The sequence below is a fragment of the Blautia sp. KLE_1732_HM_1032 genome (assembly GCF_025147905.1).
In the GTDB taxonomy this organism is placed as follows: Bacteria; Bacillota; Clostridia; order Lachnospirales; family Lachnospiraceae; genus Blautia_A; species Blautia_A fusiformis.
In genome coordinates this window covers 2,346,625-2,461,967 of the sequence record NZ_CP102266.1, presented here as the reverse complement: position 1 = coordinate 2,461,967, position 115,343 = coordinate 2,346,625, and the positions used below count along the sequence as shown (strand labels likewise).

The window sequence follows — 115,343 nt, the reverse complement described above, 5'->3', positions numbered from 1 at the left end:
TCAGACAATTGAACTGACACAGTATTTTCTGACGCATTATATTATTAATCCATCGAAAGTATATATTAATGGTTATTCCGGAGGAGGAGAAACCCTGTCACTGGTATTGGCAAAGCAGCCGGAATTATATACAGCGGCACTTATGTGCAGCTCTCAGTGGGATGGTGCATATGAGCCGGTTGTGGAGATGAAAACGCCGGTATATTTTGTGATTGGCGAAAGCGACGAATACTATGGATCAGAACCTTTTAAAGAGGCATACCAGCAGATACATGAGCTTTACAAAGAACAGGGATTACCGGAATCAGAGATTGATAAACTGGTGGTACTGGATGTAAAAGATAAAGATTACTTTGAAGGAACACCGGTCACTTATCAGCATGGCGGTGGCTATCTGTTTTGTCGTGACAAAGAAATTATGGGATGGCTGTTCAATCAGTAAGAACCAGAATAAACCGAAAGGTTAAGACTGAAAAACTTATCGAAACTTCTCAAAGGAATCTATCAGTATTAGAGTATGAATGTAAGATGAATGAAAGAAAACAAGGAGGATACGACAATGGAATATATTTCATTAAATAATGGTGTAAAAATGCCAATACTGGGATATGGCGTATATCAAGTAACAAAAGAGGAATGTGAAAGATGTGTGCTTGATGCTTTAAAAGTTGGATACCGGGCGATTGATACAGCACAGAGTTATTTTAATGAGGAAGAGGTTGGGAATGCAATCCAAAAGTCAGGCATTCCAAGAGAAGAAATCTTCCTTACAACAAAGGTGTGGGTCGAACATTATGGATATGAAGAAGCAAAGAAATCAGTTCTTGAATCCATGAAAAAGTTAAAGACAGATTATCTGGATCTGGTATTGCTTCACCAGCCATTTTCAGATGCTTACGGTGCTTACCATGCATTGGAAGATCTGTACGATGAGGGAAAAATCAGAGCAATCGGAATTTCCAACTTTTATGTAGACAGAATGGTTGATTTTGCATCCTTCAACCGTATTAAACCTATGGTAAATCAGGTGGAAACCCACATCTTCAATCAGCAGAAAGAGATGAAGGAATGGGCAGACAAATATGATATCCGGTTAGAAGCATGGGCACCATTCGGTGAGGGCAGAGGAGGCACCTTTGAGAATCCTGTCATCGCAGAGATTGCAGAAAAATATCAGAAGACTCCGGCACAGGTTATGCTTCGCTGGCATATTCAGAGAGGGGTAGTGGTTATTCCGAAATCAACACACATTGAGAGAATGGAAGAAAACTTTAATGTTTTTGATTTTACACTTTCTGATGAAGATATGAAGACTATTGCAGAACTGGACAAGAAGACAAGCTCCTTCTTCTCGCATCAGGATCCGAATATGGTGGAATGGTTCGTGAAGATGGTTGAGGAAAGAAAAAAGAATAATGACAGTTCAAAAGAAAAAAAGAACTGGTAAGCATAAGAGGAAAAATCAATGAAAGTATTACTTGTCAATGGCAGTCCACACAAAAATGGCTGTACTTATACAGCTCTTTGTGAAGTATCCAGTGCATTAAACGAAAATGGCATAAGTACAGATATTTTTTGGATTGGAAACAAGCCGATTTCAGGGTGTATTGCCTGCAGAAAATGTCAGGAAAAAAATAAATGCATCCTGGATGATATCGTGAATGAATTTCTGGAAATAGCAGGGGATTATGACGGATTCGTATTTGGAACTCCGGTACACTGGGGTGGTGCAGGCGGTGCAATCACATCCTTTATGGACAGAGTCTTTTATGCCGATTTAAACGGTGGCGGCGACAGATTCCGCCTGAAACCTGCCGCTGTGGTAATTTCAGCAAGAAGGGCCGGAACAACGGCCACATGGGACCAGGTAAATAAATATTTTGGTCTGATGCAGATGCCGATCATTACATCGAGATATTGGAATATGGTACATGGGACGAATCCGGATGAAGTAAAACAGGATCTCGAAGGAATGCAGGTTATGCAGATCCTTGGAAACAATATGGCATATTTCATTAACTGTAAAAATGTTGCGACAAAAATGGGAATTGAAATGCCAAAGGCACCGGATTTTGTATTTACCAATTTCATCCGATAGAAATTAGCGTGACAAACATTTTATACGACAGGAGGTGACCTTAGAATGAAAACAAAGAAAATAGCAGCAGTACTCTTAACATGCATCGTGGCAATCGGTTTGATGGCAGGATGTGGAGCAAGCAATACAAACCAGTCTGCTTCTAATAATGACAGCCAGTCTATAAGTACAAACCAGTCTGGAAATGAAGAAGCGGATACAAATTCCGAAAACACTACAGATACAACAGAAAATACATCAACAGGAAATGGAAAAATATTGGTTGTATATTATTCAGCTTCAGGAAATACAAAAGATGTTGCTGAAAAGATAGCAAAAATTACAGAGGCAGATCTGTTTGAAATAGAGCCTGTGGAGCCATATACAGATGATGACCTTGACTGGACAGATGATGACAGCCGGGTGTCAAGAGAACATGATGATGAGAGCTTAAGAGATGTGGAACTGGTGTCTACAACAGTTGATAACTGGGATTCATATGATACGGTATACATTGGCTATCCTATCTGGTGGGGAATTGCAGCATGGTCAGTAGATAACTTTGTAAAAGAGAATGACTTTACAGGAAAAACAGTCATCCCATTCTGTACAGCAGCGACCTCGGGAATCGGTGACAGCGGTAATCTTCTGGAAGAGATGACAGGAACAGGTGACTGGAAAGAAGGGGAACGATTCCATGGTGGAGCGTCTGAATCAGATATCAGTTCATGGATAGACAGTCTTGGATTATAAAAGAATAAAAAAATATTTGGAGGAATCGTAATAAGTAAGACATAACCTTTAGGTTTAAACTGCCTAACAAAGAGAGACTTCTGTCCGGAGTCTCTTTTTCTTATACTTACAGTAAAGTTTGAAATATAGAAAAGGAAGATAAAGATGGAGATAAGAATTTTAGGAAGAGACTTAGAAGTATCAGAAATCGGATTTGGATGTATGGGAATGAGTCATGCATATGGAACTGTTTCAACACAGAAAGAAGCAGAAGAATTGATTGAAAAAGCGATCGATGAAGGCTGCACATTTTTTGATACGGCAGAGATATACGGAACAACAGAAGACCCTCATCACAATGAAAAACTGCTTGGGAAAGTGTTAAGGCCATATAGAAACAAAATTGTCCTTGCATCAAAGTGTGGGATACGTTTTGATGAAACTGCAACAACTGTAAATAAACCTTTGATTCCTGATGGACGACCGGAGACGATTAAAGCATCGATTGAGGGATCTTTAATGAGACTTAACACAGACCATCTTGATTTATATTATATTCATCGTATTGACATGACTGTACCGATTGAAGAGACGGCAGGAGCTATGAAGGAGTTAATGGAGCAGGGAAAAATCACACACTGGGGGTTATCAGAAGCCAGTGAAGAGATTATTCGACGTGCACATAAAGTATGCCCGGTTACAGCGATTCAGAACAGATATTCCATGATGTACAGGGATTATGAGAAATTATTCCCGGTGCTTGAAGAATTGAAAATAGGATTTGTTGCATTTTCGCCGCTTGCAAATGGATTACTGACAGCAGCATATCATTCCCATGGGGAATTTGAAAAGCCGGGAGATTATCGAAGCGCAATGCCACAGTTTACAGAAGAAGGATTAAAGGAAAATAATGAATTTATGTCCTGGATGAAAGTGATTGCAGAAGAAAAAAATGTCACGCCTGCACAGATTTCTCTTGCCTGGATGCTTGCAAAGAAACCATATATCGTACCAATTCCGGGAACAAGAAAAGTAAATAGACTGGAAGAAAATATGGAATCAGCAGATATAAAGCTGACTCAGGATGAAGTAAAATCTATTGATGAGATGCTTGCCCATATGCCGATGTCGCAGGTGTTTGGAGGTTCAAAAATACAGAAGAAATAAAAGAGGTGAGCAATGAAAACAAGGAAAAAGATAACCATCGGGGTAATAGTGGCTTTCTTAGCGGTAGTCATGGTGGGTTATATCTATCTGTTTACAGGGGCTAAAATAAGTAAAGGAGAATAGAGATAATGAAGAAAATGTTAGTTGTATATTATTCCTGGTCAAATGGAAACACGAAAAGAATTGCAGAGCAGCTGACTAATGGGACAGGTGCAGATATTGCGAGAATCGAAACAACAGAGCCATACAGCGGCAGTCATGAAGATGTGGTTGAACAGGGAAAAAGAGAGGTAGAGGCAGGCTTTATGCCTCAGATCAATCCGATATCTGTAAATCTTGCTGATTATGATGTGATTGCTATCGGAACTCCAACGTGGTGGTATACGATGGCACCTGCAGTGCTTACATTTTTGACAACAAATGATTTTACAGGAAAGACAGTGATTCCATTTATGACAAATGGTGGATGGCCGGGGCATGTTATAAAAGATATGGAGGAAAATTGCAAAGGAGCTGCCTTTGCACATGAAATGCAGATTCAGTTTGATTCCAAAGGAAAAGATCATCTGGAAACTTCAGAAGAGGTGATTACAGAATGGATTGGGCAGATAAATACTGATATAAACAAATAACCATAAGGAGAGATAAAACAATGAGAAAAAATTTTGGAGCAAAGCCATTTTTATATCCACAGCCGGTTATGATTCTGGGAACCTATGATGAAAATGGAAAGGCAAATGCAATGAACGCTGCATGGGGCGGAATTGTAGGTGCAAATGAGATTATTGTAGATTTGTCTGCCCATAAGACAACAGACAATATTATAAAAAATAAGGCTTTTACAGTAGGGGTGGCAGATCTTGAACATCTGGTTGCCTGCGATTATGTGGGAATTGTTTCTGCAAATAAAGAAGCAGATAAGATGAAAAAAGCAGGCTTTACTACAACGAAAGGTGAATTTGTAAATGCACCAATCATCAATGAACTTCCATTGACTCTTGAGTGTGAACTTGTAAAAGTCATTGATGGCAGCAAGTATCTTGCGGAAATTAAAAATGTAAGTGCAGATGAGAAATATCTCGGTGATGACGGAGAAATTGATCTTAGTAAGTTTACACCAATTACATATGATCCGGTACATCACGGATATTACAGACTTGGAGAACGTGTGGGAAATGCTTTTAAGGATGGAGCAAAGTTAAAATAAGGACAGGTGATTAAAGTGAAAAAAATTGTACAGACAGCAGGAAGAAACGCACTGAATGAATTTGCACCACAGTTTGCACATTTTAATGATGATGTTTTGTTTGGAGAAAACTGGAATAATCAGGATATTGATGTAAAGACAAGATGTATTATAACAGTCACAGCACTTATCGCTTCAGGAATGATTAATACATCTTTAGTACATCATTTTGAAAATGCAAAAGCTCATGGAGTGACTCAGAAAGAAATTGCAGCCGTGATTACCCATATAGCATTTTATGCAGGGTGGCCAAAAGGATGGGCGGCATTCAATCTTGCAAAAGATGTCTGGAGTATAGACGAAGGTGATCTTTCATATGAAGATGAAGCAATGAGAGCTCATGCTAAAAAAATGATATTCCCGATTGGAGAGCCAAATGATAAATTTGCACAATATTTTACAGGGAAAAGTTTTTTGGCTCCTGTGTCTACGTCACAGGTTGGAATTTTCAATGTGACTTTTGAACCTGGTTGCAGTAAACTGGATTATGTAGCATAAGAGTGTATAGCGTGTCTGTAGTCTGATTTTTGCCATAAATAAGTACAGGATACACAGAGAATAGAAAAGAATGTGTATTCAGTTAAATAAGAAATAGATAGCTGGTATGAGAGAACAAGGAGTCTTTCATACCAGTTTTTTTGTGGGAAAAGGGATAGGTTGCACAGAATCTGCCAGGAGATTTCAGTAGGTTTGGTGAATAGCTTTCTCCCAGAAGTGTGGTATAGTCTTGTGCTTGGAACAGGAAAACTACACAGAAGGGAGACACCGATATGACAACACAGCCAGATATCATCTGGAATGAGCAATGCTTGGGGATACGGATAGGAGAACAGGTTTGCACCTATCTGAAAAAGCATGATGCGGAATACCAGAGACTGCAAAATAAAATACTGGAACTTACAGAGAGGTATCCAGTAATAGAAACATTTATGGAGTCGAATCAGGCAATCAGTCTAACGACAGAAGAGCATAAGGCAGTGCATCAATATTTCCGACTGGAAAGCGAAAAGGAAATGATAGAAGAACAGTACCATTTTTATATGGGACAGGCTCAAATGATCTCCTATGGAGCAATGCTTGGAAAAATTAAAAAAGCAATATTGGGAAATGATGACGGTGACACAAAGAAACTGCTGGAGTTGCTGCTGGATACCTGGATTGATGAGGTTGAAGATCAGCTGAAAGAAAATACAGTGTACCAGGGAATGCTTGAAAAAATATCGAAATATGAAGAACAGGTTCAGACAATGGGATTATCAAAAGAAAAGCGAAAAACAATAGACAAATACGTTACTGAAGTTAGTGAGAGATGGATATTATATGCGGAATCTTTATATCAGGCTGGCATGCAGAAAATTCTGGAACTATTAAATTTGTAAAAAAGGGACGGATAAAATGGGGAAGCACGAAAGGAACTTCCCCATTTGTCACTTCTATTCATCTTTGCCATCAATGAGAAATATGTATGAAACCTGAAAGATTTCAGCAATGGCTTTTAATTCAAGATCAGTGACATAACGCTTGTTTGTTTCGATTCTGGTGATTACATTTTTATCCATATCGTAACCAGCTAACTGGAGTTTATAGGCAAGATCACGCTGAGACATATTGTGGGTCTTGCGAAGTTCAATCAATCGCTGGCTAATCAGATTCTTCTCACCAGACTGTGTCCTTGGCTTTGGCATCTTAAATCTCTTCCTCTCTGGTAAAAGGATGGCTTGTCTCACTTTTTGCACCATCTGTATTGATTTTAACGATTGGACAAGGTAGAATCGGTTGTAAAAGTGAGACAAGGACAGAAGAGAAGGGAGAAATATATGGAGCAGGCAAAAATAGAGCAGCTTGCATTTTTATATCTATGCAGCGAGCATGATAAAAGGTTATTGCTGAAAAAAGAAAAAATGCCGTTAGCTGATTTTGACAGGTTGACCTACTTGATTTACCATTTAGGTTTTAAGGAATATCATATAAAAGTATGGATGGAATTTGCTGGGGACTTCCAAAAGGAATGGGATTGCCTGGAAGCACTTCAGGAAACAGGTGGGTGTGTTGGAAACATAGATAGTACAGAATCAGAAGTTAAACTCCATGAGATGTGGATTCAGGATTTTTGCAAAAGCACACCAAAAGAGATCGGAGAGTGGATACAAGACCTAGATTATAAATAAAAAATATGATATCATTAGTGGTAGAAATCGAATTTTGTTAGGAAATGATACGATAATGAGTAGTGATAAAGAAATTGCTCATAGCATTGCGATATATAAAGCTATAGGGGGATGTTATGACAGAACAGCAGTATAAGGATTTATTGATAGCAACAGCAAAGATGAGTGATTATGAGCATAAAGATGAGGTGGTGGAGGCGCTTAAAGTTGCTTCTGTTTCATTTCAAAAGGAATGGGCTTTTACATATCATTTGCCAGATCATCGTCAAGAGTATATTATTATTAGCGTTGTTCCAGATAAATTAATTGTCTTGAAAGAACATGAAGATTTTGTTGATGATTTGTGCAAACAGGTTTATGAACCAAACGATTATAATGAGTATAGCGGATTGGTATTAAAACCCGGAATACTTAATATTGCACCAGAAGAAGTAAGCCAAGAGATACTTTTTGATGATATACAAAATCGGATAATTGATGAAATTCGAGAAGCAAAGTTCTCAATTTGGATAGCAATGGCATGGTTCACCAATAAAAAAATATTTGATGAATTATTGAAAAAAAGAAATGAAGGGTTAGATGTAAAAATTATTATTGATAATAATCGTGTTAATAAGGAGAAACCTTCGTTCACTTTGGAAGATCACTTTGAGGTTTATCGGGTGGATGTGATGTCAGAGCGGTACAAAAATATAATGCATAGGAAGTTTTGTGTGATCGATTTAGAAGTTGCAATGCACGGTACTTTCAATTGGACAAACGCTGCAAACTATAATAAGGAACATTGGGATGTAGATCATAATAGAGAAACAGCAAAAACATTTGCAGAAGAATTTGTGAAAATGAGAAGAGATGCTGAATTGTCGATGTTGTGGCTTGATTTTTGAATGGAGTATGTTCATGGATTTAAAAGAATTTTATTTTCAAAATATAAAGGAATCCGAATACCATTATCGTTTTCTGGAATCTGTTAAAAAGGTAAATTATACATATAATATTTTTTGTGGTGAAGAGGAAACTCAGAATTATCAATTTGAGATTTATGATGTTGAAGAAGCAATAACTAAATTTAAAGAACTGTGTCAGCCAGATGTTGATTTTTCAGGTGAAAATAAATGTTGGTTTTATCTAATAACATATTATCTACATATGCTCGGTTATGAGATAAAAGAGTTTCCTAGAATACTAGCAAGGCCCCCTGTTGATCCAACAGACTTTACATATAGAGATATTAGAAATCGAATTATTGCTCTAGGTGGAGATGATAATGGAACTGTTCGTTATGCGACTAGAAGAACCTTTGTAGCAGATCTGACATTTGAGCAAAAGTCTTGTAATATTGAGGTGAACGATTCTATAAATCAGAAATTTATTGAAATTTCTACTAGACAGGCATCTTTCAATAGTATGCATATAGATGAAAAAATTGCTGAGATTGCAAACCTTATTGAAAACCTGTTGAAACAAGATGGAAAATTTATCACACCAGAATATGAAGATGTATGTTGTGGCTTCATTGACGATACGATAGTAAAGAATTATAGAAAGAAAATGCAGTGCTTTAGACATTGCACAGATGAAGCAATAGAGGAAAGAAAGACATACTCCGAAGAACAAAAAAATTTCCTTGTTGATTATGGACTTACAATGGTAAAAGCTATTCATGAATTGGTGAAATAAAGAATAGTAACATAGGCAGCTAGTAGGAACATTTTAAAGCAGTATTTATGTGCTACAAGAACAGAAATAGAGAATCCAAGTTATAAATTAATTAAAAGTGATAGCATACAGTTATGCATATTTGTTTGTAAATATACATAACTGTATTTTTTATTACGGGCAGGGCTCTTCGGGGTTCTGCCCTTTTTCTCTTTTTCCAGACCAAAAGACCACCTGCTGGAAAAGAACAAGAAAAACCAGAAAGGATGTGGTGACTTATCATTATAGGAATTGACCATGGATATTATGCCATAAAAACTCCCCATGTATGTTTCCCGACCGGACTGACCGGATACGATTACGAGCCGTATACCATGCAGAATGTCCTGCAGTACAATGGGAAATTTTATGTGTGTGGAACCGGGCGGCAGACGCTGGTGAGAAGTAAGACTTCCAATGACAATTATTATCTTTTGACAATGGCAGCCATTGCCCAGGAAATCCGCTATCGCCGGGGAGAGCGGAAAACAGATGTAGTTCTGGCAGCCGGTCTTCCACTGGCAAGTTTTGGCAGGGAGAAAAAAGGCTTCCGGGAATATCTGTTTCGGAAAGAGCAGCCTCTGCGTTTCCGGTACGAGGATGAGAGCTATGAGATCCGGATTCAGGATGTAAAACTGTTCCCACAGGGATACTCAGCCCTGGCTCTCCACCCGGAATGTGTTCGGGACGAGCCTTCTGTTCTTCTCGCAGATATCGGTGGCTGGACCGTAGACCTGATGCGGCTGGACAACAGTGTTCCAAATGCCGCTACCTGCCGCAGCCTGGAACTTGGTGTGATCCGGTGTGTGGATGAGATCACCGAGCAGGTACGCAGAAATACCGGACTGTCTGTAACGGATATTCAGATCGAACGTGTTCTGAACGGCCAGAGCTGCAGCATGGACCCGGCCGCAAAAGAAATCATTATCCGGCAGGGAAGGCTCTACACGGAGAAAATACTGTCTGCAATTATGGAAGCTGGGTTCGATCTGAAGGCAATTCCGTCCGTGATCATGGGCGGCGGAGCCAGCATTCTGAAACGGCACGTGACACCGCAGGACGGGCTGTGTCGGCAGATTTACCTGACAGACGTACACGCCAATGCTTCCGGCTATGAGCGGATTGTGGGGCAGATGTGCGCGAAGTAAAGAGACCTGTTTTCTCGTTCCGCCTGAACCTTGATAACCCAGATCACAAAAAGGCATGGGAGATCCTGCAAAGTGTTCCAGATGGACAGAAGAGCAGCTATCTGGTTCAGGTGATTTTAAAAGATCAGGAAAACAACCAGCTGGAGAAAAGCATCCGGCAGGCAATCCGGGAAGAACTGGCAGGTGTTTCCATTTCTGGCTCCGGGGAGAGTGTTTCAAAAAAGGAAGAAATCCCGTCCCAGATGCTGGATTTTCTCTCCGGGCTTGAGGATGCATTCTGAAAAAGTCAAGTCTTTCCTGGTGATAAAATAGCCAAATTTCAAGCAGTCAAATTAGTATAAATCACGGATTTTTGAAAGGGGTGATGCCTATTGAATGTTATTGGATCTGCATCCTTTGGGAGCTTTTGAGAGCCTCATATTCGTTGGGTATTGTGAATAGCTTTCTGTCACGTTTTAGGGTATGTTGTATGTAGAAAAAAGAAAGGAGAACGAACACAATGGAGATGAAAAACATATGCGGAAAAATCCCGGTAGAGCTGCATGAAAAGCTAAAACTGGAAGTCGAAGAGTTAGGAATCAGCATACCAAAATACCTTGAAATGGTAATCGAAGAACACATGACAAGAAAAGGAGAAAAGACGAACATGGCAGATTTAAGAACAGTAGCAGTACAGGTAACCGAGGATTTATTTTCCAGACTGAAAGCAGTCCTCGCCAGGAATGGCATGAAACAGAAAGACTTCTTAATCGGGCTTATCGAAGATGCAATCGAAAAAGAAGAAGCCAAATGGAAAGCAGAGTCAGAGGAAGCCGAAGAAACAGAAATGGAAGATCCTGAGACTGCGAAATCAGAACCGGATGAAGAGTCAGTAGAACCTGAAGCAGAAGAGCCTGAGACAGAAGCACTGGAAGCTGAAACAGACGGAGAAATGACAGAACCGGACGAAGCTGAAGCAGATGAAGAGCCGACAGAGCCAGAAAACGAAGAGCCAGCGGAAGCAGAGCCAACAGAACTGGAAACCGAAGAAGCAGAAGAATCTGAGCCAGAGGAAGCGGAATCAGAAGAATAGACATCACAAAACAGAAACCAAGAGACGGAAACGGTGCAGAGAAATCTGCACTGTTTTTTTCGCAGCGAAGGGAGGCTGATAGCCGGAACAATTCGATTTTTTGACCTGTTCAGTGGAATCGGAGGATTCCGAGAAGGGCTGCACAGGGCAGGGGGCTTCACCTGTGTCGGACACTGTGAAGCAGATGCATATGCAGACCACAACTACCGGGTGCTGTTTGATACGGAAGGAGAGTGGTTCTGCAATGACGCAAGAAATATTGAAACAGAACGAATGCCGGACTTTGATCTTTTATGTGCGGGATTTCCTTGCCAGGCATTCTCAATCGCTGGACGAAGGGAAGGATTTGCCGATGCAAGAGGAACCCTTTTCTTTGAAGTTGCCAGACTGGTTGCAGACAAACGACCTGCGTATTTTCTCCTTGAAAACGTACCCGGTCTGCTTTCGCATGACAAAGGGCGGACGTTTCACACCATCCTCAGTACGCTATCTGAACTGGGGTATCATGTCGAATGGAAAGTGCTTAACAGCAAGGATTTCGGAGTCCCCCAGTCAAGGAAGCGGGTGTATATTGTCGGATATCTTGATGGAAGATGTGCCGGAAAAATATTACCTTTCCCAAAAGCAAATGGAACAGCTCTTATACAAGTCCATGCTGGCAAACAGGGAGAAAGAGTCTACGCAGAAGAAGGACTGAGCTGCACGCTGACCAGCGGGGCTGGTGGTATGGGCGGCAAGACCGGATTATACGAAGTCGGTATCCCAATCAAGGAAAACACCCGAAAAGGATACAAGATGGCCTACGAGGGGGACAGCATCGATCTCGGATATCCGGGAATCAACAGTCGCAGGGGGAGAGTCGGGCATGAGATCGCCCATACCCTGACGACCGGAAACCAGCAGGGAACACTGCATTTTGTAGATATCTCCCCTCCGCCGCTGGTGACAGACGTTGCAAGATGTCTGAATACCAGACAGGATTCCAGCATCCATAACCACAGAGGCGAAAGTTCCGGGGTGCTGGTGGAAGAACCGCCAAGGGCAGTGCTGACACCGGCCAAGGAAAAAGTCCGCCAGAATGGAAGAAGGATGAAAGAACCGGAAGAGCCAATGTTCACCATTACGGCAACTGACCGTCATGGAGTGATTTACCACGGCAGAATCCGCAGGCTGACGCCAAGGGAGTGTCTGCGGCTGCAGGGATATCGGGATGGTCAGATTTCCAAGATGGAAAAAGAAACATCGGATAACCAGCTTTACAAGCAGGCCGGTAATGGTGTCACTGTCAATGTCATTGAAGCAATAGGCAGAAATTTGAAAGCAGTAGATGAAGAGATCCAAAGCGGCTCACCTGTTCCAGAAGCGAAGGGTGGGTGAAGCAGATCGACCTAAAAGACCAGTATTTTGGTACAGAGATTGAGATGACAGGTATCAGCCGCTATGATGCGGCTGTTGCGATTGGAAGAATGTTCGGAACAGAGCCATATCATATCCGTTCTTACGATTCCTGGTGTGTAAAAGATTCAGATGGAAAAACGTGGAAATTTTCAAGAGACAGCAGTATCGACTGTGAAAGGCTGGCAAATGGTACTGTAATAGATGCCGATGGAGATTATTCGACAGAAATGGTATCCCCGAAATTGGAATATTCGGAAATGGGGAAACTCCAGGAAGTGGTGCGGTGTGTCAAAAACGCAGGTGCTTTTGTCAATTCATCCTGTGGCATGCATGTCCATGTGGACGCATCCAATCATACACCAAGGAGTCTGAAAAATGCACTGACGATCATGTACTGCAAAGAGGATATTCTGTTCAAAGCCTTAAATGTACAGACGAGAAGGGAAGATGAGTATTGTCAGAAAGTCCGTCCTATGGTATTGGAGAAGATCCGCCGGATGCCAAACAGCACCATCACGATGGAAAAATTCAAAAGGGCATGGTATGAGGGAAATGACGGAAGCTCCGAGCATTACAACTGGACAAGGTATTATGCCTTAAACCTACATGCTGTTTTTTCCAAGGGAACACTGGAATGGCGTTGTTTTGAAAGCACCCTCCATGCAGGAAAAGTCCGGTCAAACATTACGCTGGCACTGGCCATATCCGCACAGGCGATCAACCAATCCTGTACCCATGCCAAAAAGACGGAGATTGGGGATAACCCGGCATTTACATTCCGTACCTTTCTACTTCGTCTCGGATTGATCGGGGACGAGTATAAAAATGTGCGGAAGCATCTGCTTGTCAATCTGGACGGGGATAAGGCATGGCGGTATGACAAAAGCACCTATGCCTGTCTGCAGAATCCAAGACGGACAGAAGATGCAAGATAACAGAATAACGAGAACAGACCGGCCGGGTGGAAACATCCGGCTGTTCTTATGCAAAATGAAGAAAAAGAAGAAAGAGGTAGAAAACATGAAGAGTAAATATCGATTCAGGCGAATCCTTTCAGGGGTGATGGCGGCAGTCACCATCTTATCCACGGTCATTTCACCGCTGACGGTGTATGCTTCGGAAGAGCCGAAAGCGGCGGAACCGCCAGCGTATGAATCCGTAAAGGATCAGCTGGATGAAAATGAAGTGGTAAAAGCCACCGATCTGGAGCTGGAAGTCGGACAGGACTTTGATGTTTCCACGGATTTTACAAATTTGGAAATCAAGGACGAAAGCAAAGTCAAAGTGACATTCCAGAAAGCAGAGAATGACGCCGGGGAGAACTTCAGCACCAGCCATGCAGACACTTACCATGCCGTTTATTATGTGGAGCCAGTCAACCAGAACCATCCGGTTTATCAGATTGGGAGAAACCTGATCGTAAAAGAGCCTGTGGCAGCGTCTCAGAGTGAACCACAGACAGAACAGGCAGTTACAGAAGAGGATACAGGTTCTGATGATGAGGAAGCTGCCTCGCAGGAAGAAACTGAGACAGAGCCTGTAGAGACAGAAATTGTTGAGCCGGAGACAGCTGAATTTGAAACAGAGGAAGCGGAGACAGAAGAACCGGAAGAAACAGAACCCGAATTTCAGGACGGACTTTCCGAATCCGAGTTTGATGCTGCATTAGAGGAATCCGAAACAGAAAATACAGCCGATGAAGAATCCGGGCTGACACTCAGCGATGTCCTGGAGCAGGCAGGGGAACAGGATATTGACCTGATGGCAATGGAAGATGGGGAAACCGTTTCATTCACCGCAGTCAATACCAGTACAAGGGCAACACAGGACGTAAATGTGACAAGAGGGACTGCATACTATTATGCAGACTACGGTCTGGGTTCCTACGTAACTTATAAATATACTGTAAAATTTGGAAACGTGTCTGCAACTGCCTACTGTGTGCAGCCGTCCAAGGCAGGACCAGGGGATGGTGTCTATAAGATTACCAAACTGGGTGACAGCAAAGCACTGGCAAAAGTATGCTACTACGGCACAAAAGCATCCGGCGAAAATGGATTTTTCTCAGAGAAACATCCTGATTTTTCCGCTGGAAAACAATTTATCATTGTCCATCTGGCAGCGTCTTATGCCAATAACAGCGGTGACGCTTTTTCCGGTACGAATGCAACCGGACAGGCTCTTGCAAAAGAACTATATGATTACTGTATGAGCCAGCCGGAGATCCCGGAAGTGGACATGAGTTTCTCCAATGCAGATGTTACCGCATATATCAGCGGCAACAGCCAGAGAACCGAAGAGATCACCTTTAAGGCATCTGAACTGCAGACCATCACCATGAAACTGCCGTCCGGTGTCAAACTGCATAACGTGACAACGGGAAAAACAAGCAGTGCAGGTGCATCCGTGGAGATCTGCGGCGGTACCAAATTCTATTTATCGGCACCGCTGACACAGGCTGTGGATGTCAAAGGGGAATGGTCTGTTACCATGAAGGGAAGCATCATCAAAGACTATTCCGCTTACAAGATCACAACCGGAAGCGAGACACAGGACCTTGCCCTGGTATTTGGCGAGGGCGTGACCGATGAGAAGTATGTAGATTTTAAAGTGTCATGGGTAAAACAGGCAACTCTGGAGATCGTAAAGAAGGACCGCAAGAGCAACAAAGCCATCGCAGGTGCAGTTTATGGCGTTTACAGTGACAAGGATGGAAAGAACTTGATCACAAAGATGCCGGCCACAGATGCCAACGGAGCTTCCAGCGTTACGATCACCAAAACACAGGATACCGTATACCTGAAAGAGATCTCCGTACCAAACGGATATCTGCTGGATATCAAAGCCTACGATGTGAAACTGGTCATCGGGGATACTGTAAAACAAACCGTTACCGATGCAGAGCAGATGGCAAGCCTGACTGTTTATAAATTAGGAGAAGTCCTGACCGGAGCAAAGGTAACTGATGATGATGTTTCCTTTGTTTATACAGAGCAGAGACAGAAAGGTGCGGTTTATAACGTTTATGCCGCAGCGGACATTGTATCCGCAGATGGAACTGTCATTTATAAAAAAGACGCACTGGTCAAAGCCGGACTTACTACTGGGGATGACGGAAGTGCCACACTGGATAATCTATATCTGGGAAAATATGTGGTAAAAGAAATGCAGGCACCACAAAATCTGGTATGCACAGGAGAAAGCCAGGAGATCACACTTTCCTATGCCGGAAGCAATGTAGAGAAAGTCATGGGAAGCGTAACATTCAAAAATGCCCGCCAGAAAGCAAGCGTGAGTGTATATAAACAGGATAAAGAAACTAAGAAATATCTTCCGGGAGGTACCTATGGTCTGTATGCCGGAAATGACATCAAAGCAGCGGACGGAACCGTTGTGGTCAAGAAAGATACCCTCATTGAGAAGACAGTGACCGGAACAGACGGAAAAGCCGTATATCAGGCAGACCTGCCGATCGCCAACAGCTACTACATGAAAGAGGTGGCTGCACCGGCCGGATATACCAGAAACAGTGAGGATGTGTACTCTTTTACGTTCCAGTACACCACAGACAAAGAGGCAACCGTTTCTTTCAGCCACACGTTCCAGAACGAGCGTGTCAATGCGAAGATCAAACTGGTAAAAGAGGATTCCGAAACCGGAAAGACTGCACAGGGAGATGCAACCCTTGAGGGTGCGGTTTACGGACTGTATGCCCGTGAGGATATCGTTCATCCGGATGGACAGACAGGTGTCCTTTACCCGGCAGGAACGCAGATTGCAACCCTGACTACGGATGCAGATGGAAATGCAGAAGTCGCAGACCTCTATCTCGGAAAGTATTACGTGAAAGAATTGACGCCGCCTGTTGGATATCTGGCAGACCCGGAAGAACATGATCTGGAGTGTAATGACGAGGGAGATCTGGTTCAGACGGTAGAACGTACCGCAACTTCTCTGGAAGATGTGATCAAACAGCCGTTCCAGGTCATTAAAGCAGCCAACAATGGTAAGACCGATGCCGATCTGTTAAAAGGTGTGGGATTCAGTGCATATCTGGAGAGCAGCCTGAAGAAAAATAAGGACGGTTCCTATGACTTTGCATCTGCAACTCCGGTTGTACTGACCGCAGACGGACAGACAGAAATGTTCACGGATGAGCGTGGATATGCATGCTCCATTCCGCTTGCATACGGAACCTACATTGTAAGGGAGACCACCACACCGCACAACTTCACGCCAGTCGATGATTTTAAGGTTGTGATCTCAGAGAACTATCCGGATCAGCCGCAGGTATGGCGTGTGCTTCTGGATAAAGAGTTTGAAGCAAAATTAAAGATCATCAAAAAAGACGATGAGACAAAGAAATCTGTCCTGGTTCCGAATACCGAGTTCAAGGTATACGATTTGGACAACAAAAAGTATGTGGAACAGGTAACCACTTACCCATCCACTACGGTACATAAATCTTATTTTACCGATGAAAATGGATACCTGATCCTGCCGCAGAATCTTGCTTGTGGAAATTACCGCATCGAAGAAGTGACTGCACCAGATGGATATACCCACAGCACCAATACCGTGGAAATCAAGGTAGACAGTGATACCGCATACCAGGAAGATCCGGTCAGCGGTGACCTGATCATCGAGGTGGATTTTGAGAACCACCCAGCTAAGGGCAGACTGACCATCCGCAAAGAAGGCGAAGTAGTCAAAGGTTTTGATAAAGATTTTACTTATGAGGAAGCCAGCCTTGCAGGAGCCGTGTTTGAAGTTTACGCCTCCGAGGATATCTATACCGCAGACCATCAGACAGATGAGAACGGCAACCGTTATCTGGAATATGCCAAGGACACACTGGTGGCAACGGTAACGACCGATGAAACCGGAAGTGCCGTAATCGAGAATCTTCCGCTCGGAAAATACCGTGTAGAAGAGAAAAAAGCACCGGAAGGATACACCTGGAATGCCAAAGGAGAAGAGGTAACCTTTACCTATGCCGGACAGGATACCCCGGTTGTAGACGAAGAAGTGACATTTACCAATGAACGCCAGAAGGTAAGCATCACCGTGGAAAAACAGGATGCAGAAACCGGAAGCGTGGTAGCTGGAGCCGTCTTTGGTCTTTATAATAAGAATGAGATCAAATCCGGTGACAATGTAATCGTGAAAGCGGACACCTTATTACAGGAGATTACAAGCGATGAAAAGGGACAGGCACACTTCACCCTGGACCTGCCGCTTGGAACTTATTATGTAAAAGAAATTTCTGCACCGGACGGTTTTGTATCCTCTGATGAGGTACTGGAATTTGATGCCACCTATCAGGGACAAGACATCCAGACCATTAAACTGAAATCGATTAAGAAGAACCAGCCGACGACCATCGAGGTGACAAAATCCGATCTGACCACAGGCGTGGAGTTGAACGGAGCATCCCTTTCTGTTCTGGATGAGGATGGAAACGTGATCGACAGCTGGACTTCCGTAAAGGATGAGCCTCATGTGATCAAATATCTGACTGTTGGAAAAACCTATATCCTCCGTGAATCCCTTGCACCGCATGGTTATTTAAAGACTACGGATGTGAAATTCACCATCGAGGATACCGCAGAAATACAGAAAGTGGAAATGCAGGACCATGTACCGAAAGCACTGCTGATCGTAAACAAGAAGGGCGAATTCCTCGATAAGATCACCCTGCTGGATAACGTCAAAGGTGTTGTGGAACATTTCTTTGAGTACATTACAGGAAGCCTGACAGACGTTACCTTCGAAATCCGTGCTGCCGAAGATATCAAAGCAGCTGATGGCGTAAGCCCGGACTATTATTCCAAGGACGAACTGGTAGCAACTGTAACTACCGATGCAAACGGTGTTGCAGAAGTATCTGACCTTCCGGTTGGAAAATATTATGTCAAAGAGGTAGGCACAGCATATGGTTATATCCTGGATGAAGAACCACGATATGTAGATCTTTCCTACCGCGATCAGGATACCCCGGTTGTCGTATACGATGAGGACTGGCAGAACAACCGCCAGAAGGTGAAAGTGAACGTCCTGAAGAAAGAAAAGGATACCGACCGTGTATTAAAAGGCGGCATCTTTGGATTGTACACTAGGAACGACATCCTGTCCGCATCTGGAAAGGTGCTGATGGAAGCAGATACCCTGATCGAGTTAAAAACAACAGATGTAGATGGAAAGATTTCCTTTATTGCAGACCTGCCGATTGACGGAACCTATTATGTGAAGGAGCTGTATGCACCGGATGGATTTGTCACCACCGGAGAAGAACAGGAATTTGTTTTTGAGTACCAGGGAGACAAAGAAGCAGAAGTGTCCTATGAGTTCGTATTTGAAGATGAGCCGACAACCGTGGAACTTTCCAAAACCGATCTGACCACAGGCGAGGAACTGCCGGGAGCCAGATTACAGCTGACGGATGAAAACGGGGCTGTTGTTGAGGAATGGACATCCACCAAGGAGCCGCACATCATCAAAGAACTGGTTGTAGGAAAATCGTACACCCTGACAGAAACCAAGCCGGCCGATGGATATGCCACTGCGGAAAGCATCACATTCACCGTGGAGAATACTGTAGAGATCCAGAAACAGGTAATGGAAGATGATGTGACCAAAGTGGAGATCAGCAAAACGGATATTACCGGAGATAATGAGATCGAAGGAGCCAAACTGACCATCACAGATGAAAATGGCAACATCGTAGAAACCTGGACTTCCGGTAAAGAGCCGCATTATATCGAAAAACTTCCGATTGGTAAATACACCCTGAAAGAAGAGCAGGCTCCAAACGGTTATGTCGTTGCAGAGGAGATCACCTTCGAGGTGGCAGATACCGCAGAGATCCAGAAGGTAGCCATGAAAGATGACACCGCAAAGGGACGCCTGATCATTGAGAAAACAGATAAGGATACCGGAGCAGCACTGAAAGATGCAGAATTTGAACTGAGGGATGCGGATGGCAAAGTGGTAGAAACCCTGACCACTGATGAAAACGGCCATGCAACCAGCGGACTGCTTGCAATCGGAACTTATAAGGACGGCAAATTTGATAAGGCAGCCACCTATTATCTGGTTGAGACCAAAGCACCGGAGGGCTATCAGCTGGATGAGACCAAACATGAGGTGACATTTACCTATGTAGATGACAAAACTCCAGTGATCGAAGTCATCCAGAAAGTGACGAACGAGAAGCTGCCGGAGGATACCCCGTTTGTAAGCAACCCGAAAACAGGCGATGACACCAACCTCTGGATTCCGGCCCTGTGCCTGATTCTTTCCGCAGGCGGTCTGATCGGCATGGGTGTGGCATCCAGAAGAAAGAAGAAAAAAGGGGGCAGATAGGCTGAAACAATTATATTTTGCGTATGGAAGCAACATGGATCTGGACCAGATGGCATATCGGTGCCCAAAGGCGGAGGTGGTAGAAATCGTCCGCCTGGAGGGGTATCGGCTGACCTTTGCAGCCGCAGGAAGCGGCCTTGCCACCATCTTCCCGGAAGAGGGAAGCCATGTGGACGGCGTCCTCTGGTCACTGACCGGGGACTGTGAAAAGAGCCTGGATCTTTATGAAGGCTATCCTGATTTTTACGACAAGCAGGAGATCACTGTCAAGAACAAAGATGGAAGAGAGATCAAAGCCATTGTCTATATCATGACAAAAGATTACATGCAGAACTTTAATCCGCCCGGACGGTCGTACCTGACTGGGATCTTAAAGGGCTGCAGACAGAACCAAATCCCGACAGAGCCGATCCTGAAAGCAGCAAGGAAACCGCCTGTGCCGGGAAAGACGCAGAAGAGTCAGCCAAAGAAGCAGAGAAAAGCCGGACAGGAACGATGAAGAAAAAACCAAAGACAGGAATCTTACAGAGGTTTTTCAAGATCATCTGCCTTGCAGTGACGCTGACAAGTGCCGGGTTTCTGATTTACCACATGGTATATCTTCCAATGGAGAACAAAAAGCTGGTGGCAGAGCTGAAAGGGAATTTCCCGGAGCCGGAAGCTCCGGGAGCCTCAGGCTCTGAAAAGAAAGACCAACCAGCTGGAAGAAAATGCCCGGTGGCTGCGGTAGACCTTGTTTCTCTTCGGGAACAATACCCGGATGTGCAGGGATGGCTGACAATACCGGATACCGGGATTGATTACCCGGTGCTTCAGTCCGAACAGGAGAATGGGGAGTTTTACCTGAAACGGAATTACAAAAAGGAATATGACATCAACGGAAGCCTGTTTTTACAGGCAGACTGTAAAGTGTCTGAAAGTCGGAACCTTATCATTTACGGTCACAACATGAACAGTGGGGCAATGTTCGGAAATCTGGACTTATATGCAGATGAAACGTACTATCAGGAGCATCCCTTTGCTTATCTTCAGACAGAGGATAGCATTCAGGAATACCGAATTGTCACGGTGCTGAAAGCAGACAGGAATTTGTTCCCATTCCAGCAGAAACTCGCAGATGCGGAGGCAGTGCAGGAATATTTAAAAGCAGCTAAGCAGAGGGAAGTGTTCGAAACCGGGGATGATTACCTGAAGTGTATATACGATAAGGTTTTGACGCTCGTCACGTGTTCATATGAATGGAGCGGTGCCAGGAACATCGTCCTGGCGGTGCCGGTTTCCGGGGCAGTGTGGAGTCAGAAGTGTTCGTAAGTACCAGAAAAGTGCAGAAAATGAGACAAATAATGACCGCACGGGCAGGGATGTGTTCAAAACAGGGGGATTATGTAAGGGTGTGCATTGGTAGTATTTAGGTTGAAAAAAGTGTCTGAAAGTACCAGAAAAGTGCAGAATGTGAGACAACTTATAACCCAGATCCGGCAGAAAGTGTTCCAGAAAGGAGCGTTTCCTGCCGTTATTATTTACTTGGAAAGGATGGTAACGATTATGAAACGATTTTATACAGCAGAATCCGTAACAGAAGGACATCCGGATAAGCTCTGCGACCTGATCGCAGACAGCATTCTGGACGCGTGTCTGAAAGAGGACGAAAATTCCAGAGTGGCCTGCGAGGTGCTGGCGACCAAAAGGAACATCATTGTGGCAGGAGAGATCACCAGCCGATTTGAGCCACAGGTGTTTGAAATCATCAAAAAGGTGCTGGAGAGTGCAGGCTATGAAGCAGAGGAAATCCACATGGATGCCCTCATCCACAAACAGAGTCCGGATATCGCCGAGGCAGTGGAGAGATCCAGAGAACGAAGGGCAGGGACTGTTTCTGTTCAGAGCGGACTTGCCAGCGGTGCCGGGGATCAGGGCATCATGATTGGTTACGCCTGCGATGAGACACCGCAGCTTATGCCGATGCCAGTGGTTCTGGCGAACCGCATTGTAAGGGAACTGTCTGCAAGCCGTAGAAGCGGATATATCACGGGAATCTTGCCAGATGGAAAGGCGCAGGTGACCGTGGAGTATGAAGATGACAGACCTGCCCGGCTGGATACCGTCATTGTGTCCTGCCAGCATGAAAAGGAAAAATCCCTTCGGAAGCTGGAGCATGAGATCCGGGAGAAAGTGTTACGCCCGGCACTCCGTATGCTGCCACCGGATGAGGATACCAAGATCCTGATTAACCCATCGGGCAGATTTGTGTGCGGAGGTCTGGATGCAGACACCGGACTGACCGGAAGGAAACTAATGGTGGATACCTACGGCAGCCTGGTACCGCATGGCGGCGGTGCATTCTCCGGGAAGGATTGTTCCAAAGTTGACCGTTCCGGGGCATACATGGCCCGTTACATCGCCAAAAACATGGTAGCTGCCGGACTTGCCAGCCGATGCCAGGTGTCCCTTGCCTATGCCATTGGGGTTGCCCAGCCAGTCATGGTGCAGGTGGATACCTTTGGAACGGGAAAGATCTGTGCGGATGACTGCCTCGCCGCAGCGATCCCTCTGGTGTTCGGGCTTACCCCAAGCCAGATCTGTGACACCCTGCACCTGAAGCGGCCAATCTACCGACAGAGTGCGGTGTTCGGGCATTTTGGAAGAAAGGAATTCCCGTGGGAGAAAACGGATAAGGCAGAGCAGCTCCGGGATACCGTGATGTAATGCCGTGGATTCCGGAAGAAGAAATCAAACGTGCAAGGGAGATCACCGCCATTGAATACCTGAAGAAATATCAGCCAAACCGTCTGAAAAAATCTTCAGCCAGAAATGAATGGGAGCTGACAGACCACGACAGCTTTAAGATTAACGAGCAGACCAGCCAGTGGCACTGGAAATCCAGAGATATCGGGGGCACCAGTGCTTTAAATTTCCTGATTCATGTAGACGGGTGTTCTTTTCTGGAGGCAGTGCAAATGCTGAAAGATGAGTATCCCACCTATATCCCTCCTCCAGTGGAAGCAAAGCCAAAGAAGCCATTTGTCCTGCCTACGGCCAGCCCAGACTGCCGCAGGGTGTTCCGCTATCTGAAAGAGCGGGGCATCAGTGGCGAGGTCTTACAGCGGTGTGTTCATTTGGGAATCTTATATGAGAGTCTGCCCTACCACAATGCCGTGTTCATAGGACGGGATGAAAACCAGGTGGCAAGATATGCTTTCCTGCGTGGGATTTACGATGCCAGCGGAAAGTCTTTTAAGATGGAACAGGCCGGAAGTGAAAAGGCATACGCTTTTTGTGTTCCGGCGAAATCGGGATGCAGACGGGTTGCTGTTTATGAAGCCTGTGTGGATGTGCTTGCCCACATGACATTGGAACAGAGACAGGGAAGCCGGGATAAGTACCGTCTGGAGCTTGGCGGGATCAGCGCACCAAAAGAAGGGCAGAGCCAGCGGAGCATGAAAAAGCCGCAGGCATTGGAACATTTTCTGTCCCAGCACCCGGAGATCACCGAGATCGAAGTGTGTACCGACAATGACTTTGCCGGACGGTGGGCGTGTGAACATATCCGAAAAGCCTACGAGGGAAGCTATCGGATCATCGAGAACCTGCCGGAAATCGAAGGGGCAGACTGGGCAGACATGGCAAAAATGGCTGCCCGTACACCGGAGAAACGGCAGAATAGGGAAGCGAGGTGATGCTTTGAAAGATAAAATAGAAGTGGAAATGCTGTCACCTCTGATGGCAGAGTTTATTCCGGACTATTCAGATATTGTGAATCTGGATGATGCGGAGCCATTGGGAGGACCTGACCTGGTGCAGTATCAGACATCCATCGCAGAAAAGGTTGACGAAATCAATCGGCTCGGTATGCCTGACAACCAGCCATGCAACCTGATCGATTATTTTGACCAAAACAAGGACATTAAGGAAAAAGTGGAACGCATTACAATGGCGGTAAAGGAACAGGAGGGCGTTTTATATGGCTGTGCAAACCTGACACTCCGGGAGAATCTGACACCAGAGGAATACCGTGTGGTGGGGCAGTATCTGAGAGGGCAGTACAGCGATGGCTGGGGAGAAAGTCTGGAACAGCGGGAGATCAAGGTAGACGGTGGTGAATTATACTTACATTTCTATGTTGGTGCCGGCTCGGATTTCCAGATACAGGTGAAAGCACCGGAAAACGGTGTGCAGGAAAAGCAGCCGGAACAAAAGCCGTCCCGTCTAGAACTTAAGCTCTTAGGGCATGACGGAAATATTTTCTCAATCCTTGGGGATGCCGCAAGACTGCTTAGACGTGCCGGGATGTCCGAACAGGCCAACGAAATGGCGGATCGTGTCCACAAGAGCAGCAATTACTATGAAGCGCTGGGAATCATCAGCGAATACGTGGAAACCGAGCTGTCGGACCACCGTGAACAGCCCAGAACGCCAAGAAAAGAAACATTGAAAAAAGAGGATACCTGCCGATGAGCAGTTCCACAAAGAAAAGCACTTCCAGAGAAATCTGGAAAATAAGCGACCGAAAGGATGATGCCTATGGGAAATACCCTGAAACTTGAAGATCTTTTAAAACCGGACTGTGTGCCGGATGAGTCTGCCGGAGGGGAGAACTGGCGTATCCTGCATGGAGATACCTTAAAACTGGTCAAAGGATTCCAGCCGGGGATCTTTGATGCAGTTATAACCGATCCGCCCTATGCGTCCGGGGGAACCAAGCAGAACGAACGCAACCGAACTACCAACCAGAAGTACAGCAGCATGAAAGCAGAAAATGCCCTGCCGGATTTTGATGGGGATAATAAAGACCAGCGTTCCTGGACCCACTGGATGGCAGAATGGCTGTACGATGTGCGGAAAGCCTGCAAGAGAGGGGCTCCGATCTGCCTCTTTATTGACTGGAGACAGTACCCGTCCATCACCGATGCCCTCCAGTGGGCAGGGTGGATCTGGAGAGGGACTGCCGTCTGGGACAAGGGGAACTCCCGTCCGCAGAAAGGCAGATTCCGCCAGCAGGCAGAATATATTGTATGGGGAAGCAACGGACCGATGCCGATCAACCGCCCGGTGTCCTGCCTTCCGGGTGTGTTCCGTTATGGGAATCCCCAGAACCGCATCCATGTGACAGAAAAGCCGCTCCAGCTGATGAAGGATGTCATCCAGATCTGTGAGCCGGGCGGCCTGATCTTAGACCCGTTTGCCGGAGCTGGTACTACCATCCTTGCGGCGACAGAGTCGGGGTTTCAGGCAGTCGGCATTGAAGTGACCGATGCGTATTATAAGCTGGGAAGCGACCGTGTCCGCATTGCACTGGAAGCTGGGGAAGAAGCGGAAAACAAAGAACCACAGTAGCCGGATGTCTGGCAGACATCTGAAAAAGAGAAGAAAAGAATCCAGATGTCCACAAGACATCCACAGAGCGGAATGTTTTGTGGGTGTTTCTTTTTGGAAAAACGCCGGGCAGAGGAAACCTGTCCGGCCAGGAAAGGAGATGGTCGTATTGGAACAGGCACTTGCTTATGTCTGCTGTTCTGCAGAAGAAGGAAAGACCAAAGTACAGCGGTACTGCCGGAAGATCTACGAACTGGGATATGTGCCGATCTGCCCGCAGTACAGCTTTTCCCCATTCCTTGATGACGGGGATGCAGAGGATATGCAGGCCATGCGGAGAATGTCCCACCAGATATTAAGGCGGTGCAGGATGGTGGTTGTCTGCGGAAAAGAGACCACCGGGACGATGAACACGGAGATCAGCATGGCTGACAGACTCCATATCATCTGTACCACACTGGATGGGTTGAGCAAAATCAAGGAAAATGAATGATTCAGAAAAACGACTGGTTCAGAGGGGACGAAACCGGATGCGACTGGTTTTGCAAGCATAGCGTTTGGATATCCAAACGCACTTTGGGGAGAACCCCAATCCCCCATACCGAGCCGTAAACAGACGAAAGGAGAACGAAAAAATGTTGGGATTTATACTTGGCACAATGACCGGAGGAGTAATGGGCGTTTTTGCAATGTGTCTTTTCATAGCTGGAAAACGTGAGGATGAGGCATTGGAGCGGTGCCGGATGAAACCAAAGGAGATCATTGACCACGGCGTGTGCATCTGTTTTGTAAACAGCCAGGGAGAGGAACTGTTCCGTCTGGCAGACGGGGAAAGCCTTGTGCAGAATGCCCCAAATGGAGAGCGGAACGTATCCACCTGCCACTATCTGGATGCCGATTCTGCTATGATTGATGGGAAAAAATGGAACCTCCTGGAATTCGCAAAAGAGATGGAAAAGAGAGGGATCATGTTCGCCCCGATGGAGCTGTGCCAGGTATCGGAAAGGGGGTGAGGTCCATATGAAGAAAAAGATCATTGCTGCAGCGGTAGCCATCGGCGTCCTGGCAGGTTTCCTGATCTGGAAAAATCGTGAAATGTAATGACGCAACCAATAACCCGTTGGAAAGCAGGTGAAGAGATGAGAAAAAGGAACCATGTGATACCAGTCCGCCTCAATGCAAAAGAGCTGCGTTTTCTGGAAGAGCAGGTAGAAAAAAGCGGCCTGTCCCGTGAGGAATACATCCGTTCCATTGTCATGGGTGGCGAAGTCCGGGCAAGACCCTGTGAGCATCATACGGAGCTTTTGCGGAAAATATCCGGTCTGTGCAACAACGCCAATCAGCTTGCCCATGTAGCCAATGGCTGTGGGATGGCCGGGGAAGAGAGTATCCGGGAAATGCTCCGCATGACGAAAGAGACATGGAGGCTGGTCAAAGAGGAATGGTAGCCGATGGCATACACCAGTATCATCCCGGTCAGCCGTCTGGACAATTCCATCACGTACATCCGAAACAAGGATAAGACCACCAAGAAAGGGCAGAGTGCCGGCTCTCTGGAAGAAGCCATCGATTACGCCATGAATCGGGACAAGACGGAGCGTTCCGTTTTTGAGGATGCCATCGGCTGCGTCTGTGAGACTGCCTATCAAGATATGGTAGCTACGAAGAAACGATACCACAAGATGGACGGAGTACAGGGGTACCATCTGGTGCAGAGCTTTGTCAAAGGGGAAGTCACCCCGGAGCTTGCTCACCAGATCGGCATGGAAATGGCAGAAAGGCTCCTTCAGGGAAAATACGAAGCAGTCATCACCACCCATCTGAATACGGAGCATTACCACAACCACATCGTGTTTAATTCCGTGAGCATGGAAGATGGGAAAAAGTACCACAGCAACAGCAGGAGTTACTATGAGGATGTGCGGAAAGCTTCGGATGCCTTATGCCTGAAATACGGCTTATCTGTCATCGAACCGAAAAACGGCAAAGGGAAATCCTATGCACAGTGGATGGCAGAACAGGACGGAAAGCCGACCTGGAGAACCTCGATCCGTCTGGACATCCGGGATGCTGTGGCAGAGAGCTTCACATGGAAACAGTTTCTGGAACAGATGAAGCAGAGGGGATACCAGTGGAAGCTGAACCGGAAGTACATTGCATTAAAAGCACCGGGGATGGAACGGTATATCCGTCTGCGGAGCCTTGGGAAGCATTACTCGGAAGAGAGCATCCGGCAGTGGATCTTGCAGCCCAAGAGCAGGATACCTGCTGGAAAAGAAGGAGATTCCAGATTCCCTAAAAAGAAGTTAAAAGGGATACAGGCCCTGTACTATTCCTATCTGTACCAGATGGGTGCCCTAAAGCAGAAGCCGAAAAGGATCTCCCCGGTGCTCCGGGCAGACATCCGAAAACTGGATGCCAGGATCGAGCAGATGGAATTTCTACAGAAGCATCAGATTACTACCCGTGAAGAGCTACTCGCCTACCGCACATCGTTGGAAGAGAGGGTACAGGCACTCACGAAAGAGCGGAAGCGGCTCTACCGGAGCGAACCGGACAGTGTCAGGATCGGTCAGATCACCGAAGAACTGAAGCCGCTTCGAAAGGATATCCGCATTTGTATCCGGATCGAACAGCAGTCCCAGGAGATGGAAGAAAAGATGCGTCTGGCAGAGCAGATCCAGAGACAGGAAGAAGAACAGACGGAGAAAAACAGAAAACCGAGAACAGAAAGCAGGTGAACAACATGAATTATGGAGGCGATGCGGCGGACCAGATCGTCCGGTATTCCCTGGACGGCGTGGACCACGGGCTCAGGCTTTCGGGTACGCTGGCAAAGCATCTGGCGGTATTTGTTGCCGCCGTATTAAAAGACCAGAAGAAAACGAGGGGCAAGACCAGAATGGTGCGGATGTTAAAGGAGAACAAGCCATTGAAGTTCTTCACTGTGCCATCTGACCGCCTGCGTGAATTCTGCAGTGAGGGCAGGAAACGAGGACTGCTCTATGTGATCATCCGGGATAAAAAGAACCCGGAGATGAGCGAGGTCATGGTCTTTGCCGATGATGCAGCCAAAGTCAACCGTGTCATGGATAAGATGAACCTTGATTTTGTAAGGAGCGAAGTCGGGGAAGCTGTCCATGAGGTAACCGCCGGAATGGAAGCACCGGAAACCGAAGCAGTACAGGAAACTGTGCAGATGCCGGAGGGCGAGGTGCAGTTTGAAATCAGCGATCTGGACGAAGCATTCCAGGTCGGTGACATGGACTTTTCTGAAGAGGAAAAGAACCAGAATCATCCCGAAAAGGAGTTTTCCGAACCGGAAAATTTTATCCCGGTGCAGGAAGAGGGGGAAGAGAATCTGTCCGGCTCTTCCTTGCACAGCAGAAATATTTCTACCGGGCAGGAAAAAGGGACTGATGCAGGGCAGAGGGAACAGAAGCGTCCCAGTGTCCGCCGGGAGCTGGAGAACATCAAACGGGAGAAAGCAGAGGAATCCCAGAAGCGGAGCCGGGAAAAGAACCGTGGACCAAGGAAAACGCAGAAGAAAGCAAGAAAGAAACGAAAGGTGAAAGCGAGGTAGGAGATGGACCTGACAAAATTTTTAGGGCAGGACTCGCAGGAGCAGTCCGCCCAGCGGTTATCGAAAGAAGAATATGCCGCACAGAAAAAGCAGGAGAGGGAAGAAATCTGGGGTATGATCGATGGAAAGGCACAGGAGGTCTTCCAGAATGGGGACTCCTTAAAAGGATTCCTTGATTTTATGGGACAGTGCAAGCCGCAGAGGACAGACAACCTGTTCCTGCTTTATGCACAGAATCCGGAGATCCGGCAGGTCAAGACCTTTGAAAAATGGAAGGAAGAAGGCAAGGTAGTCAAGACCGGAAGCAAGGGATACAACTTCATTGTCGGACAGGAATATGAAAAGGACGGTGTCATCCAGCAGGGGTACTCCATCCAGAAAGCCTATGACATCAGCCAGATCCGTACCAAGCAGCCAGAAGAGGCAGAGCCAAAGCCGATGGACCAGCTGATGGAAGCACTGCTGACCGACAGCGAGGTACGGATTCAGATCGCAGACAATCTGCCGGATAAGGTACAGGCACAGTACATCCCGAACAAGCGGACGATCTATGTCCGAAATGGCATGAGCGAAAATGCAACGTTCCATTCCATCAGCCGGGAGCTGGCCTGTGCATCCCTTGACCATCACGATGGAAGCTACAGCCGGGCAGGGGTATCGGCACAGGCCTATTGTGCGGCGTATGTGACAGCACAGAAATACGGCGTGGATGTCTCCGGTTTTTCCTTTGACAAGGTATGCCAGATGCAGGCATTCGGACAGAAAGATCCGAAAGAACTCCGCTCCTTTATCCAGGATGTAAAGAGTGCAGCCTATTCCATTGGCAAGCAGGTAGACCGCAACCTTGGCAAAAGCGAGCAGGAATTTATGACCGATGAATTTGCCATCCCGGAGGAAAAAACGGAGAAACCTGCCAAGAGTAAAAAGTCCCCGGAACGCTGATAAAAAGGGGCTTTTCCGGCTCTTTTGCAGTAGCTTTCCGGGAGGAAGTGTGGTATGTTGTGGTTGAGAAAAAAGAGGAAAAAAGGAGGCTCGCCTATGACAAGAATGCGATATGTAAAGATGGACCGGATCATGAACCACATGCTGATCCATGCACTCCGGGAAGTGTTCCGGCAGGAAAAAGAACAGGGGCTTCCGGTGGATACCACACGGGATCTGGTTCTGAAGCTGGCAGAGCAGGAAGAGGGAAAGCTCTACCTGACAGAAGCCGAACACAGCAAATCCGTGGAAGCCTTAAACCAGCTCCGGGACACATACCTGAAAAACGGACGCTATTCCGATGGGATCGACAGCGTCCTGTTAAAGATCATGAAATCCAGATACCGCCCATACCGTGGAAGGGGAAGATGAAGAAAGGATGTGGTACAAATATACAGAAATATGACACAAGAAAGAATAGAAGCCATGCGGAGAAGATATCCGCCGGGAACCGAGGTCACGCTTAACAGCATGGAGGGGGAGAGCCACATGCCACCCGGCTTAAAAGGTAAGGTGGATATGGTAGACGATGCAGGGCAGATCCACGTAAACTGGGAGAATGGAAGCAGCCTTGCCCTCGTTCCGGGAGTGGACAGCTTCCACATTACGGACCTGCCAAGAGCAGAGAGGCCCAAACAGCAACCATCCCGGTAACAAACAGCCGGAAGTCAGACTGGGTGATTTGGCTTGCCGGACTGCCTGTCATCTGGTGGGTAGCAATCCTGCTTGCGGATGCCATCCAGCCGGGCAGGAATCTTTTCGAGCTGATGGAGGTTCTCACAGAAAAGCTGAACCATCCCTTCCAGTTTCATTATACGGAATACACCATCAAGTCGATGCTGGTCTGCACGTTACTTTACGCAGCCGGGATCGGCATTTTTTATTCCAGTCAGAAGAACTACCGCAGAGGGGAAGAACATGGCTCTGCCAGATGGGGCGATGCCCGGCAGATCTGTAAGAAATATAGCAAGAAGCCGTACTCCCAGAACATCCTGCTGACACAGAACTTCCGCATTAGCCTTGACACCCACAAGCACCGCAGATGTCTCAACATTCTCGTAGTGGGAGGCTCCGGTGCAGGAAAATCCAGAGGCTTTGCCCTGCCAAACATCATGCAGTGCTGCTGTTCGATGGTCATCACCGATCCGAAAGCCGAACTGCTCCGAAAGACAGGCGGTCTGCTGGAAAAGAAAGGATATGAGGTGCGTGTTTTTGACCTCATCAATCCCGACACATCTTTTTGCTACAATCCATTCGAGTATGTCCACGATGACAAAGACGTGCTCCGTCTTATTTCCAATCTGATACAAAACACCACACCCAAAGGTTCCCAGTCCTCCGATCCGTTCTGGGAGAAGAGCGAGACCGCACTGCTTCAGGCACTGATGCTGTATCTGCTCCACGAAGCTCCGCCGGAAGAACAGAACTTCGCCATGATCATGGAGATGTTAGGTTCTGCCCAGGTAAAAGAAGAGGACGAGGACTACGAATCCCCTCTGGACATTTTGTTTGATCGTCTGGAGATGCGGGACCCGGACAGCATTGCCGTGAAGCAGTACCACATCTACAAGCAGGCGGCAGGTAAGACAGCAAAATCTATTCTAATCAGTTGTGGTGCAAGACTCGCACCCTTTGATATTGCGGAACTGCGGGAGCTTATGAGTTATGACGAGCTGGAATTGGATCTGGTTGGTGACAGGAAAACTGCATTGTTTGTTATTATTTCAGATACCGATGATACCTTTAATTTTATTGTTTCTATTATGTACACACAGCTTTTTAATCTGCTCTGTGACAGAGCTGATGATGTATATGGAGGCAGACTTCCAATTCATGTGAGGTGTCTCCTGGACGAGTTTGCGAACATCGGACAAATTCCTAAATTTGAAAAATTGATTGCTACGATTAGAAGCCGGGAAATCTCAGCTTCTATTATTTTGCAGTCAAAGTCTCAGCTTAAGGCAATTTATAAGGATAATGCCGATACCATCGAAGGGAACTGTGATACGACCTTATTCCTGGGGGGAAAGGAAAAAACGACATTAAAGGAAATAGCGGAGATTTTGGGAAAAGAAACCATAGATCTGTATAACACATCGGATACGAGAGGCAGTCAGCGGTCTTATGGAATGAACTACCAGAAAACAGGAAAGGAGTTGATGAGCCAGGATGAAATAGCAGTTATGGACGGAGGAAAATGTATTCTGCAGGTGAGAGGTGTCAGACCATTTTTCTCAAATAAATACGATATTTGCAAACATAAAAACTACAAATATCTGTCCGATTATGACAAAAAGAATACCTTTGATATTGAAAAATATCTGAATACTAATCTGATACTGAAACCAGAGGATGAAGTGGAACTGTATCAGATGTAACTTCTCGACAAATTGTCGGGAAGTGGATCATGGGAGGAAATCATGAATAATTTGGAAAAAAGGAACAGTCGGTATCCATCGACGAAAATGAATATACCGACTGTACGTGTGAGGAATTTTCCAAGTAGAAAATCCTATGCTTAGTGTAGCACAAAAGGCAGGGTTTATATAGTGTTTTCTTCCCTTTCTGGAAAAAATCTAAGAAAGGACTGGAAAATGTAAGTTTTCCAAAGGTACACTTATGGCATTTTTTACAACGGCAATTACGACCTTAAAAACATTGGTTTGTGCGATCGGAGCCGGACTTGCAGCCTGGGGAGTGATCAATCTGCTGGAAGGATATGGAACGGACAATCCGGGTGCAAAGTCACAAGGAATAAAACAGTTCATGGCTAATTAAAGGGAACAAAAAGAAAGGGAATGCACAATCCAGACGGTATCAGCGGCAGGCTACAAGAATAAATTGTGATTTCACAAGATTGGTGTTATAATAAGAGAAAAGTTCCTGCCGGGGCAACCGCCCCGGTGGTATGGATAGAAAGGCAGGAAAACAATATGCACATCAGCTATAAACCACTCTGGCACACACTGTTAGAGCGTGATATGAGAAAAGAGGATTTAAGGCTTGCTGCTGGTATGACAACAAATATGATTGCCAACATGAGCAAAGAGGGAAAGCACATCAGCATGGATACATTAGCCCGTATCTGTGAAACTCTGAATTGTGAGATTACTGATGTGATTGAGTTAGTACCAGACGAGCCTGCTTCCACAGGAGGTAAGGAACATGAGCGAATTGAAACCAAGAATAACGGAAAACGGAATTGATTATATCCTTGTCGGAGATTACTACATTCCAGGCTTGAAACTGCCGGAGGAACACCGCCCTATCGGAAAGTACGGACGAATGCACCGGGAATATTTAAGAGAAGTCCACCCAGCCAGATTGAATACATTGATACTGACCGGAGAATTGTTGACATATCTTGCAGACCTGAATGAACAGGCACAAAAACGGTTAGACACTATCATGGAGCAGATGAAAGCTACCGAGGGCGTGACAGAGGAATTGAAGTGTACCCGACAAATGGAATGGGTGCAGCGTTGCAATAACATTCACAACAGGGCAGAAGAAATTGTTTTGTATGAGATGATTTATTCATAACGGGAGCAATTAAATCGGAGGTATATAAGATGATTGAAATTGTATTTGGTGAAAGTGCCTGTGGAAGTTTGAAAATTGCCCAAACTTACGGCAAGGGAAAGTATAGAGGAAGTGCTGTTTCAATATTTATGAGGCACGAAGACGGGAGTGTTCCATCTTCAGATGAAATGAAAAAGGCACAGCTTCAAGCACAGGAACAAGAACGCATTGCTTGGGAGAATGCTATTCCATTGGGAGGCAAGAGCAGTGATGTTTATTGTTTTGATATGGCTCTTAGTGTGGGAGATATTTCTGATAATGGAATTGGCGAACAGCGGAAAAATATTTTCAAGAAAATGCTGTCTGTCTGCTTTGTAGAGGATTTAGATTATCAGGTTGAAGAAAAAATACAGAAAATTAAAACTACATTGACCTCAGTGATTGAACGATATGTAGCTGGGGAAGAAATTCGCATTTGGTATAGCTATAATCCAGATGAGCTTTGTGGTATGTATTGGCTTATGAAACAACTTCAACCATTAAACTGCCAGACAACAATTTATTTGGTTAAGTTACCTACATGGGAATATGGAAAAGAAAATACTATGACATCCAAAATAGCATGGGGCGAGGTCTCTCCTGGCGAATGGGGAAACTATATAACTCTACAAGAGAAAGCTAATCCTGTATTTCTTTCAGCTTGTACTATGAAATGGAATCAACTTCAAAATGAAAATGCACCTTTGCGTGCAATGTTAAATGGTAAATTGCAAAGCGTTTCAGAAGATATATATGATAGTTTCATTCTTCGTGAAATTGCGGAACAGCCAGAGCAATTCAAAATGGCTATTGTCATAGGTAATGTTTTAGGAAAATATCAACTTGGAATTAGTGATGTATGGATTTCCAATCGCATTGATAAAATGCTTGAAGATGGTGTGTTGGAAATTATACAGGACGCACCAAAGGGAGAAACAAATTATCGCCGAATATTAAGAAAACGAATGAAATAATAACCACAGCACAAACCGCTGCTACATGGAATCCAACAAACCATGCAACAGCGGTTTTCCTTTACCGTTTTTTCCTCTGGCTGATAGGCGTTCCCATTTTCTTTGATTTTTTGAGAATACGAATGAACCAGCGAAATTCTTCTTCTGACAGGTTTTTATAGTTGATACCAAGCTGCTTGCAGTAAAGGATAACCAGTTTTTCATCTCGACTGCCCTTGAAATTTTCGACCGCTTCCAGATTTTCTTTCAGTTCATCGGCAACGGTAGTTTGGGGCGCACTCTCGCTGTCCTTTTTGTGGAATTCCCGAATATCCCGGATAATCAGGTTGAGGTCATCCAGAACCATGTGACTGAAATACTCATCATCACTGATATGTGCGGCTTGCAGCACCTTCAAATGCGGGTCATCTTCGCCGGGGCGATACCGTTCAATAATTTCATGCCGGACGGTATCAACAAGGGAGTTGAGATTTTGGATTTGCATGGTGGCAATCCCGTCCACATAAATCTCAATGTCCGCAAGAAACTTGATAAAGTCCTTATGGGTGGCAAGTTCGCAGAGCAGACGGTTGTTAATCCGACCGCTTTTCAGCAGTGCCACCATCTCATCGTTCAAATGCAGCTCCGTCAGTGGCGTGTTGATCTGCTCCCTGTTCTCTGTCCGGCACAGCAGATAATCGACGGAAACCCCATAGAAGTCTGCCAGCGTGATAAGGTTGCCATGATTGATTTCCTTATAATCCTCTTTTTCATAACTGCCAAGGGCTGATTTAGAAATGCCCGTCAGCTTTGATAGTTCTTCCAGATTTAAGCCTTTGTCTTTGCGGAGTTCCCAAAGGCGTTCCTGTATGCTTGTTGCAACTTTCATGGGCGCACGCTCCTTTCCGGTGGTTTTATTTCTGCCGTTTAACTGGATTATATCACACTTTCCGCAATCGTGGAAATTTCTGATTTTCCCCCTGATTCCTACTTTGTGGATATACGGCACAGGGCACAAAAATGTTCTATGATACAGGTAGTTCATCGATGGATTATTCCAATCGAATGACCAGCCTGTGTGGGATATGCTTCCCCGGCGATGTAGCGCCATGACTTTTGGCAGGGATATGGAGGAACCCTGACCGAAACGAGCGTACCAAAGGGAGCGATACGCCGCTGTGAGATTCAGGGGAGGAACGACACCGGGGAGAACTGGCGAACTGACACCGAAATGATACCGAAACACGACAATTTGATAGGGAGATAGTCTACCCTATCGCTGAGACTTCGGGAGATTTTAAGCGGCTCTATGGCTGTAATTTTGCCGAAAATCGCCCCGAAACCATACACGAAAACGGGAGGAAACGTAACATGCCGAGAATGAGCAAAAAGCGGAAGCATGAGCTTTCCTTTTACCTCAATGACCGGGGGCGTGTCACTTACAACGAATTATGCCGGAAATGCCAGCATGGGTGCAAGCAGAGCTTCCGGGCGGTTGTGATTGACTGCCCCCGTTATTTATCCAAACGAGCAAAGAAAAAGGAGGAACACACCGAATGAATTTTGAATTTATGACGATAGACACACCATTGCCGCCCTGTATGCCATTTCCCAGAGCGTTGACAGGATTTCCAGTCAGCAGCACCGCAAAGGTCATGTACTGCCGGATGTTGGACGCTATGCTTTTCAGAGGGCAGGCGGACGAGAACGGGATTCTTTTTGTCTGCTTCCCTATCACAGCCATTGCCGCAGTCCTGTCCCGCAGCCTCATGACGGTCAAGCGTTCTTTGAATGAACTGGAAACCGCCGGACTTATCATGCGGGTGCGTCAGGGCGTGGGAGAACCGAACAGGATTTATGTGCTGATACCGGGAAAGGAGGGCGCTACCCTTGCCTGATACCTCAAAGCTGGGAAAGCTCAACCGGGAGTTGGAGAAAAGCGAAAAGAAACTGCGGAAAGCCATCAATGATGAAAAGGCATTGCAGCACCAGTTGAAGCAGCTTACCCGAAAGGAACGGACGCACCGGCTCTGTACTCGTGGCGGTATGCTGGAAAGTTTTCTGCAAGAGCCGGAACGCCTGACGGACGATGATGTCATGCTGTTGCTGAAACTCATTTTTCACAGGCAGGACACGCAAGATATATTGAAAAAACTGCTGGAACGGGAGAAGCCGGAAACCCCTTAGTTTACTAAGGGCGCAATTATACACCACTCGGAGGATGGTGCATTGCGTTCTCCGAAGGCTCCTCGCCGGAGGGCTGTGATTTTCCGCAGTCATGGTCTGCTCCAAATCAAACAGGGGACGCTACACTTCCCCTGCGCTGGCTGCCGCCAGCTACCCTTTTGTGGACTTGCCATCTGGGAACACCTTGCCTTGCAAGCTGTTCCCAGCCGACAAGTTTAAACAATCTTAATAACATCACGCTATATTTCGATACGGTGTTGATGTATAATGAGATTATAAAACATTTATGATTTAGAAAAGAGGGCTAAGTATGCACAGAATATATAGTGCACTTATTGACATCGTAGCGGCTGCTATCTTTATTGTTCCACTACTGGCTTTATATGGGAAAATTTCTCTTCGCAGCTTGAAGCAAACGCTTATATATATTGTGTTTGCGTTTTATCTTGTGGCAGTTTTATCTCTTGTTGGTTTTCCAAGTGTGTTATCTTTGAATTTAGATTTTACAATCAATATCATTCCGTTAGTCGATATGATTTCTGATTTTGTAAATGCTTGTTTAAATGTTCTTTTGTTTGTGCCATTAGGCTTTTTATTGCCTATGTTATGGAAAAAATACAAGGCAATAAAAAACACAATGTTATTTGCAATGTGCATGACTATTGCAATAGAGATTTCACAAATCTTTACTTTTAGGACAACCGACATTAACGATATAATTACAAATATGGTAGGTACATTAGGTGGTTATTTCATTGCTAAGCGGATTACAAAAAATTTTACACAGTATCCAGAATTAAATGCAGAAAATAAAGACTTGTATATTATCTGCGGAACAGTAATGTTAATAATGTTTTTACTACAGCCATTCACTGCATCCTTACTATGGGAGCTGATTTTGTGATTTACAAGTTCGAAATGCTCCCTAAATTTCTTAATAACTAAATACCAGCCGCCCCCAGCGGCACACCAGGCAGGAAATCTGAAAAAGGTCTCCTGCTTTTTTTCTGCCCAAAATCGGAAAGGAGGAACACAAAATGCCCTGTCCACACAATCAAATCTCTATTGTACAGCGCAGCAATCGCCAGTCTGCTGTTGCCGCCGCTGCCTACCAAAGCGGCGAAAAGCTGTTCTGCGAATACGACCAAGAAATAAAGCACTACCCGGAAAAGCGTGGTATCGTCCACAACGAAATCATGCTTCCGGCAAACGCCCCGCAGGAGTACGCAGACCGCAACACTCTCTGGAACGCCGCCGAAGCGGTGGAAAAACAATGGAACTCCCAGCTTGCAAGGCGGTGGGTGCTTACCATCCCAAGAGAGATACCGCCTGACCAGTACGCTGTCCTTGTCCGGGAGTTTTGTCAGCAGCAGTTTGTTTCCAAAGGCATGATCGTTGACTTTGCCATCCATGACCCCTATCCTCCGGGACATAATCCACACGCCCATGTCTTGCTCACTATGAGGGCAATGGACGAACATGGGAAATGGCTTCCCAAGAGCCGCAAGGTTTATGACCTTGATGAAAACGGGGAACGGATTAAGCTGCCATCCGGCAGGTGGAAAAGCCACAAGGAGGATACGGTTGACTGGAACGACCAGAAGTATTGTGAAATCTGGCGGCATGAATGGGAAGTCATCCAGAACCGCTATCTGGAAGCCAATGACCGCCCGGAGCGTGTGGACTTGCGTTCCTATGCCAGACAGGGGCTTGATATTGTCCCTACTGTCCATGAGGGGGCTGCTGTCCGGCAGATGGAAAAGCGTGGTATCCAGACGAATATCGGCAACCTGAACCGGGAAATCAGAGCCGCCAACCGCCTGATGAAGTCCATCCGGCAGCTTATCCAAAACCTCAAAGGCTGGATTACCGAGCTGGGAGAAAAACGGAAAGAGCTGCTTGCACAAAAGGCAGCGGAGGAAGCGACACTTCTTCCCAATCTGCTGATGAAGTATATGGAGATACGAAAGGAAGAAAGGAAGGACTGGACAAGGGCTGGACAGAACCGTGGGACTTCACAGGACTTAAAGGCAGTCAGCGAAGCCCTGTCCTATCTCCGGCAAAAGGGGCTTTCCACTGTGGAGGATTTAGAAGCATTTCTGGAAGCGTCCGGGAAATCAGCCGCCGATTACCGCAATCAGATGAAGCCCAAGGAAGCCCGCAGCAAAGTGATTGACGGGATTCTTGCCAGCCGGACAGACTGCAAGGAATGTGAGCCTGTCTATGAGAAGTACCGGAAGATATTTTTTAAGAAAACAAAGGAGAAATTCAAACAGGAACACCCGGAGGTTGCCCGGTATGAGAAAGCCGCCGCCTACCTTGCCAAGCACCCGGACGATAAGGACAGCACCCAAAAGGAGCTGCAAGAGGAACAGGAAAAACTTGTTGGCGAAATCGCAGGGCTGAAAGAACCTTTAACCGAGGTACAGGAGGATTTGAAGAAGTTGCGGGACATCCGCTACTGGGTACGGAAAGCCACCCCCGGCACAGAGGAAAGCAAAGAGCCGCCCAAGAAGCAGCCTATCAAAGAAGTCTTGCAGGATAAGGCAGACGAGAAAAAGGCTCAAAGAACTGCCCCGGCACAGGCGAAACACAGACAACAGGATATGGAACTTTAACAGGCACTTGCCATTTTCAATCAGAGAATGTCAGGTGCTTTTCTTATTTTCAAGGAGGGATAGATTTGAATGTATTTGAAGCTGTGAAGCAGTCCGTCACAACAAGGCAGGCTGCGGAGCATTATGGAATCCATATAGGTCGGAACGGGATGGCTTGCTGCCCGTTCCATCACGATAAAACCCCAAGCATGAAGCTGGATAGGCGTTACCACTGCTTCGGCTGCGGTGCGGATGGGGATGTGATTGATTTTGCCGCCGCCCTGTATGGGCTGGGAAAGAAAGAAGCCGCCGTACAACTGGCACAGGACTTCGGGCTTTCCTATGAGGACTGGAAACCGCCGGGAAAGGCAAAAAAGCCCAAGCCCCGGCAGAAATCCCCGGAGGAACAGTTTCAGGAAGCAAAGAGCCGCTGCTTCCGTACCCTTGCCGATTATCTTCACTTGCTGATGGCATGGAGAATGGACTACGCCCCGCACTCCCCGGAGGAAGCCTTTCATCCCCGGTTTGTGGAAGCCTTACAGAAGCAAGCCCATGTGGAATATCTGCTGGATGTGCTGCTGTTTGGGGAGACGGAGGAAAAAGCGGCTTTGATTACGGACTACGGAAAGGATGTGATACAGCTTGAACAGCGAATGGCAGAGCTTGCAGCCGCAGACGCAGCAAGAACTAAAAAACACCATGAACGCCATGCAGCCGCCCCAGAGCATTGAGGAAATCAAGGCGGGGCTGGAAACTACCGAGAAAGGCGGTGTCCGTCAGAGCATACGGAACTGCCTGACCGTATTTCAGCGTGACCCTCTGCTTTCCGGGGCTATCGCATACAACATCCTGACCGACCGCAAGGACATCATAAAGCCCATCGGCTTCCACAGAGAAAGCACCGCCTTAAACGATACGGACATGAAGTATCTGCTTCTCTATCTGGAAGAAACCTACGGGCTTACCAATGAGAAAAAGATTGATAACGCCATCGGAATTGTGGCGAATGAAAACAAGTATCATCCCATCCGGGATTATTTAAGTTCCCTTGTGTGGGACGGAAAGGAACGAATCCGCTTCTGCCTGCGGCACTTTCTGGGGGCTGACGCAGATGATTACACCTATGAAGCGTTGAAGCTGTTCCTGCTGGGTGCAATCTCACGAGCCTTTCAGCCGGGGTGTAAGTTTGAAATCATGCTCTGTCTGGTAGGCGGTCAGGGGGCTGGCAAGTCCACCTTCTTCCGTCTGCTGGCAGTCCGGGACGAGTGGTTCTCCGATGATTTGCGGAAGCTGGACGATGACAATGTGTACCGCAAGCTGCAAGGTCACTGGATTATCGAAATGTCGGAAATGATGGCAACCGCCAACGCCAAGAGCATTGAGGAAATCAAGTCATTTTTAAGCCGGCAGAAAGAGGTTTACAAGATACCCTATGAAACCCACCCGGCAGACCGCCCCCGTCAGTGCGTGTTTGGCGGCACTTCCAATGCCCTTGACTTCCTGCCCCTTGACCGTTCCGGCAACCGCCGCTTTATCCCCGTCATGGTGTACCCGGAGCAAGCCGAGGTTCACATTTTGGAGGACGAAGCTGCTTCCAGAGCCTATATCGGGCAGATGTGGGCGGAAGCGATGGAGATTTATAAAAGCGGCAGGTTCAAGCTGGCTTTCAGCCCCGCCATGCAGCGCTATCTCAAAGAACACCAGCGGGATTTTATGCCGGAGGACACCAAAGCCGGGATGATACAGGCATACCTTGACAAGTACACCGGGAGCATGGTCTGCTCCAAGCAGCTTTACAAGGAAGCCTTAAACCATGCCTTTGACGAGCCGAAGCAATGGGAAATCCGGGAAATCAACGAGATTATGAACCAGTGCATTTCCGGCTGGCGGTACTTCCCAAACCCAAGAATGTTTTCCGAATATGGCAGACAAAAGGGCTGGGAGCGTGAAAACCCGGCAACGGACTCCGGCAACCCGTCTGAAAAAACGATGGACGGTTTTGTGGAGGTCACAGAACAGATGGAGCTTCCATTCTGAAAATGACAGCCCGTTGCACCCCCTGTTGCTATCCCGTTGCCGAGCCGGTTGCCGGGAAAAACCCCTTATTTCCGGGCTTTTCTCCCTTATAACAACCAAAACAACAGAAAAATAAAAGAAAAGTATAAATAGTAACCATCGCCAGATTGAGATTGTTTGCAAGGTCTTTTGAAGTCCGTTGCCGGACTTCGTTGCCGACACCCTCTGTCTGGCTATTTTCATGTATGGAGGATAACTGCCTATGGCAAAAAACAAAACAGAGATTCATGTGACCACTGTATTTGACGGGGAGCTTGACGCAACCGATGTGTTCGTCAGCCTGATTTCCCAGAAATATGGAAAGACAAATTCAAAAGAATATCTTGCTAAAAAGAAAGATTTGAAGTATAATGAAGATGAGGTTCAAAAGAGCCAGATACCGTCTGGATTGTGTGGGTAAATGGCTATGATGAACGAAATGGAATACAGAACAATCGGTTCGGCACTTGCCGGGGGCTATCGTGCAGCGGTCTATTGCAGACTGTCAAAGGACGATGACCTGCAAGGCGAAAGTGCCAGTATCGCAAACCAGCGTGATATGCTGGAAAAATACTGCGAAAAGCAGGGATGGGAGGTTGTGGCAGTCTATCAGGACGATGGCTTCACAGGTCTTAATATGGAGCGTCCTGATTTACAGAGAATGTTGAGAGCCATTGAGCGCAGGCAGGTCAACCTTGTCATCACGAAAGACCTCAGCCGACTGGGGCGGAACTATCTGCAAACCGGGCATTTGATTGAGGACTTTTTCCCAAGAAACGGTGTCCGCTATATCGCCATGAATGACGGTATCGACACCCTGCGGGATAACAACGATATTGCCCCGTTCAAGAATATCCTGAACGAGATGTACAGCAAGGATATTTCCAAGAAAGTCCATTCCTCTTATCTTCTGAAAGCGCAGAAAGGACAGTTTACCGGGTGTCTTGCCCCGTTTGGGTATCGGAAAGACCCGGAGGACAAAAACCATCTGCTCATTGACGAGGAAACCGCCCCGATTGTGCGGCTGATTTTCGGATATGCCCTGAACGGTCATGGTCCGAACTATATCCGCAGACGGCTGGAGGAAGAAAAAATCCCCTGCCCCACATGGTGGAACCGGGAACGGGGGCTTCGCAATACCCGCACCAAATGGGAAAAGAAAGACCCGGAAAACGGGCGGTATATGTGGGACTTCTCCGTTATCAAAGACCTTTTGATGAATCCCGTCTACACCGGGGCGATTGCTTCCCAGAAAAAGGACTACCGTTTCAAAATCGGCACGATTGGGGAAAAGAAGCCGGAGGACTGGATTGTGGTGGAGGGACAGCATGAACCGCTGATTGACCGCATGAGCTTTGACATTGTGCAGAACAAGCTGAAATCCCGCCAGCGTCCGGGGCAGACCAATGAAATCAGCCTGTTTGCCGGACTGATAAAATGCGGCGAGTGTGGGAAGTCGCTGACGATACGCTACACAAACGAAAAACATCCCCAGCAGATTTATTCCTGCAAGACCTACAATGCCTTTGGAAAGAACCACTGCACCCAGCACCGGATTGACTATGACACCCTTTACAGCCATGTGCTGCGGAAAATCCGGGAATGTGCCAGAGCTGCCCTGATGGACGGGGAAGCGGTTGCCGACCGCCTGACCAATACCTGTGAAGCCGAGCAGCGGGAACAGCGGGAAGCAATGGAACGCTCCCTTACAAGGGATGAGGAACGGATTGAGGTTCTGGACAAAATGGTAATGCGGCTTTATGAGGATATGATTGCAGGGCGTATCAGTGAGCAGAACTTCAACACCATGCTGGAAAAGACACAGACCGAGCAGACGGAGCTTAAAGCAAAAGTGTCCGAGGGCAGAAAGCGGCTGTCCGATGAAGTCCAGCTTGCCAATGACGCAAAACAATGGGTGGAAGCCATTCAGGAATACGCCAACATCACAGAGCTGGACGTAGCCACCCTCAACCGCTTAATCAAAGAAATCGTCGTGCATGAGCGCATTGACGAGGATAAAACAAGACACATTTCTATCGAAATTCATTTTAATCTCAAACCCATCCCGGAGGTGGAACAGGTCACTGCCTGACCTGTCCCGCCGGGACGGTTCTCTTAAAAACACCATATAGATTTTTTGTACGCCGCCGCCCGCCATCGAGCAGAGTTTTACACCTAATTGGGGATAAAACAGTTGATGGCGGGCGGTGGCATCGTACTGATTGGAATAAACCTGATTCCACAGCTTGCAACTTTGTTTGGATAAATAAATGGGTGGAATAACCGAAAAAATAACAGAGTTCATAAAGGATCTGCTAACAGGCTGGATCACATCAAACCTGGATACCATGTTCACCGATGTAAATACCAAAGTAGAAACGATTGCTACAGAGGTTGGGAAAACACCCCAAAATTGGAACAGTGGCATTTTTTCCATGATAAAAAATCTGTCGGATAATGTCATTGTCCCCATTGCGGGGATGATTATTACATTTGTACTGTGTTATGAGCTGATTTCCATGATTATGGAAAAAAACAATATGCACGATACGGATACGTTTATGTTTTTCAAATACATTTTTAAGATGTGGGTAGCGGTATATCTGGTTACTCATACTTTTGATATTGCGATGGCAATTTTTGATGTAGCGAATCATGTGGTATCCAATGCTGGCGGTATGATAACCGGTTCCGCATCTATTGATGTTACAGAAGCATTGAAAACGCTTCTTGAAACGCAGATTGAAGATATGGGAATCGGAGAATTACTGGGGCTTGGTCTTGAAACGATGCTGGTCAGTTTATGTCTAAAAATCATATCAGTCCTGATTACCGTCATTTTATATGGACGAATGATAGAAATATATCTTTATGTCTCTGTGGCACCTATTCCGTTTTCAACATTTACGAACAGGGAATGGGGAAGTATTGGAAATAATTACGTGAAGGCATTATTAGCGTTGGGATTCCAGGGATTTTTTATGATGGTATGTGTTGCGATTTATGCAGTTCTGGTAAATGCTATTACAGTTGCGGATAATCTTCATACAGCTATCTGGTCAGTTGCAGCATATACAGTTATTTTATGTTTCAGCCTGTTTAAGACCAGTTCCCTGGCAAAATCAATCTTCAATGCACATTAGGAGGAAACAAGAATATGGCATATGTTCCAGTGCCGAAAGATTTTTCAAAAATAAAGACAAAATTAGCACTGAATTTAACTAAAAGACAAATTATATGTTTTTTTCTGGCAGGAATTTGTGGTGTTCCGGTCTATTTGCTGACAAAAGCAGGACTGGGAACAGATGTGGCAGCAACGCTTATGATCATAGTGATGCTGCCATTTTTCTTTTTTGCAATGTATGAAAAGGATGGATTTCCAGCAGAGAAAATATTGCTTCACATTATCCGGCAGAAATTTTTAAGACCTGGAATCAGGGTCTATCGTTCCCAAAACTTATATGACCGGATTATAGAGTACGATAAATTAGAGAAAGAGGGTGCATGGCTTGAGAAAAAGGCAAAAGAAGCCAGGGAAGCGAGAAATCCGTTCCATTTCCTTAAAAAAGCAGACCGAAAAAAATAAGAAACAGAAAACCGGACTTACGAAAGAAGAAAAAAAGCGTCTGAAAGAACTTCGGATGATAAAAGCGGAGAATCAGAAGAAGAGGAAGCCTTTTACAGCGCAGGATACGATTCCATATAAGGAAATATATAAGGATGGTATCGGCAGGACGGATGATAACTATTATTCAAAAATGGTGCAGTTTTACGATATAAATTACCAGTTAGCGCAGAATGATGATAAAGCGGCTATTTTTGAGAACTATTGTGAGTTCCTGAATTCATTTGACAGCTCTGTTGAGGTACAAATTACATTTCTTAATCAACAGGTGAATTTTGATGAGTATGCAAAAAATATTGATATTCCAGAGCAGGATGACTGTTTCAATGATATTCGGAAAGAATATTCGGATATGTTGAAAATGCAGCTTTCCAAAGGAAATAATGGGCTTGTAAAAACAAAATATATTACATTTTCCATTAAGGCGGATAATCTGCGAAATGCAAAATCCAGGCTGGAGAGAATTGAAGCCAGTGTATTGAATAATTTTAAGGTGATGGGAGCCATGGCAGAGCCTTTAAATGGGGTAGAACGTCTGAAAATTCTGCATGAGGTGATGAATATGGACACAAAAGAATCTTTCCATTTCCATTATGGGATGGTTGCAAAAACAGGTCTGCAGACAAAAGACTTTATTGCACCTACCGGATTTGATTTTCGCAATGACAGCTATTTTCGGATGGGACAGACTTTTGGATGCGTGTCATATTTACAGATTACATCACCAGAACTTACGGATAAACTGCTGGCAGATCTGCTGGATCTGGAAGAGAATCTTATCATCAATATGCACCTGCGTCCAATTGATCCCAAGGCAGCTATTAAAAGCCTGAAAAGTACGCTGTCAAATATTCAGAAAATGAAAATTGAAGAACAGAAGAAAGCGGTCAGAAGCGGATATGATATGGATATTATTCCAACGGACATTTCTACATACGGAGAGGATGTGGAGGGATTGCTCAATGAAATCCAGTCCAGGAATGAGAAACTTTTTGAACTTACTTTTTTGCTGATGAATACAGCGGACAATAAGAGAAAACTGGACAATATTGTGTATCAGACTGCAGGAATCGCCCAGAAATATAATTGCAATATACGGAGACTTCAATATCAGCAGGAACAGGGACTTGTGGCATCACTACCACTGGGAATGAACCAGACTGGAATACAGAGAATTATGACTACGACTTCTACAGCAATCTTTGTTCCGTTTACCACACAGGAACTTTTCCAAGGCGGTGAAGCTCTTTACTATGGCTTAAATGCACTGTCAAACAATCTCATTATGGTGGATCGGAAACGATTGAAAACACCTAACGGCCTGATTTTGGGTACTCCTGGTTCCGGTAAGAGTTTTGCAACGAAAAGAGAAATTCTCAATGTTTTCCTGATTACAGACGATGACATTATTATCTGTGACCCGGAGGGAGAATATTTTCCGCTGGTAAATGCCTTAAATGGTGAAGTTATTAAAATCAGTGCAAAAAGTAATGATTACATCAATCCTATGGAAGTGAACCTGGATGTTATTTATCATCCGGAGAAATACAGGATTAATGGCGATGTGGAGGATATTGATACCATTATTGCTGATAAAGCAGAGTTTATCACATCTTTCTGCGAGGTCATTATGAAGAAACCTCAAAATGCAGAATTAAATGGTGATGAGGTTTCCATGATTGACCTGTGTGTAAAAGACATTTATAAAAAATATCTTTACAATAATCCAAAACCGGAAAATATGCCGACTCTGCAGGATTTCTATGAACGTCTGAACTTTTATGCACCAGATAAACCAGCAGCACAGAACATTGCCAACAGTCTGCAGTTGTATGTAACAGGATCGCAGAATGTATTTAACCATCGAAGTAATGTCGATACGCAGAACAGAGTGGTATGCTTTGATATCCGGGAACTTGGAACCACACTACGAAAAGCAGGGATGTTGATTGTCCAGCATATGGTTTGGACAAGAGTATCACAGAACCGCAGTCGCAGGAAATCAACCCGTTATTATGTGGATGAATTTCACCTTTTGCTGAACCAGCCACAAACTGCTAATTATTCTATTGAAATGTGGAAGAGATTTCGTAAGTGGGGTGGAATCATTACAGGAATCAGTCAGAATGTAACAGATTTTCTTGGCTCTCTGGCAGTAGAAAGTATTGTGGGAAACAGTGATTTTATCCTGATGTTAAATCAGCACAGCGGGGATCAGAAGATCCTTGCGGAGAAATTGAATATTTCCAAGCATCAGATTTCTTTTGTAAATAACAGTAATGCAGGAGAAGGGCTGCTTTTTTACGGAAATGTAATCATACCTTTTGCAGACAGATATCCGCAGGATACCAGAACCTATGCTTTGATGAGTACTAAACCGGATGAGATTCAGACTTAACGGACAAAAAAGCAGAGGTGAGGTACATTGGGAAAACAAAAATATACGGCGAAAGAGAAGAAAGTCAGCCGTATGACCAGAAATGGTCTGGTTGAGGAAAATCTTGCAACAAAGGAGACCAGAAAAGTTACAAACAGCGATCAGGAGTTGCCTTATAAACAGAAGGATGTAGAACAGGCATTTATTACTTCTGAAAAGAAGAAAAACTCTCATAAAAAAGCTGAAAAGAAACAATTTTCCGAAAAAGTTCAGGAGGGAAATCCTGCCAAAAAAGAAGAGGCTGCAAACAGTCCTCCGGGAAAACGAAAAACACAGGGACGGTACAGATATCGGGACAAGCCTGCAGGTGTATCTGTGGATTCAGCGGTAGAAATACGTGAGCGCAAAGAAAAACACAGGAGCCAGTATCAGCGACAGAAAAAGAAACAGCAGAGACTGCAGTTTGGAAAACTGGAGACAGATGGAAGTCTGAAGAAAGAAAAGAAAACTTCGGCTGAAACAGATGGAGGACATTTTCAGGCAGAGAAGAATGATGTTTCTACAAACCGAAAAAAAGGAAAGCAGAAATATAGCCGAAAAACAATAAAAACTTATCAGGAAGTGGATAAGGCTGCAAGAAAACAGGAAGCTGAGAGGCAGAACAAAATTCCGAAAGATTCTGTTTATACCAAGAAAACAAATGAGGAACAGAAAGCAAAGGTAAAGTACCATTTATATTTCGACAAAAAAACAGGGAAAACGGATGGTAAAAAGAAAACCTTGTCTTCTGTTCCAAAGAAAGCATTAAAAAATGCAGTATATCAGAAAGCAGGCGAAGACGAAGAGGAAAACAGTGCTGTAGATGCAGCACATAAGCTGGTGCGTTCAGGTGAGTGGATATTACAGGAACATAGCAGTAGAAATATCCGGAAGAACCGCAGTCAGATACATAAAGAAAACCGTTTAGAGCAAAGAGCCTGGAAGAGTGCATCCAGGTATCAATATCAGAAATATCTGGAAGAACATCCAGAGATGCAGAAAAAGCTGATCAGAAAATTAATACAGAAGCAGAGGATTAAGCGAGAGTATCAGATGGCATACCGGGCTGGGAAGATTGCAAAAGAAACAAAAGACACCTCAATCCGGTCAGTAAATCTTGCTACTAAAATTGCAAGAAAGGCACAGGAAGTATTTGTAAGAAATGTAACTACTCTGATCTCAATGGGGTTGTTATTGATTTTGCTTCTTTCCGTAATGACAGGATTTGCTTCCTGTTCGGCTATGTTTTCTAATGGAATTTCTACGGTAATCGCTTCCAGTTACATTGCGGATCCGGACGAAATTGAAAAAGCAGAGTTGTATTATACGCAGTTGGAAGCCAGTCTTCAACAGAAAATAAACCAGATGGAAGCCTGGTATCCAGGAAAAGATGAATACAGATATAACATTGGTGAAATCGGCCATGATCCCCATACATTGATCAGTTATCTGACTGCCAGGTATGGGGATTTTAAGTTTGATGAGATAAAAGGAGAACTGGAAACAATTTTTTCTTTACAGTACGGAATCACCGTAGAGGAAAAAAGTGAAACCCGGCAGGAAACATCTACAATACAGGTAGGGCAGTCATTGGGAAATGTTGTGACCAGTGGATACTGTAACTGTCCTATCTGCTGTGGCGTGTGGAGTGGAGGACCAACTGCTTCAGGGGCAATGCCACAGGCTAATCATACGCTTGCGGTTGATGCTGCAAACCCATTTCTTCCAATGGGGACGAAAGTAGTGATGAATGGGATTGAGTACACCGTAGAAGATACTGGAAACTTTGCCCAGTATGGTGTCCAGTTTGATGTTTATTATGATAATCACGCAGTAGCTGAGGCACATGGTCATCAGACCTGGGAATGTTTTCTGGCAGAGGGCAATCAGAACTCTGTGGAAGTTACCCGTACAGTAACTGCAGATGTACTGAATGTTTCTGTTCAGGCAAAACCGCTTAGAAGTGTTATTCTGTCCAGAATGGAAGAGGATGAGCAGGAAATTTATGAAGAGGTCTATTCCAACAGAGGAAATTTACAGACATATAAAACTCCGGTTGAGTTAAACTGGTATGCCTATATCAGTACCTATTATGGGTATTCTGTAAACAATGGAACCGGGCAGACACAACTTCACAGAGGTGTGACGGTTAATGTACGACAGGGAACAGAAGTGAAGTCAGCGATGAATGGTTTTGTTGTAGATGTAGGATATAGCGGAACTTTTGGAAATTATGTAGTTACGCAGGATAAAAAAGGTGTGCAGATTAAATACGCTTATCTGCAGAGCATTTCGGTAGCAAATGGTCAGGAAGTAACAACAGATACTGTAATTGGTACAACGGGAAGTACAGGAAGTGCAACCGGAAGCCAGTTATATTTGGAACTGGTCAAAGATGGGGAATATTATAATCCTGTTTTTTATATCAGTACCGGAGATAGCGGGCTGTATGGTGGAGGCGGCAGTTATGATGATGAGACTGTGCGGAGATTATTTGCGGAAGCAGACAAATATCTTGGTATGCCGTATGTATGGGGCGGTTCCAGCCCGGAGACTTCTTTTGACTGTTCTGGTTTTGTAAGCTATGTGTTTACCAATTCGGGTGTCTGCAATATGGGAAGACTTACTGCACAGGGAATTTATGACATTTGTATGCCTGTATCACCAGAAGAAGCAAGGCCAGGAGATATTATCTTTTTCACTGGGACGTATGATGCGGGAGAGCCGGTTACCCACGTAGGAATTTATGCCGGAGATGGACAGATGATCCATTGTGGAAATCCAATTCAGTATACGTCCATTAATTCTGCATACTGGCAGTCTCATTTTTATGCTTTTGGCAGGCCATAAGGAGGGGCGTATTTGAACATTGAACGAATAAAAGAAGAACTTGCAAGAACCTACGTTAAGATTGAAAAGCTACAGAAAAAAGCAAGGGATCTGGAAGAACAGAAGAAACAGGCAGAGGATATGGAGTATCTAAAAATTATCCGAAGCAATGGAGTTTCCGCAGAGGAACTTCAGTTGATGATTGATATCAGCAAGGAGGAACAAAAAAAGATATTGGAAACCAGAGAAAAGGAGCAGACAGAAAATGAAGAAATTTCATAAAAGAGCAGCTGTATTTTTAACCGCAGCTACGTTAGCAGGACTTCCGGCAGGAGCTTTCTTTTATAGTTCGCCCGGAAGTCTGACTGTATGGGCAGATAATGTAGAAGTGGAATCATCAGAAGAAAGCAGCCCGGAAGATGTTGATTTTTCAGATGGATCAGAAGTTGAAATTCATGCAGATCCAGTGGAACAGGCACAGGAAGATGCAGGAAATGATGTGACGGAAACACCAGAAGTAGGGATTACCTTTACAGAACCCGAAGGCTGGCAGACAGATACGGCAACCGTAAAAATTCAAGTGGAAGATACAAAGAATACAGGTGCTTTTTCTATTGCAAAAGTAGAAGCAAGACTTTCAGAAAATGGAGGATGGTCAGACATAACCGGAAATATGGAAGTATCCATCTCTTCTAATTGTAGTATTTATGTGAGAGTTACCGATCAGAATGGAAATACTTATGAGCAGAATCGTTACATAGAGTGTTTTGATAAAACCAAACCAACTATTATTGCGGCTGCGAAGAATGGGATACTGATCGTGCAGGGAGTTGATGCGGAATCGGGAATTGCTGCTTTGTATGTCAATGGAAATGAATTCACAGAACTGACGAATAATACGTTAAATGTCCGTTTGCAAAAAGCGGATACTTCCTATGAATACTTTACCCTGCAGGCAAAAGACAAAGCAGGAAATATGTCAGAGATCTATAAAGTAGGAAACCCTTATTATGAAAATCCAGATGCAGTAAAAGAGAATACAGAGGTTTCCGGAACGGAGCAGAATGCAGCTTCTTTGCCAGCCGATGGAACTGCAAGTAAGCCCACCAGTGCTACGGCAACCGTAACGGAACATCAGACAACGAACGAGACTGCTACTGCACCAACAGAACCAGAAAACACAGGAAATGAAACGGATACAGAAGCAGATACCGGACGGGTGCAGGGAGAAAGTTCTGCTTCCGGCATGACAACAGGAACAGTTCAGGACAAAGGGGGAAAGGAATTTTATACGATCAAGACAAAAAGTGATAAGGTTTTTTATCTGATTGTAGATAAGGATAAAACGGATGAAAATGTTTATCTTCTTACAGAGGTAGGCGAAAATGATCTTTTGAACTTTACGGATACCAACATGGTCACACTTCCACAGAACCAGGCTATTGCAGAATCCGCACTGCCACTTGAAACAGAGAAGATCACAGAGACACCGGAACCAGAAGTTACGATCATACCGGAAGAAAAGGAAGAACCTGAGAAGAAAAGCAATAATTCCGGCACGATTTTATTAATGCTGCTGGTTCTGGCAGGAGTTTGTGGTGCTTACTATTATTGGAAATTTATGAAAGGAAGAAATACTTCTTTTGATTATGAAGAGGACGAGGACGACGATAAGGAGGAAGAAGATACAATTCGTGAGGATGATGAAGAATTAGAAGAATATGAAATGGAAGGTGAAGTAGAAGACGAAGAATCAGAGGAATAACTTTGTTTCACTTAATTACAGCGACAGGTGCAGAAAGGAGATAGAAAATTGCAGCTTGTAATTGCGGAAAAACCCAGCGTAGCCAGAAACATTGCGAAGGTGCTTCATGCCACAAACGTAAAAGATGGCTATCTGGAAGGAAAAGAGTATCTGGTTTCCTGGTGTATTGGGCATTTGGTTGAACTGGCCAGTGCAGATCAGTACCGGTATGACTGGAAAGCATGGAAATATGAAACACTTCCCATGATCCCGGAGAATTGGAAATATCAGATTAAAGAAAGTATCAAAGGGCAGTTTCGGGTTTTAAAGGAACTGCTTCACAGAGCAGATGTCACAGAAATTATATGTGCAACAGATGCAGGAAGAGAAGGGGAGTTGATTTTCCGTCTGGTATATAACCAGGCAGAATGTAAACTTCCCTTTAAAAGACTGTGGATTTCTTCCATGGAGGAAAAAGCAATTCTGGAAGGATTTCAGCAGATGAAAGATGGACATGAATATGATAATCTTTATTATTCTGCGGTGGCGAGAAGTGAAGCAGACTGGCTGGTGGGAATTAATGCCACCAGACTGTTTACGGTGCTGTATCACCATCGGTTGATTGTAGGTCGGGTGCAGACACCTACACTTGCAATGCTGGTGGAACGGGAAAAGAGCATCGAGAACTTCCAGAAAGAGAAGTATTATCTGGTTCATCTTCTGATGGATGGATTGGATGCTGTAAGCAACCGGATAAAAGAGAAAAGTGCTGCCGTTCAGATGATGGAGGATATGAAGGATGAAACTGCACAGATTCTTTCAGTAAAGAAAGAGAAGAAAAAGGTACAGCCGCCGAAATTATATGATCTGACCACATTACAGAGGGAAGCAAATCGTCTTCTTGGATTTACGGCACAGCAAACCTTGGACTATACCCAAAGCCTTTATGAGAAGAAACTGGTGACGTATCCAAGGACGGATAGCCAATATCTTACAGATGATATGGAAGAAAATGCGTTTTTGGTTATTGATGCGGTAAATAGAGTATTTCCAGAAATATCAATGAAGGGTTCGGAACCAGAGATAAAAAGACTTTTAAACAGCAAAAAGGTATCAGATCATCATGCAATTATACCAACGGTAGAAATTGCAAACACGGATTTAAAAGCACTTCCAGAGACAAATTGTCAAGGACTTTTTAATCAAATTCACAAAAAAGGTGCCAGAAGCACCGTATGGCTCCTGACACCTCGTTTAACAGCTTACATTTTTCCGTCCAGCAGGTCTTTGCAGAGATACGCATAGTCTGGCAGCTGGTTGATATATGGCTCCCAGCGCCGCTTGATTTCGGCCAATTCCAGCGGATCGGCTTCCTCCAGTGCATGATCGTTGCCCGTCATATACAAAACATCCATAGCAACATCATCCAAACACTTGCAGCAGAGATCAGCGGCAGATTCTATCCTGATACCGGTATCCACATAGACAGGATTTACGCCAATCGTCAGCCAGACATAGCCCACCTTGTCCGACCAGAGCAGTTCAAAATCAGGGCTTTGCCGCAGATGTTCCGCAAAGACTTCCTTTACTCGCTCAATTTCATGTTTCTCTTTTTCTGTGTAAAGCATTTTCGTGTCCTCCTTGACAAAAATTTTGGTGCGTACCATCATCAGTTTAGCACAAGGCGGCTTCGTTTATCAGTCTGTCACATCTGCTGAATTTCATTTTTGAGCATACGCTTGATTTTATCGCTCATGGTTTCTGTGCTGGTATTGCTGAAATGGACATGAACCTTGTAGGTCGTCTTGCCGATTTTCTTTACCATCGCCGGCGTGTTTTCCGGCGCTCTGGACGCAGTAGCGGCGTCTGCCACCTGCATAGTACGGGGTTCTTTGTTCATGGCGCTCCTTTCTCCGGGCGGGTCTGTGCCGCCCAGTAAAAAATCAGTCTTGCTTACTGTTTACAATGTCTTTTGCTGCCTGTCGGGTAGCACCGGCATTTTCTTCCCTGAAATTCTTCCCGTCAAAAAGAATCGGCGCACACCGTTCCAGAATACGGTCATAGATACGGGCGTGGGCCAGATCAGGCGGGTTTTTCAGCTCGGACAGTTTCAAGTTTGTTGTGATAATCATGGGCCTGCGGCTGCGGTAGCGGCTGTCGATGACGAAAAACATCTGCTCCATCGCATACTCGGTACTGCGCTCCACACCCAAATCGTCAATGATAAGCAGGTCGTACTCGTCAAAGCTGGCGATAAAGTCGGCCCTGTCCTCGGAAAACATTCCCGTCAGACGGTTCAGGATGGTGGGAAAGTTCGTCATCAGCACCGGCACATCACGGTCAAGCAGGGCATTGGCGATACAACCGGCGAAAAAGGACTTGCCAGTTCCCACATCCCCAAACAGAAGCAGGCCGGTGTTGTTCCTGTATGCCTCCTTCCAGTTCTCCACGTAGGCGCGGGCCTTGTCCATCAGAGGATTTTGGCCGTTGTCGTTGGCAAAGGTGTAGTCGTACAGATAGCGGTCTTGCAGGCCCTGGGCCTTCCGGCGCTTGATGCGCTCCATGCGGCGCTGCCGTTCCTCGGCGGCCTTGCGCTGTTCCTCGGCCTCCCGCTGACACTGGCAGATACAGCGGGGCATGAAGTAGCCGGGTTTCCCAAAGCATGGCACAACGGTCTGCCTCTGGCCGCCGCACTTTTTACAGTGAATGAGGCCGTCTGCCGGGTCTATGTACTCGTCCCCGGCCAGTTCCATACCGGCGGCTGCCTTGTCGATCAGCGCCCGGATTTCTGCGGTAATCTCCATCATACGGTTTCATCCTCCTTTACGCTGTAATCACGGTTGCGGGTGGGCGGGGCCGCCTTTTTCGCGTCCTCACCGGCCCAGCGCCGGATGGTGGCGGCATGGCTCTGATACCGCTTACCGGTAGAGGCCATGTATTCGGACAGCTTTTCGATGTACTGGCCCCATACAGTGGGAAAACTGGCCTGCAAGTCTGCCAGTTCCTCGTCCGTCAGGAAAACATTCTGGTAACGGCCATAGGCGCGGGCGGAGCGTCCCTTCTCTATCTCTCTCTTTATCTCTATCTCTTTCTCTAACTCTATCTCTATCTCTGGTGGACGAATGTCGGACAAATGTCCGCCGTTTGTCCGGGGCGCGGAAAGAGCCTTGTTTTGGAGCCTCGCCGCACGCTTTCGCTCGGCCTCGGTAGAGGACTGGCCGATTAAAAGTTCGATGTTGCTCATGTAGAATGTGCCGCTGTCCAGCACCTCCACAAGACCCAGCTTCAAAAAGATCTGCAAGGCTCTCTCCACAGTGCCGATCTGCTGGCGGGTAATGGTGGCGATAATCTGCGCCGTGTAAGGAATGTCCTCGTCAAGTTGAAGCCGTCCGCCATGTTTCAGCGATTTCAGATACAGCTTGAGCAGAATGTTGGAATACAGCACACCATCCTGCATACTTTCCAGCAGCACGATGGAATCATCGTCAAAATAGTTTTCTTTGAGTTTCAGGTAATAATATTTTCGGTTGTCTGACATAGGGTTCCTCCTTGGGGTTTCTCTTGGGATTCTGCACGCATTTTAAGGCCGTTTTATGGGTCAGAGGATAAATCTATCAGCCTGCCTTTGACACCCTCGAAAAAAGCCTTGATTTACAAAGGTTTTTCAGCCCCTAAAGCGTGACATTTCTCCCGTTGTTTCCGCTTGCGCTTTGCGGCATTGATCCGCTTCATGCGTGCGGCACATTCCGGGCAGTATTTGGCTCGGTTGGAACCGGGGGTAAACAGCGCCCCACATACGGAGCATTTCTTAGCATTCAGCCGGTGGAACAGCGCCGTTTCCAGTTCCTTATCCTGCGGCAATACCGCCGCCCGAAACCACCTGCACAACAGGGAATAGGAAATGGACTGGACACAGACACATTTCTCCCCATCGTCCAGGGCGATACAGTTTCCGTCGATGTAGTTACAGCACTCATGCACCAGCCTCCGCACTCTGCGGTACTGGCGGTAATCCATGACTGGGATAGGTTCAGACTTATTGTTCTTCATAAATGATTTCTTTCATAAAGCCGGTAACCTCCTTGAATGAATTTATTGTTAAATATTCGTGCAAAGTATTGTTTTCTTCGTGCAAATGGCATATACTATAATTGCCAGCAGAAAGGGGTTGATCGTATGGCTGGAAATACCACAAACATCAGTATCCGCATGGACGCAGATTTGAAAGCGCAGGCGGACGCACTGTTTACTGAGCTTGGCATGAACCTGACTACGGCGTTTAACATCTTTGTGCGCCAGTCGCTTCGTGAAGGCGGCATTCCCTTTGAAGTAAGGCTGGAACAGCCGAACAAGGAAACGATTGCTGCCATGCTGGAAGCGGAAAGGATTGCAAAAGACCCGTCTGTAAAGGGATGCAATGACCTTGACGAGTTGTTTGCCGACCTGAAAAAATGAGGAAAACAAAGTACACCGTCAAGTACACGACCGCTTTCAAAAAGGACTACAAGCGGGCAATCAAGCGCGGCCTGAAAATCGAATTGCTGGAACAGGTCGTGGCGCTGCTGTCGATGGGCGAACCGCTGCCGGATAAAAACCGCGATCACGATTTGTCCGGCGATTGGGCAGGCCATCGAGAATGTCATATTCTCCCGGACTGGCTGCTTGTCTACCGCATAGAAGATGATGTTCTGGTGCTGACGCTGGCCCGCACCGGCACACACAGCGACTTGTTCGGCAAATAAACAGTCTGCCGCCGTATGGGGAAACCTGTACGGCGGTTTTTCTGTGTGCAAAAGTATGTCGTGAAACGCGGTAGCCCTTACCGCTCCGGCTCCCGGTCGTGAGACTTGTCCCGTTCCTGTCTGGACAGCTGCTCGGCGGTTTTGCGGAGCCGTTCCACTGCTTTCAAATCCTCCCGCATGGATTTCATGGCAAGCGTGTCCGTCTGCTTTCCAGCGGCCAGCTGGTCAATTTCCAGCTGCCATGTCTTCGGGGTGATTGCCTCGCCGTTGTCTTTCAAGTCTTTCAGATACCGGGTCGCTGCGTCATACAGAATCAGTTCCCGGCTGTGGCGCTGCTCAAACTGTTCCCGCTTTTCCGGCTTTACTTTGGCAAGCTGCTTGTGGATGGACTTGTACTGGTTGTACTGTTCCCACATCTCCCTGCGCTCGGTAAGGGTAGTGATCCGGCGCTCGGCCTTGACGATCTTTCCGCGCAGGTCATAGTAACGGCTGTTCATATCAGTGATTTTTTCATGAAGCTGCTGCATAGACTGGATGCCGTTTGCCTGCAAAAAGCTGAATAGTGCAGCGCTTTCTTGCAAAGCCCGGATTTTGCCGGTGCGGGTGCGGGGAGCGTCCAACTGCTGCTGGGCCTCCCACAAGGCGGTCAAGCTGCTTTGCTGTGTTTGTGGTTTTTCCGTTTCGGCTTTCGACCAGCGATAAAGACGGGTAATGCGGGCTTTGATTTCTTTCAGCAGCTTGTTGTCGGCGGCGATCTGCCGGTTTACTTCTCCCTTGTCGGTGCGGATGCCGCGCTTTTCCATTTGGCTGGCAGCTGGCCCCAGATGGACAGAGGGGATTTTATCAATGCCCTGCCTCCTGTAGCTGCGATGGTCAATGCGCTCCGGTCTGCCGGCAGATTCCAACGCCCGGTTGGTGCAGGCCGCCCATGCCGCCCGCCAAATCTCCACATTCCCTTTGTCGTTCCAGTCGGTGGTGTCCTCCCGGTGGTTCTTCCAGCCGCCTTTCCCGTCCGGGATACGCTGGCCGTTTTCGTCCAGGTCGTATGCCTTGCGGCACTTTGCGCCCCATGCGCCATTTTCTTTCAGGGGCCGGACGGTCAGCATGATATGAACATGGGGGTTGCCGGTTCCCTTATCATGGATAGCAAAGTCGGCACACATTCCTTTGTCTACAAAGTTGTCCTTCACATAGGCACGCACAAGGGCGAGCTGTTGTTCGCCGGACAGTTCACGGGGCAGGGCTGCTTCAATCTCGCGGGCAAGCTGGCTGTCCCTTGCTTTCTCGATTTGCTCCACGCTGTTCCAGAGGATAGATCGGTCTGCAAATTCCGGCGGGGCGTGGGCAGGCAGTATGATCTCCGCATGGACAATGCCGCCTTTCCGGGTGTAGTCGTGGGTCATTCCATCCCATTCATTTGTCAGCTTGGTTCCGCTGCGGTAAGCAGCTGCGGCAACAGCAGAACGGCCTGCGCTGCGCTTGATGATACTGACGGGGATATGACAGAAATCTATGGGGAACACCTCCTTTCAGTGAGGGCATAACAGGCTCTGTGGAGCCGGACAAACGCAAAGCGGGTGTTTGGCTGTGCAGAGCGCACAAGGGGTTTGGGGAGCGTAGCTTCCCATCGCGGACGAAGTACGCAATGCCCCCGGCAGGGCGCACAGCACCGGCAACGGTGTATAAGTGCGCCCTTGTAAACAAGGGACTTATGGCGTGCCCTTGTAAACAAGGGACTTATGGCGTGTCCCCGGATTTTGGCAGGTTTGCAGTCAATTCCGCAGCCCCCGGAAGATGGGACAGGGCAATCAGAAATGTTTTGACCTCCGCGCCGGAAAGGTCGGGAGCCAGCGGGAAAATCCCCTCCAAAACGGCTCCGCGCTCAATCAGGCGGCGGGTACGACCCCTGCGTTCTTCATTCCGCTGCTTGTTCTCTAAAATCTTCTTGCGGTTTTCAAGCTGCCGGATCTCCTTCAGGACTTTCTCCCGTTCTTCTTTTTGGGGGTGGGCTGTAATTTTTTCGTTCATGTCAGGCACCTCTTTTCTTTGGAAATACTCATAGATTGACCGTCCATTTCTGACGCGCAAAGTACCGGCGCAGCCTCCGCAGTGCAGCGTGGATGGATTTTCCCGCCTGTGATGGTGTGATACCCTCCATTGCGGCAATATCTTTCACTTTCATACCCAGCATATAGCGGGCGTGGACACGGCGAGCCTGCATAGGCGGCAGGGAAGAAATGGCTTCGTACAATCGCCGTATCAGTTCTTCGTATTCGGCTAATTCTTCTTTTTCTATCAGGTAGTCCTCCGGCGATGGCTGCGCCCAGCCGATGGCGGCATTTTCGATTCCATCGTTACAATCAAGGGAATAAAACGCCTTATACCGGAACATCTTGCGATCTCTGGCGGCCTCGGCCCTCTTATCCAGAAGAAACGCTTCGACGATCTCATCGGACACCTCCACAAAAATGTCCTCTTTGCAAAATGGATAATATTGTTTGAGATTGATGGTCTGCATAGGCACGCCCTCACTCTGTTTGAAAAAGGTCATCATAGCAGCGGCGCATATTCCGCAGCCCCCGGTGGATGGCAACGCTGACCTTACTGCTATGGATACCCTCTCTCCGGACGATTTCCGGCTGCTTGATACCGGCAATGTAGTAGGCGTGAACACGGCGGGCCTGTGTCGGAGTGGCATGAGCCAGAGCCGCAGGCAGAGCTGCAATCAGGTGCAGGCGGGTGGTCATTTCTTCTCGTTCCAGCAAAATATCTTCCGGCGATCTGCTGTGTTCCAGTGCGTAATTTTCCAGCCAGCTGTATGCGTCCAGAGAGTAGTAGGCGCGGTGGTAGACTTTCCGACGCTCATAGTTCTCCATCTCCCGCTGGGCCTGATACATCGCTGCCCATACCTTGTCCGTAACATCCACAAACTCGTCATGCCGGTAGTGGGGATACATCCACCGCAGATTGATTGTTTTCATAGGCTTACCTCCTGAAAATTGGAGAGGCGGGCAGCTCGTCCGCTGTCCGCCCCTCGCTGAGATAAGGGAAATGATCCCTTTCACTTGGTAGCCAGAAAACAGGTCATTCGTTAAGCCTGTTCTCAAAGAAATTTATAAATTTTTTTCTGACCGCTTCCACACTTTGATAAACAGCCACTTTGGAGCAGCCGCACAGCACACCGATCTCTGCAAGGCTCAGCCCGTCAAGCGCATAGAGCAGGAACCGGCGGCGCTGGGCCTCGGTACAGGTGTCCAGAACAGCCATCAGCTCATGCAGCGTTTCCATGCGGCAAAGGTATTCCTCCGGCGTTTCGCCGTAGCCCCCTACGCCCTCGGTGGTAATGATGTACTCGTCAAACTCCCGGCCATCCCAATGCCGCCGCTGTTCATGGAACAGGTTCTCCGTTTTATGATCGGCCCGGTCAAGAAATTCATAGACTTCCAGCGTAACCTCCACGGCCACAGCTTGTCCGTTATAATTGATGGTAACTTCCATCTGCCTTTCCTCCATTCAGATTTTTTGGGTAAATCTGAATGGGGCGGCGGGGAGCGGCACCGGGGATAAAGTTCGAGCCATGCTGACCCGATGTTCCGGCTCCACAGGGACAAAAAAGCGCCCGGACGGCATAAAGCCATACGAGCGTAATAGAGTATATTTTGCTGTTTAGTTACATGGTATAGTGCATACTTCTGACCGCATTGCTCCGCTGCTGGGAACAGACTTTTTTTAGCTGGTGCAGGTCATGGGTACTGTGAAAAAAGGCAAGCATAGACACGGCGGCAATCCTCCTATATGCCGCCGTGGATTTACACGGTGTTAGGTCGTCGGGTTTCTGCTTTTCGCAAAAAGAAACGGCGGCTCTGTTTTTTCAAAGCCGCCGGAAGATAGCATAGGCGCGTTAATAGATCTGCTTTACGACGGCTTTTTTTCTTTTGCCGTCGTCCGGCAGATTATTTTTTTATGAGTAAGGGCGAAAAATCAATCGTAATCATAAAATTATGGTCATGTATTTCAATTATTGGATTTGTACAATTCATCATAAGTAATAGCTTTTTCACAATGTAAAGTCCTTGTCCAGACGTACCATTACTTCTTGAAACATCTGCTACATAAAAGCGTTCCAACAGTTTTGAATATTCTTCTGTAGGAATAGATGCAACAGGATTTTTAATACAGAGTTGTACAGAATCTGCAATATTAATTAGTTGAATTACAACATTATTTGTAGTGGATGTTACCGCATTGAATATAAGATTTTGTATAATGCGAATACACGCCTTTCTGTCAGCATTAAGATAGATGTCCATATTAGGTATTTCTATTTGGGGTTCAATTCCATTAACGCTGAAAATCGAATAATTGTCTAGCAGGATTTCAGTAAGCAATGAGCATAGCTCAACCTTTTCATAGTAAAATGGATATTGTCCTGCTTCTAAAAGAGAGATTTGATAAAAGTCATCTATGAGACGTTCTAATCTCAATGCTTTTCCGGATAATGCTGAAATATATTCCGCTCTTTTTTCATCAGGCGCACTTGATAGAAGTTGCAAATATCCGCGAATGGAAGTTAGTGGTGTCCGTAAATCATGAGAAAGGCAAGAAATATTCTCTTTTAATTCATTCTCCTTTTTTTGAATTTCGCCCAGATAAATATTATCTTTTGATACAATCTGATTTATGATTTCAACCAAATGCTCTAACCGCCTATCAGATAAAGACACTGTAACTAACTTTTTCGTTTTTCTATTCAGAATAGCATTTAGTTGGACGATTACTTTATATATCTGTATTTTCCAGTTAATTAAAGAAATTGAAAGGATAATGACCAATGCTATCAGAACAAGAAACATAATCGCCCAACCCATATTCTACCTCCCTTTTACTTGATTTCTTTTCTAATCATAATAAGACCGCCAACAATCAAAAGAGAAATGCACCCTATGAAATAGAATGGTAAATGCTCAATAATACCCATTGTGCGACAAGAGCTGAAATTCATCCAATAGTACATAGGATTTCCATATACAAAAATTTTTAAGGGTATTGAAACCGTCTCCATATCACTCCATAGCATTAAGTAAACAGACGCTCCACTGAATACATATAAGCAGCAAATCCCTGTTACAATCCCTGTATTTTGAATAACGACACATAAAAAAATAGAAATGCTTTCTAATGCTAATAAAACCGTTCCGCAAGCAAGAGCCCATCCCAAAAGGTTTATTACTTCACTCGCAGTTGGAATGTAACCGGATTGTATGATTTCAATAACGAAAAATGTAGCTACAAAAATCAGATACGTTATCAGAGACACCACCAATATTGTAATCGCTTTGGTGTAGTAGAGAATAGTTCGTTTAGTGCCGTATGCAACAGATAATTTGATTGTTCCCGTATTATATTCTTTTGTAAAAAATATGGTTGCAAATAAAATGCCAATAATCCAGAAAAAGGCTGTATATGCAAGAGATGAGCGGGCAACAGTTTGAAACGTTGGTATTTCACTAGATAGATAACACTTAGCTTGAAATCCGATTACACTTTCTGTTCCATCTCCGGCTCCAAAAAAAGTCATGTCACCAAGTGCAAAAGAGACCATTATAACCGCCGCACATACGCCTAATATAGTTATCAATATCTTTGAGTGACGCAATTTATAAAATTCAGCTTTAAAATGGTTAATCATTTTGGCACCCTCCTATCAAATTAGTGTAATAAGTTTCAAGACTATCTCCAGATTGTGCTAACTGGTAAATCGTAATGTTATTTGCACTTAGCAACGCTGATACTTTTCCGGCATTTTCAACATAATCATATAGATGAATACTTTTGTCTGGCATAACAGTAAAATTTGAAGTATTCAGTTTGCTTTCCAATAAAACACTAGCAGCAGCTACATCATTCACTTGCAACAACAAATGCTTTTTGCAGCGTTTGTCTAACTCTGTAGCGGTAATTTCCTGTAAAAGTTTCCCCTCATGTAAGATACCATATCTATTTGCTAATTGATGAAGTTCCGTGAGAATGTGACTTGAAATCAAAATAGTGATTCCACGTTCTTTATTTAGTCTTTTGAGTAAGTTTCTTAATTCGATAATTCCAGTAGGGTCTAGTCCGTTAATTGGTTCATCTAGTACGAGAAATTCAGGATTCCCAAGCAAAGCGATTGCGAGAGCTAGTCTCTGCCGCATACCCAAAGAGAAATCTTTTGCTTTTTTCTTTCCGGTATCTTTCAAACCAACTAATGCTAAAGCATTATCAATGCAACCTTTTCCTGGAATACCGCGTTGCAAACGTTGTACCTCCAAATTTTCATAGGCTGTCATATCAAGATAAAGAGAAGGGCTCTCAATAATACAGCCAATGCGATCACGCTGCTTTGCAAGTTTCTTATTGCTTTCACCGAATAAAGCAATTTTGCCAGTAGTAGGTTCCGCCAGTCCGGTTAGTAAACGAATCATTGTTGTTTTACCGGCACCGTTTTCTCCGATAAACCCATAAATATCTCCTTGCATTACAGACATAGATACTTGATTTAGGGCTAGTGTATTGCGATACTTTTTTGTGATGTTGATAGCTTCAAAAACTGTTACGTTCATATTTTCACAGCTCCTTTCTTGTTATTTAGTATCGCAGACAATTCCTTGAATAATCTAAAGGTAAAGCTAAAGATTATCTAAAGCTCACTTTGCAAATCGGTAACCCAAGCCCCATATGGTCTTAATTCGGCAGCCTTCGCCCTTTAATTTTTTTCGTAAGTTACTTATATGTGTGTTAATGACATCATTATCCCTTGCAAATGGTTCTTGCCAAATACTTTCATAAAGATTTTGCTTAGAAAAAACTTTATCAGGATATTTCGCCAGTAGTTCTACAAGTTGATACTCTTTTGCTGTAAGCACAATAATTTCGTCTGCAACAGTAACTATTTTTGAAGATGTATTAATGGAAAGTTCTCCAAAGGTCAAACAAAGATTGGGAGTATCTTTTTGACTTCTTAGCAAATTGCGTTCAATTCGCGCTAGTAATTCGTCCAAATCAAACGGCTTTGTTAAATAGTCATCAGCACCCAAGCGTAGCAGTTCGACTTTGTTGAATGTTAAACTTTTTGCAGAAACAACAATTACAGGTACGTCTGAAAATTTTCTGATATTTCTAATTAACTCATCTCCACTGATAAAAGGAAGCATTAAATCTAAAATAATTAAATCCGGGGATAATTCTTTTATACGTTCAATCGCATTTGCACCAGTAAGTGTGAAGAAGACTTGATAATTGTACTTTTCCAGATGGTCTTTTATCATAACGCAAATTTCTTTATCATCTTCGATAATTAAAACATTATTCATGTTGAAACTCCTTTCTGCGTCTATCAGTCGGCTTTTCCGCGTCCTTTGGGATCAGCCAAACACCAGCCATATTCACAGCGCCGGAGATACGCCCACCAGCGCAATAATAATTTGTACTACGAGGTGTCACGCCCCACTTTTCGGCGGCCTCTTTCAATGTCATATAGTCCATTTCGCACCTCCACAGAGTACATTATAGTTCTCTTTTTCGAACAATGCAAGAAACGGGATATGAATTATAAACTTCAACCAACCTGCATATAGCAACATTCCACAGGCAAAGTATGAATTATACAATGTAACTGGGTGATGTTATATGGCGAAAGTTGAAGATTGTCCCGGTTTTGAAACCTTCGGCGCAGATGTCAAAGCTGCACGAGAGGCAAAGCGTCTGGCACGAAAAACATTGGCAGAAATGGTTGGGATTGAATGGCGGTATCTTGCCAACATTGAGAATCAAGGTGCGATTCCGAGCCTGCCTGTGATGATCCAGTTGATTAAGGTCTGCGGACTTCCCGTGGAACGGTATTTTAACCCGGAGATTATACGAGAAGAAAGCGAACAGCGGCAACGGGTCAGCCACAAGCTGAAGCTTTGCCCTGAAGAATACCTGCCGATTATCGAAGGTGCCATAGACGGGGCGCTCAAAATGGAACAGACTGCGAAGCAGAAGGAGGACGCATAATCGCGGCCTCCTTCTGGCGTTTCTGTATCATGTTTCCCTGCACTTTTCCAAAAGTTCCCGGCACCTCTGCTGGATTTCTCCGGTTTCTGTCACAGTCAGGTCACGGTCATTTCCAGTAATCTTATCTTCCAGAAAGTTGGCGTATGTACCCAACAAAGCGTTCCGTAAATCCTCCGGGGTTTTCTGTATTTCAGCGCTGTACCAGTCATTCCGGTGGGGTTCCCATGCCATCAATGTATAACCGTGGCTGGTCTGAACCACCTCATACAGTGGATCATCATCCAGATATGCCTGAAACACTTTCAAAATCTTTTCAAAGGTCAGCATTTCCCGCACCTCCCATTCAGCTGCAAATCAGTTCCCTGATTAAAATTTCCTCAATCTGTGCCGTTAATGTGTTCATCAGCCCCACCCAACGCATAGGGTCACAGGCTTTCAGTTCTTCCGTGACACCCGCAGTCTCCATCATGTGAGGCAACATGGTGTCCACGCGCTCCTGCGCTGTCCGGTCAATCTCTAACAGGTGTGGATACAGCTTCTCGCTCATCAGCAGTTGGTTGTAGAGAATGGGGCGATGTTTCTTTAGGTAGGATTTTCTCATCCTGCCGTACTTGCCGATAGAAGTTCCCGGCTGTTCAGAAAGTTTTAGGTTGGGTATATCATAATCTCCACAACGAATGTAAGTCAACTTACTCATTTTCATTCTCCTTTGCTTCGTGATGATTAGACTGCTGCGCTGGCTGCTATGCTGCCTTTGCGCGGTTCTTCTTTTGGTAGCTGACCGATAGTAGAAAAAACACCTTTTTTCATATCCTCAGCCCGGATCAGGGCTTTCTTAGCGTCCATTTCCGCTTTTTTCTTCGCCTTGATTTTGTCCTCATACCGTTTCTGTGCACCGCTGGCTTTCCGCTTCAAATAGTTCTGATGGAGCCTGTCCTTGCGTTCTTCTTTTTTCTGCAGTTCTTCCTGTTCCTCCGGGGTTAAAGGAACCGGCTGTAAGGATGGTGGGATATAGCGTCCTAAAAAATTGAAGTAGATTTCAATTTCCTGCGTGGTGTCCTGGCTGCCTTTTCGGGCGCGTTCGTGGACAAGGATTTTCTCTACAAACTCGTTGAGCATGGTGTTTGTCAGAGTGTCAAAATTCTCATACTTATCAATTAGGGCTATAAATTTCTCTGCGGATTTCTGGCTCTGCTCATAGCCGGTAACAGCCTTTTCCAGCTCTGCAATTTCAATCTCAAGTGCGTCCTGCTCTTTGGCATACTGTGCATCAAGCGCCTTATATCGTGCATCCGGCAGCTTGCCGAGGGCGTTGTCCTCATAGATTTTGCAAATCAGTTTTTCCAGTTCTCCGGCTCTCTTTTGAGCAGCAGCCAGACGCCTGCGCTTTTTCGATATATCGGCACTCTGTTGAGCAACCTGCGTCTCCTGAACAGTGTGAATAAATTCCGTCCGGTCATTTCTCGAATATTCAGCGATAGCCCGGAGCGTGTCGGAAACCAATGTCAGGACAGCACTCTCATTGATACGGTGTTGTGTAGGGCATAGTGTCCCACACGGAACTTTGGTATAATTGGAACAGGTATATTGAGAAACCCGCTTGCCATTGTTGGTGCGGTGGACATACATCTTGCCGCCGCAATCGGCACAATAGAGCAAGCCTGTGAGGGGAGCCGCTTCGCCCCAGCCGTTTGGATAACGCCGTACATTGCTGCGGATTTTCTGCGCCAAATCAAAGGTCTGCTGGTCGATAATGGCTTCATGGGTATTCTCAAAGATCGTCCATTTGTCCTCAGAAACATAGTGGCTTTTCTTGTCCTTAAAGTGCTTGCGGGTCTTGAAATTGATGGTATGCCCTAAATACTCTCGTTTTTTCAAAATGTTCACGATGGTAGATGATCCCCATCCATAGGGGTCTTTGACCGGCTTTGAACGGTTCACACCCTCGTTGAAGCGGGCAAGGTGTACGACAGGAATTTCAATCCGGTCTGCGGATAGTTTGCAAGCAATCTGATAAGGCCCATATCCCTCCAGCGTGAGGGAAAAGATACGGCGTACCACTTCGGCGGCTTCTTCATCTACCAGCCAATGCTCCCGCTTTTCGTCCCATAAGTAGCCGTAAATCACGGTGCCTGTCAGGTGCTTACCACTCATGCCTTTTGACTTAAACACAGAGCGAATTTTCCGGCTGGTATCACGGGCGTAAAATTCATTCATAATGTTGCGGAACGGGGTAAAATCGTCATCGCCTTTCAGACTGTCCACACCGTCGTTGATGGCAATTAGACGAATGCCTCGCTGCCGCAAAACCTCCATAACCTGACCGACCTTCAGATAGTCACGCCCCAACCGGCTCATGTCCTTGATGACGATTGCCTCTACACGCCCTGCCTCCACTTCCTCCATCATCGCCAAAAATCCGGGGCGGTCAAACCGGGTGCCTGAGATACCATCATCGGTAAAGTGCGTAGGGTTGGGCAGCCCATTCCGGCGGGCAAAATCCTCTAACATCTGTTTTTGGTTGGATATGGAGTTGCTCTCGCCCTGTAACTCATCGTCCCGGCTCAGGCGCTCGTACAGTGGGGTAATTTTTTCATTTCTCATGGCTGTACCTCCTGAAACAAAAATGCTCTAAGTGATTGCTTCACTAACCATGACAAAATCATGATTAAGAAGTCACTTAGAGCATATATCACCGGGTGGAGAAAAAGAAATTCTTATGCTGATTGCATCAAAGTTATTATGTGCATCGGAACAGGAATACATATATGAGAGTATTAAGACTGAAATTTCCTGTCATGGAGAACTGTTTACTGCATCTGGAAAGAATGTTCTCCAATATGGATGGAAAGAAGTGGAAGAACGGTTCTTTAAATCATATGGGAAAAATGCAGAAAAGCCAGAAGAGGAGGAAAGTGATTTTCCAGATATAAAAATAGGACAGGTATTTGAATGTGTTGTTGTAAAATTTAGTGAACATTTTACAGCACCGCCGAAACATTATACGGAGGATACGCTCCTTAGTGCCATGGAACACGCTGGAAGTTCGGATATGATAGAAGACGCAGAGAGAAAAGGGCTTGGAACTCCGGCTACCAGGGCAGCGATTATTGAAAAACTGATTGAGAAAGGCTTTATTGAGCGTAAAAAGAAGCAGATATTACCTACAGCAGATGGAAGAAATCTGATCAGGATTCTTCCGGAAATGATCAAATCACCAAAACTTACAGCAGAATGGGAAAATGATCTGACACTGATTTCCAGAGGCCAGAAAAATGTAGAAGAATTTCTCTTCGAAATTGAAAAAATGGTTACCAAATTGGTAAGTGATAATGGACAGCCAGTGGAAGAATACCAGAAACTATTTTCAGATGGTCGGAAAGAAATTGGAAAATGCCCAAGATGTGGCAATAAGGTTTATGTGGGAAAGAGAAATTATTATTGTTCAGGAAGTGATTGCAGTTTTACTTTATGGAAAAATAACCGATTTTTTGAGAGTCAGGGAAAAATACTTGATGAAGCAACTGTCAGGAAGCTGCTGAGTGAGAAGCAGGTGCATTTCAAAGATCTGGTATCAGAGAAAACAAAAAGGAAGTATGAAGCAACTATAAAGATGGAGGTTTCAGAAACCGGAAATCCAAAGTTTCAGTTGATTTTCCCGGAACGGAAGAAAGGAAAAAAGAATGAAGAATAAAAAAAATATGAGAAGATTTTTGTCGGGATTCTTGGCAATGCTTACAGTGTTATCTACAATTCTATCTCCAATACTGTCCTATGCGGCAGATGTAGTGCCAGAAGAGCCACCGTTATACGAAAAGGTAAAAAATGAACTTGATGCAGATGAGGTGGTAAAAGCAAAAGATCTGGAACTGGAAACAGGCAGTATTTTTGAAGTGGAGAAAGATTTTACCGGACTGGAAATACCAGATGAAAAAAAGGTGAAGATCACTTTCCATGAGGCAAAAAATGAGGAAAAGCAGGACTTTACAACAGATTACGAAGATACATACAAAGCTGTTTATTATGTAGAGCCAGTAAGTGGCCACCCAATTTATCAGATCAATCGTAAGCTGATTGTAAAGGAAGCGGTGGTGCAGGTTGCTGAATCTGAGAATCAGGAATCTGTAAGCAACCAGGAAGATGAGAATGAAGCAGAAGGCGAGGAACCAGCCATAGGCACTGCAGAGAGTGAAGAACCTGTGCAGGATGAGGTAAATGTAGAAATTCCGTCAGAGGATAAAATCTATGAAGAAGTAACTCCGACAGAAATTCCGGTTGAGGAAGAGCCAATAGATACACCAATCCCGGAAAATCCGTCTGAGGAAGTTTCAACAGAAGAACCTGCCATAGATGATAATCCGGATACAGACAGCACATTTGAAGAAATTACAGATACAGATCCGGAAGAAATGCCAGAGGCGACAGACGACTCTTTTACAGATGAAACAGAGAAAACAGAAGATGCAGATGGAAATTATCAGGTAAATATTGTTCGTGGAGAGGAATTTCATATTGAGCTGAACCATGAAGATGGACAGTATCAGCCAGGAGAAACCGTTGTATTTTCCGGAGATATGCCGCAAGGCAGCTTAATTGCAGTAGGAACAACAAAAGTACAGGCAAACCAGACAGAGAATACAGAAGATTTATTGTATTCAGAGGTGACTTATCACGAAGAATCGGATAAATTCAGTTTTGAAATGCCAGCAGATGACATTGACCTAAGTGTTTCCATGGATCAGGCAGAAAATGGTATCATGTTACTTGCAACCGATACTCCATGGGATGATGCAACAAATATTGAAGCAAATAAATATTACTATTATTCAGATGGCCAGCTTCATCCGTTTGATACAGTTATGGGACAGGGTGGAAATGACAGCTACAAATATGTTCGTTACAAAGCAGGCGGAAAGACTTATACAGTAAATGCGTATTGTATGCAGCACTCCATGCAGTCACCTCCAAGTGGGACAACGTATAAAAATATGGTTGAACTGGATGAGGGCGGAGATGATAAGTATCTGCGGAAAGCTTTGTTCTATGGATATGGCGGTCCTGGATGGGGACATACATTCAACGGATATAATGTAAAATCCATCATGGAAAAATATGGATGCAGTTCTGAGACAAGAGCCATGCAGCATTATCTGGTTGATTATTTATATGATGGCGAATCCGGATTTGGAGGTGCGCTTTCTACAACCGCTAAAAATATGCTGAAAGAGATTAAAGCAGCTCTTGCTAAAATGCCTGATCCGACAGCAATGAAACTTCTTCCAGGACTTTCCGTTAATGCAACGGGAAAGGAAACTGAAAGTTTTACCTGGAAGGCAAATGAAGCATTTACCATTACCATTCATCTGGAGAACGGAGTAAGCCTTGTTAATGAAACCACAGGAAAAACGGCATCTGGAAATGTCACTGTAAAGGGTGGAGAGAAATTCCATCTTGTAGCTACAACAGCCAATATGGGCAGTCTGAAAGGAAAGTATGCGATCACTTCCAATTTTCCCCTGGATTTCCATGCAATGCTTTTAAAACTGGAGAGTTCACAGGACATTGGTTTTGGCTACTATACAGATTCCTCTGACCTGCAGATTACAGTTGACTGGCCGGAAGAAGCAGTTATTGAAATTACAAAGAAAGATGGAGATACTGGAAAAAATCTAGCTGGAGCCGTGTATGGGGTATATAGTGATAACGCCTGCACAAAGCTGATTGTTAAGATGCCGCCAACAGACAGCAATGGTTCTTCACGTGTAACTCTTACCAAGACACAGGATACTGTTTACTTAAAAGAGATTACAGCACCGGAAGGTTATGTTGTCCAGGCTTCTTCGTATGGAGTGAAATTAGTAGTTGGCAGTACAACCAAACAGACTGTAACGGACAAAGAGCAGAAAGGAAATCTGACCGTTTATAAAGAGGGAGAAGTTTTTGTAGGAGCTGTATCTGATGAAAATGGAACTTCATTCCAGTACGAGAAACGCCGTCAGAAAGGAGCCGTTTATAACGTATATGCTGCCGAGGATATTGTAACAGCAGGTGGAAAAACAGTTTACAAAAAAGGCGCAGAAGTAGCGAAAAATCTGATCACAGGTGAGGACGGTTCTGTAACGGTAAAGAATCTTCCGCTTGGAAGCTATAATGTAACAGAAGCACAGGCCCCGGAAAATTTTTATAATGCAAAAGAAACAAAAAAAGTAACCATTTCTTATGCAGGGCAGACTGCAGAAGCGGCTTTCTCAGAGACTACCTTTACAAATGACCGTCAGAAAGCAGTGGTGCAGGTGATAAAGAAAGACAAAGATACTGAAAATACACTATCCGGAGGGCATTTTGCTCTGTTTGCAGCGCAGGATATGAAAACTGTGGATGGAAAAGTAGCAGTAAAAAAAGATGCTCTGATTGAGACTGCAATTACTGGTACTGATGGAAAAGCAGCATTTAAAGCAGATCTTCCAGTGGGATTTTCTTATTATGTAAAAGAAGTCCAGGCTCCGGCTGGTTATGTCAGAAATGAGAAAGATACTTATTCTTTCCAATTCAGTTATACCAATGATGAACAGGCAAAAATTTCTTTCAGTCATACTTTTGTGAATGACAGGGTCAGTGCTGCAATCTCTTTGAATAAAAAAGATGCCGAGACAAAAGAAAATAAGGCACAGGGAGATGCTTCCCTGGAAAATGCGGTGTATGGACTTTATGCAAGAAACGACATTACCCATCCAGATGGAAAGACAGGCGTTATTTATAAAGCCGGAAGCCAGATTGGTACGCTAACTACCGATAAAGAAGGAAAAGCAAGGATAGAGAATCTTTATCTTGGAGAGTATTACATCAAGGAAATTACCCCATCCGTAGGATATCTGGCAGACGAGCATGAATATGATCTTGTATGCAGTGATGAAGGTGATCTGACAGCGGTTGTAGAAAAAGAGTGTACCTCACTGGAAACGGTGAAGAAACAGCCGTTTGAACTTATTAAAGCTGCCAATAATGGAGACACAGATGCTGCATTACTATCCGGAGCTGGATTTAGTGCATATTTGGTATCTTCTTTGGTGGTAAAAGAGGATGGAAATTATGATTTTTCCTCTGCAGAGCCGGTTGTGATCGGTGAAAATGGAGCAACAGAAATTTTTACAAATGAGAAAGGTTATGTAAAATCCATTGCAATTCCATATGGAACATATCTGGTGAGAGAAACTACAACACCCCATAATTACAAACCTGTAGATGATTTTATTGTCCGGATTACAGAGAATAAACCAACAGAGCCGCAGACATGGAGAGTTCTTTTGGACAAAGAATTTTCTGCAAAACTGAAAATCATCAAACAGGATGATGAGACTAAAAAATCAGTTTTAATTCCGGGAACAGAGTTTAAAATTTATGATATGGATCATGAAAAATATGTAGAGCAGGTAACTACATACCCGACAACTGTTACACATACCTCATATTTCACAGATATAGATGGATATCTGATACTGCCTCAGAATTTAAAAATTGGTCATTATAGAATCGAAGAGGTAACAGCACCGGACGGTTATACCATTAACAAAAATTATGTCGAAATACAGGTGGATACCAATACCCTGTATCAGACGGATCCGGTTTCAGGTGATGCGGTCATTGAAGTGGTATATGAGGACCATTCGGTGAAAGGAAAACTCACTGTACAGAAAAAAGGAGAGGTTCTTTCGACCTATAAGAATGATTTTAGGTATGAAGTTCAAAACCTTTCCGGTGCAGTATATGAAGTATATGCTGCAGAGGATATCTATACAGCAGATTTCCAGAAAGATGATACAGGAAAAAGAATCCTGAAATATGCAAAGGGTGAAAAAGTTGCAGAACTGACAACGGATGAATCCGGAAAAGCAGAGCTTGATAATCTGCCTCTAGGAGAATACAAAGTTGTAGAAAAGACTGCACCGGAGGGATTTGTATTAAATGAAGAAGAACAGAAGATTTCTTTCGTCTATGCAGACCAGAATACACCAGTGATCTCACAGAGTGCAGAGTTTATAAATGACCGCCAGAAAGTAGAAGTGTCAGTTGTGAAAAAAGATGCTGAAAATGAGAAAGGGCTTTCTGGAGCAGAGTTTGGTCTTTACGCAAAAGAGGATATAAAAGCAGGGGATAAGGTACTGGTAAAAGCAGACGAACTGCTTACAAAAGCGGTAACAGGTGAAGATGGAAAAACTGTTTTTGAGCAGGATCTGCCATTTGGAACTTATTATATAAAAGAACTGGCAGCACCAGATGGTTTTGTATCTTCAGATGAGCAGATTGAGGTGACTGCGAAATATCAGGGACAGGAAGTAAAAACAGTAAAACTGGAAACCGTTTTTAAGAATGAGCCGACAACAACTGAATTTACGAAATCAGATATTACAACAGGTGTGGAACTTGACGGAGCAACACTGACGGTTTTGGATTCAGACGGAAAAGAAGTAGAAAAATGGACTTCTGTAAAAGGAAAAGCTCATGTAATAAAAAGACTCCATGTGGGAAAAACCTACACACTTCGGGAAGAGTTTGCACCATATGGTTATCTGCAGGCGGAGGAAGTGAAATTTACAGTTTCTGATACTGCAGATGTTCAAAAAGTAGAAATGAAGGATGCTGTTCCGGTTGGACGAATCATCATCAATAAAAAAGGTGAATTTGTCAAGGAAGTTACCTGGAAAGATATGCTGGCAGGCGGCATGGACGCAGCATTTGGCTATGTTACAGGTTCTTTGAAAGATGTTACTTTTGAAATTTATGCAGCGGAGGATATCAAGGCTGCAGATGGGGAAAGCAGTGATTATTATAAAAAGGACGAATTGGTAGCAACAATTACGACAGATGCTCTTGGATATGCAAGATCAGAAGATCTTCCTTTAGGCAAATATTATGTAAAGGAAAAAGAGACGGCGGATGGATATGTTCTGGATGGAGAAATCAGAGAGGTTGATCTGACTTATCGTGATCAGAATACTCCGGTTGTGACTTATGATGAGGACTGGCAGAATAACCGCCAGAAAGCAAAAGTAACTGTAGTTAAGAAAGAAAAAAATACAGACCGTGTTCTGGAAGGCGGAGTATTTGCACTTTATACAAAGAATGATATTTTAAATGCAGAAGGCGAAGTAATCCTGAAAGCAGATACCATGATCGAGCAGAAAGCTACGGATCAGGATGGAAGGATTGTATTTACGGCAGATCTTCCAATCAATGGCAACTACTATGTAAAAGAAGTGCAGGCTCCTGCTGGATTTGTGACAACAGAAGAAATCAAGGAATTTGATTTTGCTTATGCGGGAGAAGAGGTTGCAGAAGTATCCTTTGAGTTCACTTATGAAGATGAGCCAACTACTTTTGAAATCACAAAATCAGATATTACAACCGGGGAAGAATTACCAGGTGCAAAACTGAAAGTATCCGATTCAGAGGGAAACGTTGTGGATGAGTGGACTTCCGGAAGCACACCACACATCATTAAGGAACTGGAAGTTGGAAAGAAATATACATTAACAGAGACAATTCCTGCTGATGGTTATGCAACTGCAGAATCCATTACGTTTGTAGTAGAAAATACTGCAGATATACAGAAAGTAGAAATGCAGGATGATACAACAAAAATTCTGATCAGTAAAGTTGATATGACAGATGGAAGCAGCGAGGTCAAAGGTGCTAAACTGTATATTCTTAATGAAAACCAGGAAGTTATGGAAAGCTGGACATCTGGTGATCAGCCCCATTATGTAGAGAAACTTTCAGTCGGCACTTATACGTTGTTGGAGGAAACAGCACCGAAAGGCTATATTGTGGCAAATAAAGTGACATTTGAGGTTAAGGACACCGGAGATGTTCAGGGAGCCAAAATGGAAGATGAACAGGCAATGGGCAAGGTAATCTTAAATAAAACGGATAAAGATACCAAGAAGCCAATGAAAGGTGTAGAATTTGCCCTTTGTGACAGCAAAGGTAAAGTTCTGGAAACTCTGGTAACAGACAGTGCTGGTCATGCAGAATCAAAGAATTATCCGATTGCGACTTTTAAGAATGGGCAGTATAAAAAAGCAATCACATATATCCTGAAAGAAACAAAAACACTGGATGGCTATCAGCTTGATGAAACCGAGCATAAGATTCAGTTTGAATATGTCAATGACCGTACTCCTGTGATTGAATATACTCTGGATCTGACAAATAAGAAAGCTCCGGAAAAAGACACTCCGGAAACATCAGAAAACCAGGGAGTCAGCACTCCTGGTTCCCATGGTTCTGATGCGACTTCTGTATCCAATTCACCAAAAACAGGAGATAATACAAATATTGCTATTTTTGTGCTGGCACTTGCAGTATCAGCAGGATGTCTGGGAACTGTAGTGACAGTTAAGAGAAAACGCAAATGATAATATAAATAGTGTTCTGGGGCTGTGGTTACTGCACAGCCCCATTTTGAAAAGGAGAAGAAATTGAAATTAGGAGCAAGAATAAGAAAAATCCGTATGTTTCGCAACATAACTCAAAAGGAATTGGGACGCAGATTAGGATATGGGGAAAGTAGTGCGGATGTGAGAATCGCCCAATATGAAAGTGGACAGCGTACACCGAAGCAGGAAACGCTTATCCGGATAGCAGAAATATTGGAAGTTGATGTCCGAAATTTTTTAAGTCCTGGAATTGCGACAATGGACGAATTAATGGAAACTTTATTCTGGATGGATGAAGAAAATAGAGGGCTTTTTCATCTGTTCCTGCTAAATGATTCAGAAAGTGAAACAGTTGGAATCACAATGAGGGATAAAAAAACAATGTCTTATCTGCAGGAATGGATGGGGAAAAAGCAGAAACTGGGCGATGGAAGAATCACAGAAGAGGAATATCTGGAATGGAAACTGCATTGGCCAGAGGATAAGAGAAAAACAGAATATAAAACCGTATGAAGTAAAAAGGAATTGCTTTGCGGAGAGTTACCTGTTAGAATATTACTGGAGTAACCGTGTACAGGGTTGGTAAAAACCTCCTGGATTTTCAGATCCCGTTAAGGGATACAGAAGAAGGGAGGTGGAGCGAATGGATACATACGAAGTCTTGAGCTTATTGTTCTTAGGCGGTACGTTTCTGATTGCTTTGCTTGCCTATTTGGATAATAGGGACAACAAGCGAAAAAAATAGCCTACCCTGTCTGCCAACAGGATAGGCAGCTCTCTTTGAGAGCAAAATAAATTAAAACCTAATCCAGGAGCATCCACCTTGTGGGCGGTTACTCTTTTCAATTAGAATATAGCATTTTCTCTCCGAAAAGTAAAGTACATTTTATACAGCCAATTCTAAAAAGAGTAGGCTGTTTTTTTATTGACAGGAGGGAAGTTAAATGTCTAAACTACAGGACATCCGAAACTTGGTGCAGGAACATGCCGTATCAGTGAGCAGTTCGCCAGGGGATTGGATGGATTATATGGACACAGCATCAAGGTTATATCGTTATTCTTTTTCAGACCAGCTTCTGATCCATGCACAGCGTCCAGACGCAACAGCCTGTGCATCACTGGAACTATGGAATGAAAAGATGTTACGCTGGGTAAATCGTGGTGCAAGAGGAATTGCCTTGTTTGATGAAACCTGGCAGAATACCAAACTTCGTTATGTGTTTGATATTTCGGATACCCACATGGTAGCCGGAGGCAGAAGCCCATATCTTTGGAAGATGCAGGAACACCAGAGAGAAGAGATCCTCACCCATCTGGCAGAAGTCTATGCTCTGGAAGAAAAGGATGCGGCAACTTTGCAGGACGCATTGATGGCGGTCGCAAGGGAAATGGTCAATGACAATCTGGAGGAATACCTGGATGGATTGGAATATGCTGTAGAAGGTACTTATCTGGAAGATCTGGATGAGGTGACGATCCGCAGTGATTTTCGTCAGCTGGCAACAGACAGTGTTTACTATCTGCTTTCCAGGCGATGCGGGCTTGACCCGATGGAACTTCTGGAAGAAGAGGACTTCATGCATATCACAGATTATAACCGTCTGTCAGTTCTCACCTTCCTTGGAAATGCGGCAAGCCAGCTCAGTGAGAGTATTCTGATTGATATTGGAAAGACCGTACATAAAATTTCTCTGGAAGAAGCGAGAAAAGAGGTTGAAAAATCCAATGAAAGGAATTATAATAACTTTACCACGTTAATACGCGAAATTAAAAATCAGGATGCAGAAACGAAAAAAGAAGAAAATATTGAAAATGAAGGAGGAAACGATTATGGAACTGACATATCATCGCAAGGGAGATTACCTGTTTCCGAATCTGACCGTCGAAGAGGAAGAAGTGACGATCGGGAAATATGGGATGCTGCGGAGGACATTTCTGAAAGAACACAAGAACAGCCTTTATCAGAGCCTGTTCCTGACCGGGAAGCTGAACAGCCATCTGGAACAGATCGAGAAAGCAGCACAGGAGAGAATGGACAGCCAGATGGAGAAATTACTGGAGAAGAATCCGGCACCGGACAAGGAAGCAGATCCGATGGCATGGACAGCACACATGAACGCACTGATGGCAACAGCGGAAGAGAGCATCTTGACGGAATTGGTATACAGTTAGTCGAAGATACAAGAGAAGATGGATTGAGTAAAGCAGAGGAAGAGATCGCCTCTGCTTTATCTTTGCCCGAATATCCAACCGCAAATGAACAAAGACGGCAGATCGAGGAAAGGGCAGCTGCCCTTTATGCCGGAGAAATCCCGATTCCAGAGGAAGTTGTTGATGAGATCTTACGGACAGGAGGAAACCGGAAAGCCAGCCAGCTCCGGGTCATCTATAATTTCATGAGTGAACAGACACCGGAGGAATATACGGAGTTTGTGAAGCGTGAATACCGCAAAGGGGGAAAAGGCTTTCAGATTGATGGAAATGAATATTCAGTCTGGTTTGATGAAACCGGGATGCAGATCGCAGTAGGGCATACAGTTACAGACCATATCTTAGATAAGGCATTTTTATCATGGGAAGATGTCAGCGGACGTATCCATCAGCTTTTAGATCAGGGTGAATATGCACCGCAGTCTGTATTGGATGCGGCAAGAAGTAATGCAGTAAAAGAACACGCCCAGGCTCTTGCCTATATGAAAGGGGATATGGCAGAAGGAGTAGCGGAGATTGTTTTTGACGAAAAGGACTTACCACATCTTCGCAGTATCTATCCGGAGATCACGGATTATCTGGAAGAAAAGCTGGAGGATCCCCAGTGGCTTTCGGAACTGAATGAAAGACTGGATGCACTGGCAGAAGCCTATGAAGAAAATCATTCTATTATGCGTTTCCATCATTATAATCCTGTAAATATCTCAAAGCAGTTTCAGAAGTTTGCGGATGAGGTCATCCCTTATCAGGCAAGGGACGGATTTGTGTGGAAAGAACATCAGATGTTTATTACGCAGGATGAGATAGATTCTTTTCTCGCAAGGGGTGGCCCTTATTCAAAAGATAGGCTCAAAACGTATTCTTTTTATCTGTTAAATGAAAATGAAAAATCCAGAACAGATTTTGTTAAAGAAAAGTATGGAGCTAATAAAAGGATTCATGCACTGCCTGATGTAGATGATTTTTATGTAAATTATGACAGGAAAGGACTGCTTCTTGCAAGAGGTGATGATAATAGCCCATATGCTTCAATTTCATTATCTTGGAAGAAAGTTGCCAATAGAATATCCTATTTGATAAAGAATGACCAGTTCCTGCAGGCAGAAGATTATGCTCGTATGCCGGAATATGAACGGGAACAGATGGCGAATAAGATACTTAGTTTTTATGCTCGTCTTCCGGAAGGAATAGACAGACCATTTACCAATGACTTTTTTGGGGCTGTGTCGAGAGCAGAATTGATGGCAGTGTTGGAAAGAACAGAGCAGACAGAGGAACTGTTACAGAAGATGGATGCAGCATTGGCAGCTTTGTCATTAGATTTTGAGGCGTATGGGACAAACTATCAGCAGAAAACAGAACTTCTTTCAGAACTCCACCAGTATGCAGAAGGAACCTATACGATATTTCCGACACCGGAAGCAGAACCGTCTTTTGTGGAACCATCCGGGCACCAGATGACCATGTTTGATTTCTTAGATACGAAGGCAGTGGCAGAACCGACCGTAGTAGATATGTCAGATGTGGAGAAAATAGAAGAGGAAGAGGTTACTGCCGAAGAATCTATTCTGAAAAGTCAGGAACAGGAAAAAGCTGTGTTAGAACCACATAACTTCCGTATCCAGGATAATGACCTTGGGGCAGGCGGTCCGAAAGCAAAGTATAAGGCAAATATGGAAGCCATCCATTTGTTACAGACTTTGGAGAAAGAAGAACGTCTGGCAGCACCCGAAGAACAGGAAATCTTATCCCGTTATGTTGGCTGGGGTGGCATCCCACAGGCATTTGAGGAGAATAACAGTAGCTGGGCGAATGAGTATCTGGAATTAAAGAATACCTTATCGCCAGAAGAATACAGTGCAGCAAGGGCATCGACCTTAAATGCTTTTTATACATCCCCGACCGTGATCCGAAGTATGTATGAAGCACTGGAAAATATGGGACTGAAACAGGGAAATATCCTGGAACCATCGTGTGGAGTCGGTAACTTTATGGGACTGATTCCGGAGAGTATGGGCAAAGCCAATATGTATGGTGTGGAACTCGACCCGGTTTCGGGCAGGATCGCAAAACAGCTTTACCAGAAAAACAAGATTGCCGTGCAGGGATTTGAGGAAACCAGTTATTCGGACAACTTTTTTGATTGCGTGATAGGTAATGTTCCATTTGGGGCGTATCAGGTCAGTGACCGCAGATATGACCGGCATCATTTTATGATCCATGATTATTTTATTGCAAAATCCCTTGATTTGGTGCGTCCCGGTGGCGTAGTTGCAGTAGTAACTTCCAGTGGAACGATGGATAAGCAGAATCCGGCAGTGAGACAGTATATCGCAAACCGGGCAGAATTGCTTGGAGCTATCCGATTACCGAATAATGCGTTCCAGAGAAATGCTAATACCAGTGTTGTTTCTGATATTTTGTTTTTCCAGAAAAGGGACAGGGCATCCATTGAGGAACCGGAATGGTTAAATCTAAAGGAAACACCGGAAGGTTATTCGGTCAATGCTTATTTTGCAGAGCATCCGGAAATGGTGCTTGGTGATTTTACTACAGACAGTACCCAGTACGGAAAGCAGGAAGTGACCGTAAAACCAAAAGAAGGCATTACCTTAGAAGAACAGTTAAAAGAAGCGATTAGGAATATCCATGGCACGATCACGGAACTGGAACTTTCGGATACAGAGTTGGAAGAGGATGTTGTCTCTATCCCGGCAGACCCGGATGTAAAGAATTTCAGTTTTATCGTAGTGAATGAGGAAGTCTATTACCGGGAAAATTCTGTGATGAACCGCATGGAGCTTCCGGCAATGACAGCGGAACGTGTCAAAGGGATGGTGAAGATTCGTGATGTTACGAATGAACTGATCCGGTGTCAGATGGAAGAGGGAAGCGATGAACAGATCACAAAGCTGCAGGGAAAACTCAATGAAGAATACGATACCTTTACAGCAAAATATGGTCTTATCAGCAGCAATGCCAATAAGCGGGCATTTAGTCAGGACAGCAGTTATTGTCTTTTGACTTCTCTGGAATTTCTGGATGATAAGGGAGAACTGAAACGGAAAGCGGATATTTTTACCAAAAGGACGATCCGCAGGGCAGAAACCGTAACTTCCGTGGATACTGCCAGTGAAGCACTTGCGGTTTCCATTGGTGAGAGGGCAGGCGTTTTCCTTTCCTATATGGCACAGCTTTCCGGGAAAACAGAAGAGGAGCTTACCGAAGAACTGGCAGGGGTGATCTTTAAGAACCCGATCGGTGAAAAATGGGAGCCATCGGACGAATATCTGTCTGGAAATGTGAGGGAGAAACTTCAGATCGCCAAACAGTTTGCAGAAGATCACCCGGAATATCAGGTGAACGTGCAGTATTTGGAGCAGGTACAGCCAAAAGATCTGGATGCGTCAGAGATTGAGGCAAGACTTGGGGCAACCTGGATCTCCGAGGATTACATTACACGGTTCATGACAGAAACATTCCATACACCAAGATATTATGTAGGGAGCAAGGTCAAAGTCCAGTATGCCGAAGTGACCGGACAGTGGAATGTTATGGGAAAAAATGTGGACAGCTACGGAAATGCCCTTGTTACTTCCACATATGGAACACAGAGAGCCAATGCCTACCGCCTTTTGGAAGATGCCTTAAACCTTAGAGATACCAAGATTTATGACACGGTACAGGATGCCGATGGGGAACACCGGGAATTAAATCGGAAGGAAACGATGCTGGCACAGCAGAAGCAGGAGCTGATCAAAGAGGAATTTAAGGAGTGGATATTTAAAGACCTGCACCGACGGGAAAATCTCTGTAAAATTTATAATGAACGATTTAACAGCATCCGTCCACGGGAATATGATGGAAGCCATATTCAGTTTGTCGGCATGAACCCGGAGATCACCTTGATGCCACATCAGAAAAACGCAGTGGCTCATGTGCTGTATGGAAATAATACGTTACTGGCTCATTGCGTAGGAGCAGGAAAGACGTTCCAGATGATCGCAGCCGGTATGGAATCAAAACGGCTGGGACTCTCACAAAAGAATCTTTATGTTGTGCCAAACCATCTGACCGAGCAGTGGGGCAGTGATTTCCTACGTCTCTATCCGGGAGCAAATATCCTGGTGGCAACGAAGAAAGACTTTGAGCCGGCAAACCGAAAACGGTTCTGTTCCCGTATTGCGACAGGGGATTATGATGCCGTGATCATCGGCCATACGCAGTTTGAGAAAATCCCTCTTTCAAGAGAACGGCAGATTGTCATGCTGGAAGATCAGATCGCAGATATTACGTTTTCCATTGAAGAAGCGGCACATCAGGCAGGGCAGAATTATACCATCAAGCAGTTGGAAAAAACAAAGAAGAGTCTGCAGGCGAGGATGAAGAAACTCAATGACCAGACCAGAAAGGATGATGTAGTAACTTTTGAGCAGTTGGGTGTAGACCGGCTGTTTGTGGATGAGAGCCATAGTTTTAAGAACCTTTTTTTGTATACAAAAATGCGGAATGTGGCGGGTATCTCACAGACGGATGCACAGAAAAGTTCGGATATGTTTATGAAATGCCGGTATATGGATGAACTGACAGGCGGCAGAGGAATCACCTTTGCTACAGGTACTCCTGTATCAAATAGTATGACCGAGCTTTACACTATCATGCGTTATCTCCAGTATGACACACTCATGCGTATGGGTATGGGACACTTTGATTCCTGGGCGGCAACGTTCGGAGAGACAGTAACCGCAATCGAATTATCACCGGAAGGAACGGGCTATCGTGCGAAAACACGGTTTGCCCGTTTTTTTAATCTTCCAGAGCTGATCTCCATTTTTAAGGAAGCTGCGGATATTCAGACATCGGATATGCTGAATCTTCCTGTACCGGAAGCAGAGTTTATCAATGAAGTCTTAAAACCAAGTGAAGAACAGCAGGAAATGGTCAGTGCCTTTTCGGAACGTGCGGAAGAAGTAAGAGCCGGTCTTGTGAATCCAACGGTGGACAACATGCTCAAGATTACCAATGACGGAAGAAAATGTGCATTGGATCAGAGGCTATTAAATGAACTCCTTCCGGATGCAGAAAAAAGCAAGGTCAATACCTGTGTGGAAAATGCTTTTCAGGTATGGGACGAGGGAAAAGCAGATCGGACAACACAGCTGATCTTCTGTGACTTGTCTACTCCAAAAGGGGATGGGACTTTCAATGTATATGATGATGTCCGAAACAAACTGGTTGCCAGGGGAATCCCGAAAGAAGAGATTGCGTTTATCCATGAATACAACACGGAGACAAAGAAAGCAGATTTGTTTGCAAAGGTACGGGCCGGGCAGGTGAGAATCCTTATGGGTTCCACTCCAAAACTCGGTGCTGGTACCAACGTACAGGACAGGCTCATTGCCCTCCATCACCTTGACTGTCCGTGGAAGCCGTCTGATCTGGAACAGCAGGAAGGACGTATCTTAAGACAGGGAAACCAGAATGACAAAGTAAAGATATTCCGGTATGTGACGGAGAACACTTTTGATGCGTATATGTGGCAGATTTTGGAGAATAAGCAGAAGTTCATCAGCCAGATCATGACCAGTAAATCCCCGGTCAGGGCTTGTGAAGATGTGGATGATACGGCACTGTCCTATGCAGAGATCAAGGCACTTGCCACAGGTAATCCGCACATTAAAGAAAAAATGGATCTGGATGTGCAGGTGAGTAAGCTGAAACTCTTAAAGGCAAACCATACCAGTCAGATTTACCGTCTGGAATCCGATATTGCAAAGAATTTCCCGGTACAGATCAGTGCATTGAAAGAGCGGATTGCCGGGATGCAGGTGGATTCGCAGGTAGTAAAAAGCGTGGATTTACAGGATAATGACACGTTTGCCATGACGGTAGGGAATGTCCTTTATGAAGATAAGAAAGAAGCAGGCGAAGCGTTGATCGCCGCCTGTGCAGGTTTAAAAACCGTCAGCACCGGCGGAAAGGTTGGGGAATATCATGGGTTTACGTTATCTGCTTCCTACAATATGTTCTCCAATGCGTTTGAACTGACGGTCAAAGGAAAATGCTCTTATAAGCTGGAGATCGGAAAAGACCCTGTAGGAAATATGCAGCGTATCCATAACACGCTTTCTTCCATTGACAGGAAGCTGACGGAAAGTGAGCAGAAGTTAGAAACCGTACAACAGCAGCTTGCTACTGCACAGGAAGAGGTAAAGAAGCCATTTCCGAAAGAAACAGAGCTGAATGAAAAGATGGAACGGCTATCCGAGTTAAATGCATTGCTGAACATGGATGAAAAGGGTAATGAGACGATTATGGCAGATGAGGATATTGGCAGAGAAGGAAGCAACACAGACAGCAGGGATGCCATAGAAGAAAAAGAACTTCCGGAAACAGCAGACAGAATCCATAAGCCGTCTATTCTGGAACGCTTAAAGCAGGAGAAGGCACAGCAGAATACAGCGGAACAGCCATCTGTACAGAAAGCTGCAAAGAAAAAACATGAACAGGAGTTATAAAAGATTTCCCGTCAGAGTTTTCTCTGGCGGGGACATAAAATGGAGGGTTTGTTTATGGCAAATAATATAGAAAAACAGTTAAAAGAAATATCGGAACGGCTGGAGCAGGGAGTAAAAGAAATCTTTACTTCGGAGAGATATACAGAATATCTGAATACCATGTCCAAGTTCCATAATTACAGTTTTAATAACACCCTTCTGATCACCATGCAGAAACCGGAGGCTATTCTGGTGGCAGGGTATCAGGCGTGGCAGAAGAAGTTTAACCGCCATGTAAAGAGAGGGGAAAAAGGAATCCAGATCATCGCACCGGCACCCATCCGTGAGAAACAGGAGATTGAAAAGATTGACCCTGTAACAAAAGAGCCAGTGATCGGGGATGACGGTCAGCCGGAAACAGAGATTGTGGAGATGGTCATTCCAAGGTTTCGTGTGACAACAGTATTTGATGTCAGCCAGACAGAGGGAGAGCCGATTGCAGAACTGGAAGTACCGGAACTTACCGGGAGCGTACAGTTTTATGACACGTTCATGGAAGCATTGCAGAACATTTCCCCTGTGCCAATCCGCATGATGCAGATAGAAGGGGAAGCAAAGGGGTATTACCATCAGACAGAAAAGTATATCGCAATTCAGGAAGATATGAGCAATCTCCAGACCATGAAAACCGGAGTCCATGAGGTGAGCCACGCATTGCTGCATGACCGGGAAGTAATGGATGTGGAAGGCGTCTTAAAAGACCAAACAACAAAGGAAGTGGAAGCAGAAAGTATCGCTTATATTGTCTGCAACCATTTTGGTCTGGATACTTCAGAATATTCGTTTACCTATATCGCCAGCTGGTGCGAGAGCAGGGATATGAAGGCGTTGAAAGCATCAATGGATACCATCCGAAAAACATCTGCAGAGATCATTGGGAACATTGAGGAGCAGATGCATGAGCTGGAAAGAGAAAATATCATGCAATATGAAGAAAAAGAAGCATCTGCCACCAGACAGGAAAAACTGGAACAGGACAGTGCGGAAATGATTGATGAAACTTTGCTTTTTCATGGAGAAAGCGGTCGTTTTGCAATCTATCAGATGGATACGGGCGGAGAGCATACTTATCAGTTTATGGGGTTTGAATCGGCTAAAAAATTAGGCTATACCATTGAGGGGAAAGACTACAGGATGGTGTATGCGGCTCCGTGGACACCAACGATTACATTAGAGGATATTTTTGAGAGATTTAATATCAACCGCCCGAACGATTTTCATGGACATTCCTTATCGGTAAGCGACGTCATAGTTATAAACCGGACGGCGGAGACAAAGGCTTATTATGTGGATTCTTTCGGTTTTGAGGAACTTCCGGACTTTGTACAGCAGAGAATGGAGATGCTGGAAAATAATCATACCAGAGCCTATCCCCCAGTCTATAAAGGAACACTTGCTCAGGCAATGGAAGAAAGGGATGTAGATGCCTATCTGGATTCCAGAAAGTTAAACATTGATTGTAAGAAAGCAATCGAGGAAGCGATCGCATTAAAATTTGACGGATTGCATTTAGAGGAAGATGCCGCAACGCAAGTGTTAGAGCAGTTTGGAGAAGAACGTATGACGTTTGTTATGGCAAATACGCTCCGGGAACTTTCTTATGACGGCAGATTTTCCAGGCAGAACAAAGACTGGGCAGAACATATCGAAATCCCGGAAAATATCAATCAGGGGAAGAATCTGAATCAGGATTATGTGATAGAAAGCCATCCAGCAGTGTTAGATGGTTTTATTGATATGGCAAGGGCAGAGATCCGGATGCAGAAGATTGAACAGGCGTTAGATGAAGCGGAAGTTACCATTACAGCAGATACCAGAGGATTTGAAGCAGATGGACATGCGGGAACCTGGCATACGGTGGATGAAAGAGAGTATGCAGGGGAGAAGTTTTTCTTCATGGAACATGATGAGTATGGTTCAGATGTGGCAGGGATTATCGTATCGGAACATGGTCAGCTTATTGCAGAAGATCTCTGGAATGGGTATGATGCAGGAGCATTGGAAGCTATTTCAGAATATCTGCAGGAGAAAGGGATTTCTGTAGAGGGACTTATGCCGGAACTGGAGCCGGATGAACTGGCATATAAGATTGACGATAGGTATTTTGCAATCCAGAGAACAGAGGAAGGCTATGATTATACCTTTTATGCTTTGGATTATGATGAGATCGACGGCGGTGCCTATGATAATCCTGATATTTCTATGCGTCAGGCAATGGAAGATATTCTTGAAGATGAGGATATGTCCCTGGAAAATGCCGTTCCCGTTGACTATGAGGATTTGATGGCAGAAGTGGAAGAAGCAGGCGAACGGCAGATGCAGCTGGCACAGTTATTAAAGAATTGTCCACCAAGTATTTTTGAGGATTATGACAGGGAAAGAGCAGTGGATACCTGTGAGGGAATTGTAATGCAGTTTACCAAGAGCAAAGGGTATCTGACCGTACAGGCAACGGAAGAAGGCTATTTTTATATTTTTTATGATTCTGACCTGCACGAAATCCATTCCAATGATTATGACGATCCCAAAGTATCTGTTCAGAAAGCTACTTATGAAATCTTAAAAAGTGAAAGAATGGATGATATGGAATGTGTCAAAGTGGACTATAAAGAATTTGAGGCAATGACCATCCAACATTCAAAGGATTTACTACAGGCAGGTGAGCTTCGTGCGACTTCTGAGATTGGAAGAGATGAAGCAGCATTAAATGGTCTTAGCAGGGCAGAAGTGGAACGGGGTGTCTTGTATCACGCACAGGGTATTCTGGAAGATATGGGATTAGAAAATGAAGTAGAGCTGCTTGCAGCAAGGGTGCATGGTTCCAGAAGCAGAGAGGAACTTTACAGAGATGATTCTGACCTTGATGTGGTGCTTTCTTATCGTGGCAATATCCGGGAGGACAGTTTCTTCAATGAATTAAATGCTCATGGTATAGCAATGGCAGGTATTAAGGTGGACATCAATCCTATCGCAGAAGAAAGAATCACTCTGGCAGAATATATGAAAGAGTCAGAAGCCTATCTTGATCAGAAGGAAATCGAAAAGCTGGCGGTGGATTTAGATAATTTCAGCTATGAATATGACACTTACGAGTATAAAGATATCGTTGAGAACAGGGAAGAACAGGTGAAGAAAATCACAGAGGACATTCTGAATAAGAAAACAGGGTGTTTAAAGGACTGGTTGGTTGAAGTATCGGAAGAATCTGATATAGACAGTGATGTGATAACTGCCCGGTCACTGCTCTCCCGTTTAGAAAATGCAGAAACCTTTTCTATCTTTACCAGACAATCAGAACAGGAACAGCCAGAAGCTACGATCAGTTTCTATGTAGCAGAGTGCATGGAGTTCCCGGTCATGGGTGAGTACCATAATAATCTTACTCTGGAAGAAGCAATCAAAATCTATGAAAGTATTCCGGCAGAACGCCTGCATGGAATCAAAGGGATTGGTTTTGATCTGCAGGACGGGGATGAGGATTATTCCGGGGAATACGGACTCATGAGTGGAGACAGGATAGACAGGGATCTGATTGATATGATTCCACATTATAAGGAAAGCCCATTGGTACAGAAAGCAATCAATGACATGGAAAAGTATCTGAATGAGAAACATGGAAAAGTGCAGGAGGCAGAACAGACCGTGGAAGTGAAACAGAAAGTTTCAGAAACACCATTCAAGAAAGAATCCGTATCAGTAGAATCGAACCGGGAACAAAACAAAGAGCCTGCAAAGGGTGGAAAAGGGGAACTGAAAAAATCCGTGCTGCAGTCGTTAAAAGAGTTCCAGGCAAGAGCAAAAGCACAGGAGCAGAAAGAAATGGCAACTGAAAAATCCAAAGCACATAAGAAGGGAAATGTAGAATTATGATGAATCTTGCAATGAACTTTGATACAGATGAATGCTTAGTGACCGCAATGTTTGATAAAGGCAACCGAAATGATACGATGGAAGCTATCGACAATATCATTCCATTTCTGAAAGGGGATGCGGATATGATCGGGCTTGTCTGCAATACCATAAGAAAGCTGTTCTGCATGAGTGATGAAGGCTATGAAATTTTTCTTATGGATCTGGAAGATTATAAAGCGGATTTGGAAGATAATTATAAAAAATAGAGAATATTTTGTGTGAATTAGTGTTAGATAGAATTTATTTAAATTGGAGAAAGTAGCCAATCCGATTGAGAAACTGGCACATATTATTAATATGATAAATTTTATTATTGGCTTTTAAATTTCACAATGCATCATAGTAAAATAAAGCGAGTATGTAAAAGAGCAGTGTAATTAATGATATAATAAAAAGTAAGAAAAATATTTTTGACTATCTTTTTGTACAATTTATTCGTTATATATAATAGAAAGTGCTTTCAGTAGAAAAAGGAGGAAAGAAGTGGATGCAGATTTTCTTTTGATTCACAAAATGAAAAATGGTGATGAAGAAGCTATAGAGGTATTCGTAAAAAAATACTATTCAACTATACGGAATTATTGTCGATTACATACATACACAGACTGTGATGCAGAAGATATTACTCAAGCAACATTTGAACACTTTTTTCGATCATTTAGATCGTATCATCATTTGGGAAAGACTGCTAATTATTTGTATGTGATTGCTCGAAATTTATGTCGGGATAGTTATAAGAAAAAAAGAGATATTGTGATGGAAGCGTTACCAGATAAGGGGGAAAATCCAATTGCTGTAATTGAGAATAAAATAGATATAGAAGAATCAATAAAAAAACTTCCAGAAGATTTGCAGGAAGTAGTTATTCTACATTATTTTCAGGATTTGAAATTAAAAGAAGTAGCAGATATTATTGGCATAGGACTTCCTCTTGTAAAATATAGGATAGGAAAAGCAAAAGAATTGTTGAGTGTTTATCTGGGGGATAAGAAATGATGATGACAGTTGATGAAAAATTGCATGCGTATGCAAAAAATCAGAAGGATAGAAATATAGATGAGAAAAAATTACAACAGACCATTATAAAATCGAAAGAAGCATATTGGGATGGAGAAATCGAAAGAAATATGTCATGGTTAGAATTTTTATATCAGCAAGCTTCGTATATACAGAAGCACTGGTGGTTTGCTCAAGGGGCAGTATTACTAATCCTTTGGATGACAATGTTCTTATCAGACAGTAGTATTTATACAAGGCGCTGCATGGGGATTTTGGCACCGAGTTTTGTAATATTGATACTTCCGGAACTCTGGAAAAATAGAAGCAATGGGGCTATGGAAGTAGAAGGTGCAACATTTTTTTCCATAAAGAATATATATGCCGCACGAATGCTACTCTTCGGCATGGTAGATGTTTGCCTATTGAGTGTGTTTTTGATAACCAGCACTTTTGTGTTACAGATTGCATTTATGGATATCTTAATACAATTTATTTTGCCAATGAATGTGACATGCTGCATATGTTTTCGATTACTTTGCAGTAAAGGAGATGATTATGTATCTTCCACATTATTTTCCTGTCTGATTTGGATCGCTGTTTGGACGCTTGTAGTTCTCAAAGATAGTATTTATGAGCATATATCTACATCAATATGGTGTGGAATGATGATATTATCTGTTTTATATTTGTGTTACAGTATTTGGCGAGTATGGAAATGCAGTGAAAGATATTACGAGAGTAATGGGGCAAGTGTATAAGACTATTATGGTGTCAATTACGAGAAATCACACAACGGTCGTAATCAGAGAAATGTGAGGAATTTGATTATGGAATTAGAATTGAAAAAATTAACAAAAGAATTTCAGGGATTTAAAGCAGTTGATGATATCACGCTGACGATGAGTAATGGAGTTTATGGGCTTCTTGGTGTCAACGGTGCTGGAAAAACAACGCTGATGAGAATGCTCTGCACACTTATTAAACCTACTTCGGGAAGCATATTATGTGATGGAAAAGATATTTTTGCATTGGATGGCGAATATAGGAGAATTCTTGGTTATTTACCTCAAGAATTTGGATTTTATCCGGAGTTTTCGGTTCATGATTATTTAATGTATATTGCGTCAATTAAAGGAATGCGAATAAGTATTGCACGAAAGCGTGTAACAGAACTTCTGCGGCAGGTTGGGTTGGCTAAAATGCAGAATAGAAAAATGAAAAAATTGTCTGGAGGAATGAAACGCCGTGCAGGGATTGCCCAAGCTATGCTAAATAACCCAAAGATTTTGATCCTCGATGAGCCTACTGCAGGTCTGGATCCGAATGAAAGGATACGTTTTCGAAATCTGATCAGTGAATTGTCACAGGATCGTCTCGTGCTATTATCAACACATATTGTGTCGGATATTGAATACATTGCCAACCAGGTGTTATTGATGAAAGATGGAAAGATTAGCCATTCAGGAACACAAGAAGAGATTATTCAGTCAGTACCAGTAAAAGTATGGAGTTGTGTAGTTGCAAATAATGAAGTTGAAATGTGGCAAAAACAGTTTAAAGTCTCAAATATGAAAACACTTTCGGATGGAATAGAATTACGCATTTTGTCTGAAAAATCTCCACACTATAATGCGAAAGAGGAAACGATGACTTTGGAGGACATATTCTTATATTATTTCGGAGAGAAAACAGGTGATGATTATGACGTATTATGAAATAAAAAAAGTTTTTTCAAAAAAAGGAAGTAAGGTTGCGCTGATATTTATTTTTATTGTAATTTCAGTAGTCTTGTCTTTTATCATCGGGGATAATAAATATGTGAATCGTAATGGTGATGCGGAAAGTGGAATATCGGCTATGTTAAAGGTTCGTGAGTTGAAAAAAGAATGGTCAGGAGAACTGACAGAGGATGTGCTTAGAAAAATTATTGAAGAAAATGTCAGGATTTCACAGACACCGGAAGCTAAGTCGAATGATTTTAGACAGAATGATATAGCATATAGTCAAAGACAGGGTTTCATGGATATAAGGGATTTACTAAATTGTGATTATGGAGAGTTTAACGATTATAATTATTATCTGGCAGATTCTCTTTCTCCTGATGAAGCAGTAGATTTTTATTCTAATCGTATCAAAAATTTGAAAAATTGGTTAGAAACTGATGGAAAGGATCAGTTTTCTGAAAAGGAAAAAAGTTATTTAATAAGAGCGTATGAAAAAATGAAAACCCCTTTATATTATGATTATCAAGCGGGATGGAAAAACTTATTTCAATATTCACCCTCAATAATTATGATTTTGACATTGGTATTAGGTTTCCTTTGTGCAGGTATTTTTTCAGGTGAATTTCAGCTGAAAGCGAATGCAGTTTTTTATTCTTCTTATTATGGCAGAAATAAGGCTGTATGGGCAAAAGTGAAAGCAGGAGCAATCATAATAACGGCTATTTACTGGGCGGTTATGTTGTTATACACTATGCTTGTTTTGGGAATTCTTGGTGTAGACGGAGCAAATTGTCCCATACAGTCTAGTATGAGTGGGTGGAAGAGTATTTATAATATCACGAATGCTCAGGAATATATTTTGATAGTTCTTGGTGGATATCTGGGATGTTTATTTATGCAATCTCTAACTATGTTGGTTTCTGCGAAGACAAACTCATCAGTAATAGCGGTAATCGTGCCTTTTATTTTGATTTTTCTTCCATCATTTTTATCAGGAACAAGTCTACCATTATTAAATAAAATTTTGGGACTTCTTCCAGATCAAATGCTTCAAATGAATCAGGTAGTTAAATTTTTTAACTTGTATGAAATCGGAGGAAAAGTGTTTTGCGCAGTTCCTATTTTAATAATATCGTACTCCATTCTGCTATTATTGATTGTTCCAGTTATTTATTTTATATATCGCAGAAAAGAAGTTTATAATTAGATGAAGAAACATCTGTTAGAGGGAGTGAAAACATAGGAAAAATATTATTATTATCGTTTAAAGATAGTGAAGAAGAAATGATAGAGTCTGTTCTTGCTGCTTTGAAAACCGGACGAAATATATATTGTGATGAAAAAAATATAAATCCATTGAAAATACATTATGGAGATATTGTTATTTTATTAGCCACAAGAGAATTATTCCGAAAGCAGAAAAAAATAGATTTGTCTTTTACAGAGTTTGAAATTTTGCATTTATTAATGCGAAGTCCTGGAAGAGTGTTTAGTAAAGAACAAATATATGATATAATCTGGAATGAACCCTATTCGGGTGATTACAATGTTGTTATGCGACATATCTGCAACATTAGAGAAAAGATAGAAGATGATCCTGGACATCCGGTATATATACAAACGGTGCGCGGTGTAGGATATCGGTTTAACGGAAATTTAGGCAGCGAGTGAAATCGCTGCCTATTATTATGGTTTTACAAAGAAGGAAGTTTGTTATGAGAAGATCTTTGTATTTTAGGAGCATCCTGTTTGAGATATTTGGACAGGTTTTGATGTATCAATTCCAACTCTTTTGTTTCTTGCTTAAAGGAAACGTATTGAGTATTTATTGACTTCTTGTTGGAAATAAGATTTGAAAGTTGCTCCTGTAACTTATTAGTATTAAGATGCTTGGGAAACATCCGGAGAAACCATTACCTCAGGGTGTCGTAAAGTTCTTTATCAAAGAAGGCTTTGAGATGCCCTTTCTTTTTTTATCCAAATCTTTCCTCTTGTTTACATATATAAACCTAAGAAAAAGCTTGACGTTTAAATATTACAAGTGTAATATTTAAGAAAATATGAAAAAAGGAGAAATAAAACTATATGAGAAAAAAGAAAAGAAAAAAACACACGAAGATTATTACAAAAATAGTTTTATTTAGCGGTATATTGATTGGTGGTGGAATCGGTATTGTAACAATAATGAATTGTAATGTTCCTGAAAAAAGACTAATGGAATATATGAAATATATTGAAAAAGGGGAATATGAGCAAATGTATGCCATGCTGGATCAGAAAAAAAGCAGCATGAACAGTAAGGAAGAATTTATAGAACGAAATTCTAAAATATATGAAGGCATTGAGATGTCTGATCTGTCCATAACCGATATTACAGTAAAAAGACAAGAAAACGGAAATGCGGCAGTTTCCTATACAACAAATATGCAGACTGCTGCAGGAAATGTAGAATTTACCAACGATGCGGTATTTTCACATGATTGGACAGGATATCATTTAATCTGGCAGGATCAGTTGATTTTTCCAGAGTTATCTGCAACGGATAAAGTTCAGGTAACGTCAGAAGAGGCAAAGAGAGGAGATATTTTAGACAGAAATGGTCGTCAGTTGGCTGGAGAGGGAACTGCATCTTCGGTAGGAATTGTTCCGGGCAGGATGGAGAACAGAGAAGATACAATAAAAAAACTGGCAGAGTATCTTGGAATTGGAGCAGACGAAATTGAGGATAAGTTAGAAGCCGGTTGGGTAAAAGCAGATTCTTTTGTACCAGTAGCAACAATTCCTAAAATACAAGAGGTCGATCTTCTGACAGTGAATCCGGATAAAACTGTTCTGGAAGAAAAAGAAAAGCAGGACACATTATTGAAGATTCCAGGTATTATGTTATCTGATGTAAAAGTACGAACTTATTATCTAAAAGAAGCTACCTCTCATCTGGTAGGGTATGTACAGGCGGTTACAGCCGAAGATTTGCAGGAACATAAAGGGGAAGGGTATCGTACAAACAGTGTGATTGGAAAGACTGGACTGGAAACGCTTTATGAAAAAGAACTAAAAGGAACAGATGGGTGTGAAATCTGTATTGTAGATGCAAATGGAAATAAAAAAAGTGTTATTGCATATGAGCCTAGAAAAGATGGAGAAGATATCCATACTACGATTGATGGTGATCTTCAAAGTACTCTTTATGAACAATTTAAAGAAGACAGAGGATGTTCTGTAGCTTTGAATCCTTATACAGGGGAAGTATTGGCGTTGGTAAGTACGCCATCTTATGATAATAATGATTTTGTACGTGGAATGGACAACAGCCAGTGGAGTGCATTAAATGAAAATGAAGACAGGCCTTTATACAACCGCTTTCGCCAGACATGGTGTCCTGGCTCAACTTTTAAACCTGTAATTGCTGCAATTGGATTAAAAGTGGGGGCATTTACTGCAAATGACGATTTTGGAAATGAGGGTCTGGCGTGGCAGAAAGATTCCTCGTGGGGAGATTATACAGTGACTACACTTCATGATTATGAACCTGTGATCTTGAAAAATGCGCTTATTTATTCAGATAATATTTATTTTGCAAAAGCAGCATTAAAAATTGGTGCGGATCAACTGATGCAGTCTCTAAATCAAATAGGATTTAATCAGGAACTTCCATTTGATATTAAAATGTCAGAGTCCCAATATTCTAATATGGACAAGATAGAAACAGAAATCCAGCTTGCTGACAGTGGGTATGGACAGGGACAGATTCTGGTAAATCCTTTGCATCTTGCAAGCATTTATACGGCTTTTCTAAATGATGGAAATATGATAAAGCCATATCTTCACGCGGATGGTGGAAGCACTTCCAGTGAAATCTGGATAAAAGATGCTTTTTCACCACAAATTGTTTCGGAGGTTATGGAGGGGTTAGAGGGTGTAGTGAATAACCCGGAAGGAACTGGTTATGGAGCATGCCGGGAAGACATTAGATTAGCAGGAAAAACCGGAACAGCGGAACTGAAAGCTACAAAAGAAGATACATCTGGAACAGAAATTGGCTGGTTTACAGTTTTTACTACAGATAGAGATACAAAGAATCCTATTTTGCTCATCAGTATGGTAGAGAATGTGAAAGATATTGGAGGAAGCGGTTATGTGGTGGAAAAGGATAAGGCGATACTGGATGAATATCTTGGTAATGAATAATTTTTACCTTTAAATATTACAAATGTAAGAGGAAAATGATATGAAAAAAATTTGGAAAATATTTGTGGGAGTTATTTTTCTTGCTGTCTGTAGTGGATGTGGCATAAAGAAAGAGCAGAAAAAGACAATTGAAGATACGAAAGAAAAAATTTACAGAGAGTGTGAAATGCTAGCAGAAGGCTATCAGAGCATATATGAGAATGCTGTGAAAGAAAATGCACTATATGAGCTGAGTACAATACAAAAAAGTATGGATTATTTTGGAAAATATGGATATGCAGTAATTGATTCCTACAATCAGCTGGATATGGTTCAAAGTATTAAAGTAGATGATTTTTTGAAAAAAGCAGAAAAAGAGAAGAATGGAAAAACTACTATATTTCAAGTTATAGCAGGGGATCATTTTATCCGGTATGATCTGAAAACCAAACAGGGGAAAATAGACGTTGAAGTAAGCTCTTTTAAATGGAAAGAGGACACTTGGCAGGAAACATATTATCATGAGTTTAGAGTTAATTCATGGAAATATACAGAAAACGGGTATTTCTTTATGGAAGAATATCATCCGGCTGGATATGATGGACCGTCTGGATATCGGGCCTTTCGGGTAGTGCCGTTAAATAAAAAATGCAGGGAGCTGAATCGAAAATATATACTTCCTTTTGGATATACACTTAATAAATTGTTTACTTCTAATTGGAGTGAAAAAAATTATGATGGAATAAATTTTTATGATGTTTTTGACCGTTTACTTTCAATGGAAGAAAAAACTGATGAATTTAAGGAAGGAAAGACTTATGAAATCCCAAAAGAATCATTTGAAGCGATATTTCAAAAATATTTTAATATAAGCGCAGAGATACTGCAGACAGGAACGGTATTTCACACGGAAACACAGACATATCGGTATCGAACCAGAGGAATCGTATATGATTTTGCTCCCACACCATATATTCCATATCCGGAAGTTGTTTCCTACATAGAAAATCAAGATGGAACAATAACACTGGAAGTAAATGCGGTATGGCCACAAAAAGAATTAGATCAGGCGTTTTGTCATAGCGTAACCATTCGGCTGTTAGATAAAGATAGATTTCAATATGTATCCAATTATGTATCAAGGTCAGAAATAGAGGTTACCTGGTATACGGAAAGATTATCAGACGAAAAGTGGGAGGAATGTTATGGAGATAATTGATATGAGTACAAAAAGAAAACTGAAAAAGATGGTGAGTGTTTTATTTATTTTGGGATGCTTTTTCATAGGAAATACAAAATGTAAAGGGGCTGATTTAGAATATATTTCACAGGAAACTGCGAATTATGCTGTACAAGAAAGAGGATATGATTTGCCAGTAGATGAAGTCGTGAAAGAAGAAGCTATTGAAGATTGTAAGAATGTTATGAATCAGATGAAAGCCATTTATCAAAAGGCGGATAAAGGAACTTCATCGAATGTAGTAGTTTCTGAGACAGTAATGGAAAAAATGCAGGAAGTATTAAAGGAAAAAAATGTCCCTGTTATTACATCAGCGCCGTATTCAAATATGGCTAATTATTCTAAAATGGAAGAATTTCTTTTCAGGGCAGAACAGGATCTGCCAGGAGATATCGTCTTATATAGGATTAACAGGGATGGTGGGATAGAAAGACTCAAATTCAATTATGATGGGACAGATATGTATTTGTTGGCTGCGAAAGTTGTTTGGGGTATGAACGACAATCCATCTATTGTATATGTTTCGTATACAAGGATAGAAGAATGGAAATATACAGAAAAAGGCTGGTTTGGTTATACGCTATGTGTTCCAAAATATCCGGAAGTATCAGAAGCGGTTGATGGCAGTTCTATGATAAGAATTAAACCTTTAAGTGATGAATGCAGGGAAGTTTCAAAGAGGTGTGTGTATTTGCTTGGATATCAGGGGAATAATCTTTTATGTTCTGATTGGGATAGATCTGATATGGAAGGGTTAGATTATAATGGTTTATATGAATATTTATATCGAATGAAATACGGGGAGAGATATGAGTTTTCAGGTAACTCAAGTGGAATTCCGGCAGAAGAGTTTGAAAATCTGATAATGGAGTTTTTGCCGATAACAGCGGAGCAAATTAAAAAATGGGCAGCATTTGATTCGGAACATCAAACTTATGACTGGGAACGATTAGGTTGTTTAAATTATAGCCCTACTTATTTTGGAACATCTTTACCGGAGGTCGTTGAAATAAGAGATAGCGGAGAGGGAAACAATGTGCTGGTTGTTGATGCTGTATGTGATACATTTATATGTAATGATGCCGTTATTACAAGTGAGCTGACTGTTAAGTTCAACGATGATAAGAGTTTTAAATATATGGGGAATAAAATTCTGAATAATGGTACGAAAGAAGTTCCCAAATATCAATATAGAATAAAAAGAAAGAACTGATAACAACTATCAGCCCTTTCATATTTGTTAATTCCATATATGTAATTTTTTTAAGATATCAGAAGTGATTTCAAATGCTTTTTTGCCAGTTGCATTAGAATCACTTTGGATATTGGTTGCAAAATAATAGCTGTTATCGGAAGTTTCTACATATCCGATAAACCAGCCGTTGATATCCTGTCCGTTGACACGACCGGTTCCAGTTTTTCCGTAGAAATTACCATTAGGTGTACTGGCAATTTTTATAGCATTTTTAACAGAAAATACATTTTGGGAATTTAGATGGAATTCATTTGTGTTAAATTTTTTCAATAATGTTACTTGCTCTAAAGGCGAGATTTTTAATGAAAAATCGGACCAGTATAAATCCAGATTTGAACTGGTTGTCTGGTTTCCATATTCTATTTTATTCAAAAATTCCTGGACTCTGTTAATTCCGAGCTGCGAATCAATTGCCTGGAAATACCAGTTAACGGAATTTTGCATAGCAGAGTTTAAATCCTGATCAGCTTCCCAGGATGGAAAAGGAAAGGCATCACCATTCCATGTCATGGAAGAGTGTTCTGGTGTGATGATTCCGGATTCCAACCCTAATAATGCATCGTATATTTTGTAGGTAGACTCTGGCGGAATACGTTTGGTGGCTTCTTCAAGATCGTATATTTTCCAGGAATCCAAATTATTGTCATACAAAACAAATGATCCATCATATGTTCCAAATGTTTCGGATATATCTAACAGGGAGATATTTTTGTCTGTATCACTAAAATGATATACGCTTTGAGTAGAGGCATCAATGGATAAAATGGGTGTACATCCAATAAAAACAGCACTAATGACCAGATAAATTATCAATGCTCTCATTTTTTGATAAAGAGTTTCTTTCCTAAAAACGGCGATGTTGAGAATACGTCGTTTCATCTGCCTGAAATTTCCGGACATTCCAACTGCCAGTGGAGAGGAAAAAGAGGATATTTTTTCTGCAAAATTAATCAGTGTAGTTCCATAAGCTTGGTATTCATCAGCAGAAATCATCTGCAATACAGCAGAATCACAGGCTATTTCACGGTCACAGAGAATTTCTTTTAAAGTGTACCAAACAAAAGGGTTAAACCAGTAGAGTATATTACTTATGACCATGAGGAAGCCAATAAATGTATCTTTGTGACGGTAATGCTGTAATTCGTGTAGCAGCATAAAGCGCATATCATCAGGATTCAGTTCGGAAATTAAATGGATGGGAATGTAAATTCTGGGATGTATTATTCCGATTAAAACTGGTGATTTTAAAAATGCAGTACTGTAGACTGATACTGGGTGAGAGATTTTAAGTTCCTTTAAACAATTGTAATAAATAGTTTTTACCTGCTGATTTTGAAGCGGGAGAGCAGATCTTTTTATGGAACGTACATAGTTTAATGAATGAAGGGTGAGGACTGACATAATCATAACACCCGTTATCCATATTAGAAAGAGTATGGTATTCAAGCCTCCAGAAAATTGACTACTAATGGAAACTGAAAAATCATTCACCTGGTTTAACAAAATATTTTGTGTATTACTGGTAAGTTCGGATAGCGTGTCGGTACCAGAGTTAAGTCCTGAGTCAGTTTGAAAAAAATGTAACCATGAAAAAAGTTGTGAGCCATGAATCTGTACAGGAAAAAATGGCACGGCAAGTAGTAAAAATAAAAGAAAACAGAGATGGTACTGTGTAGCCGCAGATAAATATTTTTTCAGAAGTTTTTTTGTTCCGATTATTACAAGTGTAAAAATACATATGAAGATATTACTGATTAAAAAGTGGATAATCCAGTTGCTCATTCAAAACCTCCTATTTCTGATGTTTTGATAATAAATGGCGTAAGTTATCAATTTCTGTTGAAGAGAGCTTATCGTCTTCAAGGTAAGAAGCCAGCATAGAAGAAAGATTTCCATTATAATATCGCTTTAAAAAAGAATTGCTTTCCTGGCGTATATATTCATCTTCTTGGACTAATGGAGTATAGACAAATACCCGGCTTTGTTTTTCGTAGGAAAGAGCTTTTTTGGAAACAAGTCTCTTGATAAGAGTTTGAATTGTTTTTGGACTCCAGCTGGTAGTTAGAGTAAGTTTTTCTGTAATTTCATTTGTATTGATGGGAGCATATTTCCATACAATTTTCATAACTTCAAATTCGGCTTCTGAAATTTGGGGTAGTGACATAATAAAATCCTCCTGCTAAATCCTACATATGTAATAAATATATTATATTACTTGTAGAAGAAAAAAAGTCAAATGGCAGATGATATATAGAATATAAAATTAATAATGTAGAGGCAATAAAGGTGAAAAAGATAGAAATTATTGAGAGAATCACAGATGCTAATGGAAGCATAAGTGAAAACATATTGACTAGCTGGGAACATAAAAACCAATTCATACCGGAAATTATAAGGTTTGGAGAATTAAAAATATATCTACAGGAACGAATTGTTAAAAAGAATGATAGTGATGTTCATCTTTCAAAATATGAATATGATATTTTACTTTTTTTAGCGAAAAGTCCAGGTAGAATATTTGGAAAAGAAATGGTTTATGATCTGGTATGGAATGAACCTTATTCCGGTGATTATAATGTGGTTATGCGACATATCTGCAATATCAGAGAAAAAATAGAAGATGATCCTGGACAACCATTATATATACAAACAGTACGAGGTGTAGGATATCGGTTTAACGGGAATTTAGGCAGCGAGTGAAATCGCTGCCTATTATTATGGTTTTACAAAGAAGGGAGTTGGTTATGAGAAGATCTTTGTATTTCAGGAGCATCCTGTTTGAGATATTTGGACAGGTTTTGATGTATCAATTCCAACTCTTTTATTTCTTGCTTAAAAGAAACGTATTGAGTATTTAGAGATTCTTTTCTGGAAATAAGATCTGCAATTTGCTCTTGCAACTTATTGGAATTAAGATGTTTCAGGTTTATACCATTTTCCTGTAAAATATGTTCAGCACCCGCGAAAAGAATAATTTGAGATTCATATTTACGGAAATAACGATCTGGATCTTTGGAGCTTTTATAATGGTCGTCGTAAATTTTATTTTTCTGATATTGTTCGGCATATTTTAGCATTTCTCGAAGATGGCGTATCTGAGACTCGAGAGAAACAACAGAGGTATTTACCTCTTTTTGCTGCATATGTAACAAGGCTATGCGGTCTTCAAGTTCTGAAAAATTATGTAGATTATGTGTGAACATCTTGTTATATTCAGCAGAGACAATTTTTAAATTTTCCTTATTTGCCCATTTCTGAAGTCCAATGTTTCCTGCTATATTGGGAGTGTTGGTGTCTATTAACTTATTACGAACAGAAGGAACAGTAGTTCTGTGAAGCTTATTATTAATGCGTTCTTTGATACGTTCCTTAGTAAAGTTTTTTCCTAAAGATTTAGCACTTCCACGCACTGGACGGGACATATCGGGAGAACGAAAGGTAATGTATTTTCTGCTGTTTTCGCCAAATTCTGCGTTTTTTATTTCATATCCTTTAGCTTTCATAAATGTAAGAAATTCTGAATAAGTGGAAACGATTCGGATTGTCTGGTTGATATCTTTTCGCAGCTGCGCTTTTTTACTGGATTCAGATTTATTTGCAGCCCATTCATTGTATTTCATTCCCTTTTTACCATCTGGCATAATTGTGGACAGGTTATGTTCCTGGCATAAAGTGTCGCTGAGATTTCGTATTTTCCAGTAATTCTTTTTACAGTCATGATAATGAGAAAAAGTGATATTATCTGCAGAACAGAAAATCAAATGGTTATGTACATGACCTTTATCAGTGTGTGTTGTCAGAACATAGGAGTATTTTCCCTCCAGTAAGCGATCCGCAAGTTCTTTGCCAATTTGATGGGCTTCTTCATATGAAACTTCACCAGGGGAAAATGCCTGAATCAGATGAAATGCCTTATTTGTATTGTGCGGATCTCTGCAGTCATGTGTATGATCCAAAGTGTATTTAAAGTCAAGAACGGCTGTTTCGGGAGAGCAGGCAAAGGAAGAAATATATAGATTCTGGTCAGTTTTATCTGGATTGCAGATGTATTCTATTGCTTTATTAACGGTTGTTTTGATACCATGGATTTTTGTAACTGCCATATTTTTTCCATTAACTCCTTTATATCGTCCAGGTCCTTTGGGTAAACTGTATTGGTACTGTTTATACGATGGGTGATCTGATTCAAATTGCTGCTGATATTGCCCAACAGGGTATTCATTTTTCGGATATGAGAGTAGTCTACTTCATATACAAATCCATATAAGATCATTTTCCGTAGAAAGGCAGATTTGCTTTTCATCCTGGAAAGACGATATTTTTCTTCTAAAATGTATTGTTCGTCATCATTCAAATAAAATTGTACGGGATGAATTCTGGTACGTTTGCTCATTGAAATCCTCCAATTCGTTTTTTTCTATAAAAAAGAGTACAAAAAAACTGTCTAACCAGTTCGGCTATGACAGTTATGGTACTTGGTTTTTTGTTGGTTTGGACAGATGTATCTGTAAGTTATTTTAACAGGACTGGGTGAAAGCGTCAAATTAAGAAATTATAAAATATGAGAGGGCCAGGGATACTCCCTGATATATTTTGGTAGAATGAACCGGAAAGGGAATTTGACAAAATGAGCCAGTTGTCATGACACTGGCAGTGCTTGCTTCTTTTGGGGTGTAGCCTGCAAAGCAGGCTATGCAAAAGCTATAAAACATAAATGGAACTGTGAGAAGTGGTTGAGAATATAATCCTGATAGCGTATAATCAGAGCAAGAAATCGTAAGTGAGGGATAAATTTGAAACGTGAGGAAATTTTTCAATATGTGAAAGAGCAATATGGAACGGAACCGGAATATTTATGGAAAAAAGATCCTGATTCTGCGGTGCTTCGACATAAAAATGGAAAATGGTATGCTATAATTATGGCAGTGGAAAAGAAAACACTGGGATTAGAAGAAGATGGAAAAATTAATATCCTAGATGTAAAATGTGACCCTGATCTGGTTGGGATGTTAATTCAAACGTATGGATTTTTACCGGGGTATCATATGAATAAGCGACACTGGATTACGATTCTTTTGGATGAATCTGTCAGTGAAGCTAAGACGCTAGATTTTCTGGATATGAGTTATGATTTAATTGACAGTGGGAAGTAATTAAAATTTAAAAGGAAGCCTTTCAGAAAAATCTCTGATCGGCTCCCAGGTATTCATTCTGGATATGTATAAGTTGGTCTTTGCAACAGGATATTTTCCCAATCTCGTTCATGGCGCAACACTCGGAGAATATGAATTTCTTTTGTTTCTTCCATTATAATATAAAAAATAATAGATGGCGGAAAAGATCTTTTATGTATGGAATATCCTCTGTACAGAATTTGAGTTCGGGGAAAGGCAGTACTGAACTGGCCTAAATTCTGCATTTGTTCTTTCAGATCAGATTGAAAACGGTCAGCACGTTGCTGGCCGAATTCTTCTTCAATATAATCTGCAATGTCTGTGACGTCGTAAATTGCTTCCCAGGTTAAAATAATTTTATATTCTTGCATTTCTTCGTGCATCCCTTAATTCTGTGATTTTGCGAAAAGCATCTTCCAGTGGCAATTCACGACCAGCTTCCATATCATCAATTCCCCGGTCTAACATGCGGAGAAGATGATTGTTTTCCTGGTTTTTATCGGTTGTAGGGATTTTTTTTGTTAATTCCATGAAATCACTCCAATCATACGGTTTATAAATAGTGTATGTTGTTCAGAAGTATCTATCCATAGTTTAGCATAGAATGGGCAGCAATACAATTGAATTATTTTGCAGGAGCGTCCGTCAGACCAAGAAGATATTCGCAGGAAACATTAAATACTTCGGCCAGTGCGACAACTTCGTAGTCGGGAACGAAACGTGTGCCTTGTTCAATTCGCAGGATTGCCAGATCATTAAAATCATATCCTGCAAGTTGTAATTTGGCAGCGAGTGTTTTCTGAGTAAGATTATGAGCCTTTCGTAATTCTTTTACCCGTTGTCCTATTCTGTTTTTACTGTTCGTTTTTTTATCCCAATAAATAATCATTCTGATCCTCAAAAGTTTCTAAAGATGAAGTATTATTATTGATTTTAGGGAAAAATATTGTTACTATACTTCTAAAGATGAAGTTTTTGGAAAGTTTATTTGATTTTTGAAATAAGAAAATGATAATGCTGCCTGTAATGAGAAATAATTCTAATGAGAGGTGGAAAGAAGATGAATGAATTTTATGAAGCAGTATCGAATTTATTTGAGGAATTGCGCTGTGACTCCGGAGAAAGAGAATATACAGTACAGCCGGAAGAATGGAAAGAAGCAGAGAAGAATTTGAAACAAATACAAAAGAAGCTGCCACTACATCTGGAAAAAATCCCAGAGCGTGAGCAGAATTTCTGGAATAAATATCTGGATCAGTTAGAACATTTCCATTATGAAGAGGAGCAGCGGGCTTATTACCAGGGAATGATGGATGTAGTTGAGTTTCTTATTAATATAGGGGCAATAAAGAAATCCACGAATGTTAAGAGAATGATAGAAAAATATGCACGTTAAGAGTGGCGGTATGGGAAACCATACCGCTTCTTCAGAATAATTCAGATAGAATTCAAATGAATTTCAGGGATCTTGTTTATCGTGGTCTGTAGGAATTTTGTATGTGCGCAGGTATGCTTCTACGATGGCAAGGATAGCGGTAATTTGCTCATCGTTGCATTTTGACAGGTACATGAGCAGGCGTTGATAATCAAGATTATCTGTATGATTGTTTGGATAAAACAATGGTTCAGGAGGAACATTTAAAGCGCGTACCAGTTTTCTGATTTTATGAAAACTGGGAACTCGGCTCCCATTTTCAATTTCCTTTAAATATCGGCTGGACATTTCTGCTTTTTCAGCTAATTCTTCATAAGTCAATTTTTGCTCGTGTCGGGCGTTCTTAAAAAACAATCCCAGTTCTTTATCTGTTTGTTTTGGCATATGATACACCTCCATGTTTAGTGTATAGTTCCCTTTCTTGAAAGAAAATGAACTAATATTTCACTAAAAAAGAGGGTGATATTTCACTTTTTAAAAGACATATAAAATTCTGAATTTCCGTAAAACAGATCCGGAGGTATTGGAAAGATTAAGAATTTTATTGTCTGGTATCACATCCGTCATTACGTGACGGATGAAATAGATAAATAGTTCAAAAAAGCAAATAAATTTCTTTACCTCAAAAAGTGAATTATATACCACAAGAAATGATGGCAAAATATTATCTTTTGATATAAATAGCGTCCGATGGGCTAAAAACTACCCATTAGGACGTTTTTTATATACCTCAAAATACAGGAAAAACAATTTTCTCGTATTTATTAAGAAATTTTTTAAAAATTTCTTCCCACACCCCGACAAATGCACTCATCCGTTTGGGATATGTGTGAAGGGGAAGCAAGAACTTTGCTTATTGCCTACCGGCGGGGAAGGAGGTGAACTCTTATGGAGCAATCCTCTTTTCAAGATGAGCAGACAGTCAGACATCAGTTTGATTCTCTGTGCAAGCTGGCATTGAAAAGTGAAGTTATTAATTATGAAAAGCATATGGCATATCGCCAGAAGTATGAAGTGATGTTGTCAGAATTATCAGAAAAGGAGTTGAGCAGACTTTTTATAATGGATGAGCATGAAATGGAAACACATCGTTTTCAGGTTCTGGGTTACGACATAGAAGTCAAAGATGCATTGATTGCTGAAGCATTGCAGACACTTACTGAAAAGAAAAGGAATGTTGTTTTATTATCATATTTTATGGATATGAGTGATGCAGACATTGCCAGAGAAATGAATCTTGTACGCAGCACAATTAATGAGCATCGTAGACGATCACTGGAACTGATGAGAAAAAATATGGAGGAATCTGCAAATGAAAAAAAGTAAAAAACAGAAATGCGCATTTGATTTGCTGCCATTCCATGTTATTGAGGCAGCATCAACTGGTGATACTGAGGCAATCCAGGCAGTGTTGAAGCATTATGAAGGGTACATAACAGTTTTGGCTACCAGAAAAATGTTTGACGAATTTGGACAGGTGCATTACTGTGTAGATGAAACTCTGCGTCAACGCCTGGAAGCAAAACTGATTACTAAGACCTTGGGATTTGATACGAAATCATATGTAAGGAAAAGTAATCAGTAAAGGGAGTATTTAATATAGATTCCTTTTCCCCTTCAGGAATTTTGTACCTTGAAAATTGTATATTGTTTTACATACAGGACGTGAAGATATGTAGAGCCACTAGGTAAATCCGCCATGATATATCTGCTCTGTTAATGGAGTAAATACGAGGAAATGCTGAAATATAACATTGAAGTAAAGGTATGGAGCGAGAAGAATTTGACAAAATGTGTAGCAGCTGCACAGGGCGACGAAGCATATCTGTGATAATGATACTTCCAGAAAAAAATCTGGTCATATTTAATGACGGTGCAAAACCGATGTGGGCAGAGTACTGAACTGCCACCTGTATTGTAATTTTATCTGCCGATGACAGTGTATAAAATTGTAAATTGTCATGGGCAGATAAAAATGTTTTGTCCAAAGAGAAAAGGAGGAGAGAAGAGTGGCGATTAAAATTGAAAAAGGTAAGATTCCAATTTGGGAAAAATATATGCTTACGGTGGATGAAGCAGTGCAATATTTTGGAATAGGTGAAAAGAAAATAAGGATGCTTATTTCGGAACATCTAAATTCAGAATGTTGCTTTACAGTCCAGGTGGGGTGTAAGTCATTGATTAACCGTAAGAAATTTGAGGCCTTTCTGGATCAGACTACGTCTTTGTAAAAAATATACGAACAATTTAGCACTTTAAAGTGGAAATGCTAGCCCTGGTATGATATAATACCTATATCGTGCTAGGGCTTCTTCGTGGAAAGGGGCGAAGACGTTTGGGTAAAACAAAACGTGACCAAAAACGACGGGATAAAAAAGGTCGAATTTTACGAAACGGAGAAAGTCAGAGAAAAGATGGAAGATATGCGTTTGTATATACAGATTGTTATGGAAAGCAGAAGTTTTTGTATAGTTGGAAATTAGAGCCAACAGATTCTCTGCCAACTGGATGCAGACCATGCTTAGCTCTAAGGGAAAAAGAAAAAAATATCCAAAGAGATTTACATGATGGTATAGTACCTTACGGAGGAAATTTAACAGTTTTAGATTTGGTTCAAAAATACATTGGACAAAAAAAGGGGGTTCGTCATAACACTCAGGCGAACTATGATTTTGTGATCAATATAATAAAAAAAGAAGAATTCGGAACCAGAAGAATAGATAAAATAAAATTGTCGGATGCAAAAGCATGGTTTATTAAACTGCAAGCAGATGGAAGAGGATACAGTTCCATTCACAGTGTGCGTGGAATTGTAAGACCTGCATTTCAGATGGCAGTTGAAGATGATTTACTGCGCAAGAATCCTTTTGAATTTCAATTATGTACAGTTGTCGTAAATGACAGTGTTACAAGACAGGCAATTACAAAAGAACAGGAAGAGTTATTTCTGGAGTTTATCCGAAATGATGACCATTACTCAAAATACTATAATGGAATGTTTATTTTGTTTAAGACTGGGCTTCGTATTTCTGAGTTTTGTGGATTGACAGTGAAAGATATTGATCTTCAGGAGAGAAAAATCAATGTGAATCATCAGCTTCAGAGAACCAGAGGAATGCAGTACGTCATTGAAGATACCAAAACTTCAAGTGGAACACGAATGTTGCCGATGACAGATGAAGTTTATGAATGTTTTGAACAGATTGTGAAAAACCGTAAAAAAGTAAGGGTTGAGCCGATTATAGATGGATATAGTCGATTTTTATTCCTGGATAAAAAAGATATGCCTGAGGTAGCACTCCATTGGGAAAAACATTTTCAGTGGGCGTTAGGAAAGTATAATCGTACTCATGAGGAACAAATGCCAAAGATTACGCCTCATGTATGTAGGCATACATATTGTTCCAATATGGCGAAAGCTGGAATGAATCCGAAGGCACTCCAATATTTAATGGGACATTCTGATATAGGGGTTACGTTAAACGTATATACGCATCTGGGATTAATTGATGCAAAAGAAGAGATGAATAGGATTGCAAAACTGGCATAGTATGATAAAATAATAGAAAAAAGAATTAAAAATAATCTGATTATAAGGTTCTTAGAAAGCCTGTTTTCCAGGCTGATTATTACTAAGAAGTTACTAAATTTGGATAAGAAAATATACGAATTTATGCTGTGATATACAGGAAAATGACAGGATTGAAGATTATCGGAAAATGCCTGCAAACAGCGTAAATACAGCATTTCAAGGAGTTTTAAGCAATGATAAGAGTGTTATTTGTCTGCCACGGCAATATCTGCAGATCAACCATGGCCGAGAGTGTTTTTACGCACAAGGTAAAAACGCTCGGCCTTTCAGATCAGTTTTTGATCGATAGTTTTGCAACAAGTACAGAGGAGATTGGGAATCCACCTCACAGAGGAACAGTGAACAAGCTGAGAGAAGTGGGAATACCACTGGTTCCGCACAGAGCGAAGCAGATTACGTGGGCAGATTATGAAAAATCCGATTATATTATTGGTATGGATTCTGCTAATATGCGTAATCTTAACAGGATGCTGAAGAATGACCCGGAAGAGAAGCTTTATAAGTTTCTGACTTTTGCCGGATCAGGACGGGATATTGCGGATCCTTGGTATACAGGAAATTTTGACGAAACTTATGAAGATATACAGGAAGGTTGTGAGGGATTTCTGGATTATCTGGAGAAACATGGAGAAATCCATTACTGATATTTCGGAATGAGACACAAATCTGAAACAATACAAAAGGTATGACAGCAAAAGGCAGCGGAAGCTGCTTTTTCTGTCGATGAAAACTTCTTTACAAATCTGAAAACTTCTATTATACTTGTCCATACAGCAAGCAACTCAAATTCAGCAGAGAAATCTGCTCTCTGCAATTCTACAGTGGAAGTTCTTTCCACAGAAATATCTAATCATGTTATCAGATCAGAATCATTTTGTGCGTCGTTGTGAGAGCGCACAGGATTTTGTCAGGACATTCGTCCGCTTTGTTTCGCAGAAAGGAAATTAAATATGGAAAAAAGTTATGAAACTTTTGTCACGGACCTGAGAAAGCTTCTTCTTGCGGCTATGGATCTGAAGGAAGAAGAAATTTATTTTTCAAACGATGGAGAGAAATATGGCTGTTTGGGAGATAGGCTATTTGTAGAGAGTGGTCATATGGAAAAGGCAAAAACAGTCTGCGGGTTGCATACAGAAGAACTTTATAAAAGGTACTGTCAGGAACATTCTTTTGAAAATATCGTTCATGATTGTGTTAGGGAGATAAAAAAAGTCAGTGAAAATTGTGTGCTATGTGATTTGGACGATCTGAAAGATTATGAGAAGGTAAAAAGCAGACTTTTTATTCGACTTCTGAATGCAGATAAAAACAGGACTATACTGAAGGAGTTGGTTCATCACGAAATCGGAGATATTGCTTTAGTGGTTTATTATCTTGCAGGAGAAAAAGAGGGATATGTTCTGAGTGCAAAGATCAAGAAAAGCTTTGTGGAGAAATGGGGAAAAGATGCGGATACTGTTTTCGAAGCTGCTCTAATAAATACATATTTTATCAGTCCACCAAGAATCTATCATTGGGAAAAAATGCTGTTTGATAAGACATATGAAGGAGATAATTTCATGGATATCCTTGGAACATACCATCCAAATAAAGGGATTGCCGGGAATTGCCTGAGTACAGAAAAGCGTACTAATGGAGCGGCAGCAATCTTTTTGCCCGGGGTAGCCAGACGTCTTTCTGAACTTCTGGGTTCAGACCTGTATCTGGTTTTTACCAGTGTTCATGAAGTAATGGTCCATAATGCGGATGTGGTTTATCCGGAAGATTTGAAAGAAGTTCTAAGTGATACGCTCGAGAAAGCAACTCCGGAAGAGGATTATCTGACATCTTCCATTTATCGATACAGCAGAAGGAGTGGTGAATTCTCTGTGGAATTGAAATGAGATAAAGAGAGGTGACATATGGAAGTGCTTTGAGTTTATCGTTATTTGGCATTAGAACAGAAATTAAGGCCGGAATCCATCATAAAGAATGAAATTCCGGCCAGGTTCTTTCCATGTGTTATGCTGTTTGTCTAACTATTATAAAAGTTCTTTTTTGTGGTTTAGCTGAGAAGTGCGGAATCGTTGGAAAATTCTTCACCGCTGGCTTCTTCGAATTTGTCCAGGAGATCTTTGACTGTAAGCTTTTTCTTTTCTTCGCCCTGGATATCCAGAATGATCTTTCCCTCCCACATCATGATCAGACGATTGCCGTGAGTGATTGCATCACGCATGTTATGGGTGATCATCATGGTTGTCAGATGATCGCGGTTTACGATCATGTCTGTGATCTCGAGAACCTTGGCTGCAGTCTTCGGATCAAGAGCAGCAGTGTGCTCATCCAGAAGAAGAAGCTGAGGCTTTTTTAAAGTTGCCATCAGAAGTGTCAATGCCTGACGCTGGCCACCGGAGAGGAGTCCGACTTTGGAAGTGAGCCGGTCCTCAAGACCAAGACCGAGAATCTTCAGGAGTTCGTGGTATTCTTCCCGTTCCTGGCGGGTAATGCCCGGACGGAGAAGGCGGGATTTTCCGCGGCGTTTGGCAAGAGCGAGATTTTCTTCAATTCCCATAGTTGCAGCAGTTCCGGTCATAGGATCCTGGAATACACGGCCAAGATACGCGGCTCTTTTATATTCGGAAAGTTTTGTGACATCGGTTCCACCGATAATGATCTTTCCGGAATCTACAGGCCAGGCACCTGCAACTGCATTCAGCATAGTAGATTTTCCGGCGCCGTTTCCTCCGATGACTGTAACAAAATCACCTTCGTTCAGATGAAGATCCACGCCGTTTAAAGCAACCTTTTCATTGATGGTGCCCGGATTAAATGTTTTATGTATATCGATCAGTTTCAGCATGATCATTTACCTCCCTGTTTGGCTTTTGTAAAGTATTTGCCCTTCCAGTATGGGAAAGCAAGGAAAAATGCAACGACGAGTGCGGAAAGCATTTTCAGAAGGTCTGTATCAATTCCCATCCAGATAACAATCTGAAGTACCAGATAATAAAGAATAGAACCAAATACAACGCTTAACAGCTTCAGTGCAAAGTTGCGGAAAATACGGCTGAAGATCGCTTCACCGATAATTACTGCAGCAAGACCGATAACGATAGAACCACGTCCCATGTTGATATCTGCAAATCCCTGGTACTGTGTGAGAAGAGCGCCGGAAAGAGCAACAAGTCCGTTGGAAAGCATCAGTCCCAGAACCTTATTGCGGTCTGTGTTGATACCCTGTGCACGGGACATGCTTGGATTACATCCGGTCGCACGCAGGGAACATCCGAGTTCAGTTCCGAAGAACCAGTAAAGGACTGCAATCAGAATGATGATCATAATTGCTACGATAAAAAGCGTATTCTGTGTTAGAGCAACACCCTTGACACGTCGAAGGGATACCAGAAGATTAAATTTATCAACATTGATCGCCTGGTTTGCTTTTCCCATGATCTTCAGGTTGACAGAGTAAAGGGAAAGCTGTGTCAGGATTCCGGCAAGGATAGCCGGGATGCCCATAAAGGTATGAAAAATACCGGTGGCAAGACCGGCCAGAAGTCCGGCTCCTGTTGCAACCAGCATGGACACCCATACATTGTGTCCGCTGAGCATCATCATGATACAAACAGCGCCGCCTGTACATAAAGTTCCGTCAACGGTAAGATCCGCAATATCAAGAATGCGGAATGTAATGTACACACCGATCGCCATGATTCCCCAGATAAGCCCCTGTGCGGCAGCTCCTGGAAGTGCGGTTATTAAACTCATAATCTGCATGTTAAATTATCCTCCTCTTTTTTATGCACGAACAGCGAGAAGGGGAACTCCCTTCTCGCTGTATCAGTGTATAATAGGTTTTTTACCGATTATTCAGCTGTTTTATCTGTTTCGATTGCTTCATATCCATCCGGAATTTTAATACCAAGCTCGTCACAGATGTCTTTGTTGTATTCTTTTGTGAATTTTGGTGCATATTCAATCGGCATTTTGGAGATATCTTTACCATCCTGAAGGATGCTGACTGCCATTTCGCCGGTTTTGTATCCAAGATCATAGTAGCTGATGGAAAGTGTTGCAACACCACATGCCTGGCAGATACCTTCTTCACCAGCGATTACCGGAACCTTTGCCGGAAGACAGATGTTGTTGATGATCTCAGTATTGGATGCTACAGTATTATCTGTAGGTGCATAGATCACATCACTGTCATTGGCAGCTGTGGTAACAACGGATGAAAGATCGTTGGAATCAGAGAATGCATAATCTTCACAGGTATAACCAAGCTTCTCAAGAGCATCTTTTACTGTATCTACCTGATACTGGGAGTTTGGCTCTGCTGAGCAGTAGAGAAGTCCGACATTTTTTGCATCCGGGAAAAGCTCATGGAGCATATCGGCCTGCTCATCAAGAGGAGCAAGATCGGAAGTACCGGAAATGTTCCCGCCTACTGTTCCGTCAAAGTCATCGATTCCAAGAGCGACACCATATTCGGTAACGGCTGTTCCAAGGATCGGGATATCGGAAGTTCCGGCAGCTGCAGCCTGAAGAGATGCGGTTGCGTTTGCAAGGATCAGGTCTGCCCCTTCTGAAACAAAGCTGTTGATAATGGTAGAACAGGTATTAGAATCACCCTGTGCATTTTGCTCGTCAAATTTTACGGAATCACCCATCTTTTCAGTGATGGCATCCTCAAAACCCTTAGTTGCGGCATCCAGTGCGTCATGCTGGACCAGCTGGCAGATACCTATTGTGTAAGTCTTTTCTTCTTTGGCGCTTACTGTGGCAGCACAGGTTCCTGTTACAAGAGCTGCTGCGAGTACAGCTGTTAAAATACGCTTTTTCATATTGTTTTCCTCCTCACGATGTTGCTGCATTTTTGGATTATTTAAAAATACAACACTGATTGTGTTAATATAACACTTTAACGCTTAAAAGTCAAGAAGAATTAACGTGAAAATATGTTGAATAAACAGATCCGGAAAACAAAATAAAGCATGAAATGAAATGCAGGCACAGGAAAAAACATACAGTCATATCATATTGTGAATGAAATTCTCAAGGAGAAAGAACATGGCATATAAAATCGTTCTGGATGCCGGACATGGTGGAGAAGATCCGGGTGCTGTTTATAAAGATCGCAAGGAAAAGGATGACAATCTGAAACTGACCCTTGCAGTAGGAAAGATCCTGGAAGAGAATGGCGTGGATGTGGTTTATACCAGGACTACAGATATTTATCAGACTCCTTTTGAAAAAGCGAAAGCTGCAAATGAAGCTGGAGCAGATTTTTTTATTTCTTTTCATCGCAACAGCAGTTCCAAGCCGGAACAATACAATGGAGTTGAAGTACTGATCTATGATAAGAAAGGCATTAAATATCAGATGGCACAGAATATCCTGGGAGCATTGGGAGAACTGGGGTTTCGGGAACTGGGCGTAAAAGAACGTCCGGGGCTGGTAGTGCTCCGGCGCACAAAAATGCCGGCACTTTTGATCGAGACCGGATTTATAAACTCGGAAAAGGATAATCAGCTTTTTGAAAAAAAATTCGAAGAGATTGCCAGAAGCATCGCAGATGCCATTCTGGGAACATTGAATGAGGAAACGGTGGAAGAGCCATTGTATTATCGGGTACAGACAGGAGCATTTCGAAATCGGGAAAATGCAGACAGGATGTTGTATCAGCTGACAGATCAGGGATTTCCGGCGTTTATCCTGAGAGAGAATGATCTTTACAAAGTTCAGGTAGGAGCATATATGCAGCTTGGAAATGCGGTCAATATGGAACAAAGGCTGAGGGACAGTGGATATAGCACAGTGATCGTTACAAAATAGAAAACAGATGATCTGTTAGTGCATCTGCCACGAAAGAGTGATATGATTAGGCAATACAGAAAGCTGGATAAGGGATACCTGTCAGATAAATATCTTTTGATCCGGGATTTAGCTGCAGATGGTAAAGAAAGGACATAGAAAATAATGTACGAAGAGTTTCTGAAACAGATAGAAGATTTCATGTTTATAGAAGATAAGCCGGAAAAAGCGGATGTGATCTTTGTTCCGGGAAACGGATATCCTCAAATGGCGGAAAAAGCAGCGGAGCTTTACAGGAATGGGTTTGCACCAAAGATCCTGCCCAGTGGAAGATACAGTATCACAGCAGGGAGATTTACAGGAGTTCTTGACAAGAAAGAATGTTATTGTGGGACATACAAAACGGAATGGGATTTTTTGAAAGATGTTCTGATGCAGAATGGTGTACCGGAAGAAGCGATTCTGAAAGAAGATCAGGCAACCTACACTTATGAGAACGCAATTTATTCCAGACAGGTAACAGACAGAGAATACCTGGATATCAAAAAGGCGATCCTCTGCTGTAAAACCTGTCATGCAAGACGTGCGTTGATGTATTACAAGTTGCTTTATCCGGATACGGAATTCTTTGTGAGTTCGTGTTGTGTGGATTCTATAGATAAAAATACGTGGATTATGACAAATGATGGAATTGATGAGGTAATGGGGGAAATAACTAGAATAATTAAACAATTTTCATTGATGCTCAAAAAAAATTAATTTAGGGGTGTCGTAAAAAAAAGAATTGTGTTATAATGCATTTGACGAAAAAAAGAAATATCTGTTACGAAAGATTAACAAGATATTAATTTTTGGAGAAATATTGGTTCGAGCGCATGTTACATGCGTTCGATATTTTATATAACTGAATTTTTTGACAAAAGGCAAATATGAATCTTAGATTTTGAATATAGAGGTGCAGATTATTATGAAAAAGAACACAAAGATTACATTTAGCAGAAGCTTTTCAATACTGGCAGCAGCGGCATTGTCCATGACACTGATCGGAGGACAGACCTTTCCGGCATATGCGGAGAACTCTTCAGGTATAGAATCCGGTGCTGTGATCCCGGATAATATAACTATTGACAGCCCTACAGCTCTTGCTAACATTGCGCTCCCATCTAATGCGTATGGAACTCTTTCCTGGGCAGATAGTTCTTATGTTCCGGACAAACGTGTGCAATCCTGTGGGGTAGTGTTCAAACCTGCTGCAGGTGCTGACCTTTCAGGCCTTCCGGGGTGGGACAGTAATTCAGGAACACTTACAGGTTCCGTGACAGTTGTGGTCAGCAGCATTGACAGTACAGAGGAAAATTCCGGAAGTGAGGAAAGCTCCGATTCTTCTGATTCAGATTCAGGAGAATCCTATGGAACCGATGATAAAGAGGAAAATGGAACCGACGTCAATGAGAATGATGCAGATACTTCTGTAAAAGAAACAGAGGACAGCACTGCAGAGAATGAGGAGAAGAACGAAGGTCTGCAGGATGACAGTGCTCAGGAAAATAAAGAAGATCCGGAGACAACAGGAAAAACGGAGCAGTCTTCTTCAGATTCTTCAGATACAACAGATGCAGCAGATGCCAGTGGAGAGGAAAAAAGGGATCCGGAGATAACAGAAGCTCCGGAGGTAACAGCTGCACCATCTGAGGATAATAAAACTCAGGATGGGGAAGAAGCAGAAGCTGTGGAAACTCCTGCTGTAACGATAACTCCGGCGGCAGAAGATGGTATGGATCCTGATGCAGCATCTGAGAATAGAGACGATGAGAATCATGAAAAAAATAACGATGCTGAAATTACCGCGATCCCGGAAATTACGGAGACTCCTGATACTGAAGAAAACAAGGATAATATTTTTGACAGGAAAGATGATACAGAGGATAAACGCCCTCAGAATGCAGCTACCGATCTGACAGAAACAGAAAAAGAGGAAATTGCGTCTCAAAATCATACTTGTGATGGAATAACTGTATCAGGAATCGATCTTCCGTGGTATGTACAGTTTCGTGTTTCTGGTGGTGAGGACTATCAGTTTACCAATGAAGAAGATGCAACAATCTTTAAATCCTATGAGTTTGAACTCTGGGATACACAGAATAATACAGAGTA

Annotated in this window: 112 protein-coding genes and 3 pseudogenes (2 of these 115 only partly in view); 84 read left to right on the top strand and 31 right to left on the bottom strand. The window is 43.0% G+C overall.

The features are described 5' to 3' along the window. From NQ489_RS11810 to NQ489_RS11770, 9 genes and pseudogenes are all read left to right on the top strand, one after another. A protein-coding gene (locus NQ489_RS11810) for a prolyl oligopeptidase family serine peptidase (RefSeq protein ID WP_021650492.1) crosses the window boundary here: on the top strand, window positions 1–442 show its 3' portion. Its footprint begins 485 nt before the window's first position; 442 of the gene's 927 nt are visible here — the last part of the coding sequence; its start codon lies beyond the left edge, outside the window; it ends in the stop codon at window positions 440–442. Window positions 443–559: 117 nt separating this feature from the next. Next, window positions 560–1,447 carry an aldo/keto reductase gene (locus tag NQ489_RS11805; RefSeq protein WP_015528535.1) on the top strand — a complete coding sequence of 296 codons (888 nt, stop codon included), beginning with the start codon at window positions 560–562 and terminating at the stop codon, window positions 1,445–1,447. Between the two features lie 18 nt (window positions 1,448–1,465). Beyond that, entirely contained in the window at window positions 1,466–2,098 is a 633-nt protein-coding gene (locus tag NQ489_RS11800; protein WP_006427000.1) for a flavodoxin family protein, read from the top strand. Between the two features lie 45 nt (window positions 2,099–2,143). After that, window positions 2,144–2,830, top strand: a complete 687-nt coding sequence (locus NQ489_RS11795; protein WP_021650493.1) for a flavodoxin — start codon at window positions 2,144–2,146, stop codon at window positions 2,828–2,830. Window positions 2,831–2,974: 144 nt separating this feature from the next. Continuing rightward, window positions 2,975–3,976, top strand: a complete 1,002-nt coding sequence (locus tag NQ489_RS11790) for an aldo/keto reductase (protein WP_021650494.1) — start codon at window positions 2,975–2,977, stop codon at window positions 3,974–3,976. 128 nt (window positions 3,977–4,104) lie between these two features. Then, window positions 4,105–4,608 (top strand): flavodoxin, encoded by a 504-nt coding sequence (locus tag NQ489_RS11785; RefSeq protein ID WP_021650495.1) that lies wholly within the window; start codon window positions 4,105–4,107, stop codon window positions 4,606–4,608. A gap of 20 nt (window positions 4,609–4,628) precedes the next feature. After that, complete coding sequence (locus NQ489_RS11780; RefSeq protein ID WP_006426948.1) at window positions 4,629–5,183, top strand: flavin reductase family protein; 555 nt, start codon at window positions 4,629–4,631, stop codon at window positions 5,181–5,183. Between the two features lie 15 nt (window positions 5,184–5,198). Next, window positions 5,199–5,696: pseudogene (locus NQ489_RS11775) on the top strand (carboxymuconolactone decarboxylase family protein); the annotation flags it as partial. A 296-nt stretch (window positions 5,697–5,992) separates the two neighbouring features. Further along, complete coding sequence (locus NQ489_RS11770) at window positions 5,993–6,601, top strand: DUF6664 family protein (RefSeq protein ID WP_006428269.1); 609 nt, start codon at window positions 5,993–5,995, stop codon at window positions 6,599–6,601. Window positions 6,602–6,655: 54 nt separating this feature from the next. Here the strand turns inward: NQ489_RS11770 and NQ489_RS11765 are convergent, their stop codons facing one another. Further along, on the bottom strand, window positions 6,656–6,907 hold the full coding sequence (locus NQ489_RS11765) for a helix-turn-helix domain-containing protein (RefSeq protein ID WP_015513363.1): 252 nt from the start codon (window positions 6,905–6,907) through the stop codon (window positions 6,656–6,658). Between the two features lie 132 nt (window positions 6,908–7,039). Between NQ489_RS11765 and NQ489_RS11760 the strand changes: the two genes are divergently transcribed. From NQ489_RS11760 to NQ489_RS11625, 28 genes and pseudogenes are all read left to right on the top strand, one after another. Then, the gene (locus NQ489_RS11760) at window positions 7,040–7,390 is read left to right on the top strand and encodes a hypothetical protein (RefSeq protein WP_006428271.1); all 351 of its coding nucleotides are present in this window, start codon (window positions 7,040–7,042) and stop codon (window positions 7,388–7,390) included. Between the two features lie 116 nt (window positions 7,391–7,506). Beyond that, entirely contained in the window at window positions 7,507–8,277 is a 771-nt protein-coding gene (locus tag NQ489_RS11755; RefSeq protein ID WP_015513364.1) for a phospholipase D-like domain-containing protein, read from the top strand. A 13-nt stretch (window positions 8,278–8,290) separates the two neighbouring features. Continuing rightward, a complete protein-coding gene (locus NQ489_RS11750) occupies window positions 8,291–9,070 on the top strand; it encodes a hypothetical protein (protein ID WP_015513365.1) in 780 nt (259 codons plus the stop codon). Between the two features lie 257 nt (window positions 9,071–9,327). Continuing rightward, window positions 9,328–10,236: a ParM/StbA family protein gene (locus NQ489_RS11745; RefSeq protein WP_198013382.1), complete on the top strand. Its 909-nt coding sequence runs from the start codon at window positions 9,328–9,330 to the stop codon at window positions 10,234–10,236. Beyond that, window positions 10,224–10,517, top strand: a complete 294-nt coding sequence (locus NQ489_RS11740; RefSeq protein ID WP_006428275.1) for a hypothetical protein — start codon at window positions 10,224–10,226, stop codon at window positions 10,515–10,517. Before NQ489_RS11745 ends, NQ489_RS11740 begins: the two co-directional genes overlap by 13 nt. A gap of 218 nt (window positions 10,518–10,735) precedes the next feature. Further along, window positions 10,736–11,308, top strand: a complete 573-nt coding sequence (locus NQ489_RS11735) for a hypothetical protein (RefSeq protein WP_006428276.1) — start codon at window positions 10,736–10,738, stop codon at window positions 11,306–11,308. A 75-nt stretch (window positions 11,309–11,383) separates the two neighbouring features. After that, the gene (gene dcm, locus NQ489_RS11730) at window positions 11,384–12,685 is read left to right on the top strand and encodes a DNA (cytosine-5-)-methyltransferase (protein ID WP_147554346.1); all 1,302 of its coding nucleotides are present in this window, start codon (window positions 11,384–11,386) and stop codon (window positions 12,683–12,685) included. A 44-nt stretch (window positions 12,686–12,729) separates the two neighbouring features. Beyond that, a complete protein-coding gene (locus tag NQ489_RS11725) occupies window positions 12,730–13,641 on the top strand; it encodes an amidoligase family protein (protein ID WP_044960794.1) in 912 nt (303 codons plus the stop codon). Between the two features lie 85 nt (window positions 13,642–13,726). Beyond that, window positions 13,727–20,071 (top strand): SpaA isopeptide-forming pilin-related protein, encoded by a 6,345-nt coding sequence (locus NQ489_RS11720; RefSeq protein WP_227945528.1) that lies wholly within the window; start codon window positions 13,727–13,729, stop codon window positions 20,069–20,071. A gap of 34 nt (window positions 20,072–20,105) precedes the next feature. Further along, on the top strand, window positions 20,106–20,570 hold the full coding sequence (locus NQ489_RS11715) for a gamma-glutamylcyclotransferase family protein (RefSeq protein ID WP_008400055.1): 465 nt from the start codon (window positions 20,106–20,108) through the stop codon (window positions 20,568–20,570). Then, entirely contained in the window at window positions 20,567–21,382 is an 816-nt protein-coding gene (locus NQ489_RS11710) for a class B sortase (RefSeq protein WP_015533349.1), read from the top strand. The genes NQ489_RS11715 and NQ489_RS11710 overlap by 4 nt, the downstream gene beginning before the upstream one ends. Window positions 21,383–21,616: 234 nt before the next feature. After that, the gene (gene metK, locus NQ489_RS11705) at window positions 21,617–22,777 is read left to right on the top strand and encodes a methionine adenosyltransferase (protein ID WP_227945527.1); all 1,161 of its coding nucleotides are present in this window, start codon (window positions 21,617–21,619) and stop codon (window positions 22,775–22,777) included. Beyond that, complete coding sequence (locus NQ489_RS11700) at window positions 22,777–23,748, top strand: DUF3991 domain-containing protein (protein WP_008400051.1); 972 nt, start codon at window positions 22,777–22,779, stop codon at window positions 23,746–23,748. The genes metK and NQ489_RS11700 overlap by 1 nt, the downstream gene beginning before the upstream one ends. Window positions 23,749–23,752: 4 nt before the next feature. Further along, window positions 23,753–24,526: a hypothetical protein gene (locus NQ489_RS11695; RefSeq protein WP_021651310.1), complete on the top strand. Its 774-nt coding sequence runs from the start codon at window positions 23,753–23,755 to the stop codon at window positions 24,524–24,526. Between the two features lie 66 nt (window positions 24,527–24,592). Beyond that, the gene (locus NQ489_RS11690; protein WP_227945526.1) at window positions 24,593–25,405 is read left to right on the top strand and encodes a DNA-methyltransferase; all 813 of its coding nucleotides are present in this window, start codon (window positions 24,593–24,595) and stop codon (window positions 25,403–25,405) included. A gap of 148 nt (window positions 25,406–25,553) precedes the next feature. Further along, window positions 25,554–25,877, top strand: a complete 324-nt coding sequence (locus tag NQ489_RS11685; RefSeq protein ID WP_019162195.1) for a DUF7768 domain-containing protein — start codon at window positions 25,554–25,556, stop codon at window positions 25,875–25,877. Window positions 25,878–26,019: 142 nt separating this feature from the next. Then, the gene (locus tag NQ489_RS11680; RefSeq protein WP_025577043.1) at window positions 26,020–26,397 is read left to right on the top strand and encodes a DUF3789 domain-containing protein; all 378 of its coding nucleotides are present in this window, start codon (window positions 26,020–26,022) and stop codon (window positions 26,395–26,397) included. Between the two features lie 126 nt (window positions 26,398–26,523). Next, window positions 26,524–26,832 carry a plasmid mobilization protein gene (locus NQ489_RS11675; protein WP_019162193.1) on the top strand — a complete coding sequence of 103 codons (309 nt, stop codon included), beginning with the start codon at window positions 26,524–26,526 and terminating at the stop codon, window positions 26,830–26,832. Between the two features lie 3 nt (window positions 26,833–26,835). Beyond that, window positions 26,836–28,125 carry a relaxase/mobilization nuclease domain-containing protein gene (locus tag NQ489_RS11670; RefSeq protein WP_021650207.1) on the top strand — a complete coding sequence of 430 codons (1,290 nt, stop codon included), beginning with the start codon at window positions 26,836–26,838 and terminating at the stop codon, window positions 28,123–28,125. A 5-nt stretch (window positions 28,126–28,130) separates the two neighbouring features. After that, complete coding sequence (locus NQ489_RS11665; protein WP_021650206.1) at window positions 28,131–28,967, top strand: PcfB family protein; 837 nt, start codon at window positions 28,131–28,133, stop codon at window positions 28,965–28,967. Window positions 28,968–28,970: 3 nt separating this feature from the next. Continuing rightward, window positions 28,971–29,909, top strand: a complete 939-nt coding sequence (locus NQ489_RS11660; RefSeq protein WP_008400043.1) for an ArdC-like ssDNA-binding domain-containing protein — start codon at window positions 28,971–28,973, stop codon at window positions 29,907–29,909. A 96-nt stretch (window positions 29,910–30,005) separates the two neighbouring features. Beyond that, the gene (locus tag NQ489_RS11655; protein ID WP_015513376.1) at window positions 30,006–30,320 is read left to right on the top strand and encodes a hypothetical protein; all 315 of its coding nucleotides are present in this window, start codon (window positions 30,006–30,008) and stop codon (window positions 30,318–30,320) included. A gap of 54 nt (window positions 30,321–30,374) precedes the next feature. Then, on the top strand, window positions 30,375–30,602 hold the full coding sequence (locus NQ489_RS11650) for a DUF4314 domain-containing protein (RefSeq protein ID WP_238135147.1): 228 nt from the start codon (window positions 30,375–30,377) through the stop codon (window positions 30,600–30,602). A gap of 185 nt (window positions 30,603–30,787) precedes the next feature. Then, window positions 30,788–32,326 (top strand): annotated as a pseudogene (locus NQ489_RS11645) (VirD4-like conjugal transfer protein, CD1115 family); the annotation flags it as partial. Between the two features lie 241 nt (window positions 32,327–32,567). Beyond that, window positions 32,568–32,726, top strand: coding sequence for a Maff2 family mobile element protein (locus NQ489_RS11640; protein WP_005426591.1), 159 nt, complete (start codon window positions 32,568–32,570; stop codon window positions 32,724–32,726). Between the two features lie 155 nt (window positions 32,727–32,881). Next, the gene (locus NQ489_RS11635) at window positions 32,882–33,154 is read left to right on the top strand and encodes a helix-turn-helix domain-containing protein (protein ID WP_002593556.1); all 273 of its coding nucleotides are present in this window, start codon (window positions 32,882–32,884) and stop codon (window positions 33,152–33,154) included. Beyond that, window positions 33,114–33,491 (top strand): TnpV protein, encoded by a 378-nt coding sequence (locus NQ489_RS11630; protein WP_005335912.1) that lies wholly within the window; start codon window positions 33,114–33,116, stop codon window positions 33,489–33,491. Before NQ489_RS11635 ends, NQ489_RS11630 begins: the two co-directional genes overlap by 41 nt. Before the next feature lie 29 nt (window positions 33,492–33,520). After that, complete coding sequence (locus NQ489_RS11625; RefSeq protein ID WP_005335911.1) at window positions 33,521–34,483, top strand: DUF3658 domain-containing protein; 963 nt, start codon at window positions 33,521–33,523, stop codon at window positions 34,481–34,483. A 61-nt stretch (window positions 34,484–34,544) separates the two neighbouring features. Here NQ489_RS11625 and NQ489_RS11620 read toward each other — a convergent pair whose 3' ends face one another. Next, window positions 34,545–35,351 carry a helix-turn-helix domain-containing protein gene (locus NQ489_RS11620; protein ID WP_008372835.1) on the bottom strand — a complete coding sequence of 269 codons (807 nt, stop codon included), beginning with the start codon at window positions 35,349–35,351 and terminating at the stop codon, window positions 34,545–34,547. Window positions 35,352–35,833: 482 nt separating this feature from the next. Here NQ489_RS11620 and NQ489_RS11615 point away from each other — a divergent pair, with 482 nt between their 5' ends. From NQ489_RS11615 to NQ489_RS11535, 17 genes and pseudogenes are all read left to right on the top strand, one after another. Then, window positions 35,834–36,022, top strand: a complete 189-nt coding sequence (locus NQ489_RS11615) for a hypothetical protein (protein ID WP_002304353.1) — start codon at window positions 35,834–35,836, stop codon at window positions 36,020–36,022. After that, the gene (locus NQ489_RS11610; protein WP_005335900.1) at window positions 36,019–36,360 is read left to right on the top strand and encodes a DeoR family transcriptional regulator; all 342 of its coding nucleotides are present in this window, start codon (window positions 36,019–36,021) and stop codon (window positions 36,358–36,360) included. The genes NQ489_RS11615 and NQ489_RS11610 overlap by 4 nt, the downstream gene beginning before the upstream one ends. Further along, entirely contained in the window at window positions 36,353–36,649 is a 297-nt protein-coding gene (locus NQ489_RS11605; protein ID WP_005335898.1) for a DUF3847 domain-containing protein, read from the top strand. The genes NQ489_RS11610 and NQ489_RS11605 overlap by 8 nt, the downstream gene beginning before the upstream one ends. A gap of 310 nt (window positions 36,650–36,959) precedes the next feature. Next, entirely contained in the window at window positions 36,960–37,553 is a 594-nt protein-coding gene (locus tag NQ489_RS11600; protein ID WP_015555147.1) for a VanZ family protein, read from the top strand. A 133-nt stretch (window positions 37,554–37,686) separates the two neighbouring features. After that, window positions 37,687–39,267, top strand: coding sequence for a MobQ family relaxase (gene mobQ / locus NQ489_RS11595; protein ID WP_021650201.1), 1,581 nt, complete (start codon window positions 37,687–37,689; stop codon window positions 39,265–39,267). A gap of 65 nt (window positions 39,268–39,332) precedes the next feature. Next, window positions 39,333–39,977, top strand: coding sequence for a CHC2 zinc finger domain-containing protein (locus NQ489_RS11590; RefSeq protein WP_138345501.1), 645 nt, complete (start codon window positions 39,333–39,335; stop codon window positions 39,975–39,977). Then, complete coding sequence (locus tag NQ489_RS11585) at window positions 39,946–41,283, top strand: virulence-associated E family protein (protein ID WP_044962169.1); 1,338 nt, start codon at window positions 39,946–39,948, stop codon at window positions 41,281–41,283. Before NQ489_RS11590 ends, NQ489_RS11585 begins: the two co-directional genes overlap by 32 nt. A 241-nt stretch (window positions 41,284–41,524) precedes the next feature. Continuing rightward, a complete protein-coding gene (locus NQ489_RS11580) occupies window positions 41,525–41,722 on the top strand; it encodes a hypothetical protein (protein WP_006873181.1) in 198 nt (65 codons plus the stop codon). Then, window positions 41,723–43,393 (top strand): recombinase family protein, encoded by a 1,671-nt coding sequence (locus tag NQ489_RS11575; RefSeq protein ID WP_021652598.1) that lies wholly within the window; start codon window positions 41,723–41,725, stop codon window positions 43,391–43,393. It abuts the gene before it with no gap. Between the two features lie 90 nt (window positions 43,394–43,483). Continuing rightward, a pseudogene (locus NQ489_RS11570) lies at window positions 43,484–43,567 on the top strand (Maff2 family mobile element protein); the annotation flags it as partial. A gap of 4 nt (window positions 43,568–43,571) precedes the next feature. Beyond that, window positions 43,572–44,444, top strand: a complete 873-nt coding sequence (locus NQ489_RS11565; RefSeq protein WP_005426566.1) for a VirB6/TrbL-like conjugal transfer protein, CD1112 family — start codon at window positions 43,572–43,574, stop codon at window positions 44,442–44,444. Window positions 44,445–44,458: 14 nt separating this feature from the next. Continuing rightward, window positions 44,459–44,887 (top strand): PrgI family protein, encoded by a 429-nt coding sequence (locus NQ489_RS11560; protein WP_021652599.1) that lies wholly within the window; start codon window positions 44,459–44,461, stop codon window positions 44,885–44,887. A gap of 55 nt (window positions 44,888–44,942) precedes the next feature. Next, window positions 44,943–47,324, top strand: a complete 2,382-nt coding sequence (locus tag NQ489_RS11555; protein ID WP_021652600.1) for a VirB4-like conjugal transfer ATPase, CD1110 family — start codon at window positions 44,943–44,945, stop codon at window positions 47,322–47,324. Window positions 47,325–47,351: 27 nt separating this feature from the next. Then, window positions 47,352–50,192 (top strand): CD1108 family mobile element protein, encoded by a 2,841-nt coding sequence (locus NQ489_RS11550; protein ID WP_021652601.1) that lies wholly within the window; start codon window positions 47,352–47,354, stop codon window positions 50,190–50,192. A gap of 12 nt (window positions 50,193–50,204) precedes the next feature. Further along, entirely contained in the window at window positions 50,205–50,453 is a 249-nt protein-coding gene (locus NQ489_RS11545; protein WP_021652602.1) for a DUF4315 family protein, read from the top strand. Next, on the top strand, window positions 50,437–51,936 hold the full coding sequence (locus tag NQ489_RS11540) for a CD1107 family mobile element protein (RefSeq protein ID WP_021652603.1): 1,500 nt from the start codon (window positions 50,437–50,439) through the stop codon (window positions 51,934–51,936). Before NQ489_RS11545 ends, NQ489_RS11540 begins: the two co-directional genes overlap by 17 nt. 48 nt (window positions 51,937–51,984) lie before the next feature. Next, a complete protein-coding gene (locus NQ489_RS11535; protein ID WP_227945525.1) occupies window positions 51,985–53,220 on the top strand; it encodes a DNA topoisomerase in 1,236 nt (411 codons plus the stop codon). Here the strand turns inward: NQ489_RS11535 and NQ489_RS11530 are convergent. From NQ489_RS11530 to NQ489_RS11510, 5 genes are all read right to left on the bottom strand, one after another. Then, complete coding sequence (locus NQ489_RS11530) at window positions 53,178–53,585, bottom strand: hypothetical protein (RefSeq protein ID WP_021652605.1); 408 nt, start codon at window positions 53,583–53,585, stop codon at window positions 53,178–53,180. The two genes, NQ489_RS11535 and NQ489_RS11530, sit on opposite strands and share 43 nt — an antisense overlap. Before the next feature lie 35 nt (window positions 53,586–53,620). Further along, window positions 53,621–53,794, bottom strand: a complete 174-nt coding sequence (locus NQ489_RS11525; RefSeq protein WP_005924807.1) for a transposon-encoded TnpW family protein — start codon at window positions 53,792–53,794, stop codon at window positions 53,621–53,623. A gap of 64 nt (window positions 53,795–53,858) precedes the next feature. Further along, window positions 53,859–54,722, bottom strand: a complete 864-nt coding sequence (locus NQ489_RS11520; RefSeq protein WP_014081138.1) for an ATP-binding protein — start codon at window positions 54,720–54,722, stop codon at window positions 53,859–53,861. After that, on the bottom strand, window positions 54,719–55,453 hold the full coding sequence (locus NQ489_RS11515) for a phage replisome organizer N-terminal domain-containing protein (RefSeq protein WP_021651027.1): 735 nt from the start codon (window positions 55,451–55,453) through the stop codon (window positions 54,719–54,721). Before NQ489_RS11515 ends, NQ489_RS11520 begins: the two co-directional genes overlap by 4 nt. Before the next feature lie 113 nt (window positions 55,454–55,566). Then, window positions 55,567–55,965, bottom strand: coding sequence for a cysteine-rich VLP domain-containing protein (locus NQ489_RS11510; protein ID WP_014081140.1), 399 nt, complete (start codon window positions 55,963–55,965; stop codon window positions 55,567–55,569). 126 nt (window positions 55,966–56,091) lie between these two features. On the opposite strand from NQ489_RS11510, the gene NQ489_RS11505 reads away from it, so the two are divergent. Together NQ489_RS11505 and NQ489_RS11500 are read left to right on the top strand one after the other, a co-directional pair. Then, window positions 56,092–56,370, top strand: a complete 279-nt coding sequence (locus NQ489_RS11505) for a type II toxin-antitoxin system RelB/DinJ family antitoxin (protein ID WP_044961236.1) — start codon at window positions 56,092–56,094, stop codon at window positions 56,368–56,370. After that, window positions 56,367–56,657, top strand: a complete 291-nt coding sequence (locus NQ489_RS11500; protein ID WP_021651024.1) for a type II toxin-antitoxin system YafQ family toxin — start codon at window positions 56,367–56,369, stop codon at window positions 56,655–56,657. Before NQ489_RS11505 ends, NQ489_RS11500 begins: the two co-directional genes overlap by 4 nt. A 77-nt stretch (window positions 56,658–56,734) precedes the next feature. Here the strand turns inward: NQ489_RS11500 and mobQ (NQ489_RS11495) are convergent, their stop codons facing one another. The 10 genes from mobQ (NQ489_RS11495) to NQ489_RS11450 form a co-directional block, all read right to left on the bottom strand. Further along, window positions 56,735–58,180 (bottom strand): MobQ family relaxase, encoded by a 1,446-nt coding sequence (gene mobQ / locus NQ489_RS11495; RefSeq protein WP_014081143.1) that lies wholly within the window; start codon window positions 58,178–58,180, stop codon window positions 56,735–56,737. 214 nt (window positions 58,181–58,394) lie between these two features. Further along, window positions 58,395–58,685 (bottom strand): DUF3847 domain-containing protein, encoded by a 291-nt coding sequence (locus NQ489_RS11490; RefSeq protein WP_014081144.1) that lies wholly within the window; start codon window positions 58,683–58,685, stop codon window positions 58,395–58,397. 28 nt (window positions 58,686–58,713) lie between these two features. Continuing rightward, a complete protein-coding gene (locus tag NQ489_RS11485; RefSeq protein ID WP_009296689.1) occupies window positions 58,714–59,175 on the bottom strand; it encodes an RNA polymerase sigma factor in 462 nt (153 codons plus the stop codon). A gap of 10 nt (window positions 59,176–59,185) precedes the next feature. Continuing rightward, entirely contained in the window at window positions 59,186–59,638 is a 453-nt protein-coding gene (locus NQ489_RS11480; RefSeq protein ID WP_021650281.1) for a hypothetical protein, read from the bottom strand. Between the two features lie 103 nt (window positions 59,639–59,741). After that, a complete protein-coding gene (locus NQ489_RS11475) occupies window positions 59,742–60,155 on the bottom strand; it encodes an RNA polymerase sigma factor (RefSeq protein ID WP_014081146.1) in 414 nt (137 codons plus the stop codon). A gap of 455 nt (window positions 60,156–60,610) precedes the next feature. Next, window positions 60,611–61,525 carry a sensor histidine kinase gene (locus NQ489_RS11470; RefSeq protein WP_014081148.1) on the bottom strand — a complete coding sequence of 305 codons (915 nt, stop codon included), beginning with the start codon at window positions 61,523–61,525 and terminating at the stop codon, window positions 60,611–60,613. A 14-nt stretch (window positions 61,526–61,539) separates the two neighbouring features. Then, a complete protein-coding gene (locus tag NQ489_RS11465) occupies window positions 61,540–62,346 on the bottom strand; it encodes an ABC transporter permease (protein WP_014081149.1) in 807 nt (268 codons plus the stop codon). Continuing rightward, on the bottom strand, window positions 62,339–63,259 hold the full coding sequence (locus NQ489_RS11460) for an ATP-binding cassette domain-containing protein (RefSeq protein WP_014081150.1): 921 nt from the start codon (window positions 63,257–63,259) through the stop codon (window positions 62,339–62,341). Before NQ489_RS11460 ends, NQ489_RS11465 begins: the two co-directional genes overlap by 8 nt. Before the next feature lie 84 nt (window positions 63,260–63,343). Further along, the gene (locus tag NQ489_RS11455; RefSeq protein WP_014081151.1) at window positions 63,344–64,009 is read right to left on the bottom strand and encodes a response regulator transcription factor; all 666 of its coding nucleotides are present in this window, start codon (window positions 64,007–64,009) and stop codon (window positions 63,344–63,346) included. After that, complete coding sequence (locus NQ489_RS11450) at window positions 64,002–64,181, bottom strand: DNA-binding protein (RefSeq protein ID WP_021650278.1); 180 nt, start codon at window positions 64,179–64,181, stop codon at window positions 64,002–64,004. The genes NQ489_RS11455 and NQ489_RS11450 overlap by 8 nt, the downstream gene beginning before the upstream one ends. Before the next feature lie 144 nt (window positions 64,182–64,325). Here NQ489_RS11450 and NQ489_RS11445 point away from each other — a divergent pair, with 144 nt between their 5' ends. Next, on the top strand, window positions 64,326–64,694 hold the full coding sequence (locus NQ489_RS11445; protein WP_021650277.1) for a helix-turn-helix transcriptional regulator: 369 nt from the start codon (window positions 64,326–64,328) through the stop codon (window positions 64,692–64,694). Window positions 64,695–64,721: 27 nt separating this feature from the next. On the opposite strand, the gene NQ489_RS11440 is transcribed toward NQ489_RS11445, so the two are convergent. From NQ489_RS11440 to NQ489_RS11430, 3 genes are read right to left on the bottom strand one after another with little or no spacing between them, the layout of a single operon-like run. Beyond that, window positions 64,722–65,021, bottom strand: coding sequence for a hypothetical protein (locus tag NQ489_RS11440; protein WP_021650276.1), 300 nt, complete (start codon window positions 65,019–65,021; stop codon window positions 64,722–64,724). Window positions 65,022–65,037: 16 nt separating this feature from the next. Next, on the bottom strand, window positions 65,038–65,391 hold the full coding sequence (locus tag NQ489_RS11435; RefSeq protein WP_044960474.1) for a TnpV protein: 354 nt from the start codon (window positions 65,389–65,391) through the stop codon (window positions 65,038–65,040). 26 nt (window positions 65,392–65,417) lie between these two features. Then, window positions 65,418–67,298, bottom strand: a complete 1,881-nt coding sequence (locus NQ489_RS11430; protein ID WP_227945524.1) for a recombinase family protein — start codon at window positions 67,296–67,298, stop codon at window positions 65,418–65,420. 115 nt (window positions 67,299–67,413) lie between these two features. On the opposite strand from NQ489_RS11430, the gene NQ489_RS11425 reads away from it, so the two are divergent. The 15 genes from NQ489_RS11425 (at window position 67,414) to NQ489_RS11350 (ending at window position 97,153) form a co-directional block, all read left to right on the top strand. Then, on the top strand, window positions 67,414–68,388 hold the full coding sequence (locus tag NQ489_RS11425; protein ID WP_021650344.1) for a DNA topoisomerase: 975 nt from the start codon (window positions 67,414–67,416) through the stop codon (window positions 68,386–68,388). Further along, the gene (locus NQ489_RS11420) at window positions 68,378–75,109 is read left to right on the top strand and encodes a SpaA isopeptide-forming pilin-related protein (RefSeq protein WP_021650345.1); all 6,732 of its coding nucleotides are present in this window, start codon (window positions 68,378–68,380) and stop codon (window positions 75,107–75,109) included. The genes NQ489_RS11425 and NQ489_RS11420 overlap by 11 nt, the downstream gene beginning before the upstream one ends. A gap of 63 nt (window positions 75,110–75,172) precedes the next feature. Beyond that, window positions 75,173–75,643 (top strand): helix-turn-helix domain-containing protein, encoded by a 471-nt coding sequence (locus NQ489_RS11415; RefSeq protein ID WP_044925916.1) that lies wholly within the window; start codon window positions 75,173–75,175, stop codon window positions 75,641–75,643. 130 nt (window positions 75,644–75,773) lie between these two features. Further along, window positions 75,774–75,875 carry a putative holin-like toxin gene (locus NQ489_RS11410; protein ID WP_015524590.1) on the top strand — a complete coding sequence of 34 codons (102 nt, stop codon included), beginning with the start codon at window positions 75,774–75,776 and terminating at the stop codon, window positions 75,873–75,875. A 199-nt stretch (window positions 75,876–76,074) separates the two neighbouring features. Further along, window positions 76,075–83,859: an Eco57I restriction-modification methylase domain-containing protein gene (locus NQ489_RS17650; RefSeq protein ID WP_021650347.1), complete on the top strand. Its 7,785-nt coding sequence runs from the start codon at window positions 76,075–76,077 to the stop codon at window positions 83,857–83,859. A gap of 54 nt (window positions 83,860–83,913) precedes the next feature. Further along, window positions 83,914–87,768, top strand: coding sequence for a DUF3849 domain-containing protein (locus NQ489_RS11395; RefSeq protein WP_044960642.1), 3,855 nt, complete (start codon window positions 83,914–83,916; stop codon window positions 87,766–87,768). Then, complete coding sequence (locus tag NQ489_RS11390) at window positions 87,765–88,016, top strand: transposon-transfer assisting family protein (protein ID WP_005426535.1); 252 nt, start codon at window positions 87,765–87,767, stop codon at window positions 88,014–88,016. Before NQ489_RS11395 ends, NQ489_RS11390 begins: the two co-directional genes overlap by 4 nt. Before the next feature lie 277 nt (window positions 88,017–88,293). After that, a complete protein-coding gene (locus NQ489_RS11385) occupies window positions 88,294–88,806 on the top strand; it encodes an RNA polymerase sigma factor (protein WP_021650349.1) in 513 nt (170 codons plus the stop codon). Continuing rightward, window positions 88,803–89,567, top strand: a complete 765-nt coding sequence (locus NQ489_RS11380) for a hypothetical protein (protein WP_005426531.1) — start codon at window positions 88,803–88,805, stop codon at window positions 89,565–89,567. Before NQ489_RS11385 ends, NQ489_RS11380 begins: the two co-directional genes overlap by 4 nt. A gap of 69 nt (window positions 89,568–89,636) precedes the next feature. After that, window positions 89,637–90,524 carry an ABC transporter ATP-binding protein gene (locus NQ489_RS11375; protein ID WP_005426530.1) on the top strand — a complete coding sequence of 296 codons (888 nt, stop codon included), beginning with the start codon at window positions 89,637–89,639 and terminating at the stop codon, window positions 90,522–90,524. After that, on the top strand, window positions 90,511–91,740 hold the full coding sequence (locus NQ489_RS11370; RefSeq protein WP_044926005.1) for an ABC transporter permease subunit: 1,230 nt from the start codon (window positions 90,511–90,513) through the stop codon (window positions 91,738–91,740). The genes NQ489_RS11375 and NQ489_RS11370 overlap by 14 nt, the downstream gene beginning before the upstream one ends. 77 nt (window positions 91,741–91,817) lie before the next feature. After that, on the top strand, window positions 91,818–92,204 hold the full coding sequence (locus tag NQ489_RS11365; protein WP_005426528.1) for a winged helix-turn-helix domain-containing protein: 387 nt from the start codon (window positions 91,818–91,820) through the stop codon (window positions 92,202–92,204). A gap of 414 nt (window positions 92,205–92,618) precedes the next feature. After that, complete coding sequence (locus tag NQ489_RS11360) at window positions 92,619–94,721, top strand: penicillin-binding transpeptidase domain-containing protein (protein ID WP_021650351.1); 2,103 nt, start codon at window positions 92,619–92,621, stop codon at window positions 94,719–94,721. Window positions 94,722–94,761: 40 nt separating this feature from the next. Then, the gene (locus NQ489_RS11355) at window positions 94,762–95,919 is read left to right on the top strand and encodes a DUF6070 family protein (protein WP_021650352.1); all 1,158 of its coding nucleotides are present in this window, start codon (window positions 94,762–94,764) and stop codon (window positions 95,917–95,919) included. Beyond that, complete coding sequence (locus NQ489_RS11350; protein ID WP_021650353.1) at window positions 95,906–97,153, top strand: DUF6070 family protein; 1,248 nt, start codon at window positions 95,906–95,908, stop codon at window positions 97,151–97,153. Before NQ489_RS11355 ends, NQ489_RS11350 begins: the two co-directional genes overlap by 14 nt. 27 nt (window positions 97,154–97,180) lie before the next feature. On the opposite strand, the gene NQ489_RS11345 is transcribed toward NQ489_RS11350, so the two are convergent. After that, window positions 97,181–98,977, bottom strand: coding sequence for a BlaR1 family beta-lactam sensor/signal transducer (locus NQ489_RS11345; RefSeq protein WP_021650354.1), 1,797 nt, complete (start codon window positions 98,975–98,977; stop codon window positions 97,181–97,183). A gap of 10 nt (window positions 98,978–98,987) precedes the next feature. Continuing rightward, entirely contained in the window at window positions 98,988–99,362 is a 375-nt protein-coding gene (locus NQ489_RS11340) for a BlaI/MecI/CopY family transcriptional regulator (RefSeq protein WP_092073165.1), read from the bottom strand. 119 nt (window positions 99,363–99,481) lie between these two features. Here NQ489_RS11340 and NQ489_RS11335 point away from each other — a divergent pair, with 119 nt between their 5' ends. After that, a complete protein-coding gene (locus NQ489_RS11335; RefSeq protein WP_019162151.1) occupies window positions 99,482–99,895 on the top strand; it encodes a winged helix-turn-helix domain-containing protein in 414 nt (137 codons plus the stop codon). Window positions 99,896–99,918: 23 nt separating this feature from the next. On the opposite strand, the gene NQ489_RS11330 is transcribed toward NQ489_RS11335, so the two are convergent. Both NQ489_RS11330 and NQ489_RS11325 read right to left on the bottom strand, forming a co-directional pair. Then, on the bottom strand, window positions 99,919–101,298 hold the full coding sequence (locus NQ489_RS11330) for a relaxase/mobilization nuclease domain-containing protein (RefSeq protein WP_227945523.1): 1,380 nt from the start codon (window positions 101,296–101,298) through the stop codon (window positions 99,919–99,921). Beyond that, complete coding sequence (locus tag NQ489_RS11325) at window positions 101,247–101,588, bottom strand: plasmid mobilization protein (protein WP_005426517.1); 342 nt, start codon at window positions 101,586–101,588, stop codon at window positions 101,247–101,249. Before NQ489_RS11325 ends, NQ489_RS11330 begins: the two co-directional genes overlap by 52 nt. Window positions 101,589–101,988: 400 nt before the next feature. On the opposite strand from NQ489_RS11325, the gene NQ489_RS11320 reads away from it, so the two are divergent. Beyond that, the gene (locus NQ489_RS11320; RefSeq protein ID WP_008703804.1) at window positions 101,989–102,348 is read left to right on the top strand and encodes an MmcQ/YjbR family DNA-binding protein; all 360 of its coding nucleotides are present in this window, start codon (window positions 101,989–101,991) and stop codon (window positions 102,346–102,348) included. Window positions 102,349–102,401: 53 nt separating this feature from the next. Here the strand turns inward: NQ489_RS11320 and NQ489_RS11315 are convergent, their stop codons facing one another. From NQ489_RS11315 to NQ489_RS11305, 3 genes are all read right to left on the bottom strand, one after another. Then, the gene (locus NQ489_RS11315) at window positions 102,402–102,740 is read right to left on the bottom strand and encodes a type II toxin-antitoxin system RelE/ParE family toxin (RefSeq protein ID WP_021650357.1); all 339 of its coding nucleotides are present in this window, start codon (window positions 102,738–102,740) and stop codon (window positions 102,402–102,404) included. Beyond that, on the bottom strand, window positions 102,727–102,900 hold the full coding sequence (locus tag NQ489_RS11310; protein WP_021650358.1) for a hypothetical protein: 174 nt from the start codon (window positions 102,898–102,900) through the stop codon (window positions 102,727–102,729). Before NQ489_RS11310 ends, NQ489_RS11315 begins: the two co-directional genes overlap by 14 nt. A 94-nt stretch (window positions 102,901–102,994) precedes the next feature. After that, the gene (locus tag NQ489_RS11305) at window positions 102,995–103,258 is read right to left on the bottom strand and encodes a helix-turn-helix domain-containing protein (RefSeq protein ID WP_015541275.1); all 264 of its coding nucleotides are present in this window, start codon (window positions 103,256–103,258) and stop codon (window positions 102,995–102,997) included. Window positions 103,259–103,429: 171 nt separating this feature from the next. Between NQ489_RS11305 and NQ489_RS11300 the strand changes: the two genes are divergently transcribed. Then, on the top strand, window positions 103,430–103,765 hold the full coding sequence (locus NQ489_RS11300; protein ID WP_005426510.1) for a hypothetical protein: 336 nt from the start codon (window positions 103,430–103,432) through the stop codon (window positions 103,763–103,765). A 63-nt stretch (window positions 103,766–103,828) separates the two neighbouring features. Here the strand turns inward: NQ489_RS11300 and NQ489_RS11295 are convergent, their stop codons facing one another. Then, window positions 103,829–104,188, bottom strand: coding sequence for a helix-turn-helix domain-containing protein (locus NQ489_RS11295; RefSeq protein ID WP_044960650.1), 360 nt, complete (start codon window positions 104,186–104,188; stop codon window positions 103,829–103,831). A gap of 504 nt (window positions 104,189–104,692) precedes the next feature. Here NQ489_RS11295 and NQ489_RS11290 point away from each other — a divergent pair. From NQ489_RS11290 to NQ489_RS11265, 6 genes are all read left to right on the top strand, one after another. Next, a complete protein-coding gene (locus NQ489_RS11290; protein WP_005426505.1) occupies window positions 104,693–105,130 on the top strand; it encodes an RNA polymerase sigma factor in 438 nt (145 codons plus the stop codon). Further along, a complete protein-coding gene (locus NQ489_RS11285; RefSeq protein WP_015541278.1) occupies window positions 105,117–105,389 on the top strand; it encodes a helix-turn-helix domain-containing protein in 273 nt (90 codons plus the stop codon). Before NQ489_RS11290 ends, NQ489_RS11285 begins: the two co-directional genes overlap by 14 nt. Window positions 105,390–105,813: 424 nt before the next feature. Further along, the gene (locus NQ489_RS11280) at window positions 105,814–106,035 is read left to right on the top strand and encodes an excisionase (protein WP_021650362.1); all 222 of its coding nucleotides are present in this window, start codon (window positions 105,814–105,816) and stop codon (window positions 106,033–106,035) included. Between the two features lie 104 nt (window positions 106,036–106,139). Continuing rightward, on the top strand, window positions 106,140–107,354 hold the full coding sequence (locus tag NQ489_RS11275; protein ID WP_044960653.1) for a site-specific integrase: 1,215 nt from the start codon (window positions 106,140–106,142) through the stop codon (window positions 107,352–107,354). Between the two features lie 215 nt (window positions 107,355–107,569). Then, a complete protein-coding gene (locus tag NQ489_RS11270; protein WP_044960656.1) occupies window positions 107,570–108,040 on the top strand; it encodes a low molecular weight protein-tyrosine-phosphatase in 471 nt (156 codons plus the stop codon). 306 nt (window positions 108,041–108,346) lie between these two features. Then, on the top strand, window positions 108,347–109,279 hold the full coding sequence (locus NQ489_RS11265; RefSeq protein WP_021650366.1) for a DUF5688 family protein: 933 nt from the start codon (window positions 108,347–108,349) through the stop codon (window positions 109,277–109,279). 161 nt (window positions 109,280–109,440) lie between these two features. Here the strand turns inward: NQ489_RS11265 and NQ489_RS11260 are convergent, their stop codons facing one another. From NQ489_RS11260 to NQ489_RS11250, 3 genes are all read right to left on the bottom strand, one after another. After that, complete coding sequence (locus NQ489_RS11260; protein ID WP_021977269.1) at window positions 109,441–110,235, bottom strand: ABC transporter ATP-binding protein; 795 nt, start codon at window positions 110,233–110,235, stop codon at window positions 109,441–109,443. 2 nt (window positions 110,236–110,237) lie between these two features. Then, entirely contained in the window at window positions 110,238–111,152 is a 915-nt protein-coding gene (locus NQ489_RS11255) for an ABC transporter permease (protein WP_021650367.1), read from the bottom strand. Window positions 111,153–111,241: 89 nt separating this feature from the next. After that, window positions 111,242–112,219, bottom strand: a complete 978-nt coding sequence (locus NQ489_RS11250; protein WP_044960660.1) for an ABC transporter substrate-binding protein — start codon at window positions 112,217–112,219, stop codon at window positions 111,242–111,244. Between the two features lie 226 nt (window positions 112,220–112,445). Between NQ489_RS11250 and NQ489_RS11245 the strand changes: the two genes are divergently transcribed. From NQ489_RS11245 to NQ489_RS11235, 3 genes are all read left to right on the top strand, one after another. Further along, window positions 112,446–113,210, top strand: a complete 765-nt coding sequence (locus NQ489_RS11245) for an N-acetylmuramoyl-L-alanine amidase (protein WP_044960663.1) — start codon at window positions 112,446–112,448, stop codon at window positions 113,208–113,210. A 144-nt stretch (window positions 113,211–113,354) separates the two neighbouring features. After that, on the top strand, window positions 113,355–113,948 hold the full coding sequence (locus NQ489_RS11240) for a YdcF family protein (protein WP_021650371.1): 594 nt from the start codon (window positions 113,355–113,357) through the stop codon (window positions 113,946–113,948). A gap of 208 nt (window positions 113,949–114,156) precedes the next feature. Beyond that, on the top strand, window positions 114,157–115,343 hold the 5' portion of the coding sequence (locus tag NQ489_RS11235) for a hypothetical protein (protein WP_021650372.1). Its footprint extends 538 nt past the window's final position; only the first 1,187 of its 1,725 coding nucleotides appear in the window; its start codon is at window positions 114,157–114,159; the stop codon falls past the right edge of the window.

What these genes read in the sequence shown, in the direction of transcription:
- NQ489_RS11805 (WP_015528535.1), top strand. Translation starts at nt 560, where the DNA reads ATGGAATATATTTCATTAAATAATGGTGTAAAAATGCCAATACTGGGA.
- NQ489_RS11800 (WP_006427000.1), top strand. Translation starts at nt 1,466, where the DNA reads ATGAAAGTATTACTTGTCAATGGCAGTCCACACAAAAATGGCTGTACT.
- NQ489_RS11795 (WP_021650493.1), top strand. Translation starts at nt 2,144, where the DNA reads ATGAAAACAAAGAAAATAGCAGCAGTACTCTTAACATGCATCGTGGCA.
- NQ489_RS11790 (WP_021650494.1), top strand. Translation starts at nt 2,975, where the DNA reads ATGGAGATAAGAATTTTAGGAAGAGACTTAGAAGTATCAGAAATCGGA.
- NQ489_RS11785 (WP_021650495.1), top strand. Translation starts at nt 4,105, where the DNA reads ATGAAGAAAATGTTAGTTGTATATTATTCCTGGTCAAATGGAAACACG.
- NQ489_RS11780 (WP_006426948.1), top strand. Translation starts at nt 4,629, where the DNA reads ATGAGAAAAAATTTTGGAGCAAAGCCATTTTTATATCCACAGCCGGTT.
- NQ489_RS11770 (WP_006428269.1), top strand. Translation starts at nt 5,993, where the DNA reads ATGACAACACAGCCAGATATCATCTGGAATGAGCAATGCTTGGGGATA.
- NQ489_RS11765 (WP_015513363.1), bottom strand. Translation starts at nt 6,907, where the DNA reads ATGCCAAAGCCAAGGACACAGTCTGGTGAGAAGAATCTGATTAGCCAG.
- NQ489_RS11760 (WP_006428271.1), top strand. Translation starts at nt 7,040, where the DNA reads ATGGAGCAGGCAAAAATAGAGCAGCTTGCATTTTTATATCTATGCAGC.
- NQ489_RS11755 (WP_015513364.1), top strand. Translation starts at nt 7,507, where the DNA reads ATGACAGAACAGCAGTATAAGGATTTATTGATAGCAACAGCAAAGATG.
- NQ489_RS11750 (WP_015513365.1), top strand. Translation starts at nt 8,291, where the DNA reads ATGGATTTAAAAGAATTTTATTTTCAAAATATAAAGGAATCCGAATAC.
- NQ489_RS11735 (WP_006428276.1), top strand. Translation starts at nt 10,736, where the DNA reads ATGGAGATGAAAAACATATGCGGAAAAATCCCGGTAGAGCTGCATGAA.
- NQ489_RS11725 (WP_044960794.1), top strand. Translation starts at nt 12,730, where the DNA reads ATGACAGGTATCAGCCGCTATGATGCGGCTGTTGCGATTGGAAGAATG.
- NQ489_RS11720 (WP_227945528.1), top strand. Translation starts at nt 13,727, where the DNA reads ATGAAGAGTAAATATCGATTCAGGCGAATCCTTTCAGGGGTGATGGCG.
- NQ489_RS11715 (WP_008400055.1), top strand. Translation starts at nt 20,106, where the DNA reads ATGGATCTGGACCAGATGGCATATCGGTGCCCAAAGGCGGAGGTGGTA.
- NQ489_RS11710 (WP_015533349.1), top strand. Translation starts at nt 20,567, where the DNA reads ATGAAGAAAAAACCAAAGACAGGAATCTTACAGAGGTTTTTCAAGATC.
- metK (WP_227945527.1), top strand. Translation starts at nt 21,617, where the DNA reads ATGAAACGATTTTATACAGCAGAATCCGTAACAGAAGGACATCCGGAT.
- NQ489_RS11700 (WP_008400051.1), top strand. Translation starts at nt 22,777, where the DNA reads ATGCCGTGGATTCCGGAAGAAGAAATCAAACGTGCAAGGGAGATCACC.
- NQ489_RS11690 (WP_227945526.1), top strand. Translation starts at nt 24,593, where the DNA reads ATGGGAAATACCCTGAAACTTGAAGATCTTTTAAAACCGGACTGTGTG.
- NQ489_RS11680 (WP_025577043.1), top strand. Translation starts at nt 26,020, where the DNA reads ATGTTGGGATTTATACTTGGCACAATGACCGGAGGAGTAATGGGCGTT.
- NQ489_RS11675 (WP_019162193.1), top strand. Translation starts at nt 26,524, where the DNA reads ATGAGAAAAAGGAACCATGTGATACCAGTCCGCCTCAATGCAAAAGAG.
- NQ489_RS11670 (WP_021650207.1), top strand. Translation starts at nt 26,836, where the DNA reads ATGGCATACACCAGTATCATCCCGGTCAGCCGTCTGGACAATTCCATC.
- NQ489_RS11665 (WP_021650206.1), top strand. Translation starts at nt 28,131, where the DNA reads ATGAATTATGGAGGCGATGCGGCGGACCAGATCGTCCGGTATTCCCTG.
- NQ489_RS11660 (WP_008400043.1), top strand. Translation starts at nt 28,971, where the DNA reads ATGGACCTGACAAAATTTTTAGGGCAGGACTCGCAGGAGCAGTCCGCC.
- NQ489_RS11655 (WP_015513376.1), top strand. Translation starts at nt 30,006, where the DNA reads ATGACAAGAATGCGATATGTAAAGATGGACCGGATCATGAACCACATG.
- NQ489_RS11650 (WP_238135147.1), top strand. Translation starts at nt 30,375, where the DNA reads ATGCGGAGAAGATATCCGCCGGGAACCGAGGTCACGCTTAACAGCATG.
- NQ489_RS11640 (WP_005426591.1), top strand. Translation starts at nt 32,568, where the DNA reads ATGGCATTTTTTACAACGGCAATTACGACCTTAAAAACATTGGTTTGT.
- NQ489_RS11635 (WP_002593556.1), top strand. Translation starts at nt 32,882, where the DNA reads ATGCACATCAGCTATAAACCACTCTGGCACACACTGTTAGAGCGTGAT.
- NQ489_RS11630 (WP_005335912.1), top strand. Translation starts at nt 33,114, where the DNA reads ATGAGCGAATTGAAACCAAGAATAACGGAAAACGGAATTGATTATATC.
- NQ489_RS11625 (WP_005335911.1), top strand. Translation starts at nt 33,521, where the DNA reads ATGATTGAAATTGTATTTGGTGAAAGTGCCTGTGGAAGTTTGAAAATT.
- NQ489_RS11620 (WP_008372835.1), bottom strand. Translation starts at nt 35,351, where the DNA reads ATGAAAGTTGCAACAAGCATACAGGAACGCCTTTGGGAACTCCGCAAA.
- NQ489_RS11615 (WP_002304353.1), top strand. Translation starts at nt 35,834, where the DNA reads ATGCCGAGAATGAGCAAAAAGCGGAAGCATGAGCTTTCCTTTTACCTC.
- NQ489_RS11610 (WP_005335900.1), top strand. Translation starts at nt 36,019, where the DNA reads ATGAATTTTGAATTTATGACGATAGACACACCATTGCCGCCCTGTATG.
- NQ489_RS11600 (WP_015555147.1), top strand. Translation starts at nt 36,960, where the DNA reads ATGCACAGAATATATAGTGCACTTATTGACATCGTAGCGGCTGCTATC.
- mobQ (WP_021650201.1), top strand. Translation starts at nt 37,687, where the DNA reads ATGCCCTGTCCACACAATCAAATCTCTATTGTACAGCGCAGCAATCGC.
- NQ489_RS11585 (WP_044962169.1), top strand. Translation starts at nt 39,946, where the DNA reads ATGAACGCCATGCAGCCGCCCCAGAGCATTGAGGAAATCAAGGCGGGG.
- NQ489_RS11580 (WP_006873181.1), top strand. Translation starts at nt 41,525, where the DNA reads ATGGCAAAAAACAAAACAGAGATTCATGTGACCACTGTATTTGACGGG.
- NQ489_RS11575 (WP_021652598.1), top strand. Translation starts at nt 41,723, where the DNA reads ATGGCTATGATGAACGAAATGGAATACAGAACAATCGGTTCGGCACTT.
- NQ489_RS11565 (WP_005426566.1), top strand. Translation starts at nt 43,572, where the DNA reads ATGGGTGGAATAACCGAAAAAATAACAGAGTTCATAAAGGATCTGCTA.
- NQ489_RS11560 (WP_021652599.1), top strand. Translation starts at nt 44,459, where the DNA reads ATGGCATATGTTCCAGTGCCGAAAGATTTTTCAAAAATAAAGACAAAA.
- NQ489_RS11555 (WP_021652600.1), top strand. Translation starts at nt 44,943, where the DNA reads ATGATAAAAGCGGAGAATCAGAAGAAGAGGAAGCCTTTTACAGCGCAG.
- NQ489_RS11540 (WP_021652603.1), top strand. Translation starts at nt 50,437, where the DNA reads ATGAAGAAATTTCATAAAAGAGCAGCTGTATTTTTAACCGCAGCTACG.
- NQ489_RS11530 (WP_021652605.1), bottom strand. Translation starts at nt 53,585, where the DNA reads ATGATGGTACGCACCAAAATTTTTGTCAAGGAGGACACGAAAATGCTT.
- NQ489_RS11525 (WP_005924807.1), bottom strand. Translation starts at nt 53,794, where the DNA reads ATGCAGGTGGCAGACGCCGCTACTGCGTCCAGAGCGCCGGAAAACACG.
- NQ489_RS11520 (WP_014081138.1), bottom strand. Translation starts at nt 54,722, where the DNA reads ATGATGGAGATTACCGCAGAAATCCGGGCGCTGATCGACAAGGCAGCC.
- NQ489_RS11515 (WP_021651027.1), bottom strand. Translation starts at nt 55,453, where the DNA reads ATGTCAGACAACCGAAAATATTATTACCTGAAACTCAAAGAAAACTAT.
- NQ489_RS11510 (WP_014081140.1), bottom strand. Translation starts at nt 55,965, where the DNA reads ATGAAGAACAATAAGTCTGAACCTATCCCAGTCATGGATTACCGCCAG.
- NQ489_RS11505 (WP_044961236.1), top strand. Translation starts at nt 56,092, where the DNA reads ATGGCTGGAAATACCACAAACATCAGTATCCGCATGGACGCAGATTTG.
- NQ489_RS11500 (WP_021651024.1), top strand. Translation starts at nt 56,367, where the DNA reads ATGAGGAAAACAAAGTACACCGTCAAGTACACGACCGCTTTCAAAAAG.
- NQ489_RS11490 (WP_014081144.1), bottom strand. Translation starts at nt 58,685, where the DNA reads ATGAACGAAAAAATTACAGCCCACCCCCAAAAAGAAGAACGGGAGAAA.
- NQ489_RS11485 (WP_009296689.1), bottom strand. Translation starts at nt 59,175, where the DNA reads ATGCAGACCATCAATCTCAAACAATATTATCCATTTTGCAAAGAGGAC.
- NQ489_RS11480 (WP_021650281.1), bottom strand. Translation starts at nt 59,638, where the DNA reads ATGAAAACAATCAATCTGCGGTGGATGTATCCCCACTACCGGCATGAC.
- NQ489_RS11475 (WP_014081146.1), bottom strand. Translation starts at nt 60,155, where the DNA reads ATGGAAGTTACCATCAATTATAACGGACAAGCTGTGGCCGTGGAGGTT.
- NQ489_RS11470 (WP_014081148.1), bottom strand. Translation starts at nt 61,525, where the DNA reads ATGGGTTGGGCGATTATGTTTCTTGTTCTGATAGCATTGGTCATTATC.
- NQ489_RS11465 (WP_014081149.1), bottom strand. Translation starts at nt 62,346, where the DNA reads ATGATTAACCATTTTAAAGCTGAATTTTATAAATTGCGTCACTCAAAG.
- NQ489_RS11460 (WP_014081150.1), bottom strand. Translation starts at nt 63,259, where the DNA reads ATGAACGTAACAGTTTTTGAAGCTATCAACATCACAAAAAAGTATCGC.
- NQ489_RS11455 (WP_014081151.1), bottom strand. Translation starts at nt 64,009, where the DNA reads ATGAATAATGTTTTAATTATCGAAGATGATAAAGAAATTTGCGTTATG.
- NQ489_RS11450 (WP_021650278.1), bottom strand. Translation starts at nt 64,181, where the DNA reads ATGGACTATATGACATTGAAAGAGGCCGCCGAAAAGTGGGGCGTGACA.
- NQ489_RS11445 (WP_021650277.1), top strand. Translation starts at nt 64,326, where the DNA reads ATGGCGAAAGTTGAAGATTGTCCCGGTTTTGAAACCTTCGGCGCAGAT.
- NQ489_RS11440 (WP_021650276.1), bottom strand. Translation starts at nt 65,021, where the DNA reads ATGCTGACCTTTGAAAAGATTTTGAAAGTGTTTCAGGCATATCTGGAT.
- NQ489_RS11435 (WP_044960474.1), bottom strand. Translation starts at nt 65,391, where the DNA reads ATGAGTAAGTTGACTTACATTCGTTGTGGAGATTATGATATACCCAAC.
- NQ489_RS11430 (WP_227945524.1), bottom strand. Translation starts at nt 67,298, where the DNA reads ATGAGAAATGAAAAAATTACCCCACTGTACGAGCGCCTGAGCCGGGAC.
- NQ489_RS11425 (WP_021650344.1), top strand. Translation starts at nt 67,414, where the DNA reads ATGCTGATTGCATCAAAGTTATTATGTGCATCGGAACAGGAATACATA.
- NQ489_RS11420 (WP_021650345.1), top strand. Translation starts at nt 68,378, where the DNA reads ATGAAGAATAAAAAAAATATGAGAAGATTTTTGTCGGGATTCTTGGCA.
- NQ489_RS11410 (WP_015524590.1), top strand. Translation starts at nt 75,774, where the DNA reads ATGGATACATACGAAGTCTTGAGCTTATTGTTCTTAGGCGGTACGTTT.
- NQ489_RS17650 (WP_021650347.1), top strand. Translation starts at nt 76,075, where the DNA reads ATGTCTAAACTACAGGACATCCGAAACTTGGTGCAGGAACATGCCGTA.
- NQ489_RS11395 (WP_044960642.1), top strand. Translation starts at nt 83,914, where the DNA reads ATGGCAAATAATATAGAAAAACAGTTAAAAGAAATATCGGAACGGCTG.
- NQ489_RS11390 (WP_005426535.1), top strand. Translation starts at nt 87,765, where the DNA reads ATGATGAATCTTGCAATGAACTTTGATACAGATGAATGCTTAGTGACC.
- NQ489_RS11380 (WP_005426531.1), top strand. Translation starts at nt 88,803, where the DNA reads ATGATGATGACAGTTGATGAAAAATTGCATGCGTATGCAAAAAATCAG.
- NQ489_RS11375 (WP_005426530.1), top strand. Translation starts at nt 89,637, where the DNA reads ATGGAATTAGAATTGAAAAAATTAACAAAAGAATTTCAGGGATTTAAA.
- NQ489_RS11370 (WP_044926005.1), top strand. Translation starts at nt 90,511, where the DNA reads ATGACGTATTATGAAATAAAAAAAGTTTTTTCAAAAAAAGGAAGTAAG.
- NQ489_RS11365 (WP_005426528.1), top strand. Translation starts at nt 91,818, where the DNA reads ATGATAGAGTCTGTTCTTGCTGCTTTGAAAACCGGACGAAATATATAT.
- NQ489_RS11360 (WP_021650351.1), top strand. Translation starts at nt 92,619, where the DNA reads ATGAGAAAAAAGAAAAGAAAAAAACACACGAAGATTATTACAAAAATA.
- NQ489_RS11355 (WP_021650352.1), top strand. Translation starts at nt 94,762, where the DNA reads ATGAAAAAAATTTGGAAAATATTTGTGGGAGTTATTTTTCTTGCTGTC.
- NQ489_RS11350 (WP_021650353.1), top strand. Translation starts at nt 95,906, where the DNA reads ATGGAGATAATTGATATGAGTACAAAAAGAAAACTGAAAAAGATGGTG.
- NQ489_RS11345 (WP_021650354.1), bottom strand. Translation starts at nt 98,977, where the DNA reads ATGAGCAACTGGATTATCCACTTTTTAATCAGTAATATCTTCATATGT.
- NQ489_RS11330 (WP_227945523.1), bottom strand. Translation starts at nt 101,298, where the DNA reads ATGGCAGTTACAAAAATCCATGGTATCAAAACAACCGTTAATAAAGCA.
- NQ489_RS11325 (WP_005426517.1), bottom strand. Translation starts at nt 101,588, where the DNA reads ATGAGCAAACGTACCAGAATTCATCCCGTACAATTTTATTTGAATGAT.
- NQ489_RS11315 (WP_021650357.1), bottom strand. Translation starts at nt 102,740, where the DNA reads ATGCAAGAATATAAAATTATTTTAACCTGGGAAGCAATTTACGACGTC.
- NQ489_RS11310 (WP_021650358.1), bottom strand. Translation starts at nt 102,900, where the DNA reads ATGGAATTAACAAAAAAAATCCCTACAACCGATAAAAACCAGGAAAAC.
- NQ489_RS11305 (WP_015541275.1), bottom strand. Translation starts at nt 103,258, where the DNA reads ATGATTATTTATTGGGATAAAAAAACGAACAGTAAAAACAGAATAGGA.
- NQ489_RS11300 (WP_005426510.1), top strand. Translation starts at nt 103,430, where the DNA reads ATGAATGAATTTTATGAAGCAGTATCGAATTTATTTGAGGAATTGCGC.
- NQ489_RS11295 (WP_044960650.1), bottom strand. Translation starts at nt 104,188, where the DNA reads ATGCCAAAACAAACAGATAAAGAACTGGGATTGTTTTTTAAGAACGCC.
- NQ489_RS11290 (WP_005426505.1), top strand. Translation starts at nt 104,693, where the DNA reads ATGGAGCAATCCTCTTTTCAAGATGAGCAGACAGTCAGACATCAGTTT.
- NQ489_RS11285 (WP_015541278.1), top strand. Translation starts at nt 105,117, where the DNA reads ATGAAAAAAAGTAAAAAACAGAAATGCGCATTTGATTTGCTGCCATTC.
- NQ489_RS11270 (WP_044960656.1), top strand. Translation starts at nt 107,570, where the DNA reads ATGATAAGAGTGTTATTTGTCTGCCACGGCAATATCTGCAGATCAACC.
- NQ489_RS11265 (WP_021650366.1), top strand. Translation starts at nt 108,347, where the DNA reads ATGGAAAAAAGTTATGAAACTTTTGTCACGGACCTGAGAAAGCTTCTT.
- NQ489_RS11260 (WP_021977269.1), bottom strand. Translation starts at nt 110,235, where the DNA reads ATGCTGAAACTGATCGATATACATAAAACATTTAATCCGGGCACCATC.
- NQ489_RS11255 (WP_021650367.1), bottom strand. Translation starts at nt 111,152, where the DNA reads ATGCAGATTATGAGTTTAATAACCGCACTTCCAGGAGCTGCCGCACAG.
- NQ489_RS11250 (WP_044960660.1), bottom strand. Translation starts at nt 112,219, where the DNA reads ATGAAAAAGCGTATTTTAACAGCTGTACTCGCAGCAGCTCTTGTAACA.
- NQ489_RS11245 (WP_044960663.1), top strand. Translation starts at nt 112,446, where the DNA reads ATGGCATATAAAATCGTTCTGGATGCCGGACATGGTGGAGAAGATCCG.
- NQ489_RS11240 (WP_021650371.1), top strand. Translation starts at nt 113,355, where the DNA reads ATGTACGAAGAGTTTCTGAAACAGATAGAAGATTTCATGTTTATAGAA.